The sequence below is a fragment of the Bradyrhizobium sp. 613_E4_N2_2 genome (genome assembly GCF_052075995.1).
GTDB classification, from domain to species: domain Bacteria; phylum Pseudomonadota; class Alphaproteobacteria; order Rhizobiales; family Xanthobacteraceae; genus Bradyrhizobium; species Bradyrhizobium barranii.
Genome location: NZ_CP197234.1, coordinates 3,064,223 through 3,175,510, shown reverse-complemented (window position 1 = coordinate 3,175,510; position 111,288 = coordinate 3,064,223). Strand labels below are relative to the sequence as shown.

Below are 111,288 nucleotides of genomic sequence, written 5' to 3'. Positions count from 1 at the left end.
ATCATTGTGATCCTCCAGGTCGAGAGCTTCCATCATGGCACGCCGCGGCGGCCCGAATGCTCAATGAGACGTTAATATTACCATTCGAATTGAAGCGGCGTCCCAACGGAATTTTCCAATCTTTGCGCTAAGCATGACCTTCTGAACGGGGAACGACGGGACGTGGTCGATATCGCGCATCAGGCAGCGATCAATCCGGCATCGGCAAGGGCTGCCGCGGCAACGCGCGCGCTCGTCCCCCTCACGTCCATCGATCCCGGCCAATGGCGTGCGCTCGCCCAGCGCGTGATCGAGCCGAACGGCTACTACCTGCCGGGCTGGGAGCTCGCCGTGAGCGAGGCCGCACGCGGCCGCACCGACGCCTCGGCGCTACCCGCATTCGACGGCTCGTCGGTGCGGCTGATCGGGCTGATGCCGGTGGTCTCGCTCTGGCGCGCCTGGAAGATCCCCCTGCCCGCGCTGGTGAGCGCGCATCCCTATGGCACCCTGTGCAGCCCCCTGATCGACCGCGACGCGCCGATCGAAGCGGCCACGCGCCTGTTGCAGCAGGCGCGCGAGGCCGGAGCACATGCGCTCGTGCTCAACGACGTTGCACTCGACGGCGCGGCGATGAGTTCGCTCAAGGACGTTCTCAATCGCGACGGCCTGAAGCCGCGTATCCTCTCCTCCTACATCCGCGCCAGCCTCGACGCGACGCAGGATGGTGAAACGCTGTTGCATGAAGCGCTCGGCGCCAAGAAGCTCAAGGAGCTGCGTCGCCAGCGCCATCGCCTCGAAGAGCACGGGCCCGTCGCCTTCGCGGTCGCGCGCAAGCCCGACGAGATCGGGCCGGCGCTCGAAACATTCCTGCAACTCGAGGCCAGTGGTTGGAAAGGCAAGCGCGGCACCGCGCTGATCCAGCATGCGGGCGATGCGACCTTCATTCGCCGCGCGGTTCTTGCGCTGGCAGAGACCGCGCAGTGCGAGGTCATCACGCTGCGCGCTGGCACGACGCCGGTGGCGGCCGGCATCGTGCTACGCCACCAGGACCGCGCCTTCTTCTTCAAGCTCGGTATCGACGAACGCTTTGCAAGATATTCGCCGGGCGTGCAGCTCACGCTCGACCTCACGCGGCATCTCTGCGCCGATCCGGCCATCGCCAGCGCGGACTCCACGGCGAGCGCCGACCACCCCATGATCAACCCGATCTGGCGCGGGCGCTTTGCCATCGGCGACGTGCTGATTCCGCTGCGGCGTCACGATCCTGTCGTCGCGATCATTCACGCGGCGCTGGTTGGCCTCAACGTCGCGCACGACGGCGCGCGACGCGTGGTGCGTCTGCTCCGCAAATAAGCGAAAGCTACTCTGCCGCCTGCGCGTTGATCTCCGCCGAGACCTCGCGAATGGCGCGGGCGAGCAGGTTCGGATCCTGCGCGCCGGAGACGGCGTATTTCTGCGCGAACACGTAGGTCGGCACGCCGGAGATGCCCTTCTCGGCGGCCTCCTGCGCGTCGGCCGACACGCGTGCGACGTCCTCGTCGGTGGCGAGGCGCTTGCGCACGTCGTCGGCATCGAGGCCGACATCGGCGGCCGCCTGCACCAGCACGTTCACGTCAGTGAGGTCGCCGCCGTCGCGGAAATACAGCTCCATCAGCCGCTGCTTCATCTCGGGCGCCTTGCCGATCGCCTCGGCCCAGAGGATGAGGCGGTGACAGTCGGTGGTGTTGGGCTGGCGCGCGACCAGCTCGGGCTTGTAGACAAGGCCCTCCTCGCTTGCAGCCGCGACGACGCGGCCGGCAATGCCCTTATAGGCTTCGACCGAGCCGAACTTGGTGGTGAGATAGTCCTCGCGGCTGATGCCCTCGCGCGGCACCCACGGATTGAGGAAAAAAGGACGGAAATTGAGTTTGACGGGAACGTCGGGCACGAGCGCCAGCGCGCTCTCGATCCGGTGCTTGCCGATATAGCACCAGGGGCACACCACGTCGGAGACGACATCGATCTGGAGCGGTTTCAACGTGCTCATAGCGCCTCCTTCGGGCGATGCGGGTTTGACCCAAGATAAGCCGAAGATAAGCAGAACCCGCCCCGAGGCAAGGGCGCTAGGTCATAGCTGCTGCCATCTGCTTCAGCCGCTCGGCGGTGCGCTCGTCCGCCGGGAAGAATGTCTCCAGCGCCAGCTCCGACAGCGTGATGTCCACAGGTGTGCCGAACACCATGGTGGTGGAGAAGAAACTTAGTATCTCTCCGCCATGGCGCAGCTTGAAGGGAATCGCGACATTGTCGCTCGACAGCGGCCCCGAGCGCGCCGGGATGGGATAGCTCTTGAGGTCGTTGTAGAGCTTGATCAGCTCAGGATCGGCCGTTGCCTCGCATTGCCGGTGCAGCCGCTCCAGCAGATGCCCGCACCATTCCGCGAGATTGACCGTGCGCGGCGCCAGCGCTTCAGGGTGAAACGCGAGCCGCAGCACGTTGAAGGGCTGACCGAGCAGCCGCTGCGGGATGCCTTCGAGCAGCGGCGCCACCATGCGGTTGGCGGAAACCAGATTCCAGTGCCGGTCATAGGCCAGCGCCGGATTGGGCTCATGCGCCCTGAGAACGAGGTCGATCGCCTGGCGAGCTGATTTCAAGGCGGGATCCTCCAGCGGGCGCTGCGGAAACGCCGGCGCATAGCCGGCCGCGACCAGCAGCACGTTGCGTTCGCGCAAGGGTACCTCGAGACGTTCGGCGAGCCTGAGCACCATGTCGCGCGAGGGCGCAGCGCGGCCGGTCTCGACGAAGCTCAAATGCCGCGCGGAAATCTCGGCCTCGCCCGCCAGATCGAGCTGGCTCATGCGGCGGCGTTGCCGCCATTCGCGCAAATGGTCGCCGATATGGACGGGCTGGCTGCGTTCGGCCTGTGCCGTAGATGCATGTGCGTTCATGCTCGAAAACCTAGCATGCGGATCTCAGCCCTTCCATTACCCGCGAGGTAATGAATATTGGCATGTAACCAGCTGAAATCGCTTAATCTCTTTTCGCAGACTCTGCTCGACACCAATACCGGACGAGCAAAGTTTGCGAAGAAGGGTGCAACGTCGCCCGCATCACCTGCGAGCTCGCCGCATCGCAAGTGACCGCGATGAGGCATGCGTACGCTGGAAGTACAGATTTGGGATTACCTGCACCGCCAGAGGACCGCCGACTATGAAACGGCCTTCCCGGAAACCTTGTCGAAAAGGTGCGTTCGCTCCAGATCGATCGCGACATCTATTGGGCAATCCGGCGCCGCAGAAACACCGACTTGCATCTGCGCCGTGAATGGAAATGCGCCCACGGTTCCAATCACGAGAGTATGCGGCCCGAGCGGCTCCACGTCTTTCACCATCATGCGGACGGAGGAGCCCGGTGGCGCATCTTGCCGCAGCACGTGGTCGGGCCGCACGCCGAGCACAACCGGCTTGCCGATGCTCCCTGCATAGGCCGCCTCTCGGGATTTCGGCAATCTCAACGCCGTACCCGAGGGTTCGGTGAAGATCAGTGCACCGTCGCGAGCGGCAATCTCCCCGTGGATGAAATTCATGCTGGGCGCGCCCATGAAGCCCGCGACGAAGAGATTGCTTGGTTTCTCATAGATCGTGATCGGATCAGCCGCCTGCTCGATGCGGCCGCGATTCATCACCACGACCCGATCGGCCATGGTCATAGCTTCGACCTGATCGTGTGTGACATAAACGATCGTCTTGGCGAGACGGCGATGCAATGCCTTGATCTCGGTCCGCATCTCGATGCGGAGTTTGGCGTCGAGGTTTGACAATGGCTCGTCGAACAGAAACACGTCCGGGCTGCGCACGATGGCACGGCCGATCGCCACGCGCTGACGCTGCCCACCGGAGAGCTGCTTGGGCCGACGGTCCACGTATTGCTCGAGGTCGAGAACCCGCGCCACGTCCTCGACGGCTTTCGCGATATTGGCGCGCGACTCGCCCCGCGCCTTCATGCCGTAGCCGATATTCTCACCAACAGTCATATGCGGATAGAGCGCATAATTCTGGAACACCATCGCGCAATTACGCAAGCCTGGGCGCAGCTGCGTCACATCGCGATTACCGATACGAATGGTTCCACTGGTGACCGTCTCCAGTCCCGCTATCATGCGCAACGTCGTGGTCTTGCCGCAGCCGGACGGTCCGACAAGCACGACAAACTCCTCGTCGGCCACACTCAGATTAAGCCCCTCGATGATCTTGTAGGGCCCATATGCCTTGCTGACGTTCTCGATCTCGACGTGCGCCATGGATTCCTTTTTCCGTCCCTATATCGACGGCCAACAAAGCCCGGATGATGCTCACGCATCATCCGGGGCAGTCTCCGCGGAAGCTAGTTCTTCGGTGAGAGGCCCATCGCCGCGCGATAGGCGGCGAGTTGCTTCGCGCGGCCGAACTCATCGGTCAGGCGATTCCATTCCTTCGCGACCGCGTCCAGCGCGGCCTGCGGCGTGGTCTGGCCGGCCAGCGCCTTGCCAAGCTCAATCTCCACAACCTCGGTGTAGGAGAAATAGCCGGGCAAACGCATGTCGAGCGCAACGTTCTTGCCGTTAATGGAGTCGGCCTGGGCGCCGAGATATTCCTTGGCTTCCGTCGGCGAGAAGATCTTGCTCCACAACTCCAGATTCGTGGTGTGCGACTTGCGGTATGGGTTGACACCCGTGCCACCGGTAATCGCGGCCTTGCCGGAGACTTCAGGGCTTGTCAGCGTCTTGACGAAATCCCATGCCGCCTGCTGGTTCTTGCCCACCTTTGGCACGGCAATCTGCCAGCCTCCGAACGCCATGAAGGGTGCCGGCAGCACTGCCGGAAACTTGTCCCACTTCTTGGTTTTGGCGTTCCATATCTCGTCAGAGCCGGGCAGCACCGCAGAGCCCACCTTGCCGGAAATCTTCGATTGCTTGGGGTCGGCCGCGATCACGCCGGTGTCGCCCCAACCGATCGACTCGGCCACCTGGCCGCCGGCCACGGCGGCATTGACCTCGCCGAACGAAAAGTTCAGCGCATTGGGCGGGCCAAGCTTGGAAGCGCGAATATATTCCTCCAATCCCTTCACCCAGCCCGGATTGTTGATCTGGGCATCCATCGTTTCGGGGTCGAAGAACATCGCGCCCGGATAGTTCGGGTTGTTGGTATAGGCCGCCGCGTGGCTGAAGAAGAACCAGAACTGCTGGCCACCGCGACGGAAGGCCTCCGCCGTGCCCCAGAGTCCCTTGTCGGGGCGCTGAAAGAACTCCGCGATGTCGAGATATTGCTTCCAGGTCTTTGGCGGCGCCAGGTCGTAGCCGTACTTGGCCTTGAAGGCGTCCTTCTCCTTGGGATCGCTGAACAGGTCGGTGCGATAGGTGTAGGTGTGAACGTCGCCGTCCATCGATTGCGAATAGATCTTGCCTTCCCACACCATCAGGCGCTCGCGGTAGGCCGGCTCGACATCGTCCCAATCCTTGCCGGACTGCATCTCTTTCGGCATCTCGCTGAGATAGGTGACGAAGTCGGGCAGCCAGGCCGGCGCAAAGCTGACCAGATCGAACGTCGCGTCAGATCCGGTAAGCGATGTAACGATCTTCGGGTAGAGCTCCGACCAGGGGAACTCGACCACATTGACTTTGCCGCAGGTCTTCTTGGTCCATTCGTCCGCACCGAGCTTGAGCGCGGAGGCGATATACGGTCCGGTCTGCGACGCCACAGTCAGGGTGACGCCGGAGTAATCCGGGCTACAAGCAGCGTTCGCCTGGCTCGCGGTGCAAGCCATCGCGAGCGAGGTGGTCAGCATCAGAAACGTCCGTCGCAACATCGTCCAGTCCTCCCTACATAGGTTTTTGTTATTTGATTGCTCCGAGCAGCAGGCCCGACCGCATCATGCGGCTGAGCAGACCTGCCATGATCATCATCGGAATGATGGCGACGAGCGCCGCGGCCGAGATCGCCCACCATTCGTCGCCGCGCTGGCTGTTCTGTCCTGCCACCAGGATCGGCAGCGTCTGCCATCTGGAATTGGTCAGGAACAGCGCGAACAGGAACTCGTTCCAGACGAAGGCGAGCGTGATCATGAAAGTCGCCAGCAGTCCGTTCATCGACATCGGCACCACGATGCCGAGGAAGATGCGCCAACTTGGCACGTTGTCGACCATCGCAGCTTCTTCGACCTCGATCGGAATGGCCTCGAAAAAGTCGCGCATCAGCCAGACCACGATCGGCAGCGAGAACGCGACGTAGCACAGCGTCAGGCCGACAAAGCTGTCGATGAGCTGGAAGCCGAGCCGGCCGATTTCGCTGTAGAGGAGATACAGCGCGAAAGCCGTGACGATCGGCGGAAACATGCGCTGGCTGACGAACCAGAACAGGATGTCTTCATTGCCGAGGATCGGCCCCGGCAGCGGCAGGCGGTTGGCCAGGATTGCAGCGGCAAGCGCGATCGGGAACGCCAGCAGCAGCGCCTGCGCGCGGGTGAATCCGAGCGAATTGTTGAACAGCAGATAGCCGCCGAGCGCGAGCAGGAAGAAGATCAGGCCGGCGCCGAAGCGCACCCTGAATTCGAACCGCACCAGCGCATAGGCCGCCATTGCGCCGACGGCAGTCGCGATCGCTGCCGCCGACAAGCCAACGATTGTCGAGTTCAAAAAGGTCCGGAAGAACTCGCCACGGATACCCTGATAGAGATCAATGAAGGGCTGCAGGGTCGGCGTGAAATCGACGAACGGAATATAGGTCGGGCCGCCGACCACGCCCGGCGGGGTCTTGAACGCCGTCACGACCACCCAATAGAGCGGAAACGCCGTGATCAGGCACCATGCGAAGACACCGGCCGCGACCAGGCGGCGGCTCCAGCGCGACAGTCCGGTAAGGCCCTGCCCGCTCATCGGCGCTTCTCCAGATGCGGCCGCAGCAGCGCCAGATAAGTGACGCCAATGATCGTGATGGCGATCAGGAACAGGAAGCTGAGCGCCGACGTGTAGCCGAGATTGAACTTCTTGAAACCCTCCTGATAGGCGAACAACGTCAGGGTCTCGGTGTCCACACCCGGTCCGCCGCCCGTCATCACGAATACGGTGTCCATGATCTTGTAGCTCTCGATCAGGCGGATGAAGACGACCGCGGCGGAGATCGGCAGCATCATCGGAAAGGTGATGCCCCAGAACTGTTGCCAGGCGCTGGCGTTCTCGAGCTCGGCCGCCTCGTAAACATCTTCGGGGAGCGTTTGCAGGCCAGCCAGCATCATCAGGATGACGAACGGGGTCCACTGCCAGATCTCGACAGCGATGATGCAGGCGAGCGCCCAATGACCGTTGGTGAGGAACGGCAGGTTCGCCATGCCGAACATGGACAGGAACTGGTTGAGCGGCCCCATGGTCGGATTGAAGATCATGCGAGCAACAAGCGCGACGGCAACCGGGGCCAGAAGCATGGGCAGCAGCAAGGCAACGCGAAATAGCCGTTCGCCCGGAACGCGCGCGTTCAGCGCGAGCGCAACGCCAAACCCGATCACGTATTGCAACCCGACGGCAATGAACGCGATCAGCGTCGTCGTGAAGATCGCATTCCAGAAGCGCGGCTCTTGCAGGAGCGTAGCATAATTGCCGAACCACACGACCCGCGGCGGGATCGGCGGAACCAGGCGATAGCTGAGGAAGCTCGTGGTCAACGAATAGATCAGCGGAAAGATCGAGATCGCCAGCACGACGAGCACCGCCGGCCAGATGAAGACATGCTTGATCGGATCGTTCCGCATCATGAGCAGATCATCCCTTCAACAGGGCTTCAATCTCAGCGCGCCGCGGCATGGCAGGCGCAGTCCCCGCGCGCGTCACGGAAATCCCCGCCGTGGCGGAACCGAAGCGCGCCGCTTCCAGGGGATCGGCGCCGCCCGCAAGCGCTGCAGCGAAGCCGCCGACGAATGCGTCGCCCGCGCCCGCGGTTTCGACCACCTTGCCGGCGGCGAACGGGGGCACGTGTAGCGAGCGATCTCGCCCGTGAAACAGCGCCCCGCGTTCGCCGAGCGTGATCAGCGCGGTGCCCGCTCCCTTGGCCACCAACGCTTCGCCGGCGCGGCGGGCGCCGGCAAGATCGCTCACCGCGATCCCCGTCAGCGCTTCCGCCTCGGTCTCATTGGGAACGACGTAGTCGCACAAGGCAAACAGGCCATCGTCGAATTTGACCGCAGGTGCCGGGTTGAACACGGTGATGCTCCCCGCAGCGCGCGCGATCTCGAGCCCGCGTTGCGCGGCCGCGACCGGTTGCTCGAGCTGGGTCACGAAGACGCGGCTGGTGCGGATCGCATCCGCCGCCGCGTCGACGTCGCTGGGGCTGAGACCGTCGGCCGCTCCGCTCACCACGATGATGGCGTTGTCGCCGCGTGTCTCGTGGACATAGATGAAGGCCGCGCCGGTCGGCGCCTCCGAAGTCCTGGCGACGCGCGGTCGAATGCCCTCGGTTTCCCACGTCTTGATGGCAAGATCACCGAAGGCGTCGCGGCCGATCCGGGAGATGAAGGTCACGTCTGCGCCTGCGCGCGCAGCGGCCACGGCCTGGTTCGACCCCTTGCCGCCTGGTCCCATGGCAAATCCCGAGCCGGCGATCGTTTCACCGATCGCGGGCATGTTGCCGGCCCGGAAGGCCAGATCGACGACGAAGATGCCGAGCACTGCGACGCCAGTCTTGCTCATGGTCGTTACTCTCCGTCCGGCGCGATGACGCCCTTGGAAAACAGGAAGCAGCCGTAGAAGCGCCGCTCTCCCGTGGCGATCACGCAGTAGGCCGTCTTGGCCTTTTCATAGAAGGCATGGCGCTCGACCCCGACCAGCGGCCAGGAGCGTCCCTCGGCGCGGTCGATCGCGGCCTGCACCTCGCGCTGCACCGGCGGCACCTCCTGGGGCTGGCCAACAATCTCCATGCGGATCGCGGCATCGTCGACGAACGTATCGAGCGGCAGCACCGAGAGGATGGCTTCGATCGCCTTTGCCGTACTGACGTTGTCGATGCGAAGCAGCTCGCCGAACACGGTCTGGCGCGCGATGGAGTCGGCAGGAAAATTGGTGTCGCACACCACGAGGCGGTCCCCGTGCCCCATTGCGCGCAAGGCGTAAAGCACGTCGGCATTGAGCAGTGGATTGATGCCCTTGAGCATGTTGCGTCCCTCCCTTGTCTTCAAAAAATCGCCCGAACTCTGATGGTCCGGATGCCAACCCGTATCACCGCAAGGTGACGTCTTTAGTCGCCATAGGGAATCCAGATGTTCTTCACCTGCACCGCGTGGCGGAGCAGGATCGGACCTTCGCTCGCCACCCGGTCGTACCAATCGAGCGCCAGCCCGTGGTCGACCAGCGTGCGCTTGAGGTTGCCGATCGACAGCCGCTCCGCAGCAGTCGAGGCCTCCTGCGAACCGAACACCCAGAGCGCATCGACGTCGTCATGCTCGGCAAGGACCTTCGCGAGCGCATCGCGCTCGCCGGTGACGATATTGACGACGCCTGCCGGCACATCCGACGTCTCCAGCACCTGATAAAAATCGGTCGCTGCAAGCGGATGCCGCTCACTTGGGACGGCGACGACGCGGTTGCCCATCGCAATCAACGGTGCCACCAGGCTGATGAAGCCCAGCAACGGGGCCTCGTCCGGACAGGCCACCCCGACCACGCCGATCGGCTCGTGCATGGCAAGCGCCACGCCGCGCAACGGCGGTGCATGGATCGTCCCCTCGTATTTGTCGGCCCAGGCCCCATAGCTGAACAGCCGTTCGATACTCGCCTCGACCTCCGCGCGCGCCTTGGCGGGCGAAACGCCGGTCATATCACCGACGCGCCGGGCGAACTCGTCGCCACGCGCGGACAGATTCTCGGCAAGGTAGTAGAGGATTTGGGCGCGATTATGCGTCGTCGCCCGCGCCCACCCCTCGGCCGAGCGCGCGGCGGCCACCGCGTTACGGATATCCTTGCGATTGCCCTCGCCGGCTTCGCCGAGGTGCTTCCCCTTCGGCGACAGCACCGCGCGCGAATAATTTCCGTCGGGACGAACCTGCTTGCCGCCGACGAACAGCTTGGCGGTTCGGTCGATCGACGGCGTGCCAAATCCGGCGCCGTCGTTAGAAGCCGCCGGGGATGGCGGCGGCACCTTCGCCCGCGCCTTCCGCCCGCTCCAGGCTTTCGGCTTGAGATATTCGTAGAGACCTTCCCGGCCGCCCTCGCGACCGAAGCCGGACTCGCGATAGCCGCCGAAGCCGACGCAGGCATCGAACAAATTGGTCGCATTGACCCAGACCACGCCGGCCTGAAGCTTCGGCGCGATATCGAGCGCCAGCCCGATGGTCTCGCTCCACACGCTGGCGGCAAGGCCATAGCGCGTGTTGTTGGCGAGCATCACCGCCTCGTCCGGCGTGCGGAACGTCATCGCGACCAGCACCGGGCCAAAGATCTCCTCGATCGCCACGGTCGATGACGGATGTACGTTCCAAAGCAAGGTCGGGGGATAGAAGCATCCCTCAGCGGGGATCGGCCCCGGCGCCTGATACTTCTCGGCGCCCTCCTTGACGCCGGTTTCGACCAGCGCCTTGATCCGCTCGAGCTGCACCGGTGCGACCACCGCGCCCATGTCGATCGCCTTGTCGAGCGGCGGACCCACGCGCAGCGTCTCCATGCGGCGGATGAGGCGCTTGCGGAATGTCTCTGCGATCCCTTCCTGCAGCAGAAGCCGCGATCCGGCACAACAGACCTGGCCCTGGTTGAACCAGATCGCATCGACCACGCCTTCCACGGCGCCATCGATGTCGGCGTCGTCGAACACGATGAACGGCGACTTGCCGCCGAGCTCGAGCGTCAGCGACTTCCCGCTGCCTGCGGTCGACTGACGGATCAACCGCCCGACCTCGGTCGACCCCGTGAAGGCGATCTTGTCGACACCGGGATTTTCGACCAGCAACGCGCCGGTGGCGCCATCACCCGTCACCACATTCAACACGCCGGGCGGCAGGCCGGCTTCCGCCGCGAGCTCGGCGAACAGCAGCGCGGTGAGTGACGTGAACTCTGCCGGTTTCAGCACCACGGTGTTGCCGGTCGCCAGCGCGGGCGCGATCTTCCAGGCCAGCATCAGCAGCGGAAAGTTCCAGGGGATGATCTGGCCGATCACACCGACCGGGACATGGTCGGCGAATTCGCGGTCCTGCAATTGTGCCCAGCCGGCGTGATACAGGAAGTGGCGCGCGGCGAGCGGCACGTCGAGATCGCGGGTTTCCCTGATCGGTTTGCCATTGTCAATCGCTTCCAATACCGAGAACAGACGAGCATGACGTTGCAGCATGCGCGCCAGCGCATAGAGATGACGGGCACGACCGTGACCACCGAGCTTTGCCCATGACGACTGCGCCGATCGCGCGGCGCCGACTGCAGCCTCGACATCCGCTGCGATGCCTTGCGCGATCTTGGCCAGCGTCTTTCCGGTGGCTGGCTCGATCGTCGTCAGATGCTTGCCCGAAGCCGGCGCGACGAATTTACCGGCAATAAAATGCCCAAACGTCGCGTCGTGCCGCTTCAGCCAGGCGCGCGCCTCGCCGTCCGCCTCGGGAGCGGGACCATAATCCATGGTCTCAAAGTAATGTGCGATACTCATGCTCAGCCCACGGGATGACGGTTGAAGGCCGAGTAGCGGCCGGTGACGTGATGCTCGAGCTGGCGCTCGATGTCGGCGAGCAGGCTCGAGGCGCCGACGCGGAACAGATCCGGCTCGAGCCAATCGCGTCCCAACTCCTCCTTCATCAGGAACTGGTAGTTGAGCACATCCTTCGCCGTCGAGATTCCGCCGGCCGGCTTGAAGCCTATCTTGAAGCCGGTCCGCTCCTCATAGACCCTGATCATGCGCAGCATCGCCAGCGTCACCGGCAGCGTGGCATTGACGCCTTCCTTGCCGGTGGAGGTCTTGATGAAGTCCGCGCCGGCCATCATGCAGACCATCGACGCCTTGGCGACGTTGCGCAGCGTTTTGAGGTCGCCGGTTGCGAGGATCGTCTTCAGATGCGCATCGCCGCAGGCTGCGCGGAAATCCCGGACCTCGGCGTAGAGAGCGCGCCAATCTCCGGTCAGCACATGCTCACGCGTGATGACGATGTCGATCTCCTGCGCACCGTCCCTGACGGACGCCTCGATCTCCTTGAGCTTCAGATCGTGAGGCACGAGGCCTGCCGGAAATCCGGTCGAAACCGCAGCGACCGGAATGTCATACCCATCGAGCGCTTCGACCGCGGTTGCGACGAAGCGGTGATAGACGCAGATCGCGCCCGTGTGCAGCCGGCGCCCGGCAAAACCGAGTGCCTCGAGGAGGTCACTTCGTATCGGGGCCCTCGCCTTGGCACAGAGGCGCTTCACCCGTTCGGCCGTATCGTCGCCGTTGAGTGTCGTCAGGTCGATGCAGGTGATCGCCTTGAGCAACCACGCCGCCTGCGCGTCCTTCTTGACGGTGCGCCGGCCCGGCAGGCTCGCAACGCGGCGCTCGGCGGCGGACAGATTGATCCGGATATCGTCGACCCAGTCCATCTCGAGCGCGCGGCCGCTGTTGCGCGCGATCGGATGCGGATGATTGTGATCCCGCGCATGGGGCTGCGCCGGCACCGCGGATGGATTTGATATCAAGACGCCCTGCGCCATCGGTACGCCGCGCAATGCTAGCGAATCGGCTGAAACGGCAGATAGACTGAATGTGCCGATTGCAACATGCGATCCTCCCATCCCTTGGCCGCCGGCGCATCTGCTGCCTCCCGTCGCCGACAGCGAAACACCCTTCGGGCCAAATGTTATTATTGTAACAGATTGACGTTGCTAAACTCACATCATTGTAAGATCATTGTCAACCGGATAAGCAAGCTCGGTGACGAAAATGACTGAAACACCGACCGCACGCCCCAGCGAGACCCGCGTCCAACGGCTGCAACGGCTGCGACGCGCCGTCGAGACGAGCGGCGCACTGCATCTGAAGGACGCCGCAGAGCTGCTGAAGGTGTCGGAGATGACGGTCAGGCGCGACCTTGCCGGGCCCGAGGCGGCGCTCGCCCTGCTCGGCGGCTACGTCGTCAACGCGGCGTCGCCGACCGGGATCAAGTACACATTCGAGCAGGAAATCGACCAGCACACGCAGGACAAGCGCCTCGCCTGCCGATCCGCAGCCGCCTCGATCAAGGAAGGTGACACCATCTTCATCGACTGCGGCACCACGATGCAGTCGCTGGCGGATTGCCTGCCTGAGGACATGCCTCTTTCGGTGATCTGCTATTCGCTGAACGTCGCCTCGATCGTCACCCACCGGCCAGCGACGCAGGTGATGTTGATGGGCGGGCTCTACCATCCGTCGTCGCAGTCGTTCTCGTCGGATGACGGCCTGTCCTACCTGCGGCGGCTCGGGGTGAACAAGGCTTTCATCTCGGCCGGCGGCCTGCACTGGACCCGCGGCGCCAGCTGCTCGAATTTTCACGAAGTCGCCATCAAGCAGGCCGTCATCGCTACCGCGATGGAGAGCATCCTCGTGGTCGACGCCAGCAAGCTCGGCAGCCTCAAGCCGGCGTTTTTCTCCGACGTCAGCTCATTCTCGCGGATCATCGTCGGTGGCTCCGTGTCGGCAGACACGCGCAAGCACTTCCGCAGCCTTCCCGTCGAATACGTCACCAGCACGGCCTGATCCGGACGGGGGCTGGTTCGCCCGGATCAGGCTTGCTGAGCGATGCGCGGTCTCGGTGGATCGCGCATCGCTGTTTCAGGCTAGTTGCAGGCGGGCTTCGCCTTTTTGCAGGCATCCGTCAGCTCGGCCGGCGGGTCCTTCTTGAATACGGTCTTGTAGGACTCCAGCACATTCGACTGCGTCACCGGCAGCGACTGCACACCGATCCAGCCAGGCGTTTCCTTACCCAGCAGCGCGTTCATCATCGCCATCGCCTCGGCGACGCCCTGGTCGTAGGGACGCTGCGAGCCGGTCGCCTTCAGCGGCCCGCCCTTGGCAATCTCGATCGCCGATTGCAGACCGAGGTCGACCGTCGTCATGGGAATATCGATGCCCTGAGCCCGCATCGAGCTCAGCGTGTCGAGCGCCGGTTGATCCCACACCGCGTACAGTCCCTTGACGTCGGGATTGCCGGTCAGGAAGTCGCCCGCGATCTGCGAGACCTTCGGCGGATCGGTGAAGTCGACCTGCTTCATCTTGATGTCAGGGCGGTTTGCTTTCATCCACTCCCGCACGCCCTTGGTGCGCTCGTTGGTGCTGAAATAGTCGACGCCGAAATTGACGAGACCGATGGTGCCGCCCTGCGCCACGCAGGACGCCAGGATCTGTGCCGCGATCTGGCCATTGCCCTGGCTATCGGCCGAGACCATCGTCGCATATTCCTCGGGATGCTTCAGACCAGTCGGGATGCTGTCCATCAGCACGAGCTTGATGCCGGCTTTGGCGATCTTCTTGTAGGTCGGCGCGGTCGCGGTGAAATCGACCGGAATCGAAATGATGCCGTCCGGATGCTGCTGGATCGTGTTCTCGATATCGGCGATCTGCTTGTCCACCTGATATTCGGCGGACGCGACGCCCGTCACCGTCACGCCGTACTTCTTCAGCGTGTCGGTGATGCCCTGGATCTGGAGCTGCGACCAGTCGAGGTTGACCGTCTGCATGGAGATGCCGACCTTGAAGTTCTTCTCCTTGATCTTGGCGGCGTCGGCCTCCGACAGCGCGAGCACCTCGGGGGAAGCCGCCTTTTCGCCGTGGGGTCCCTGGCCGACGATCGACTTCGGCCCGAGCTTCGCGAGATCGACACCCTTGACGCAGGTCGCGGGCACTTCGGCGCGAGCCGACGGGATCATCGAGAGGGCGGCAGCGGCCACCAACGCAGTCAAAGGCAAGGATTGTCGCAAGATTGATTTCATTGTTTCCTCCATTTTTTGGTCGCCGATTCACCGGAGGGCCAGCGACCTTGCCCCTACCCGCGCAGCGCGATGAACTTGTTGTTCATGCGTCGCGCCGGACGTCGACTAGCGTTTCGTGAAAGCAACCGCGGCAACGATGATCGCGCCCTTGATCACGAGCTGCATCGGCGAGCTCACGCCGAGCAGAACAAGGCCGTTGTTGAGCGTGCCGATGATCAAGCTGCCGAACAGTGTTCCAAGGATGTAGCCGCGCCCGCCGAACAGGCTGCAGCCGCCGAGGATCACCGCGGCGATGACGTCTAGCTCCATTCCCTGCACGACGTCGGGCCGCGCGGCGTGTGAGCGCGCTGACAGCACCAGCGCCGCGAGACCAGCCAGCGTGCCGGTCAGGACGAAGGCTGCAGTCGTGACCCGTTTGGTGTTGATGCCGGAATAGAGCGCCGCAGTCGGGTTGCCGCCGACCGCATAGATGCGCCGGCCGAACACGTTATAGTGCAGCAGCAGGATGCCGATAATCATCGCCGCCAAAGTCCAGGCGATCGGAACCGGTATGCCGAGGAACGTGCCTTCGCCAAAGATCGCGAAATAGGTCTCGTTGGTGATGATCACCGGCTTGGTGTTGGTCACCATCATCGCCAGTCCCCGCGCCATGCTCAGTGAGCCCAGCGTCACCAGGAATGACGGGATCGATAGCTGCGTGGTCAGGATGCCATTGAGCAGCCCGACCAGCGCACCGGTGCCGAGCCCGGCCACGGCCCCCACGATCCAGCTGTTGTTGATCTGGCTCATCGCGAGAGCGGCCGCCATGCCCGACAGCGCCAGCGTCGAGGCAACCGACAGATCGATCTGACGCGCGATGATAATAAAGGTCATGCCGACTGCGATGATCGACACCAGCGTGGTCTGGCGCCCGATGTTCAGGAAATTGTCGACCGAGAGAAACCAGGGCGAAGACAGGCTGAACACGACCAGCAGGATCACGAAGGCGATGTACAGCATGTACGGCCGCTCGCCCCGCAGCAAATTCTGGAGAATCTTGCGGCGGCGATCAGATGGGGTCGACGAGGCGACCACGTTGGGAGCAGTCAGTTCAGTCATGCGGGAAGCTCTTGCAAGTGGCCCGGCCCGGAGGCCTGGTACATCTGGAGGAGATGATGCAGCTCTTCGGCATCATCGATCTCGCCGCGCGACAGCGTACGAGCTACACGCCCGTTGACGATCACGGAGATGCGGTCGCAGAGCTCGATCAATTCGACGAGATCGGACGAGACGACCAGGACCCCGCTGCCGTCGCGGACGGCATTCCGGATCACGGCATAGATTTCCTCGCGTGCGCCCACGTCGACGCCGACCGTCGGTTCATCCAGGAGCAGCACGCGCGGCCGCGGATCATTCCATTTTCCGAACACGACCTTTTGCTGGTTGCCGCCGGAGAGCGTCCTGACCAGGCTGAACGCGCCTGGCGCTTTCACCGAAAGCCTGGCGACCGCGGTTTCCGCACGCCTGGCGGCGGCGCGTTGCTGCATCCAGCCCCAGCGCGAGAAATGGGGAATTCGCGGCAAGGTGACGTTTCGCTCGATCGAATGGTCCAGGACCAGACCCTGCACATGCCGGTCTTCCGGCACCAGCGCGATGCCCTGCTCGATCGCATCGGCAGGCCCTCTCGGCAGCCATCCCCGGCCCTCGATCTCGATTGCGCCGCTCTCGAGCGGCCGGAGGCCAAACACTGTCTCCAAAATCTCCGTGCGGCCGCTGCCGATCAATCCGGCGAGGCCGTGGATCTCGCCCTTCAGCACGGACAGATCGACGGCACGAAGCCGGTCGTTGGACACGTCGGACAGCGACAGAACCGGCGACGGATCCAATTCACGCTTCGCGACAGGTTCGGTGCGCGGGCCCGTGGGTGCCGATCGATCGGTTCCGACGATCGCGTTCACCAGCCGCTTCATGTCGGTCTCGGCTGTGACAAACGTGCCTGCGTTAGCGCCATCGCGCAGCACCGTGACGCGCTGCGAGATCTCGAACACCTCATTGAGCCGATGGGTCACATAGATCACGCCGACTCCGCGGCGCGTCGCCTTCCCGATCGCATCGAACAGGATCCGGACCTCATCCGATGTCAGCGAGGAGGTCGGCTCGTCGAGGATCAGAAGCCGGACCTCGCCCATCAGCGCCTTGGCGATCTCCGTCATCTGGCGATAGGCGAAAGGCAGCGAGCCGACAGCCGCACTCGCATCCAGGGGAATGCCGAGCGCGTTCAGGAACGCCTCGGCCTTGGCCATCAGCGCGCGCTGCCGGACGAAGCCGAAACGCGCACGCGGCTCACGGCCGAGCAACAGATTGTCCGCAACGCTCAGGGATTCGACGAGGCTGAGATCCTGATAAACGACAGCGATCCCCGCCTCGCGCGACTTCGCCGGGCTGTCGAATTCCACCGGCCTGCCGGCGATCTCGATCGTGCCGCTGTCGAGGGCATGAACACCACTGAGAATCTTGATCAGGGTAGATTTTCCCGCGCCGTTCTCGCCCAGTAGCGCATGGACCTCGCCGGCGCGGACCTCGAGGTTGACGTCACGCAGCGCTCGCACGCCGCCGAAGCGCTTGTTGATGCCACTGACCATCACAAGCGAGGCCGACGACCGAGGTTCTGCTGCAACCGAACCGGACAGTTCCAAACTTTCCTCCCGTCGCCCCGCTAGACGCTGGTACGATGGTGACATATTGTTATTTTTGCAACTTATCCTGTTATAATTCTATCATCTCCGCCGACCTGTCAATGGCGGATCACGTCGCCGGGCCGGATCTAACCCTGGCCCTATCTCGATTTGTGCGGTTGCGAACGTCAGTAGAGACAGCCGGCCTTCCCAGCGCGGATCTGTTCAACATCAGGAACGGACCAAGGCTTCACGACGCGCTCCATTCGGTCCTGGCGGCAAGCACCCGATCATCAAATGGGGAGCGCGCTATCCCCAGGCCTTGAAATCGGCCTCGCTCATGACGTTCTGCCTCCCGATGATGACCGCGATGGAGAGCGCCAGCCCGACCGACGATGCGGCGGCGAATATGGCGGTGCCGTCGTCTACGTTGCGGAGCACTCGCGTCCGGTGGCGCGGGCTGCTCACCGGCTGGAGCCAGATCGAAGTCGTACCACTCGAACACCGTGCCGAGGGTCGTGGCCATCAGTTTCGCTGACGAATTTTCGTTTCGACGTGCTCAGCGTCTCCCCTCTCTGAACTCGCCCCATGATTGATTTTCGGATAGGCACCCTAGAATTCCGAAGATCTTCATTCGCCAAGGGCGCGTCGGGTGTGCCAATCTGTCACTGATTGGAAAGCATACCCGGCGCGGGCAAGCGTATCTTCGGACAGATGCGGGCCGACGAGCTGCATGCTGAGAGGCAACCCGTCCGCCGCCATGCCGTTCGGTAGCGTGATGGTCGGGCTGCCCGAGAAGTCGAATACCGCCGTAAAGCGCAGGATGCTGAGCAGCACGTTCGGATCGGCGCCGTATTCGCCCATCTTGGTCAGCGTTGGGATCGGAACGGGCATGGTGGGAATCAGGAGCAGGTCAATATCGCCGAACAGCGCCGCGAGGCTGCCGCAGAACTTCAACCGCTCATGATGGATCTGAGCGATCTCGAGGCCGCTGATCGATCTGCCCTGCTCGATCAGCTGCGCCAGATCCGGACCGTATTCCGACTTCCGCGACGGATAGGTCTCGAGATGCGCCTCTGCGGTCTCGATGGAGCACATCGGAATCCACATGCTCACGAGCTTCTCGTAAGCTGGGAACTTGACCTCACGAATATCGGCACCGAGGTCCGCAAGCGTACGCTCCGCTTCCAGCAAGGCGGCGACCACCTGCGGATCGATCCCGTCCTGCGTGTAGCTGCGGTCCACGCCAATCCGTAAGCCTCGCACGCCGTCACCGATCCCCGCCAGATAGTTCGGCACCGGCGCCTGAAGGGCGGTCGGATCATTGACGTCTGCGCCCGCGATGACGCCGAGCATGGCCGCGGCATCGGCTGCGGTCCGGCACATCGGCCCGACATGGTCGAGAGAGTCAGCCAGCGGGAAGACGCCGTGGCGGCTCACACGTCCCCAAGTGGGCTTGATCCCGGTCAGCCCGCACGTCGCCGACGGAAACCGGATCGAGCCGCCGGTGTCGCTGCCGATCGAGCCGAAGCAAAGTCCCGCCGAAGTGGCCACGCCCGATCCGCTTGAGGAGGAGCCGACCCAGTAATCGGTCCCCCAGGGATTGAGCGGCGCCTGGTCGTCGGGATGATGGCTCGTATAGGCGCCCTCGGTCATTTTTAGCTTGCCGAGCGTGACGGCGCCGGCGTGTTCGAGCCGGTCCACGATCGTCGCGTTGAAGGAGGGAACGAACCTAGCGTGGATCGTGGTACCTCCAGCGGTCGGCGCGAAAGTGGTGTAGCAGAGATCCTTCAATCCGATCGGCATGCCGTGCAGCGGCCCGCGCCAGATGCCCTTGGCAAGCTCGGCGTCACAGCGCTTCGCCTGCGCCATGGCCCGCTCGGCGAGGACGAGCGCGTAGCCGTGAAACTTCTGATCGAGCTTCGCGATCCGGCCCAGCATCACCTCGGTCACTTTCGAAGGTAGAAGCTCGCCGCGGCGGAACAGCTCGGAGATTTCGATGATCGACTTGTAGTGAATTGGATCTGCTGACATCTGACTGTCCTGCTGTTGTCGGAAACGGCTTCGCCCACCGGCACCGCAGACGGCCCGGTTTCGTGACTGCGCTACTCAGGGAGCGCCTAGAACTGCACGCCGCGCGTGAGGGCACCGTCGACCACGAGGTTGGTCCCCGTGATGAAACTCGCTGCCTTGCTGGCAAGGAACACCGCACCGTTCGCCATTTCCTGCGGCGTGCCCATGCGGCCGGTCGGATTCAGCGCCAGCGCGGTCTTGTAAAGCTCGGGATTGCCGTCCTTGATTTGATTCCAGACACCGCCCTCGAAATAGGTGTTGCCCGGCGACACCGAATTGGCGCGGATGCCTTTGCTGGCAAGCTGGAAGGCGAGACCTTGCGTATAGTGGATGATGGCGGCCTTGAACGTGCCGTAGGGGCCGCTCGCGAAGTCAACCTCCCGCCCTGAAACGCTGGAGATGGTCACGATCGCCGCGGCCTTGCTCTTCTCGAGATACGGCATCGCCGCATTGACCAGCCGCACGGTGCCCATCATGTCGGTGGAGAATTCCTTCTCCCAGCTCTCCTCGTCCTGTCCGATCGACAGCGCACTGACATTGGCGACGACGACGTCGATGCCGCCGAGTTTCGAGGCCATGTCCTCGACCCAGGCCTTGAGCGCCGGGCCGTTGGAGACATCGACCGAACTACCGAAGGCAGCGACGCCCTTCGCCTTGATCGCGGCGACTGCGCTATCGACGTCGGCCTGGTTGCGCGCGCAGATGCCGACATCCGCGCCTTCTGCCGCGAATGTGTCGGCGATCGCCCTACCGATCCCCTTGGTGCTGCCGGTGACGAGAACCTTTGCTCCCTTGAGTCCCAGATCCATGTCCATTCCCTCCCTCTATTGACGACTTGAAAACATGCCATGCGGCCGTTCAGAGCAGGAGCTGCTCGCGGACATTGTCCTCGTTAACCTCGCCACCCGCCAGCGACTGCGCGATCTTGCCCTTCTCCATGATGTAACAACGCTCGGCGATTGCCAGGATCGTGTCGAGGTTTTGCTCGACGAAGATGATGGTGGTCCCGAGCTCGTTCCGGAACGATCTCAGCGCCTCGCAGATGTGCTGGACGATCGAGGGCTGGATACCCTCGGACGGCTCGTCCAGGATCATCAAGGACGGATTGCCGATCAGCGCGCGGCCTATGGCGAGCTGTTGCTGCTCGCCGCCCGACATCGTGCCTGCGGCCTGCCGCCGGCGTTCCTTCAGCCGCGGAAAATACTCATAGACGAGTTCAGGCAGCTTCTTGCCGCCGGGACCGCCGATCAACTCGCCGACTTGCAGGTTTTCCTCGACGGTCATCTGCGGAAAGACATCGCGTCCCTGCGGGATGTAGCCGAAGCCCGCCCTCGCCCGCGCGTCGGCTTCGAGCTTTGTTACGTCCTGCTCCATGAAGCTGATCGTGCCACGCCAGGTTTGCAGCAAACCGATCAGGCACCGCATCAGGGTCGACTTGCCGACACCGTTACGGCCGATCACGCCGACAATCTCGCCGCGGGAGACCGACATGGTGACGCCCTGCAGAATCGGCGTCGCACCGTATCCCGCCCATAATTCCGATACGTCCAGAATCCGGTCCGTGGGATTGGGTTCAGTGAGCATGCGTCTTACCGAGATAAATTTCCGCGACTTTCGCGTCCTGCAAAATACTTTCGAGATCGCCGCGTGCGAAAATCTTGCCGAGATGCAGCACCGTGACGCGCTGGGCGACCTGGCGCACGAAGGCCATATCATGCTCGACGACAAGAACTGTCATGCCCTCTGCATTGAACGACTTGATCAACTCGCCGGTCTTGAAGGTTTCCTCCGGCGACATGCCGGCAGTCGGCTCGTCCAGCAGCAGGAGTTGCGGCTTCAGCGCCAGCGCCATCCCGATCTCGAGCCATTGCTGCTGGCCATGCGACAGCGCACCCGCGAGCTTATCGCTGTCCGGCCCCAGGTTGAGCAGAGTCAGCAGGCGATCCTCCTCGGCGATGCGTTCCGCGCCGGACAGTCGTTCCTGGAGCGCAGTCTGGATGTTTTGCCGAACCGGCAGCTCCTTGAACACGCTCGGAGCCTGCATCTTGATGCTCATGCCTCGCTGCACGCGTGCGTAGGGACGCTCCTTGGTGATGTCGACGGTATCGAACAGGATGCTGCCCTGGCTCGGCGGGTAGAGACCCACGATCAGCTTGAACAATGTGCTCTTGCCGGCGCCATTGGGTCCGATCAGGCAGTGGACCTCGCCGGCGTTGACCGTGAGGTCGACGTCGGAGACTGCGGTCAATCCGCCAAAACGCTTGGATACGCCTTTGACTTCGACCAGCGCCATGATCAGGATTCTTCCGGGTGCAAGCGACCAGCCTCCGCCATGACGGGGCTATCATCGCGCCGCCGACGTCCGCTCCACCAATCGGCAGCAAGCTTGCCGATGCCGAGCACAAAACCTTGCGGCGCCAGCATCACCGTGGCGAGCAGCAGCGCTCCCATCAGCACGAGTGCTGCCTGCTGGCTGTAGACCGTGATGGTCTGAAAGCCGAACAGCAGCAGGAACGATCCGACCAGAGTTGCGGTCAGATCGCTCCGTCCGGAGAAAGCCACCCATACGATGGGCATCGCCGCCGCAGGCAGGCCGATGCTGGACGGCGTGATGAATTGGCCCCAGGACGTGTACAGCGCACCACTCAGCCCTGCGAGGCCGCTGCCGATCACGAAGGTCAGGAGCTGGTATTTCCGGACGTCATAACCCAGCATCTCGGCGCGCTGCGGGTTCTCGCGCGTCGCCACGATGACGTTGCCGATGCCCGAATTCACGAGCATGCGCAACGCGAGATAGACGATCACGATCAGCGCGATCATGACGTAGTAGAGCGCCGATCCCTCGATATAGAAGTCGCCGACGGCGAGCGGGTCCATGCCCTTCATGCCGTTGAAGCCATTCAGCCGCGCCGGGCCGATGTGCCATTCGGGCCCCGCGGTCTGGCCGAGGAAGAAGGCAAGCACCAGCGTCGCAGACAGCGTCACGATCCCGAAGAAGATGCCGTTGATGCCACCCCAGATCATGAAATAGCCGAGGATGCCGGCCGCCACCATCGCAAGGACAACGGACAGCGCAAGCGCGGCGATCGTTGCGGTGCCGCCGCCCATGTTAATCGCGAGCACGCCATATCCGTAACCGGCGATGCCGAAGAACAAGGTCTGGCCGAACGACAGCATCCCGCCATAGCCCCACATCAGGCAAAGGCCGAGCGCCATGAATATCCAGATCAGGAAATAGGCGAAATTCCCCACATCATAGGAGTCGGCGAACAGCGGATATGTCAGTGCGCCCGCGAGCACTGCAAGGAAGCAGGACCAGAAGATCTTGCCACGTCCGAGCGTCTGCGGTCCTTCCAGCAGCTTGAACATCAAAAATTCCCTTTAGCGCCCACGACGAACCAGAACGCTGGAGAGCCCCTCGGGCAACACCCGAATGATCAAAATAACGGCGACCAGCATGCCAATCTGTCCGATGATCTGGCCGTAGCTCGCGTTCAGCGCCATCCGGATCATCGCCAGGAACACAGCGGCCGGCGCTGTTCCGAGCAGCACGTTTGCCCCTCCAATTACGACCGTAACGAAGCTTTCGACCACGAAGGTCGCCCCCATGGTCGGGATCAGCGTCATCGTTGGCGCGTAGAGCGCCCCACAAAGTCCGGCAAGGCCGGTGCCGATCCCGAAACTGATCGAATAGATTCGGCCCGTTCGCGCGCCCAGCGCCTTCGCCATCGCCGCATTCTGCATCGTCGCCCGGGCGATCACACCAAAGCGCGTCTTCATGAAAACGATGTAGAGACCGCCCAGCACGGCCACCGCGCAACCGAACAGAACCAGACGATAGGTCGAAAACGTGTAGCCGCCGATTGCGAAGCTTCCTTCGGGCGTTCCGATGCCCCGCACGGCTGAACCGACAATCAGGAGCATCGATTGCGTCACGATGAGGCTGAGCCCCCAAGTGGCGAGCAGAGAATCCAGCGGCCGCTTGTAGAAGCGCCGCACGATCAGGAACTCGACGGCGACACCGATGAGTCCCGCCGTCAGCGCGGCCAGGATCTGGGCAATCGCGAGCGGAACGCCCAGATTCACCAGGCCAACGGTGACATAGGCGCCGCACATGATGAACTCGCCATGCGCCATATTGATGACGCCCATCATGCCGAACACGATAGCGAGACCTGCGGCCGAGAGAATGAGGAACGCGAACACGTCGGCGAACTGATAGAATACCGAGAATACTTCAGCCGACATCTTGGTCCCTTTGTCGATCCCGGCGCCGCATCGTTGCGGCGCCGGCCTTGTCCAAGAGCACAACTCTCAATACGAGCAAAATCCGTGCCCGTCAGGCGTCACGATTTCTTCGGGAGATGGCTCGGCGTGTACTGGTCCTTGTCGTTCTTCTTGGTGAGATCGCAACCGATTTCGCCAAGCCAGTACGGCTGGATCGTCCCATAGTCCTTCTCGACCTTCACCTCATGCTTCGGCCCGACCGAGATCAGGCGCATGCGGTGCGAGGTGTGCTGGCTCTTCGGATCGATGCACACCTTGCCTTCGGGAGCGTCGATGCATGCATCGCCGGTCGCGATGACCTTGCGCATGTCGTCGAGCTTGATCGACTTCGCCTTCTCGACCAGCGCCTTGTACATGTAGAGCGCATTATAGGCATTGTAGCCCATGTCGTTGATGTAGAGCTCGTCAGGGAATTTCGCGTGCCAGCGCTTCTTGAACTCGGTAGCCTCTGGCGTGTCGATCTCCTCGAACCAATTCGCAGTCGCATGCATGTTGTTAAGCGCCGGCGGCTTGAACCGCTTGTGCTCGAAGCCGAGCATGACCTTGATCGACGATCCCATCGGCAGATTGAGGTTGGCCGCAGCCGCCTGCTCGAAGAATGAATCCTGGGCAGCGCCGACATTGATCGTGAGCAACCAATCCGGCTTCGCCTTCTGGATGTTCTGGATGGTCTGCGCGAACTGCGACACGCCGAGCGGAATGAACTCCTCGCCGACGACCTCGCCGCCGAGATCCTTCATGATCTTGCGGTTCCACTCCGCGGAAATCTGACCGAAATTGTAATCGGCGGCGATGACATAGACCTTCTTGCCGAACTTCTCGACCATCCATGGAATCAGCGTCGAGAATTGCTGCTCCGGCACCGCGCCCATGCTGATCATGCTGGCGTCGCAGACACCGCCTTCATACTGGTTGGTGTAGAAGTACGGTGTCGAGGTGCGATCGACGATGGGACGCAGCGCCTCGCGCGAGGCCGAGGTGATGCCGCCGATCAGCACGTCGACCTTGTCGCGGTTGAGCAATCGACGGCCGAACTCCTGATAGCGCGCGTTGTCGCCCTGCGGATCGAGGTGAATCAACTCGATCTGCCGACCAAGGATACCGCCGCTCTTGTTGATCTCTTCGACGGCCAGCTGCGAGCCGTGCAGCTTCGGCATGCCCATGAAGGCGAGATCGCCCGACACGTCCTCGAGCAGACCCACCTTCAACGGTGGTTCCGCGGCCCGAGCAACGGTCATTGCCGCTGCGGTACCGAGCATGGCGCCGAGCAAAACCATCCCTAACTTGCGTCCCGAACTCATCGTGATATCCCCTGTTTCTGAAAGCGACTGGATGTCATGGCTTGAGGTAATTCTTCAGGATCGATGCTCCCATCGTGTATTTAGGGTCGACCATGTTGCCGAGGCGCATCCGCCCGGCTTGGCTGAGCAGCATGTAGGCGTCGATCTCGTCGAAGCCGTAGTCGGCCGCCATCCAGCGCACGAGCTCGCGATAGGCGATACGCGCCGCGTCCTCGAGCGGACGCGCGCTGCCGATCGTCATGATGAAGTCCTTGGTCTCGAGCCGCGGCCAGGCAAAGCTCCAGTTCTTGATCAGGTCGACCTGCAGCGTGACGGTCGCGCGCTGCTCGAGCGCCACGCCGGAGAGCTCACCGTCGCCTTGCGTCGCATGGCAGTCGCCGACGTAGAGCATCCCGCCGTCGGTATGCACCGGGAAGTAGATGATCGCGCCAGGCGCGACGTCGGGCAGATCCATGTTGCCGCCGTGGTAGTCAGGCTGCAGCGACGAGATCGCCTCGATCTCCGGCGAGACGCCGATGGTGCCGATGAACGGCTCGTAGGGCAGCGTGATCTTGTCGTTCCAGCGTATGCCGTTCCTGTCGACATGCAGCTTCTTCACGCGCTCCGGCAGGGGCGGATTGAGCAGCGCCGTCGAGCTTGTTCCGACCAACCCGCCGAATTCCGGAATGATGCAGGTCGTACCGGCCGGCTGTTCACCCCGCGTCTCGACGTCGCGGATGTAGATCGCGAGGCAATCGCCCTTCTTGGCGCCCTTGACGGCGATCGGCCCGCATTGCGGGTTGAGATAGGGAAAGTTCAGTTTGGCGGTGGGGCTGTCGCTCTCGCTGGTGAGCACACCGCCGAACGCATCCTCCGTCTCGACAACCACCACTCCGCCGGGGTCGATCGACAGGGTCGGCTTTGCATAGGGACCGTAGACGTAGTGGAAGCCGCCCTGCTCTTCGATCGTCAGGCTATGCGTCGCCCCGGTCGCGCCTTTGGCGACCGCACGCTTGGCCATGATGGAATTCTTCACCCAGTCTTCTGCAGACATACGAATGGCTCCTCAACTCAGATCCCGGGATGACGCTTGTGCCAGTCGGTGACGCGCTGGAACGCATCGCCCGCGCGAACGAGGCCGGCCTCATCGAAATGACGACCGACGAACTGGAAGCCAACCGGACCGCCATTCGCGGCGAAGCCGCCGGGTAGCGTCACGGTCGGGCTTCCCGTCATGTCGAACGGGCATGTGAAGCGAAGCAATCCTGCGATCAGCGATGCGTCCTCGCCGAGCGACGCCATCTTGGCGAGCGTGGGCGCGGCGAACGCCTGGGCCGGCACTGCGAGGAGATCGACCGATTCGAACAGAAGGCGGACGGCGCCACGAAACGCTTCGCGCCGGAGCACGATCTTCTGATAGTCCATGCCGGACTGCTGCCGACCGAGATCGAGCAGGCCAGCGAGTGCCGGGCCGTACTCGTCCTTGCGCGCGGGATAGGTGTCCTCGTGCGCGACGGCGACCTCGATGCCGCACAGCGGGAACCAGTCATCGATGACCGCCTTGGGATCGGGGAACGCGATCTCCTTGATCTTCGCGCCGAGATCGGCCGCTACACGCAGACCCTCGGTCAACACCTTGGCCGCATCGCCATCGGTGCCTTCGCTGGTCCAGCGCCGGTCGACGCCGATCGTCACGCCGCGAAGGTCGCCGGACAAACTGGCGAGATAGTCAGGTACGGGCAGCGGAACCGACGTCGTGTCCTTGGGGTCCTGACCCGCGATCACGCCGAGGATGGCGCCGCAATCGACCGCGCTCCTTGCCATCGGGCCGATATGATCCAGCGTCGCCGCAAGCTCGAATGCGCCGTAGCGGCTGACGCGCCCCCAGGTCGGCTTGAGCCCGGTGACGCCGTTAGCCGCGGACGGAAAGCGGATTGATCCGCCCGTATCGGTGCCGAGCGAGCCGAAGCAGAGGCCCGCCGCAGTAGCGACGCCGGAGCCGCTCGAGGATGCGCCGGGCCAGAGATCCGCGTTCCACGGGTTCTTCGGTGGGTCGATCTTCGGGTGATGATCGGCGTACGCGCCCTCGGTTTGCTGCAGCTTGCCGAGGATGATGGCGCCGGCATCCTTCAACCGCGCAACTACCGTTGCATCCTCGGTGGGACGGAAATCTCGATGAATGGTCATGCCATGGGCCGCCGGCGCGCCCTTGGCCCAGCAGAGATCCTTGACCGCCACTGGCACACCATGCAGCGGCCCCTTGATCTTGCCGGAAGCGATCTCCTTCTCGGCCGTGGCAGCGTCCGCGAGCGCCGAGTCAGCCATCACATAAGCGAAACTCTTGAGCTTGCCGTCGAGCTTCTCGATCCGCCCGAGCATCGCTTTGGTCGCTTCGACCGGCGACAGCTCCTTCGCCTGGATCTTCCGCCCGACGTCGACGAGTCCGAGATAGTGGAGATCTGTTGCCGCCATCGTTCTTCTTCCTCACACTCGATGTGACGCGCGGTCGTCTCCGCGCATGCGTCACCGTTCTGGCGACGCGGACGCATCGCCAGCTTCCTTGGCGGCAAACGAAAAAAGCCACCCGTCCCTCCCGAATGAGGCGACGAATGGCTCAAATGCCGCGGCTATGATCTATCGCTTAGGGGCCGCAATCGAACGAAGCACTTAGTGCAAGGAGCTGGACGTCATCGGCCAGATCGGCGCACGCGAGGTTCGACAGGTAGCCCTGTAGGAGAAAAGTCTAAGTAACTGCCCATCGCATTGTCAACGATGCTCTCTGCCTAAATTTCGATAGTGCTGCGCAGCAAAACGGCAAGCCACTTGCACTGTCATCGCCGATGATGATTTCATCTTCGCGTTGCACTACCGAAAGTCGTCAATGACAAAACCGTCTGTTCCCGTTGGCATCATCTGCTCACAGTCCGGGCCATATCAGGCTATGGGCCGCGAGATCCTCAAGAGCGCGATGATGGCGGTCGACGAGATCAACAACCAGACGGAGTTCGGCTTCTCGATTGCCGCTCATATCCGCGATCCTCGCGGCATCATCTCCGAATACCATACGGTCTGCGACGATCTCATCCGCAATGTCGGCGTCGAGCACATCATCGGCTGCTACACGTCGGCGTCGCGCAAACAAGTTCTGCCGATCGTGGAGCGCACCGATCGCCTGCTCTGGTATCCTGCGCGCTACGAGGGCTTCGAGTGCTCCGACAACGTCATTTATGTCGGCGCCTCGCCCAATCACAACGTCCTGCCGCTCGTCCGGTACGTGCTCGACAATCTGTCACGGGAGATCTTCTGCGTCGGCTCCAATTACGTTTGGACATGGGAGACCAATCGCGTCACCCGGGAGTTGGTCAGCGCGGCAGACGGCCACATCCTGGCCGAACGGCTGCTCGAACTCGGCGAAAGCGCCGTTGGGCACATCGTCGACGAGATCGTCCGCCGCAAGCCGCCGATCGTCTTCAACACGTTGGTCGGAAGCTCGAGCTACGACTTCATTCGCGCCTTCCACGCCGGCACCAAGGCCGCCGGGCTCGAGATTCCGATGCTGAGCTGCAGCCTGTGCGAACCGGAACTGTCGATCGTCGGACCGGCGTCGGCCGGCTGCATCACGTCATCGGCCTATTTCGAGAGCATCCGCCTGCCGGAGAACCGCGCATTCGTTGCACGCTGGAAGGCGCGCTATGGCGACGACAGCAGCCCCTCGGTCGACGGGCAGTCCGCCTATGTCGCCGTCTATCTGCTGGCGCGCGCGTTGCAGCGCGCTGGCACATCGAACATCGCCGAGGTGCGGCGCGCCGCGGCCGGCCATCGCTACAATTCGCCGCAAGGACCGGTCTGGATCGACGGCGGCAACAATCATTGCGTCCTTACACCGCGGCTTGCCGTTTCCAATCCGCGAGGACAGTTTGATATCTTCTGGGAAGCCGACGCGCCTGTTAAGCCTGATCCTTACCTGACGCAGCTCGACGTTGCCGTCAGCCCTTCGAGGGAGACCTCGGCGGGCGGCGCATTGCCGAATGCGCCGCATTTGCGGGTTGTAAAATGAGCAGACCGTCTTCATTTTCGCTGCGCGGGCGTAAGGCAATCGTCGCCATCAAGGACGAACGCGACGCAACCATCGTGCGACGCCAGTTCGAGCGTCTTGGGGTCGACAGCATCGCGTGGGAGCCGACAGAGGCGATCGACTTCGCGCCGGATCTGGCGTTGATCGATGACGAGTTCCTGCCTTTGACGCAACCGGCACGACGCGCGTTCCTGGGACGCTGCCCGGTCATCGCCCTGCTCGGCACCGAAACGCCAAGCCGGCTGAAGCTAGTGTTCGAGCTCGATCCAGCCTCGTTCCTGGTCAAGCCGTTGCGTTCGGCCGGCATCTACGCGGCGCTCGTCATGGCAATCGAGCGAAGCGAACGCACCAGCGAATTGAAGCAGCAGGTGCTCAAGCTCGAGCAGCGTCTTCGGTCGCGTCGCGTCGTGCTCGCCGCCGTTCTCCAGGTGATGCACTCGCACGCGCTCGCAGAACCAGCCGCCTTTGCGCTGATCCGCAAAGCCGCCATGGAACAACGCAAGACGATCGAAGAACTTTCGGCGGAGATTACCGCCAAGGGCATGCTCCCGCGCGCAACCGGCTAGCTCACTTCCATACGTGTGTATTCCTCACCGCACTTCGCCTGACCTACCGGCAATGGTGGGGCGTAGGCTGATCTACGCCGAATGGCTCAAGTTTCGCGAGGACATCGTGACCGGATTCAGAGTTGCGGAGGCGAGCTTGGAGTCCAGTCTCTACAGTCTGTACAAGACCTGAGCGGAGTCTATTCACGAGCTTGCCGGTCGAAAATAGTGCCCTGCCCCGAACGGGGCGGCGTCAGGGAGAGCCTGTTTCGGCCGATGGCAGACTGATGATCCGCGGCGCGCCGACCTCGCGGCGCAATGGCGCGCCGAGCACAAGTGAGAGCCGATACGAAGCGTCGGTGAGCCGGGACGCCAGCGCCTGGAGGTCGGCCTGACGGATGCGTTCGATTGGGCCGCTCACGGTCATGGCGCCCACCAGCGCTCCGTCGTGGCCGAAAACGGCGGTGGAGAGGGAGGCCGTCACAGCGTCGTAGATTCCGGAACTGACGAAGACCTGCACGCCGCCATCCGTGCGGTCTGCCCAGCGCGCCGTCCGCAGCACTTGTCCCGTCGAGGTCAAATCGAGTGGCGCGAGGTTTGTGGGCCGCGCGACGTCGCGCACGAGCTGCGGCGAATCCACCCGAAACAGACAGAGCCGGCTATCGCGTTCACGCACGTGGAACGCACTGCTCTCCAACGTCTCCTGGCTTAGCCGCTGAAGGACCGGCAGCACATGCTGTTCGAGATTGAAATTGGCCCGATAGGTGGTGCCGAGCTGGAATGTCTTTGCGCCGAGCGCGTAGCGGCCGTCGCTGAGGCGGACGACGTAGCCGGCTTCATCCAGCGACACCAGCGAGCGCATCACGGTCGGTTTCGCCAAGCCCGTGATCTTGGCGATGTCGGCCAGGCTGCGCGACCCGGCTCCAGCGAAGGTATCCAGGATCGCCAACGCCCGTTGCACGGCGGCGACCCCTTGCGTCTTGGGCATCGAAAATCCCTGTCCTGCCGATTTTCGGTTGACCTCGGCTCGTCACCGTTACACTATGCGTAACGCCGTTCCATTTTCAATGGGGTTGATATGGCCGTAGGGTTCAGGATCCTTTCCCGCAAGCGTGTTGTCGCAAGCGAATGGGTCGAACGGGCTCGCGCCCTTCCGGTCGCCAACATCAGCGATGTGATGTCGCGCATGGCCGCTGGCGGCGCCACGCTCCGGCCGATGCATGCGGCTGGCGGCATGGCCGGTCCCGCTTTGACCGTGAAGACGCGCCCCGGCGACAATCTGATGGTCCACAAAGCGCTCGACATCGCGGTTGCCGGCGACGTCATCGTGGTCGATGCGGGCGGCGACCTCAGCAACGCAATCTTCGGCGAGATGATGCTCGCGCAGGCCGCCCGGCGCGGCGTCGCCGGCATCGTTATCCATGGCGCGATCCGCGATGCCGCTGCGATCCGGGCAAACCCCCTTCCCGTTTTCGCGGCGGGTGTCACCCATCGCGGTCCGTACAAAGACGGTCCGGGCGAGATCAACGGACCGATCGCGATCGGCGGCATGGTCATCCAGTCCGGCGATTTGGTGCTGGGCGACGACGACGGCGTGCTAGCCGTCGCCATCGACGATTGCCGAGCGGTGATCGAGGCAGCCGAAGCCAAGCAGTCTGCCGAGACCAAGCAAATGGCGGCGATCGAAGCCGGTACGCTCGATCGTAGCTGGGTCGACGCCTCGCTCCGACGTCTCGGCTGCGAGATGCCAGAGGTCTAGCGATGGCCGGGCGTACGATCTCCGAGAAGATCCTCGCTCGAAAATCCGGGCAGGATGCGCACGCCGGGGACCTCGTGGTCTGCGAGGTCGATTGCGCGCTCGGCACCGACGGTTCGGTCCCGATGGCGCTCGACTATTTCAAGGCGATGGGCGGAGAGAACGTGCGCGATGCCGCCCGATTGGTCTTTGCGCTCGACCATTACGTGCCGCCGACAAGCCCGCAGACGATCGAGCTGCACCGCGTGATGCGGGACTTCGCCAGGCGGTTCAGCGTCACGCTGCATGAAGCCGGTGAAGGAATCGGTCACCAGCTCATCGTGGAGACGGGCCGCGCTCTGCCGGGTGGTCTGGTCGTCGGAGCCGACAGCCATGCCGTGACATACGGGGCACTGAATTGCTTTGCGACCGGGATCGGCTCGTCCGATCTCGCCGCGGTCATGCTGTGTGGCCGGATCTGGCTGCGCGTGCCGGATTCGATCCGCGTCGTCCTGACCGGACAACTGCCGAGCGGCGTCTATGCGAAGGATATCGCACTGGCCCTCGCGGGCATGCTCGGCGCTGACGGTGCCGCCTATCAGGCACTCGAATTCGCGGGACCGGGTGTCGCCACCCTCGCGCTGGAGGACCGCCTCGTCCTGAGCAATCTCGCGGTCGAGATGGGCGCGAAGACCGGCATCTTCCCGGCCGATGCTGAAACCGTCGCCTATCTGCAGGGCCGCACCGGCCAGGCTTTCGAACCGGTCGCAGCGGATCCGGATGCGCACTACAGCCGGACCGTGGAGATCGCGCTCGACGCCCTCACGCCGCGGATCGCGCTGCCGCATCTGGTGGATCAGGTCGTGGCGCTCGAGGATGCGGCCGGCACGCCGGTACAGATGGTCTATCTCGGCACCTGCACGGGCGGCAGGTTACGCGACTTCCATCAAGCCCTCGCCGTGCTCGAGGCGGGTGGAGGCGTTGCACCCGGCGTGCAGCTCGTGGTCACGCCGGCATCGCGCGAGGTCCGCGACGCCATGGCGGCCGATGGCACGCTCGACGCCCTGGTCGGCTTCGGCGCCACCGTGGTCGAGCCGGGCTGCGGCTCCTGCTGCGGGACCTGCGGGGTGATCCCCGGCGACGGGGTTTCGGTGATCTCGACCGCCAACCGCAACTTCAAAGGCCGCATGGGCAACGCCAAGGCATCGATCTATCTCGCCTCCCCGGCAGCTTGCGCAGCCGCCGCGACCCGCGGTGTCGTGACCGATCCTCGCGAGGTGTCGCGATGACAGCCCTGCGAGGACGCGCGCGACTTGTCGGCGACGACGTCAACACCGACTCCATCATCAGCTCGACCCGCAAGCGGGAGAGCCTCGACCCTGCCGTTCTCAGGCAATTCCTGTTCGAGCATGTCGATCCGACCTTTGCAGCTTCTGTGCAACCCGGAGACATCCTGGTGGCGGGCAAGAATTTCGGTTGCGGCTCGGCGATGGAGGTTGCCGTCACGACCGTGCTCGGGGCCGGCATTCCGGCGGTGATGGCGCGAAGCTTCTCGCGCACCTACTACCGCAACGCGATCAACAACGGCCTGCTGCCGCTTGTCTGCGAAACCGGCGGGATTCGCGAGGGCGACATCCTGATCTCCGACGGCACCGGCGCGATCCGCAACGAACGCAGCGGCGAGACGCTCAGCCCGGAGCCGCTGCCGCCGATTATGCTGGCGATCCTGCGCGCGGGCGGCCTCGTTCCCTACATGCGTCAAAACGGTGACTTCAAGCTATGACGACCACAGACACTCCGAGCGCCATTGCTTCGACGGGATACCGTCTTCGGCTTCCCGGTCCAACCGAAGTGCCCGAGCGGGTGCGGCAGGCGATGGCTCGGGTGATGGTCAACCATCGCGGACCCGAATGCCGGACTGCAATCGGCGAGGCGGAGGAGATGATCCGCCCGATTTTAGGCACGACGAACCGCATCCTGTTCTTTGCGAGCTCCGGAACCGGCGTTATGGAGGCTGCGCTCGTCAACGTGGCCGGACCGGGCCATCGGATCCTCGTAGTCGAGCATGGTCAGTTCGGTGAGCGTTTCACCACGATCGCCAAGGCCATGAACATCACCGTCGACACGGTCGCGATCGAATGGGGCCAGGCGATCGATGTCGCCGCGGTGGAAGCCCGATTGCGCGAGCACGCCTATCGCGCCGTCGTCGTCGTGCACAATGAGAGCTCGACCGGGATCGTGGCCGATCTCGCGGCGCTCGGCGCACTGGTGCGCGACCGGCCAACGCTGCTCATCGCAGACTCCGTCAGCGGTCTCGGCGGCATCGCGATGCGGCAGGACGAATGGGGCGTCGACATCGTTGTCTCGGCCTCGCAAAAGGCCTTGATGTGCCCACCCGGCCTCGCACTTGCCAGCGTCAGCGCCAAGGCGTGGCGCGTGATCGGGCAGGACGAGCAGCGATCGGCCTTCTATTGGGATTTCCGTCGCGCGCTGAAATCCGCAGAGCAGAACGAGACCGCGTTCACGGCACCGGTGAGCCTCATCTATGGCCTGCGTGAGGCCTTGACGATGATGCACGAGGAAGGCTTCGCCAATGTGCTCGCGCGCCACAAGAAGCTCTCCGCCGCGTTGCGCGCCGGCGGCGCGGCGCTCGGACTCGCAGATTTTTGCCGCGATGAGCCACGCTCGAACACGGTCGTGGTTTTCAAGGTCCCCGACGGGCTCGAAGGCGGAGCCATCGTGCGGCAGCTCTACCAGGATCACCGCACGGTGATCGCAGGCGCCCGCAACCGTCTCTCCGGCCGTGTCATCCGGTTTGGCACGATGGGTGCTTTGAGCGCGGGGACCATTCTGACCGACCTTCTGCATCTCGAGGACGCACTCACGAAGTTCGGCCTGCCGATCGAACCCGGCGCCGGGCTCAAGGCGGCCACCGAGTACCTCGCCGCAACCGCATGAGCAATCGCTGAACCCACGAGGGCGAACCACGATGAGATCTCCTGCCTCCATCCTCGCCCGAGTCGTGACGCTCGCGGCATCGCTGTTCGCGGCCGAGCTGGCCTCGGCCCAGCAGAACGTCGTGCTCTATTCGGCCAACGACGACACCGTGAACAAGCTTGTAGCCGAAGGCTTCGCCAAGGCGACCGGAATCAAGGTCGACGTGGTCTCGACCGGATCAGGTGTGCTGGTGCGCCGCGTCGCGTCCGAGGCCGCCAATCCGCAGGGCGACGTGATCTGGGGCGTCAGTGCGACGCTGCTGCGGCTGGCGAGCCCGCACCTTCAGGCTTACGCGGCGAAGGGCCGCGAAGCCGTGCCGGCGCAATTTCGCGATCCAAACGACCTTTGGCTGGGCACCAACATCCAGGTCGTTGTGATCGGCCAGAACACCAAGGCGATCGACAAGGCCAGCGGACCCAAAGCCTGGGCAGACCTCCTCGATCCGAAATGGAAAGGCAAGCTCGCCTTTACCGACCCTGCCAATTCCGGATTCTCATATGCGGCCGCGACCACGCTTCTCTCGCTGTGGGGCGCGGACGACGCAGCCTGGACCAAGATGGACGGGCTGCTTGCGAATGCGAAGGTGCTCAACCGCTCGACCCAGGTCTTCGACGGGATCGGCAGCGGCGAATATCCGCTTGGCATCACGCTCGAATATGCCGGCTTCCTGTGGGCCCATAACGGTGCGCCGGTGAGCGTCGCCTATCCGGCCGAGGGCACCTATGCGGGCGTCGAAGGCGCGGCCATCCTGAAAGGCGGACCGAACCCCGAGCCTGCCAAACGGCTGGTCGACTATCTGGCCAGCAAGGAAGTCCAGGAGATGTTGCTGAAGGCGACGTTCCGGCGCCCTGCCCGTCAGGATATCGAGCTCGAGGCAGTCGCACCGGGGATGCTGCCGTTTGCGGCGGTCAAGGTGCTGCCCTATGACGACACCAAATGGGAAGCGGCCCGTCGCGACACCCTCGCGCGGCTGAAGACCACGATCCAGAACACGCGCTGATCCGATGACCGCGATCCGGATTGAAAACCTGACCCGTACCTTCGGCGCGGTGCGGGCCGTGGACGACATCTCGCTCGACATCAAGCATGGCGAGCTGTTCACGCTGCTTGGGCCGTCAGGCTGCGGGAAGACGACGTTGCTGCGCATGATCGCAGGCTTCGTCGACGTCGAATCCGGCTCCATTTCCTTCGACGAGCGGCGCATCGATGCTCTGCCCGCGCATCGCCGCGACACCGGCATGGTGTTTCAGAACTACGCGATCTTCCCGAACCACACCGTCGCCGAAAACGTGGCCTACGGGCTGAAGGCCAGGAAGGTTCCGGCTGCCGAGATCGCATCGCGCGTCGACAAGGCGCTCGAGCGGGTGCGCCTTGCAGGTTACGGTCCGCGGTCACCACACCAGCTCTCCGGCGGTCAGCTGCAACGCGTGGCAATCGCCCGCGCACTCGTGATCGAGCCCGCCGTGCTCCTGTTCGACGAGCCGCTGTCCAACCTCGACGCGCAGTTGCGCACCGAAATGCGGATCGAGGTCCGGCAGCTGCAGCAGGCGCTCGGCCTGACTGCGATCTACGTGACGCATGATCAGGAGGAGGCACTCGCCATCTCCGACCGCATCGCCGTCTTGCGTCACGGCAAGATCGAGCAAGTGGACACGCCGGAGCGCATCTATCGGATGCCGCAGACTGCCTTCGTCGCCGAATTCCTCGGCTCGACCAATATGGTGCCGGGCATCGCGGGAGCTTTCGACGGCCGTAACACTCCTGTCGCAGCAGCCGGAACGGAATTCACGGTCAGAGGCGAGGTCGCAGCGCCGGGCGCGCCGGTGTTGCTGTCGGTCAGGCCGGAGGCCCTGCAGCTGCGAGACGGTTCCGGTGGCTCGCTTGTGCATGCGCGTCTGGCGCTGCGTGAATTTCTCGGCCCGGTACAACGCCTCCACGCAACCCTGCCCGACGGCACCCAGATTCGGATTGCGGCGCTCGGCGGCCAGGCGCTCGATCTCTTGCCCGGCGCGCCGCTCACCCTTGCCTACGACCCTGCCCAGATCACGGCGTATCCGGCGCCATGAAACGCTTTGCCACCATCGTGACGCTGGCGGCGCTGGTGCTGCTCGCGGTGTTTCTGCTCTACCCGCTGGCGCTCGTCCTGGATGCAAGCTTTCGGATCGACGGCACGGGCGGCCTGACACTTGGGAACTATGCGGCGATTGTGAAGAGCCGCTACTACCTCGGCAGCATCGGCAACAGTCTGCTCTGCGCCGCGCTCGCGACGGCCTTCGCATGCGCGATCGGCATCCCGCTCGCCTTCTGTCTTGCCCGGATCGACATACCGGGCCGCGCGCTGCTGCTGACGCTTGCGTCCTTGCCGCTGGTCCTGCCCTCGTTCGTCAGCGCCTACGCCCTTGTGCTGCTGTTCGGCCATGCTGGCGTCGTCACCACCGCTCTGCGCGGGATCGGCATCCCGATCGGATCGATCTACGGCGTGCCCGGCATCGTCATCGTGTTCACGTTGACGCTCTATCCATACGTCGTCATGCCCGTGCTGGCCGGATTCCAGGCAGTCGACGCCTCGATGGAGGAGGCAGCCCGCAATCTCGGCGGCTCACGGCCCTATGTGATCCGCACCGTGCTGCTGCCCATCGTGATGCCGGCGATCCTTGCCGGCGGACTATTGGTGTTCATTGAGGCACTGGAGAATTTCGGCGTGCCAGCGGTGCTGGCTGAGGACCGGCCGTTCCTGGCCGTCGACATCTTCAAGCTGTTCGCCGGCGAATCTGATGCCAACCCGGCCGCGGCGGGCGCACTCAGCGTGCTCCTGATCGCCTGCACGGCGATCGCGCTGCTCGTTCAGCGGCACTACCTCGGCAAGCGCCGGTTTTCGACCAATGCCCGCAGCGCGCCCGCGAAGCTGCCTTTGACGCCGGGACTGCGGCTCACGGCCACGATCGTGAGTTGGGGCATTGTGATTGCCTCGCTGCTGCCGTTCGCGGCCGTGTTGATGATCTCCCTCCTGCGCTTTCGCGGCCCTGTCCTGACCTGGGAGTTCGGATTGGGCAATTACGCCACCCTATTGTCGGGCTCCTATCGGCCGCTGCTCAACACGCTGACGCTCGCCAGCATCGCGGCCGTCGTCACCATGCTGATCGGCGCTCCGATCGGCTATGTCGTGGCCCGGCACCGCTCGCGCCTGTCGGGATTGCTAGATTTCGTCGGCATGGTACCGTTTGCGGTCTCGGGCACGATCCTGGCGATCGGGCTCATCATCGCGTTCAACAGCGGTCCCTTGATTCTGACCGGCGGCTGGCTGATCCTGGTCATCGCCTATGTCGTCCGCAAGCTCCCCTTCGCGATCCGGTCGTCCTCGGCAATCGTGCACCAGCTCGATCCTTCGCTCGAGGAAGCCTCGATCAATCTCGGGGTCTCGCCAAGCAAAACCTTCGCGACCCTGACCGTGCCGTTGATGGCCAGCGGCCTTGTCGGCGGGCTGGTACTGGTCTGGATCACCGCGGCATCCGAGTTGAGCGCGACCATTGTGCTCTATGCGAGCGGCTGGGTCACCACGACCGTCGTGATGTACCATGCCATCGAGGGCACCGGCGCGGGTCTGGCGGCCGCCGCGGCCGCGGTGCTTATCCTCGTCACCGCAATCCCGTTGCTCCTGATCAACCGGCGCATCAACAAGCAGGAATCAACCGTGATATGACGGCAGGACAGGACGGTATGAACGAAGCAGCCCCGACGCTCCCGAATTTCCGCAGCGACAATGTCGCGCCGGTCTGCCCCGAGATTCTGCGAGCGATCGCCGAGGCCAATCGCGGCCCGGCCGCCGCCTATGGGGACGACGATTATTCGAGATTGTTGAATGCGCGCTTCTCGGAGCTGTTCGAGACCGCGGTCACCGTGTTCCCGGTCTCGACCGGTACGGCGGCCAACGCCTTGTCACTCGCGAGCTGCGCGCGGCCCTATGGCGCCATCTATTGTCACGAAGAGGCGCATATCCACACCGCGGAAGGCGGCGCGACCGAAGCCTTCACAGGCGGCGCGAAGCTCGTCGCCATGTCCGGCCGAAACTTTCGGATCGAGCCGTCGAGCCTGCGCCAGGCGCTGGGCCAGGCGGCCTGGGGAGTCCGCAATCGCTCCCAGCCCGATGCGGTGTCGATCACTCAGGCCAGCGAATATGGAACGATCTATCCCCTCGCCGAGATCGCCGAAATCGGAGCAATCGCCCACGACAGGAATCTGTCGCTGCACATGGATGGCGCCCGGTTCGCCAACGCGCTGGCGCGGCTCGATTGCAGCCCGGCCGACATGACATGGCGCGCCGGCGTCGACATCCTGTCCTTCGGGGCGACCAAGAACGGGGTGATGTCGGCGGATGCGATCGTGGTGTTCGACCAGGATCTCGTCGAATCCCTGTCCTATCGGCTTCGCCGCGCCGGCCAGACCTCGTCGAAGATGCGCTTTGCGTCTGCACAGCTGCTCGCCTACGTCGAGGATCGCCTTTATCTGCGGCTCGCGGCGAAGGCCAATGCCGTGGCCGCGCGTCTTGGAGCGGGTCTCGCCGCGCTGCCCGACGTTCAGCTCATTGCGCCAGTGGAAGCCAATCTGGTTTTCATCAACCTGCCCGCTTTGGCCATCAACCGTCTTGCAGCGAGCGGGCTGCAATTCGCGCGACGGGGCCAGGACGTAATCCGATTCGTGGCTCGCTTTGACAGCACCGAACAGGAAGCCGACGAGGTCATCGCGCTCGTCGATCGCGCGGTGTCGAGACGTTGATAGTGAGCTGCTTCTTGCATGCACGGAACGGATTGTAACTATCACCTTCGAGGTCGGCGTAGTCGCAGACTTGCTCACCAATACTGTGGACTCGGTCACGGGTCTCCAACCTGCCTTCAGCCTGCATCGCCCGAAAGAAGGCAAGCACATCAGGGCGCCTGATGTCTTGCCGGTAGAGCCTGTCGGAACGCTTCTTCAAATAACCGGCCCATCTTTCCAGTAGAGCGATGGTCTCGGGACTGCGCACGGTGACCAGCCTGAGCGCACCTCGCGAACAGCATCGAACACCTTAGGACTGTCGCGAACGGGCGCATTTTTTACCCGCGAGGTAATCGAATTGGTCCCCGCCACGGCGCATCTTCGGTCGCGACAGGAGATGACCATGATCGCGCTGCTGCTCTACCGGACCATCGCAGACCACCTTGTTCCCTGGGCCGTGACGCTCGCGACCCGCATGCTGGCACGCAGCCTCAACATGCCCGAGCCCCTGGTGCATTCGACCGGCCACTATGTCGTCGCGCAGGTCACAGCCTTCGAGCACGGCGTCGGCAAGAGCCTCTGCCCGTTCCGCCTCGCCCGCCTGCTCCGCGCCTGGTGGCGCGGACGGCACTGAATTCACCCCAAAGCCCAACCCAACCATGGAGACCACGATGATCGACGCATCCACCTTCCTGCGCCGCGCGCTTCTCGCCGACGCCATCTTCAGCGGCGTCGCCGCCGTCGGCTTCACCTTCGGCGCCGGCGCGTTCGCATCGCTGTTCAACTTGCCTGAAGCGCTGCTGCGCGAGACCGGCCTGTTCCTGATCGCCTACACCGCGCTGGTCGGCTGGCTTGCCTCGCGTGCCTCCGCGCCGAGGCCGCTCGTGCTGCTGGTCGTGGTCGGCAACGCGGCCTGGACGGTCGGCAGCATCGCGCTGCTGTTCTCGGGCGCGGTGTCGCCGAACATCGGCGGCGAGCTCATGGTCGTCGCGCAGGCGATTGCGACCGGCGTGTTTGCCGAGCTGCAATATGTGGGATTGCGGAAGAGCGGGAATGTGGTGGCGGCGTGAGGTTCGGCTCGACCACTCGCAGTCGTCGCCCGGCCGGGCGGGGCGACGCAGTATTCCAGAGACAGTAGACGTATGCGGACGGGCTGCGGCGTACTGGATGCCCCGGTCAAGGCCGGGGCATGACAGCGGAGCTGGGGGCTCGACCTCGTGCTATGCCCGCGCGCGACCGTTCTTCTTGCCAACGGCATGGCCGTTGAGCTTCTTCTTGCCGGCCTTCGCGCCCGCCTTCTTGGCCTTGGCTTCCGTGCGCGCCTTCACCTTGGTGCGTTCAGCGCGGGCCTCGGCACGCAACTTCTTGCGCTTGGCCTCGCAGGAAGGGCATTTGCAGCCGATCGGCTTCAGATAGGCTTTGAAGTAGTCGGTGCCGTAATCGTAGTTGATCTCGTCGCCCGGCTCGATGTTCCTGATGGCGCGGATGAAGACCTTGCGCTCGCGCGGCCGGACGTCGGACTCGGCGTTGGGCCGGCAGGAATGGTTGATGTAGCGGGCGAGGTTCTTGCGCACCGAACCGTCGATGGTCCAGCGGTTGTTGAGCTCGAACAGATATTTGTTCTCGATTTCGTCGTGCGCGGGAATTCTGGAGTCCAGGATCGGTCCGAAATAACGGATGATCCGGGTCCCCTTCTTGATCGGCATGGTGGCGAAGAGGCCAAGTCCGGTCTTGGAACGGCCGACGCGATAGGATTTGCTGGAAGCGATGGCTGGCATGATCGAATGAGATGTCGCGGACGAAGCGCGGTAAGCGCAGCGGAAGGCGCCCTTCTAGAACGATTCCGCGCCGCTGTCAGGTACATCCCGCCTCTGTTTGAACCTTGCCCACAGTGAAGACGTCTGATGGAGGGAGTTCCCTCTGTATCAAGGCGTCGTCATGAGGCGTATCGCGTTCCTTTGTCTGACCGTGCTGCTGACTTGCCTGAGCGCGGGTCACGTCGCCGCCCAATCCATGGGCAGCACCTATTCCTCCACATTGCCAAAAGACTGCCGCCAGATCGGCAAGCCCAGCGAGCTCGACGGCAGCACCACGCGGGCCTGCCCGGGAAAAGACGGCCTGATCGTGCTGATCGCCGAGGATGATCTGCGCGAAATCGTCTCGGTCGGCCGCAACCGCAAGGCCGCAGCGGAGGAACCGACGGCAAAGGTCTGGTTCGCGCCATTCAATTCGTCGGAGGCCACCGTCGAATGGCGTAGCGCGGGCACCAAGCCGATTGCCATGATCCAGCGCTGGCACATCGCCGATGGCACCGATCCCGACAAGCAGGGACGGCCGAACACCAAGGCCATGCTCGTCGTGACGCGGCTGCCGCCGGGGCCGGTCTGCCACGTCGCCTATGTCGATGCCATCGCCAACCCCACCGCCAATGAGCTCGCGCGCAAGGCGGCGGACGATTTCGCCCGCAGCTTCACTTGCGGCAAGGACGAGGTGAAGATTGTCGGCACGCGTGGACGTGCGGTCGAACTCGCGACGATGCGCTAGGGCAGCGCCCGCCCGAAGGCGCTATGCCGGCAGCTTCGCCGTGATGGGCGCCGTCAGCATCGCCTCGAGCAACTGTTCGGTCGTCGTCCCTTCGGGCAGCCGCCCCAGAATGTCCTCGAGACGGCCGTCGAGCAGCAGCATGGTGAAGCCGTGCACCATCGACCAGGCGCGCGCGATCGCGGCGCCCTGGTTCAGCGTCAGTGCGTCGCCACTGATCTGCTCCTGCCGCATCATGCCGATGGCATTGGCAAGGCCGGCGAAGGAGGCTTCGGCCGCCTCGTGCAGCGAGGGCCTGGAATAGTCCAGCCGCTCGGTGCGGAACATGATGCCGTACATGCCGGGATGGGCCTGCGCATAGGCGACATAGGCCTTCGGCCGCGCCAGCGCGCGCTCCAGTGGCGTGGTGGCGGCGTCGCAGGACGAGGCCATCGCCGCGTTGAACTGGCGGAAGCCGACGGCCGCGAGCTCGCTGAGCAGGCCGGTGAGATCGCCGAAATGATGGGTCGGCGCGGCATGCGAGACGCCCGCCTCGCGCGCCACTGCGCGCAAGGTCAGGCCGGACAGCCCGTCGCGCTCCAGCACCCGTTCGGCGGCCTGGAGCAGCGCCTCGCGCAGGGCGCCGTGATGATACGGCGTCTCCGTCTTCGCTACTGCCGGACGGCGTGTGGAACGCGCCTGCGCGCTCGCGGCCGTCGATGTCTTGCTCGGGGTACGCGGCTTGCGCGCTGTTTCGCTCTTGGTGTCGCTTTTGGCCATTTGCAAGCTATATGACGCAATATTGACAGTGTAAAGATTTCACTTGACGAATGCGGCGATCGGCATTATTCGATCTTTACGATGTAAAGATAGGGAGGGATACGTCGTGCAGCACGACGCCGTCACCGAGCGCCGCCATAACCTCGGTCCGATTCCATTCGAAGCCGATGCGCCATTCCTCAAAATCGTCGGGGAATTGCCGCGCGATCTGAATGGCGTGCTCTATCGCAACGGTCCCAATCCGCAGTTCGATGCGCCCGGTGCGCACTGGTTCGTCGGCGACGGCATGCTGCATGCCTTCCACCTCGAGAACGGCCGCGCCAGCTATCGCAACCGCTGGGTCCGCACGCCGAAATGGCTGGCCGAGCACGATGCCGGCCGCGCGCTGTTCGGCGGCTTCGGCCGCAAGCTGCCGGATGCGCCACAAAACCTCACCGACGGCGGCGTCGCCAACACCAACATCATCTTTCATGCCGGCAAGCTTTTGGCGCTGGAAGAAGCGCATCTGCCGACCGAGATCGAGCCGGGCACGCTGGCGACGCGCGGTTATCACAATTATCAGGGTCGCGTCGTCGGCAGCTTCACGGCGCATCCGAAGGTCGACCCGATCACCGGCGAGCTCGTGTTCTTCGGCTACAACGCCGCGGGTCCGCTGACGCCCGCCCTCTCCTACGGATCGATCGACGCCTCCGGCAAGGCGACGCGCTTCGAACGTTTCGAGGCGCCCTACGCCAGCATGGTGCACGACTTCATCGTCACCGAGAACCATGCGCTGTTTCCGATCCTGCCGATCACCGGCAGCATGGAGCGCGCGATGAGCGGACGGCCGCCCTATGCCTGGGAGCCGGACAAGGGCGCCTATGTCGGCGTGATGAAGCGCAACGGCACGGCGAAGGACATCGTCTGGTTCCGCGGTGAAGCCTGCTACGTCTTCCACATCATGAATGCGTGGGAGGACGGCAACCGCATCATCGCCGACGTCATGCAGTTCGAGGAAGCGCCGCTGTTTCCGCATCCCGATGGCCGGCCGACTGATCCGGAGAAATCACGCGCCCGCCATTGCCGCTGGACATTCGATCTCTCAGGGAAGACCGACCGCTTCCAGCAGACCTATCTCGACGATCTCACCGGCGAATTCCCCCGCATCGACGACCGCCGCGCGGGATTGAAAAGCCGTCACGGCTGGTACGCCTGCGCCAATCCGCGGCTGCCGATGTTCGGCGCGCTGTCGGGCGTCGTCCATGTCGACGGCAACGGCAGACGGCTCGGTCATTATCTGCTGCCGGCCGGCGATACCATCTCAGAGCCGGTGTTCGTCGAACGCGCGACGGATGCAGCGGAAGGCGACGGCTGGCTGCTGGCGGTGGTCTGGCGCGCGCGGGAGAACCGCAGCGACCTCGCCGTGTTCAACGCCACCGATGTCGAAGCCGGCCCCGTCGCGCTGGTGCAGCTCGGCCACCGCGTGCCCGACGGCTTTCACGGCAATTGGGTGGGCGCGCAGTAACTCTCGCCTCGTCATTCCGGGGCGCGACGACGTCGCGAGCCCCGGAATGACATCGCGGATGTCACCAAAGAGGCCTCGCATGCACATGCCCTCGATCACCGCAGATTGCCTTGCCGTCCTCGCCCTGGCCTGCGGCGCGCTCGCACTCCGGATGATCCGGCTGCGACGGAGCGGCCATGTCATCTTCAACGGCGGCATCTTGCTCTCGGTCGGCCTCCTGCTCGCCGCCGCGCTGCCGATCCTGTCACGCCTGCCCTGGGCGGAATTCGCCGACGAGGCATCCGACCAAGCCATTGCTGCCCTTCACTTTTTGGAAGTCACCTACGTTATTTTGACACTGTAAAGATTTCGCTTGACCCAGCACCGCTCCTGATTTATTGATCTTTACATCGTAAAGATTAGCCAGACCGAGGCGGCTCATGGCGATTTTCCTGATCCTCGCGCCCTACGGCGCCTACACCTTCCTGATGCTGGTGACGTCGGCCACGATCAGCGTGTTTGCCGCGTCTGCGATCTGCCTCGCCACCATCACGGTCGATGTCGCGCGCGGCCGCTCCGTGAAGATCCTGGCGATGGGCTCGGCGATCGTATTCGCCGCAATCGGCCTCTACCTCGCGCTGATCGACCCGAAGCTCGGCACGCTGGGCGTCAAGCTGTCGGTCGATATCGGCATCTTCGTCATCTCGCTCGGCTCGATGCTGGTCCGCCACCCGTTCACGCTGCAATATGCGGTTGAAACGGTCCCGGCCGAGACGGCGGCGATGCCCGGCTTCCTCACCGCCAACTACGTCATCACCGGCGCCTGGACCGCCGCCGCGCTGTTGATGATGGCCGCCAACATCGCGCTGCTCTACGTCCCCGGCCTGCCGCTCTGGTCGGGCCTTGCGGTCGCCTTCGCCGCCCGCAACAGCGCGATCTACTTCACAAAATGGTATCCCGAGTATCGCCAGATCAAATATGCTGCGCCCGCCGCCGCGCTGCCCCACCCCCATTGAAGACAGGACAGACGATGAAAGACGTATTCCGCCGGCTCGTCTCTGATTTCCTCTCCACCATCGTCTTCCTGGTAATCTATCTCGTGACCGACAACGTCATCCTCGCGACCGCAGTCGCGATCCTTGGCGCCATCGGCCAGGTGGTCTGGTCGCGGGTCAAGGGCCAGACGCTGGGCTACATGACCTGGGCGAGCCTCGGCCTCGTCATCGTGCTCGGTGGCGCAACGCTGCTCACCCACGATCCGCGCTTCGTGCTGGCGAAGCCCGCGATCGGGCATGTCGCGATCGGCATCATCATGCTCAAGCGCGGCTGGATGCTGCGCTATCTGCCGGCGATCGTGACCGAGACCATTCCGGAATACGTTACCGTCGCGGGCTACGCCTGGGCCGCGCTGATGTTTGCGCTCGCCGCGGGGACCGTTGCGGTTGCCATGACCGGCGACATGAAGCTGTGGGCCTTCTATATTTCGGTGGTCCTGATCGGCGCGAAGATCGTTGCGTTCGCGATCCAGTACGTGGCCTTCCGCCTGCTCATCGGCAGCCGTATTCGCGCAGCCCGCGCTTAAGGGCGCGTCAAAGAGAGCGTTAGGCACGTCCCCCGAGTTAGGCTATAGGCGTCCCTGGCTCACCTTGCGGATTGTCGCGAGGTGCCGGGAACAAGTTGGGAGACACGAATGGCCGTGGACGGCAACTGGACTCTGACCATGACGACGCCCATGGGCGAGCGCAAGGCCACGCTGACCTTGCTGAACTCCGGCGGCACACTGACCGGAACGCAGGGCGCCGACGGCAATTCGGCCGAGATCTTCGACGGCACCATCAGCGGCGACGCCGTCAACTGGAAAGTCTCGATCACCAATCCGATGCCGTTGACGCTCGAGTTCATCGGAACGGTCTCTGGCGACAGCATGAGCGGCGAGATGGGCATCGGCCCGATGGGCAGCTTTCCGTTCACGGGCGCGCGCGCGTAGGCACGTTGCGAACCGTGCGCGTGCTCCGTCTCATCGCGGCAACGATCCTGTGTGTCGCGACGCAAGCGGCGCGCGCGGATGACACCGAACCGGCGTGGCGTGCAAGCGCGCTCGCCATGGTGCCGGCGGGCTATGTCGCCGGCACGGCCTACCGGACCGAAGGATCGACCGGCACCCTCGCCGTCTATCCGGCCTCGTCGAACGATCCAAAGACACCGGCAAGCGTGTTCGCTGCGCGCCAGGCCCTCGTCGTCACGCTGACGCCGGATGCGACGCGCGCGGTCTCGGCCGAGCTGAAGCCGCGCAGCGCGCCGGACCCTGATAACGACGACACCGACTTCGCAAAGCTCCACGCCGATCTCGCCGCCAGGCGCGCAACGCTGCCCGATGGGACCGAGCCGTGTGATCTCGGCGCCTGGTCCATCGACAAGGATCCTGATGGCCTCAACGTGCGCGCCGAGCCCTCGGCGAAAGCGCGCGTGCTCGGCACGCTGCCGCCGCCCTATCGTCTGAAGCTTGGCGGTGCCGAGAACACGCCCGACGGCGGCTGGCTCACCGAATTCCGCATCATCGGCTTCAAGGATGGCTGGTTTCTGATCGAAGGCGCAAAACCGCCGGGCAAGGACTACGAGGACGACAAGAGATATCCGCGCAGCGCGCCAAAACCCTATGCGGGGCGCGGCTGGGTCGCGTCCAACAAGGTCGGCGCGTCCTACGCCAATGGCGCGACGCGCATGGGCGGACTTTTCCAGGCGCCGTTCGTCGATGCGAAATGGATGCCGGCCCAGCGCGAGCTCGGAGGCCCAATCGACACCGACGGCGGCCCGAAGCGCATCTTTGCCTGCAGCGGACTTTGGGGCCTCGTCGAGAGCCAGGACGGCGTCCGCGGCTGGTGGCGCTCGCTGTGCTCGAACCAGGTTACGAATTGCAGCTGACGGGCGAGAGCGCCCCGCGACATTCTCACCCTTGCCTTCCCCGCAATTCAGGATTGTACTTGAGGATGGCGCCCGGGAGGGAAGAATGCCGAACAGCAGCACGCGTGCATCTCACCGATTGCTGACAGCCGCATTCGTCTGCATTCTGCTAGGAGCCACGACGCCGGCCGGGCGCGGCGAACATCTGCCGCCGAAAATTGCTCCGGAGGCAACGACCTGGAAGCCCGCCTCGATCTTTAAAAAAGACAGCAAGGACGAATTCAAGAAACAGCCGCGCATGAATCTGAGCGGCGCAGCATGCGTGCCGACCACGCCCAAGTTCACGTCATGCCTGATCGCCAATGACGAGAAGAAATATGCGCAGTTCTTCTCGATTGAAGGCAACGTCCTCGTTCCAAGGAAGCTCATTCGGCTTTCGGACGACGACAACGACCCCGATGCCGAGGGCGTCGCCTATGGAAAGGGCTTCTTCTATGTGACCGGCTCACATGGCCGAAGCCGTCACGGTGACGAGAAAAATCGGTCGAGTTACGTCGTGTTTCGGATCGCCGTGGACCCGCAAACAGGAGCTCCCAAGACCGAACCTAACGCCAAGAAGGTCGATGGCGTGGAATCGAGCTCACGGCTGCGCGACGTGATCAAAAATGACGACGACGTCGAGGCGTACGTCAATGAGCCGCTGGCGGAAGGCGGTGTCAATATCGAAGGGATTGCGGTCAGGAAAGGTCGCATGTACTTCGGACTGCGAGGTCCGTCGCTGAAACGTCATGCCTTCGTGGTCAGCGTCGATGCGGATGCGCTCTTCACCAAAGACGACGACCTCGAGCCCGACACGACCTCACTCGAACTCGGCAAGAACACCGGGATCCGGGACCTCGCCGTGGTCAGCGACGGCCTCTTGATACTCGCAGGCCCGACGCGCGAAGAAGACGTTCCCTATACCGTCTGGCTGTGGGACGGCAGCAGCGAGACCGCAAAGCCCTTGGCTACGCTGGATCTAAGCAAGGTCAAAGAAGGCGCCAAAGCGGAAATTCTGCTTCCCCTCGACGAAGACGCCACCAGCATTCGCGTCCTTGTCATGTTCGACGGCGTCGAGAATGGCGGCGCCAAATCGTTCAAGATAAAGCGCTGAGCGCGCCCCGCGTGCGTCCGCCGGCCCGGGACCGGCGGACGACGCTGGACCTGATCAGCCCAGATTCAGCTCCTTGAAGAAGTCGTTCCCCTTGTCATCGATGATGATGAACGCCGGGAAGTCGACGACTTCGATGCGCCAGATCGCTTCCATGCCGAGCTCGGGATATTCGAGCACCTCGACCTTCTTGATGCAGTGCTCGGCGAGGTTCGCAGCCGCACCGCCGATCGAGCCGAGATAGAAGCCGCCATACTTCTTGCAGGCCTCGCGCACGGCAGGCGCGCGGTTGCCCTTCGCCACCATCACCATTGAACCGCCGGCGGCCTGGAACTGGTCGACGAAGGAATCCATGCGGCCCGCGGTGGTCGGGCCGAACGCGCCGGAGGCGTAGCCCTCGGGCGTCTTGGCGGGACCGGCATAGTAGACCGGATGGTTCTTGAAATAGTCCGGCAGCGGCTCGCCCCTCTCGAGGCGCTCGCGCAGCTTGGCGTGCGCGGAATCGCGCGCGACGATCATGGTGCCGGTCATCGAGACCCGCGTCTTGGTCGGGTACTTCGAGAACGTCGCCAGGATGTCCTTCATCGGCTGGTTGAGGTCGATCTTGACGACCTCGCCGCCGAGCGACTGCTCGACCTGCGGCAGATACTGCGCCGGATTGTGCTCGAGCTCTTCGAGATAGACGCCATCCCTGGTGATCTTGCCGAGCACTTGCCGGTCGGCCGAGCACGACACGCCGAGCCCGATCGGCAGCGAGGCGCCGTGGCGCGGCATGCGGATCACGCGCACGTCGTGGCAGAAATACTTTCCACCGAACTGCGCGCCGACGCCGAGCGACTGCGTCATCTTGTGGATTTCCTGCTCCATCTCGACGTCGCGGAAGGCGTTGCCGTCGGGCGAGCCGTGGGTCGGCAGCGCGTCGAGATAGCGGGCGGAGGCGAGCTTCACCGTCTTCATGCACAGCTCGGCCGAGGTGCCGCCGATCACGATGGCGAGGTGATAGGGCGGGCACGCCGCGGTGCCCAGCGTCAGGATCTTCTCCTTCAGGAAGGCGAGCAGCCGGTCCTTGGTCAACACCGAGGGCGTGGCCTGGAACAGGAGGCTTTTATTGGCGGAGCCGCCGCCCTTCGCCATGAACATGAACTTGTAGGCGTCGTCGCCCTCGGCGTAGATCTCGCACTGCGCCGGCATGTTGTTGGCGGTGTTCTTCTCCTCGTACATCGACAAGGGCGCGACCTGCGAGTAGCGCAGATTGCGGCGCAGGTAAGCGTCGCGCGCGCCTTCCGACAGCGCCGCCTCGTCGTCACCATCGGTGATGACGTTGCAGCCCTTCTTGCCCATGATGATCGCGGTACCGGTGTCCTGGCACATCGGCAGCACGCCGCCGGCCGCGATGTTGGCGTTCTTCAAGAAGTCGAGCGCGACGAACTTGTCGTTGGGGCTCGCCTCGCCGTCCTCCAGGATCGCGCGGAGCTGCTTCAGATGGCCGGGGCGCAGATAATGATTGATGTCGCCGAAGGCCGCCTCCGACAGCGCCCGCAGCGCCTCCCGCGACACCACCAGCATGTCCTTCCCCAGGACCTTCTCGACCCTGATACCCTCGGCCGTGATCTTCTTGTAGGGCGTCTCGTCCTTGCCCAGCGGGAACAGCGGGGTGTGCTTGTAGGGCGGAACGGGTTTTGCGGGGTCGGGGAAGGCGGTGGGAGCGTTCATGGGCAAATCTCGGGGTTTTGGAGCCCTCGCGGGCCTCTAAGCGTAGAAGCGTTCTAAGCTTTTTTGCCGCGAATGGAAGGCGTTCTGGCGCGGCCGAGGCATCCCGATTCGGCGTCACGACGGCCCTTTTTGGTTGCCGTCGGCCGGACGCAAGGTGGCGACGACCGTCCCCGGCAGGCTCTGGGTGCACCCCTTGCGCTCGGCGCGCGACGAAGGTTGAATGCGCGGCCTAAGGGGCTTTTCATCATGATTTTCAAACTGAACGTCCGCGGCGCGATCCTGGTCGCCGCCGCTATCACCGGCCTTGTGACCCTCGCCTCGCCTGCCCGCGCGGATCGCTGCGATGACAGCGCCAAGGAGCTGACGAACCAGGTCGAGCGCCTCAAGGTGAATTTCCGGGCCGCCAACATCGTCTACCTCTCGCACCCCGCGGCCAAGGAGCTGTCCGTGGGTTGCCGCGGCGACAAATATTCCATCGAGCTCTATGCCAAGGGCGATCGCAAGCCGACACCGGAGTTCTTTTCACTGGTGGGGTCGATGGCGGCGATCGTCTTCACCGTCACGAAGGACGACACCACGACGGGCGCGACACGCTGCCTGAAGCGGATGGGACTGTTGCGCGGCGACAAGGTCGTCATGCGCTACCGCCGACTCAACATGGAATGCACCCGTACCAAGACGGATGCGTCCATCGCGATCACGCGCGGCAAGGACGAGTAGACGGCACTCGCTCTTTCCACACGCTCCGTCATTGCGAGCTCCGCGAAGCAATCCAGAATCCCTCCGCGGTGACAGTCCTGGATTGCTTCGCTGCGCTCGCGATGACGAGGAGAGGTTCGTCCGCTCCCTCGTACAGCGCAAGGAGGCACAAAAGGCACATCCCACCGCACCAACTCCCTCGCATTTTAACGATTGGCTTGACGGAAGCTTCGCTCCTCGCAGCGCAAGGTCGATTGTTTCCATGTGTGAGGATTTGTGGATGAGCGTCTCTACCGTTGCGCCGCCGCCGATCGCGATCGTGGTGCCGAGCTACGACGCGACCAAGCAGCAGGACGACCAGAAGACCAAGGACAACGACCCGACCTACAAGCCGCCGCCGCCCGCGCCGCTGCCGCCGGGTCAGGGCATGCGGATCGATCAGCTCGCCTGATCAGACCGGTCAAAGATGAAACGCCCGAACCGGTCGATCGGGCTTTTCGCGTGTCCGGCCGCATCTTCGCCGGATAGCGGGACCAATATCGTGCGCGGCTGACCCGGGACCTGCGCATGATCGCAAAACTGCTGTTGCAGAACACGATCACCACCGCCGGCATGGGCGCGCTGCTGTTCGCTTGCGCCGGGACGATGCATTGGCCTGCGGCCTGGGTGTTCCTCGCCACCTGCGCCCTGCTCGGCCCGCTCTGCGGCTGGTGGCTTTATCGGGTCGATCCGGCGCTGCTCGCCGAACGTCTGCGGCCGGTCCTGCAAAAGGACCAGCCTGCCGCTGACAAGGCCTTCATGATCGTCTTCGTCATTGCGATGCTGGCCTGGCTCGCCACAATGGGGCTCGACCGGCGCACGCAATCCTCCGACATGCCGGTTGCGTTGCAGGCGCTCGGTCTCGTGCTGTTCGTCCTCTCGACGCTGTTCATCCTGTGGGTGTTCCGCGAAAACTCGTTCGCCGCGCCCGTGGTGAAGCTCCAGGCCGAACGCGCACAGCGCGTGGTCTCGACGGGGCCTTACGCGCATGTGCGCCATCCCATGTACAGCGGCATGATCCTGTTCTTCGCCGGCGTGCCGCTGCTGCTGGGCTCGTGGTGGGGCCTTGCGATAGCGCCGGTCATCGTCGTCTTGTTTGCTGTCCGCATCGGCATCGAGGAGCGCACGCTGCGTGAGGGCCTGCCGGGCTATTCCGACTATATGACGCGCGTGCGCTATCGCCTGCTGCCCGGCGTGTGGTGAGCCGCTATCCGGACCAGCTAATTGTCCAATTCCTTGTAGCGGCGGAAAATGCCTTGCTCGTTGAAGGGAATGCGGCGCTCACTTTCGAGATAGGCCTTGATGTTCGGCCGCGCGGCGATGCGGTCGTGCAGGCCGACGAGGCCCGGGATATTTCCCTCGAACGCCTTCATGCGCTTGGGAAAGGCGTAGCGCAGCCCGGCGACGATCTGGAACAGCGAGAGATCGACGTAAGTCAGCCTGCGACCGGTGACATAGGCGCCGCCATTGCCGGCGAGAAGCTCTTCGAAATAGCCGAGATATTTCGGCACGCGCTCGTCCCAAAACTCGGCCGTGCGCTTCTTCGCCGGCGCCTTCTGATCTTCATAGTAAATCGAAGGCCCGAGCGGGTGATGGGTGTCGTGGATCTCGGTCACGAGGTCGGTGATGGTGAGCTGAAGCTGGTGCACCCAAAGCTTGCCCGCTTCCGTCTTCGGCGCGAGCCCATGACGGGCGCCAAGATAGAGCAGGATGTTGGCGGTCTGGCCGATGACGAGCTTGCCCGCTTTCAGGAACGGCGGCGCGAAGGGCGGCGTGCCGCCATGCGCGTCCATCATCTTCATCATCGCAGCTGTTCCGCGCGCCCCCCGCGCGACGTCGATATAAGCCGCCCCCGCCTCCTCCAGCGCCAGCCGCACATATTCGCCGCGACCCTGGATCTCGGGCCAGTAGTAGAGCTCGTATTTCATGGGAAGGGTCCGTGAGCGTGGAAGCGGTCGGACCAATGTAACATGCGGCCGAAGGTTCCGTGAGAGCGAGACGGAACGGCGGCACCACATACCCCGTCGTTGCGAGCGCAAGCGAAGCAATCCAGAATCTTTCCGCGGAGACAGTCTGGATTGCTTCGCTACGCTCGCAATGTCGCGGGGAGAGAGCTGCGCGCCCTAACTCAATTCGCCGCGAAACAAAACAGCAGGCCGTCGCCGCCGGTGCTCTTCAGATCGGCCTGCGAGCAGCCGCCGTCAGGACCGCGCGAGGGGTGAGAGCTGTTCCAGGACTTTGACGGCTCGTCGTCGCGCAGGCCCTTACGATCGGCATGGCCGACGACCGCCGCGCCCTGCGTGCTCGACGTCCAGTTCCTGCAGGTCTTGTCGTCGCCCGCGGCAAAAGCGGTGCCGTCCGGTTGCGATCCCGTGAGGATATCGTGCCGGTTCGGCGTGTCGCCGGCGCCGTTGATGACCTCGCCCTTCTCGCTGAGCGCGGTCTGCTTGGTGAGGTTATTGGCCGCGCCGTGCAGGTCGGCAACGTCCTTGGCAATCACCGCCCCCTTGGCATTCTGCCACGGTCCCTTGCCAATGCGGTCCTTGGCATTGACGGCGGGCTTGCCGTCAGCGGCCTGCGTCGAGAGATAGGCGCGCCAGGTCTTGGCACCGGCACCGCCGGCCTGCGCCAGCTTCTGGCACTGCGCATCGGCTCCCTCCAGGCCGCCGAGATCGGCTCCCTTGCCCGGCCCGCTCGAAGTCACGAAGAAGGTCATGTCGGCTGACTGCGCCTGCACCGATGGACTCGCGAAGAGCGCGAGCGCAGCGCCTGCTGGCACGATGACCCTGGCAAGAATGCTCATCCTATCCTCCCGATTTTTCCGGCGATTGCGCCTGGCTGGACGGTCTTTGATCCGCTGACATGAACCCGTCACGACAGACATTATTCCAGCGGCCATCCGCCGCACGCGCATCACCTCGAGCGGCGGCGCTCGACCGGTCGCCCCGAGGGCCATGTCGATTAATTGCTTCCAGAGACCGTAGCGCCGGGCGAGCATACCAACGTGGGGCCGATCCTCAAGAGATCGCCCAGGAGGGGACGCGGGAGTCTGCTGCGGGGCCGTTCAGGGCGGCATCCGCGATCACATCGGGGCTGCCGCCGGGCGCGGCGCGAGGGGAGATCGTCATGCACTGGAACACCGTCCGCCCAATCGCGGCAATTGCCGGCTATGCCGCGCTTTGCTGCCTTGCCATCAGTCCGGGCCGCGCCTCGGCCGCGGAATTGCTCAAAGCCCGGCTTGCGCAAAACCTCGGACCGATCTCCGGCCTTGCGATCGTCGCCAAATCGAAGGGGATTTTCGAAAAGAACGGACTGGACATCACCGTCTCGAACTTCACGTCCGGCAAGCAGTGCCTGGACACCGTGATCGGGGGCGGCGCCGACATCGCGACGACGGCGGAGGCGCCGGTCACCGCTTCGGCGATGGCAAACCAGCCCATCGCCTTCGTCGCCGGCATGGAATATTCCGACCTCAAGACGGTCGTCGCGGCCAAGGCCGGCGTCAAGACCAAGGCAGATCTTCGCGGCAAGCGAATCGGATTCACTGCCGGCACCGGCAGCGAGGTCTACACGGCGACTTTGCTGAAGTCGGCGGGATTGACTCCCAAGGATGTCACCCTCGTCAACCTGCGGCCGCAGGAGATGCTGCCGGCACTTGCAGCAGGAAGCATCGACGCGATCGACACTTGGGAACCCCACATCGCCAACGCCAAGAAGGCCCTCGGCGAAGCCGTCGCTGAGCTCGATACAACGGGCACATACTCCGAGACGTTCAACATCGTCGTCACGAGACCCTATCTGTATGCCAACCCTGCGCTGGTTGAGAAGTTCATCGCCGCGCTGATCGACGCCGAGGTCTGGATGAAAGCACACCCGGATGAAGCGATCACGGTCGTGGCGGACGCGGTCGGCATGAAGCGGGACGACCTCGCTCCGATCTGGGCCGACTATGTTTACCGGGTGCGTCTCGACGACCGGCTGATCGAGATTCTCAAGACCCACTCCGCATGGCGCCTCGAGAGCGGCAACCATCCTCCGGGAGCGGTGATGCCCGACTTCAGCAAGGTCGTCGTCGCCGAGCCGCTGAAGAAGGTCGACCCCGCACGCGTCACGCTCTCGTGGAAATAGGCACCCGCACAGCCATGCAGGACGGCACTTCAGCAGGACAAGAAATTGCTCTCCGCACCGACGGTCGCGGTCGGCGGCCGGATTCAGCTCGTCTTCGCCGCCTCAATATTCTGGTCGGGGCGATTTCGCTTCCCCTGTTCGTCGGCCTCTGGGAACTGGTCTCCCGTTCCGGGGCCGTCAACATGGTGCTGTTTCCGCCGCCGACGGTAGTTGCTGCGGCGGTCCTTGAGTGGATACGAAGCGGACAGTTCCTTGGCGATCTGCTGGCCAGCCTCTTTCGCGTCACCACGGGGTTCATCTTAGGCGGCGCGCTCGGCATCCTGCTCGGTATCCTCACCGGCCAATTCCCTGTTGTTTCGAGCTTGCTGTCCCCGCTATTCCACATCCTGCGGCCAATTCCGCCGATTGCTTTCGTGCCGATCGTCATCCTGTGGTTCGGCCTGTCGGAGGCGGGAAAACTATTCCTCGTCGTATGGGGCGTGTTCTTCACGGTTTGGCTTTCGACCCACATCGGCGTGCAGAAGGTCGACCGCGGCCTGATTCGGGCGGCGTTGATGCTCGGCACGCCCCGGCGGCAGATGCTCCAGGAGATCGTGCTGCTGGGCGCGCTTCCCTACATCGTGGTCGGGTTGCGCACCGCCGTCAGCATCTCGTTTTACACGCTTGTCGCGGCCGAACTCGCAGGCGCTTTCGCCGGCATTGTCTACAGGATCGAGATTGCCCAGCAGAATTTGCAAACGGGCCAGGTCATGGGCGGGCTCGCAGCGCTCGGGTTGATTTCGTTCACTGCCGACCGGCTGTTTTCGGCTCTTGCGGAACGTACTGTCTGGTGGCGTTGATGTCTGGAGCTCGATCGACCATGAAACTGGCTCTGGCAAATTCGCCAGCCTCCGTCGAATCGGCGCGGAAACAACCGGCCATTCAAGTCTCAGACCTGAGCATCGTTTTTGACACCCGCGGCGGGCAGACCATCGCGGTGGATCGCGTGTCCTTCGACGTGGCACCTGGCGAGTTCGTTTGCATCGTCGGGCCCTCCGGCTGCGGCAAGTCGACGGTGCTCAATACGATCGCCGGACTGGAGGTGCCGTTTGAAGGCGACATCCTGGTAGAGGGCTCGCGTGTCTACAGCCCGCGACCCGATGTCGGCATGGTATTCCAGCAGCCGCATCTCTTCCCCTGGAAGTCTGTCCGCAGGAACATCGCCCACGGCCCGAGGATGCATGGGAAGTCCAGGACGGAAGCGAATGCCATCGCCGACGATCTGATCGCGATGGTCGGTCTCAAGCGTTTCGCCGACGCCTATCCGAACACGCTGTCCGGGGGCATGCAACAGCGCGTGGCGATCGCGCGAGCGTTGGCCAATCAGCCGCGCGTGCTGCTGATGGACGAGCCCTTCGGGGCCCTCGATGCGCAGACCCGGGCGGTGATGCAAGACAATCTGCTGGAGCTGCGCGACCGGATCAAGGCGACGATCGTGTTCGTCACGCATGACATCGATGAAGCCATCGTGCTGGCCGACCGTGTTCTCATCATGAGCGCGGGGCCCGGCCGCATCCTGCGCGAAGTCGCGGTCAAGCTGCCGCGCCCGCGGTCGAGTTCTGTCATGGTCGAGCCAACCTATCTTTCCCTCAAGAAGGATTGTCTCGACGTCATCCGCGCAGAAGGGTTGCGGGCGTTCAATCAGTCGGACGCGAGCTGATCCCCCAGAACTTGGAAATCGCGAAGCAGCCCGCAGCGCGCTGGCATGGTTCTTGAATAATCGATGCCGGGTCTCACCGTGGAGCCGGCGATGCACAGGGCGAATAGCGCGATAGCGGCAGGCGTGATGCTGGCCGAGTCGGACAATCTCGTCAGGCCGCTGCCCGGCTTGCTGGATGGTCTCAACCGGGCTGATTGCAATCGGCTGCGCGCGATCGGACGCGAGAAGGCCCTGGAAGCCGGCCAACTGGTTTGGTCTCAGGGCGACACACAGGCTGGGATCTACCTGATCAGCGAGGGACGCATACGCAGCTACTATGCGGCGCCGTCGGGGCGCGAGGTCACGCTCGCCTACTGGTTTCCCGGCAACTTCGTCGGCGGCCCCGATATATTCGGAACGGGCCCGCACATGTGGTCATCGGTTGCGGCCGAACCCAGCCTGTTGACGTTCATGCCGGGACTGGCGCTGCGGCGGCTTGCGCTGGAATCGCCGGCGATCGCCGTCGCCTTGCTGGATGCCCTGGCATTCAAGGCGCGTTGCTATTCGGCGATGGCCCAGATGCTCGGGACGCGCTCGGTGACCGAGCGGCTGCATAGCCTGTTGATCTTCCTGTCGCACGTCTACGGCGTGAAGCGCGACGGCGAGGTCGTCATCGGGATGCCGTTTACCCACGGCGATCTCGCCAATCTCATCGGATCCACCCGCCAATGGGTGACAGTACAGCTCGCACGGCTCCAGGAGGAAGGCGTGATCAGGTACGACAGATCCGTGATTTCGATCCTGGATCTTTCGACGCTCGAGCAAGAGATGGAATGAATTCCGACCTTCAGCCGCCAGACTTCAATTCGAACGCCGCTCGGCCTGCACTGGCCTCGAACCGCCGCGCCAGTCCGATCAGCGCGCGATCATGCCAGGCCGGCGCCAGCAGGGTCACGCCCATGGGCATGCCGTTCCGCAATGTCGCGTTCGGAACCGCCACGCCGCAGAGATCGAGCAGATTGGCAAAGTACGAGTAGTAGCCGAGGCGATTGTTGAGGGTGATCGGATCGCGATCCATCTCCTCCAGCGTGAACGGCCGCGGTGCGGTCGGGACCACCAGCGCATCGATACCCGCAAAGATCGCTTCGGCGTCGCGGCGAAGCCGGTGCAGCCGGTGAATGGCACCAAATGTGTCGATCGCTGAATAGCCGGCGGCCGAGCCCAGCACGGTCCTCGTGACATCAAGCAGGGAGCCAGAATCGATGTCCATAAGCGAAGCGATGGCCGAGTGCCGCTCCGCGACCCAGGGTCCGCTGAACATCAACTCCCCGGCCTGGCGGAACGGCGCGAAGTCCACCTCGATCGCCGTTCCTCCGATCTGCGTGAAACGCTCGCAGGCGCGCTCATAGAGCTCGCCGCATTCCGGCATGCCGAAGCATTCGAGATCGGCGGCCGCAATGCGGCCGAACCGGAACGATGGCACCGCCCCGCTGGCGAAAGAAAAGGCCCGGGGCAAGCGGCTGTAGGGATCTTCGAAATCGAACCCTTCGATGATTTCGAGGATCGCCTCGCCGTCGCTGACGGTGTTGCAGAACACCGAAACGCAATCGATCGTCGGGCAATTCGGCACCAGCCCGCGTGATGACACCAGCCCAACGGTCGGCTTGATTCCGACGATGTTGTTGAAGCCGGCAGGTATGCGGCCGGATCCGCCGGTATCGGTGCCGAGCGCGAACGCGACGTGCCCGGCCGCGACGGCGACCGCGGACCCGGAACTGGAGCCTCCCGCGATATAGCGCGCATCGGCAACCGACGCGCAGGGGCCATAGGGCGAACGCGCACCGGACAGGCCTGTGGCGAACTGATCGAGATTGGTCTTTCCGAGACAAATTGCGCCGGCCGCGGTGAGGCGTTCGACGCTGTGCGCGGAATGCCAGGGCGTGTAGCTGAACGCGGGGCATGCGGCAGTGGTCGGCATTCCCTCGACATCGATATTGTCCTTCACACCAAAGGGAATGCCGAGCAGCGGAAGATTTTCGCCTGTCCGCGCGCGCGCCACGAGCTTCCGGCATGCTTCGAGCGCCTCCTCCCGCGGGCGGAGATAGATCCAGCAATTGCGGTCGCGCTCGGCCTCGATCCGGTCATACGCCGTTTCGATCGCCTCCAGCGGCAGGGACGAATTCCTGGCAATGGTTTCGTGATTTGTCCTGGAGCGCGCGACAGACTGGCTCACCTAATATCTCCCTCTCTAACCGGTAGGCGCGAAATTGCGGGAGCTCTGCGCGGGCAACAAGCAATTAAGTGCTTCGCGCAAAATGGTCGGCCGTATCGGGATATAAGCGGCTCAAAGAAAAAGGGCGCCGTGCCGAAGCACGACGCCCTTGTCTTTAATCTGCGTACGATCAGTTGGTCTGCTGGATCGCCGACAATTCCCAGCCGCTGCCCGGACGGCGGGCAAAGGTCCAGATCTCGGTCGCCTCGCCCGGCTGCTCGCTGCCGGCGACAACCGTACCGCTGTTGCGGTCCAGCGTCTTGTCGGTGAGGGCGAAGCGCAGCGCCACCGTGGCGTATTCGGTCTCGCCTTCGCGCCAGGCTTCCGCGAGGTCGCCCTGCAACAGCTTGACGTTGGTCACCTTGTTGACGACGTTGCGCGCGCGGTTCTGGCCGAGGTCCTGCTCGAAATAGGAGACCATTTCCGGCGTCGCGAGCGTGTGCAGCTTGGCCACGTCCTCGTTCGACCAGGCGGCCTGGACATCGCCGAGCAGGCGCTCGAATGCCTCATAGTCATCAGGCTTGATCTCGAGCGGTGCGTTGTTGGCGCCGCCGAAGCCGAAGCCGCCGAGACCACCGCCAAGTCCACCACCGACGCTACCGCCACCGAGGCCGCTGCGATAGTTCGGCTGCGGTCCCTGACCGCTGCCTGCATCAGCATTGGCATAGGCCGCCTGCTGCGAGTGGCGGCGCTGCCACCAGGACATCGCCAGCCGCACCACCAACACCACGAGCGCGATCTGGATGATCAGGCCAATGATTGACGACAGGCCGCCGAGGCCACCGAACAGGCCGCCGCCGAACAGCATGCCGAGCAGGCCTGCGCCGAGGAAGCCGGCCGCAAGGCCGCCCATGAAGCCGCCGGCGCGGCCGAACAGGCCGCCGCGCGCGGGTGCGGCGGCAGCCGAATTCATGCCGGCACCCGGCTGGGTATAGGTGCGGTTGAACTGCGAGGTCGAGCCCGGCGCGGTCGTGGTCGACGGCGGCGCCGAATAGGTGCGCGAACCGCGCGAACCCGACGACATGCCACCACCGACGCGGGCGTCGGCGGACGAAATCACCAGCGCAGTCGGCAGCGCAAGCGCCAGCATGACGGCGAGGGTCTTGAAGAGAGTGCGGGAGCGTTGCGAGAAAGTCATGTGCGTTTCCCAAATCCCCGGCATGGGGACGTGCTCCTAACATGGGCAGACTTCCCGAAAAGTGAAGCCGGTTTCGGAACTTATGGCTGCGGCCCTCAGTCGCGGGGATGTGGCAAAAGCCCATATTTGGCGGGGGTTTGGCCGGGGAGCCGGAGGAACCGCGGTCGCCGGTTACCGGCGGGTTTACGACAGGAATGCCGCTTTTTCCTCGTCATTTCCAGGAACTCTCGCAAATCGACAGTGGTAGTCGCCGTCATCCCGCCTTTGCCATCGTCTCCTTTACGGCCGCCACGAGCTGGCTGAGCGTGAACGGCTTTGGCAGGAAGTCGAATTGCTGGCCTTCGGGCAGGCTCTTCTCGAAGGCATCCTCGGCGTAGCCGGAGACGAAGATGAACTTGATGTCGGGATTCTTCTCGCGCATCGCCTTCAGCAGCGTCGGGCCGTCCATCTCGGGCATCACGACGTCGGAGACGACGAGATCGATCGCACCGCTCTGTTCCTCCAGGACCTCCATGGCCTCGACGCCGTTCTCGGCCTCGACCACGGTGTAGCCGCGCGAGCGCAGGCCGCGTGCGTTCAGCGCGCGCAGGCCCTCTTCGTCCTCGACGAGAAGGATGGTGCCCTGTCCGGTGAGATCGGTCCGCGGCTTGGCCTCCGCCGCCGCAGGTGCGGTCTCCTTCGCGGCGCCATTGGCCGCGCCGACCACTGCTGCGGGCTGCTCTTGCACCTCGGGCTCGGCGTGATGGCGCGGCAGGAAGATATGGAACGAAGTCCCCTGCCCCGGTTCCGAGTCCACGTAAATGAAGCCGCCGGTCTGCTTGACGATGCCGTAGACGGTGGAGAGCCCGAGGCCGGTGCCCTTGCCCACTTCCTTGGTCGAGAAGAACGGCTCGAAGATCTTGTCGCGGATATCGGCGGGGATGCCGGTGCCGGTGTCGGCGACCTCGATCCGTACATAGTCCGCAGCCGGCATGCCCTTGTAGGCGAGCTTGGCCGCTTCTTCCGCGGTGACGTTGGCGGTGCGGATGATCAGCTTGCCGCCGTCGGGCATGGCGTCGCGCGCGTTCACCGCCAAGTTGACGATTACCTGCTCGAACTGGGAGACGTCGACCTTCACCGGCCAGAGATCGCGGCCGTGGATGGTCTCGTGCTTGACCTTCTCGCCGATCAGCCGGCGCAGCAGCATGGCGAGATCGGACAGCGCATCGCCGAGGTCGAGCACCTGCGGCCGCAGCGTCTGCCGCCGCGAGAACGCCAGCAACTGCCGCACCAGCGTCGCCGCGCGCGTCGCGTTCTGCTTGATCTGCATGATGTCCTGGAACGACGGATCGGTCGGCTTGTGCGCGTTCAGCAGGAAGTCGTTCGCCATCATGATGGCGGAGAGCACGTTGTTGAAGTCGTGGGCGATGCCGCCGGCGAGCTGGCCGACCGTCTCCATCTTCTGCGACTGGTTGATCTGGTTCTCCAGCGCGCGCCGCTCGGTGGTCTCGAGCATGTGCACGATGGCGGCTTCGGCCTCGTTCTCGGCCGCATCCACCGGCGTGACGAAGAACTGGCCCCAGCGCTCCTTGGCTCCCTCGAGCGCCACCTCGACCGGCGCGACGTCGGCCTGGCCCTCCGCGGCCTGGTTGATGGCCGTGATCAAAAGTTGCCGGTCGCGCGAATTGACCGCGCGGAAGATCGACTTGCTGGCGCTGTCGAGCCCGAGCGCCTGCCCGAGCTTGGCGTAGCGCGCGTTGGCGCGCACGACGTTGCCGCCGCGGTCGACGGTCGCGATCGCCATCGGCGTATGGTCGAAGAAGCGCATGAAGCGCACTTCGGCGGCGCGGTCGGGATCGCTGCGCTCGTCGCGGGCGCGGCTGATGACGAGCGTGCGCGACGGCCCCGGCGCGCCGTCGGCGCCGAAGGCGAGCTTGTGATAGAGCCGCACCGGCATGGTCTTGCCGGTGCGCATGCGCAAGTCGATGTCGAAGACTTCCGTCTTCACCTCGCCCGGCACCGCCACGATCGCGGTGAGCAGCGAGGCGCCGTCGCCGGAGACGATGTCGGTGAGCTTCAGCCCGCCCGAGCCGATCTCGGCAAGATCGTAGTCGAGCCAGTTCGCCAGTGTCGCGTTGACATAGGCAAGCTCGCCGGCCGGATTGACCGAGAAGAAGCCGCAGGGCGCGTGATCGAGATATTCGATCGCGTGCTGGAGTTCCTGGAACACGTCCTCCTGGCGCTCGCGGTCGCGGGTGATGTCGGAGATCGACCACACCGCGTATTTCGCCTCGCGCTTCCCGGTGCCGAGCGGGCGTACCCGCATGCGCAGCCAGCGGCCCTGGCTGCCATCATGGCCTGAGATGCGCACCTCTTCCTGCTGCCGTTTTCCTTCGCGCGCGGCCTTCAGCAGGCGGAACACGGCTTCGGAGACGTCGGGGTTGCCGATGAAGACGCGCTCCACGGGCCGCACCTCCTGCGGTCCGCTGGCGCCGGTGAGCGTCAGATAGGCGGCGTTGGAATAGACCACGTGGCCGCGGGGATCGGTCACGGCCAGGCCGTCGAAGGCGTGGTCGGCAATGCGCCCCATCACGGGATCGTCGAGACTGCGGTCGACGAAGCGGATGATGCCGGCGGCGAAGGCGAACAGGTTGAACAGGCCGACCATCGCCAGCACGGCGAGGATGCCGAGGATATAGGGCTGCGCCTGCGCGCGCCCGAGCGTCATCAGCCCGACGGCGACGGCGACGAGGCCGGCAGCCACCAGCAGCACCAGCGCAATGCTGCCCGAGCGCGGCGACGGCTCGTGCGCCGCAACGGGCTCGCGTGTGAGGTCGTGGTCGGTCTCGGCAGTCATTTCAAGCTGGCACAGCCTGTCGGCAGAGAATCAACGCGCTACGGGGCGCGTGGGGTCCTCCCTGCCTGAATCGGACCCGCAGGCGCAAGGGCAGCAAGGGCGAAAGGTACGCTGATTCCCAGATTACGGCCATTTCCGGTACTTTTCGGGCATTTTATCCGCGTCCGGCGCCGAATCCCTGCTTCAGCCGCATGACGTAACCGATGACCTCGGCGACCGCATGGTAGTGCTCGGTCGGGATTTCCTGGTCGATTTCGACGGTGGCGTAGAGCGCGCGGGCGAGCGGCACGTTCTCGACGATCGGGATGTCGTGCTCGCGCGCGATCTCCCGGATCTTGAAGGCGAGGTTGTCGACGCCCTTGGCGACGCAGATCGGCGCGGACATGCCGCGCTCGTAGGACAGCGCGATCGAATAGTGGGTCGGGTTGGTGATGATCACGGAGGCCTTGGGAACCGCCGCCATCATGCGCTTCTTGGAGCGCTGCTGGCGCAATTGCCGGAGCTTGCCCTTGATGTGCGGGTCGCCTTCGGACTGCTTGAACTCTTCCTTGATCTCCTGGAGCGACATTTTCTGCCGCTGGAACCAGCTGCGATACTGGAAGAAATAGTCGCCAATGGCGATGATCGCGAGCGCCGCGACCACCGCGCCGAGCAGATGAATGGTCAGGCTGGTGCTGGCGCCCAGCATGGCGGCCGGATCGAGCCTGACCATCGCCTCCATGCGATGGCGCTCCGGCCACAGGACCACGGTCATGACCGCGCCGAGCACGATCAGCTTGCCGAGCCCCTTGAGGAAGTTCGCGGCCGCCTGCTTGCCGAAGATCCGCTTGAGGCCCTCGGCCGGCGACAGTTTGCTGAATTTGGGTTTCAGGGATTCGGCCGACCAGACCAGGCGATGCTGGAGCACGTTGCCGGCAATCGCCGCCAGCACCAGCATCAGCAGGGGCACGCCGATCGCCGCGAGCACGGCGACCTCGATCTGCTGCATCAGCGCGAGCAGAGCCCTGCCGTCGGTCTTGATCATCCAGGAATTGGCGAGCAGGTTGCGCATCGGCGTCACCAGCCCGCTGCCCACCGAGCCCGAGAAGGTGGAGACCACGAGCGTGCCGCCCGCGATCATGAACCAGGTGTTGATCTCCTGGCTCTTGGCGACGTCGCCGCGTTCGAGCGCCTCTTCGAGACGCTTTTGTGTCGGGTCTTCTGTTTGACTGTCGGGATCGTTGTCGTCTGCCATCGATCACCTATTTGAGCGGCATCATCTGGTGCATGACACCGATGAAATAGTCGAGATACGTGCCCATCATCGCGGTGAGCACCACAGCGAGCACCAGGAAGCCCACGAAGATCGACAGCGGCACGCCGACGAAATAGACCTGCATCTGCGGCATCAGCCGCGCCAGCACGCCGAGCCCGATGTTGAAGACGAGGCCGAACACCAGAAACGGCCCGGAAAGTTGCAAGCCCAGGCTGAACGCGGCGGCAAAGGCGCGCGTCGCCAGTGAAGCGACGTCGCCGCTCGATACGGTCTCGCCGGGCGCGAAGATCGTGTAGCTGTCGTTCAGCGCGGCGATCACCAGATGATGGCTGTCGGTGGCAAACAGCAGCGTCACCCCGAGCATGGTCAGGAAATTGCCGACCAGCACGCCCTGCTGTCCCTGTGTCGGATCGACCGAAGTGACGAAGCCGAGCCCCATCTGCTGCGCAATCACGGCGCCCGCGACCTGAAGCGCCGACAACGTCACGCGCGCGGTCGCCCCCAGCACGATGCCGATCACGATCTCATGCAGCATCATGACCAGCAGCGGCGCGATCGAGCCCATGTCGACGTGGTAGGCGTTGCGATGCAGCGGCAGGATGATCAGCGTCAGCAGCAGCGCGATCGCCAGCTTGATCCGCGTCGGAATGTTGGTCTCGCCCAGCCCCGGCAACAGCATCACCATCGCACCGACCCGGGCGAAGGCGAGCATGAAGGAAGCGGCGAGCGCCGGCAGCAGCGAGACGTCGATGCGCATGACGGGCGCATTGTGCCTCAGCCGCCGATGATTCGCGACGAGATCCGCATCATGTGGGAATGGAGTGCGTCGGCCATGAACGGCAGCGCCAGCAGCATCGTGGCGAAGATGGCCAGGATCTTCGGCACGTAGATCAGCGTCTGCTCCTGGATCTGCGTCAGCGCCTGGAACAGCGACACGACGACGCCGACCACGAGGCCGACCACCATCAGCGGCGACGACACGATCACGATGGTCCAGATCGCATCACGCGCGACGTCGAGGGTTTCAGGTCCGGTCATGTGCAGAATTCCTTGTTCATTTCTCGCCTCCTCACCGCTGTTCCGAGCGGTGCAAAGGCCTATCCCCGTCATTGCGAGCGCAGCGAAGCAATCCAGACCGCCGCCAGCGGAAAGATTCTGAATTGCTTCGCTTCGCTCGCAATGACAATTGGGGCGAGCGCGAGCGCCAAAAATCAGATCGGCATCTTCATGATGTCTTCATATGCCGCGATCACGCGGTCGCGGACCGAGACCAGCGTGGACACCGCGACGTCGGTGTCGGCGACCGCCGTCACCACGTCCATTACGTTGGCCTTGCCGGCGGCCATCGCCACGGTTTGGGCGTCGGACTTGCGGCCGGACTCCATGACGCTGCCGACAGCGTCTTTCAGGAGCGACGCGAAGGACTGCCCGCTCGCTTCGCTGCCCTTGCCGGCGCCGCTGTTCTCCAGCACGCGGGCGAGGTTGGCATAAGCATTGGCTGCGATTGTCGGTGATGCCATGGCTTAATTGTCCTGTTCAGCTCTTGAGGATGTCGAGCGTGCGCTGGATCATCCGGCGCGTCGCACTGATGATGTTGAGATTGGCCTCGTAGGACCGCTGCGCGTCGCGCATGTCGGTCATCTCGACCACCGAGTTCACGTTGGGATATTTGACGTTGCCGGTCGCATCGGCGGCCGGATTGCTCGGTTCGTATTTGGTGCGGAAGTTCGACCGGTCCGGCTTGATCCTGCCGAGGGTGACGACCTGCGCGTCGAGCGTGCGGTCCAGCGCGGAGGAGAAGGTCGGCACCTTGCGCCGGTAGGGATCGCCACCTGATGTCTGCGAGGTCGAATCCGCGTTCGCGATGTTCTCCGAGATCACCCGCATGCGCCCGGCCTGCGCGCGCAGGCCGGAGGTCGCGATCGCCATCGAGCGGGCAAAGTCGCTGCTGTCATTCGCCATGATGCGCTTCCCTCAGCTCTTGAGCATGATCTCCGCGCAAACGCGTTCCGCGTTTGTCGCGAGGGAAAACCGCCCGCACACTTTTCCGGATCATGCTCTAGCCTTTGCCGATCGCGGTCTTGAGCAGATGCAGGCTCTTGGAATAGAGCGAGGTCGCCGCCGCGTAGTCCATCTGGTTGCTGGCGGCCTTCATCATCTCCTCTTCGAGATTGACGGCGTTGCCCGCGGGACGGGTCTCGAAACCCGCATTCCTGTTCTGGTCGAAGCCCGAGGCCGCGCCGGATGGCGTCATGTGGGAGCCGCTGGTGCGGGTGAGCGCCAGGGGGCCCATCGAGCCGGTGACGGCGCCTGATTTGTCGAGTTTCGGCTCGACCAGGTCGCGCGGCCGGAATTTGGGCGTGTCGGAATTGGAGACGTTCTCGGACAGGACGCGCTGGCGTTCCTGGTGCCACTGCATCTTGGTGCGAAGCGCCGACAGCACCGGGAGGTCGTTGATGGACATCGTTGCGGCTCCTTCCGCCTCTCGGACCAGAGGCCCGTAGCTAGGCAGAATTTGCCGCGTGTATGGTTAACAGGTGGTTAAAGATGGCGTCGATGCATGTCCCTTGATGGAACACCATTTTGCGCCCCCCGTGATTCTACGCATCCAAAAGCGGCATTAACCCAACCGTTTGGCGGGCCATGCACAGGCCAAGAAGTCGTTTTGGATCGAGCGATTCATAGGTTATTAAGAGCTGGGGACGGCAAAACTTGCCGTGGGACGTTAAGAAATCGCAGTTTGGGGCATCCCACGCCGATGGTTGGCGCGTCTGACCATGGGCACGAGAAAAGCGCCATTTGTCGGGGACAAGTATGCAAGGCAGCCCAATCACCTTCATCGTGGCGTTCATCGTCGTTCTGGCGTTGATCGGCGTCGCCGCATGGTTGGTTCGCCGATTCGCCAGCAGCCGGCTCGGTGCCAACACCCAGCGCGGCCGGATGCCCCGGCTTGCCGTGATCGATGCCGCCGCGGTCGATGGCCGGCGCCGCCTGGTGCTGGTCCGGCGTGACAATGTCGAGCATCTGCTGATGATTGGCGGTCCCACCGACATCGTCGTCGAGCCCAATATCGTGCGCGCAGCGCCCGGCCGCGACCAGCTTCCGCAGCGTTCCAATGCCGCCGAGCCGCCGCGCCTTGCCCCGATGCCCGATACCAGCAGCTGGACCGACGAAGCTCCGCGGCCCGAACTGCTCGATCATCCCGAACCGCAAATGCCCGAGCCGCCGCGGCCGCGTCCCTCCTTCGCCGACGAGGTCCGCCGGCCCGCTCCCGCACTGGCCGAGCGTCGCAACGAACCGCCACTGGCCGGCTTTCCGCCTGAGCCGATCCTGCCGCCGCGCCCCGAGCGCGAGTCACGCCCCGAGCCGGTTCCGCCGCGCATCGCCCGCAACGAGCCTCCGCTGATGCCACGTCCCCCGCGGCAGACCGAGCCGGTGAAAGTGCCCCCGGTGCGGGCCGAGCGCGCGGCCGCGCCACCGCCTCCCCCGCCCGTGCCGCAGGCTCCGCCCGTTCCGCCGCCGGCCCCCGCTCCTGCCGCGCCCTCGAACGCCGAGCAGAATCTCGCCGAGATGGCGCAGCGTCTCGAAGCCGCACTGCGCCGCCCCGCCGGCGAGACGGTCGCGCCTCCGGTTGCGCCCGAGCCGCCCGCGCCGCCGCCGCCCCGCGCCGCGCGCAGCGAGCCGCCGGCACCCCCGGCTCCGCCCGCAAAGCCGGCCGCGGAGAAGACCAGCTTTGAAAATCTCGAAGACGAGATGGCCTCGCTGCTCGGCCGTCCGAAGCCGTCTTCGTGAGGCTGCCGGCCCTCCCGCGTAGAGTTGTTTTTCTTTCTGTCCTGATCGCCGCGGCTTCGCTCGCGATGCCTGCGCATGCGCAGGACATCAGCATCAATCTCGGCGGTCAGGGGGGCGGCGTCACCGAGCGCGCGATCCAGCTCATCGCGCTGCTCACGGTGCTGTCGATCGCGCCGTCGATCCTGATCATGATGACGTCATTCACGCGCATCGTGGTCGTCTTGTCGCTGCTGCGCACCGCGATGGGCACGGCGACCGCGCCGCCGAACTCGGTGATCATCGCGCTCGCAATGTTCCTCACCTTCTTCGTGATGGGACCTGTCCTGCAGAAGTCCTACGACGAGGGCATCCGCCCGCTCGTCGCCAACCAGCTTGGCGTCGAGGACGCACTCCAGCGCGCTTCCGTCCCCTTGCGCGGCTTCATGCAGAAGAACGTGCGCGAGAAGGACCTCAAGCTGTTCCTGGATCTCTCCGGCGAGCCGCCGCCGGCCACGCCGGACGACCTCGCCCTGCGCATCCTCGTCCCCGCCTTCATGATCTCCGAGTTGAAGCGCGCCTTCGAGATCGGCTTCCTGCTGTTTCTCCCCTTCCTGATCATCGACCTCGTCGTCGCCTCCGTGCTGATGTCGATGGGCATGATGATGCTGCCGCCCGCAACGATCTCGCTGCCGTTCAAGCTGATCTTCTTCGTGCTGGTCGATGGCTGGTCGCTGGTGGCGGGAAGCCTGGTGCAGAGTTACGGGGGCGGATAGCTGCGGCTCCATCCGCCGTCATGCCCCGGCTTGCCGCCTTCGCTGAAGCTTCGGCGGCCGGGCGAGCTTGTGGCCCGGCGTAGCCTTGGCGGAGCCGGGACCGAGGCATCCAGTACGCCGCGGCCTTTCGATTTCATCACTGCGGTCTCTGGAATACTGGATCGCCCGATCAAGTCGGGCGATGACACCGAGAACGTGGCGTACAGTGAGACGGCGTCGACAGCGCCCCTACCCCTTCACGTCATACTGCTTGCTGAGGTGATCGCCGATCTGCACCAGCATGGCGACGCTTTCGGGGAAGCCCGGCTTATCCGTCGCGGCCTGGTCGGCATCGGCGCGGAATTCCCAGCTATCGCCGTCGCGGACGATCGAGATGACGAGGTCATCCGGACCATCGGCATGGACCTTCAATTCGGCCCGCGCCATGGCGATGAGTTCGGCTTCGGTCTTGGCAGGCTTGCTCATATCGACGCTCTCCCGGCATGAAGACGCGCAGGTTGCCGCTTCAACGGGCACCTGTCGAGAGGCCTCGTAGTAGCAGGGTTCCTACCGCGTCATCTTGATCTGCCGCACGACGGGGATCGTGGGCAGCGAGCCGGTGTGGTCGGCCTCGTCCTTCGCTTGCGGCGAGGCCGGCGCGCGGGCGGTTGCGTCGGGGAAGCGCTGCTTCATCTCGCGCAGGAAGCCGTCGAGCGTGTCGACGCTGGCAGCGAGCTTGGCGATCTCGGCGAATTCGGCGCTGGAGGACGCTGCCGGCTTGCTCGCAATGTCGAAGGCGACCCGGTCCGCACTCTCGCTCATCAGCGGCGCATATTTCTCGCGGAAGCGCGACAGGCCGATCGAATCGTCGGCGAGCGCATAGCCGACGGCGGCGCGGATGATGTCGCTCTTCTCGACCGCGTTGAGTGGCTTGAAGTCGCGGAAGCGGTCGCCGTAATAGAGCTCGATCTGCTCGGCGGATTCGCGCCAGCGCCGCGCCGCCCAGAAGATGTCGGAGCGCAGGCGGAGCACCTCGCGTCCGGAAACGTTGGAGACGATGTCGAGCGCGAGATCGTGGCGGCCGACGTCGCTCTGCGCGCGCGCCTCCAGCAGCAGCCGCTGCTGCCGTAGCTCACCGGAGAGATCGCTGATGCGGCTCGCGCGCAGCGCCGAGATCGCCATGTCGGGCTTGCGGTTGGCGAGGTAGATCATGGACAGGCGCGCGGCGACCTGGGCGCGGGCTGCGCCTTCGAGGCGATGGTCGACCTGGTACTGCAACAGTTCGGCGGCCTGGTCGAGCAGGTCGATCGAGGCGAGACGGTCGGCGAGGCGGCGGATCAGTTCGTCGCCGCGGCGGCCGATCGGCGTCAGTTCGCGGAACTCGTAGAACATCCCGAGCGCCTCGACCGGCGGCAGCTCGTCGCCCTTGGGCCCCAGGAAGATCTGCGTGAACAGGTCGGAGGCGAGGTCCTGCGCCTGACGCGAGGCCTCGGCGTTCGGCTGGAGCCTTGTCGCGGTGCGCGCCGCCCTGAGCGCGTCCCGGTAGCGCCCGTTCTCGGCATATATCTGCGACAGCATCTGGAGCGTCTTGACCTCGATCGAGTCGCCCCGCCAGGTCATCGACAGCGTCTCGAGCTCACGCAGCGCGTCTTCCTTGCTGATCTCGTCGCGCTTCTGCCGCAGCGCCACTTCGAGCTGCTTGGCCTCGGCCGCCGCCTGACGATCGTTCGAGGCGACCGCGAATTTGTAGTCGTCGAGCGCATCCCTGTCGTGCCCGAGCGCCTCGGCGAGCCGGCCGCGCAGCACGGCGAAGCCGGGCGCCGCCTCTGGCGATATGCCGACCACCTCGATCTCGCTGCGGCGCTTGGAGGCGCCGGCATAATCCTTCACCTCGAGCGAGGCGCGCATCGCCTCCATCGTCACGATGCGCTGGATGTCGATCGGCAGCGAGGCGATGGCGAATTCGACGTTCTTGAACTTCTCGCGCGCATCCGCCCACTTGCCCTGGCGCGCATAGGCGAGCGCCTTCCAGAGTTGGGAATCGTGGCTGTTGCCGATCACGGGATTGGCGAGGTCCTTCAAGCCCTGCGCCGGCCGGCCGATCAAGATGTTCGCGATCGCATGCATGATCAGCGCGCCGCTCTCCTCCTTGTTGAGGGGATCGGCCAGCATCAGGTCGGTCACCGACTTGGCTTCGTGGTACATGGCGCGCGACATGTAGAACTGCGCGAGATCGAGCCGCGGCAGCGAGCGCTGCGCCGGCTCGACGGCCGCGATCGCCGTGATCAGACTGCCCTGGCGCGTCCAGAAATCCTCCGACTGGCCCTTGCGCCAGCCTTCCGGACTGAAGACCGGCCGCACCGCGGTCGGCGCGCGCTCGGCGGAGATATCGACCGGCGACAGCGTCAGTCCGCCCTTCTTGCCGAGAATGACCTTGTCGGATCCGACCTCGACGCCGACCTCGTCGGAGTTCGGCCGGATCGCGATGCCGTGCGCGGATTCCAGCAGCGAGAGATCGACGAGATCCTGCCGCTTGATGAAGCCGCGCACCGGCCGCTGCCCGGTGACGACATAGAGCGTGTCGCCGGCGTCGGGATCGGTCAGCTTGTGCAACAGGCCCGGATTGGCGAAGGGGATCGCGATATTGGCGAGTGCGGGGTCGGTGATGTTGCGCGACATCATCAGCGGCAGCGGCGTCGCCTGGATCTTGTCGGCGAGCGTCAGGAGCCAATTGGTCTCCTTGCCGACCTCCTCGCTCGTCAGCGAGTAGACCAGCGGCCGGGTGAGACGGATGCGGACCGCCTGCCCCTTGTCGAGCGGCATGCGGCTGACCTCGCCGATCATCGCACCGCCCCGACTGCGGATCGCCTCGACGTCGATCGGCTTCGGCGTATCGAACACCAGCCACACCGTATCGCCGCGGCGGAACGCCGCCGCAGGCGTTGCCACCTGAAGCGGGAAGATCACGCGCAAGCCATCGCTGTCGCGGCGGACATCGACGCTGGCCACGGTGGGCTGCGGCGCGGCCGGCGCCTCGGCAGGTGCGGCCTTGATGCTTTCCTTGACCGGCTCTTTCGCAGCCTCCTTCACGACCTCCTTGGGCGCTTCGGACACCGCGGGCTTGACGGGCGCGACCGCAGCTTCCGTTGCCGGCGCCACAGGCTTCGACACGTCCTTGGGCGGTTCCGCGGCATGCGGTGCTTCGGCCGCGGGAGCCGGCGCAGGCTTCGGTGCTTCGACCGGCGGCATCGCCGCCGGAGCTTCCGGCTTCACCTCGGGCTTCGCTTCGATCTTGGCTTCGATCTTGGCTTCGCGCGCGATCGTCTCGGACGTCGGCGGCGCGATCTCGCGATGGACCTCCTTCGGCTTCTCGGCCGCCGGCTTTTCCGGAGTCGGTCCATGGCCTTGGGCCGCAGGCTTCGCCTGCGCGATCACCGCCTCAGCCGTCGCGGCGGTCTTGCCCTTGTCGGGTTGGAAGGAGATGTCGACGACGTAATTCTTCTCGTCGCGGAAGGAGTGCACGTCCGAATCGCCGATCAGCGCGATCTCGACACTGGTCTGGTCGATGTCGGACTTCTGCTTGATCGAGGCGACATTCGGGGGCGCGGCGACGACGGCGTCCGCCAGATCGAAATTGAGGCCGGCATTGAACGCGAGCGTGAGCTTCTGCTCGTTGAGCACGGAGGACACACCGACGCCGTCGGGCATCTCGAACACGAAGCGCACGAAAGTCGGCTGCACCGAGGCGCGCACGCGGATCTGCGGACGCTTTTTGGTCTCTGCCGCGGCGCGCTGGGCGCGCAAGGCACGTTCGGCGACACGCGCACGCTCGGCCAGTTCCTTGACCACGTCCATGGGCAGGCTTGGCGGCGGCCCCGTCCAGCCCTCCGGCAAGAGATCGATGAAGGTGCGCTCGCCGGCGTTCATGGTGTTGACGGTGACGCGCCGCGCCAGCGACAGGCGGATGGCGCTGCCGTCGGGATCGCGGCGGGCAGAATTGACGTAGTCGGGCGCACCTTCCGGAACGCGATCGACGGGAACGTCGACCGCCCGGTCGAAGCGAATGATGAGAATGGAGCCGGCCGTCGTCACCTCGGAGGGAACGTCCTCGCCGAGCTTGATCACCAGACGGGCAAAGCCGCCACCGGCCGAGAAAGTCGCCTCGCCCCGGACCACATCGGCGGCGCGGGCGGGCGCACCGAGGCCGATGAGCAGGCAGGCCGCCAGCACGGGCGCCTTGCGGACATGGCGCGACAGCCCCCGCGCCAAAGCGCGGGCTCGCGACAAAAATCCAGCGGCAGCCTTCTGCGCCATTGGCGGCGTTTCTTCCAATTCGGCGGTCCATGCCGGCACTGGCGCCGGCCCGTGCCGTCGACTGTAGGTTTTGCCAATTAAGGACTTGTTAATGCTGTAATGACGAATTCACCCGGCACAGTGCGTCGCGACGCCTGCTTGCGGGCTCGGGCGTTCGTGCTTCGAAATCTGGAGAGCAAGTGGTTAAGGAGGTGTTAACCCCCCCTTTGTTCGCACCCGTCAGGAATGCCAATCAAACCCCGCGATTAGCCGGCAAGGAATTCAACTTGCCTCGCGCTTCGCGAATTGACTGCAAGGTCAATCGCTTTTCCGAGATTCGGCTCTCGATGTACTCACGCTCGAGATCGGTCAACTGTGTGTTCAACAACCGCTGATAGCGGCGAATGCTATCGTCGTGAGCTTGAATGAGCGCGAACCTTGCATCCATATTCACCTCCGATTCGTTCCGCCTCACCGAGCCAACTCAGTCGTAATCGACGCCATAACGCGCGAACTCGTCGCCGATGTTCTTCTGAATTGTCCTTGCAGTCGAAATGTCAGATTTTCCGCCGATCGCATCGCCTTGCTTCAGCTTGGCAAGCCCGCGACCAAAAAGCGCGCTCGCCAATTCGGGGGCGACTCGCAAGGCAGCATTGTAGTCATCGATCGCCGCACCGAACTCACCCATCTTCAGGTGGATCAGCCCACGCGAGTCGTACACGGCAGCGCTGGTCGATCCCGATTGAAGCGCTCTGTCGCAATCCTCCAGCGCTTCTCGCGAGGCGCTGAGAACCGCGCGGGTCCAACATCGTCCGCTCCATGCCGCCCGCGAGGCGGGCTGGAGACGGATTGCCTCGTCGTAATCATGCGCCGCGCGCTGGTGGTCGTTTTTCTTCAGATAGGCTCCGGCGCGGTTGACGAAGGCAGCGCCATAGCCGGGATCGAGCTTGATCGCATCATCAAAGGCTTCGATCGCGAGCTCATATTCACGTCTCCTCAAGTGAGCCACGCCGCGGTTGTTGAAGGCCTTTGCGTATGTCGGATTGAGTGCGATCGACTGATCGAAGTCGCTGATGGCGCTGTCGTAGTCGCCCTTTGCCGTGTAGGCGTTGCCGCGATTGTTATACGCGATTGCCAGAGCTGCCGACGAATCTGGACGCGCCTGTATGAAAGTCGTGCAGGCGCCGATCCGGGCATCGAGCGAGGTGGTACCCGTCCCGTTGCACAGTTCGATATTGCTGAGATAGCTGTCCTTCACCCCGGAGTTCTGGGCCGCGACCGGCAAGCCGACCCACATCAGGACGACAAGCGCCAGTCCGCCTTCGGCAACGGAGGATCCTGGTTTCATGTCAGGCTCCCGATCTTCTGAGATCTGGCGATTGCACCGGCTCGGACCAATTCTCTAGCAGCCGCGACAGATGTTCAGATTGAGCCTTTGCTCGGCCCTTTGCTCGGGTTGGCGTGGCCCCGCTGCGCCGGGCTTCTTCGTATATTTGGTCTTGCCCTCTTCGATCAGAGTGGAAAACCTGGTGGTTCCGTCGTCCGAGATTTCGACGTGAGGTGTAGTGCCTCGAATGCCCATCGTCGCGACCGGCGTTTCGATCTTCATGTCACCGGTCTTCGCAACCTGGCCGGCAACAAAAACGAACGTACCCTTGGTCAGGTTGAAGGCTGTCGAATTGGACTTTCCACCCGGCTCGTAGACGTATTCGTCCAATGTCATGCGGGCGTTGCTCGACAAGTTGAACGAAGTTCCATCGACGAAATTGATGCCGACCCGACTGTCGGCACCGGTTCGAACCACATCGCCCAAATAGACGGGATCACCGACTTTCGTCTGGATGGATTCGGCCCCGACGTTTGCCTGGACAATGGCGGCGCCCGCATGCTCGATGATGACCGAGCCATCGGCTGTCACAACTTTCCCGATTGGCTTTGACGACGAGTCCAGCACGGCGCGCCGCGGAGAATCGTCCTGCGCCTGAACCGGGCGGGGTGACGAAGCGGCCAGCGCAAGCACGAGACCTGCCACGAGAACAATCGCTGCACGAGCGCCCATGGCTTCCTCCTTTTCGAAGATATGATCCTCGAGCATCCGAACGGCTCCGACAGCGCTGGCGAAAGCCATCGGCGATAATGGCAGACCAGCAACAGCAAACCACGACAGCCAAAATGGTTATTCCGGGGTAATCCGAATGGCTGATCGCCGTGTCCAAAAGAGTCACTATCCGCGCCAGGCAATTTCAAACAGCTTTTAGCGCTGAAAGCGGTACCGTCGGGCGAAACGTCAGCAATTCTGCCGTGATCAGCTTGGGCGGAATTCTCAGAAACGACAACTTTTTAGCGGGCATAGCTGAGGTTGCCGGAACAAAATTGTTCCCGATCGCGTGACGCGGCAAGCCGGCCAAGACGCGGCGGCATAGGGCGACGCCTGAGGCCGACCGCTAGGGCAATCGAGGTTGAAAAATGGCCGTCACGTCCACTGCAGAGCACGGGGGCGAGCGCGAAGCCGCTGCGGGCCTGCATCGCCGCGTGAAGACGGCGAAGAGCAATCCTCCTGATGTACCCGCTATTCAATCTCATGAGCGAGCCTCTGCCGGCCGTTTCGGGATGCTGTCGCTCACGGCATTGCTCTTCTCGATGATCAAAGAGGTCAGGGCCGCAGACCCGAACGCAACGTTCCTGGACGACGATACGATTACATACAAGGACTTTGCACACGGCACGTTCGAGCTCACGACCAAGGAATCAATCCCGCGGCACATCATCGTCGAGGACCCCGGACAAACGGTCGTGCTGAGCAAGGTCGGCTCCGGGCTTACCGTGAATCAGCTCGACAACAGCGCGACCCGCATGGAGGAGCTGCGGGTGGCCCAGCAGGAGGCGCTCGAAAATTTCTCGAAGGGATTTGGCAAGAACGGGTCCGGCACGCCTCCGTTCGTCGAATCTCTGCCGCTGGAGCCGATCAATTTCATAGCGCCCGCGGCGCCAAGCGCACTGCTGCCGTTGCAGCCGATCATCGTCACGGTGCCCGACATCATCACGCCCGTGCGGACGCCGCCGATCTTGAATGTGCAGGCGGGACCGCTTGAACTCGACACGGTCGTGTTCGACGTCTTCACCGCAACGAGGGGAACCTTCAGCGCCAGCAGCTCCGGCGCCACGCTGACTTTCGGCATCAGTGGAGGCGCTACGGGCGCTACCGCGCTGCAGGGAGCGATCTACGACGTATCGAAGACCAGCTCTTATGGCACGCTTTATCTGAACAGCTCGACTGGCGCCTATGCCTTCGTTCCCAACAGTGGCGCGATCAACGCGCTGAAGACGCCGACCACCGATAGCTTTGTGATCACCGTGTCCGACGGGTCGCTTTCGGCTCAACAGGCCTTCACGATCAACATCAACGGGGCCGACGACGCGGCGATCATCTCCGGCACGACGACCGGCTTGTCAGTCGAATCCGGCGGCGTCGCCAATGCCGCATCCGGCCCACCTGGCCCACCTGTCACAACCGGCAAGCTTTCGGATATCGACGTCGACGACCCCGCCAACACTTTCACGGCCGTCAATTCCCCGACGAAGAGTGCACACGGCTACGGCACTTTCACCATGACCGCCGACGGCGTCTGGAGCTACACGCTCGATCAATCCAACAGCGCAGTGCAGGCTCTGAACGTCGGCAAGACGCTGACAGACACCTTCACGGTGACCAGCATCGGCGGCACCCCGCAGTTGATTACCATCACGATCAACGGCGCCAACGATGCTGCCATCATTTCCGGGACGACGACCGGCACCGTGACGGAAGCCGCATGTTGGAAGCCCGGGACTCCGATCGCGACCGGCAAGCTTGCAGATACGGATGTCGACAATACTCCCGACAGCTTCACGCCGGTGACCTCGCCAAGGGCGAGCGACCATGGCTACGGCTGCTTCCGGATGACGGCTGACGGCGTCTGGACCTACACGCTCGATGACACCAATTGCGCCGTCCAGGCGCTGAACGCCTACGACACCCTGACCGACACCTTCACCGTGACCACCGTCGACGGCACCGCGCAGGTGGTGACGATCACCATCCACGGCACGAACGATCCGGCCATCATCCACGGCTGCATCACCGGCTCGGTGACCGAGCCCGATTGCAGGGAACACGGCAAGCCGACGGCGAGCGGCAGACTGACTGACACCGACGTCGACAACACGCCGAACACATTCACGCCGGTCACTTGTGCGACACGGAGCGCGGGCGGCTACGGCGCTTTCACGATGACCGCCGCCGGTGTGTGGACCTACACGCTCGACACCACCAACTGTGCCGTGCAGGCGCTTCCTTCCTGCGAGACTTTGACCGACACCTTCACGGTCACGACCATCGATGGGACGGAACAGACCATAGCCATCACAATCCACGGCGCCGACGATCGCGACCATTTCGGCCACGCGGCAGCTCTCAATGCCGCCGATCCGCCCCACGCCACCGCGCCCCCCGAAGACAATGCGGCTGCGAGAGCCTTTGCCGCCGGTCCGACGGTGGCTGCGAGCACCCATGACGCGAACACGGATGGCATCGGCGCCTCCGGCGAAAGTCCGGATCATGGCAAGATCGGCACAAACGGCGGTCGCGACACCTCTCACGACGGGCACGAACAGACCCTTCTTGCCGGCGGCTCCAGAGACGATCATTTCGTCTTTGCCTCGACGTCGAATTCCAGTGCAGCGCGCCCTGATATCATCTCTGGTTTCAAGGCAGACTCTGAGCGGGGCGACCTGATAGCGCTCGGCGCGCTCACCCTCTCCGTTCTGGCACTCGACCCCTCCAGCACGACGGTGCCCGCACATACGATCGCCTGGCTCTACGACAGCTCGGCGAACCAGACCATCGTTTACGTCAATCCGACGGATCAAAGCCTGAGCATCGGCGATTCCAGCCTGGTGGAAGTCCATCTCGATGGCTTCTCCACCGTCCAGACGTCGGATTTCATGCTCGCGCTGGAAACGTCGGGTCATGCGATGGCAGCCGAGCCGGCCAATCTCGAACCGGGCGCGGACAACGACGCGACCGGTAGCCCGACGACGGCGGCCAGCCTCTCATCGGGCGAAATCGTCCATGAGCGAGCCGCCCTGATCGACGGAGACGGGCCCGGGCAAGCTGCGAAGGCGAGCGGGTGCAGGTTAGATGTCGATTGCGAACGGGTTGTCCGGGTCGGGCACACCCAGTTCGTTCAGCCCGACGATGCGAACACGCGATCGGACGCGCCAACCGGCGAGAACGTGGCCTCCGCGGTGAGCCACGTGCAGCCCGTCAACCAGCTTCATCCCACGGCAGTCGCGGAGAATAGGTTCGTATTCGACAAGTTGACACCGTTCGACAACGGCAAGGGGATCGCGCCCGCTCCAGAGAGCGTGGCCGCCAAGGACAGCGGCCCGGTCACGCCGTCCACGGTCGACCCAAGCATGGAGTCCGGCCCAGACTCCATCGAGACGTCACACCACGAAAATCACTTGCGCGAGCATCATCATGGGGACCCGATAGCCGAGAACGGCCTTCCTCGAGTTGCTTCGGTTCACCTCGGGGACTCATTTCATTTCAAGCAGCACGGCTCTGACGGTTCGGGTGACATTGCGCCCGCGCCCTGGCACGCGGCGGTCGAACCCTACGCCATCAAGGATGGCGCTTTGCATGGCCACCATTCAGAGCTCAGCGCAGGATGGGACGATCCTTCGGACCCGTCCGGTCATCACGAACATGCTGGCGTCGTCCACGGATTCGGGGCGGCGTCGATGCCTGAACCGTCCCCGTCGCATATTGATCCGGCTCACGGTGCAGGCTCAGCTCACGCCCACGTGCCGCACGATCTCATCGTGTGATGTCCACAGGGCAACTGGATCTTCAGTGTTGTTTTCCCGTGCCATCCGATGCGGCGGAGCTGTCCCGCTCGGGACAAACATCGTCAGTGTCGCCATCCCCTTCTTGCGGCGGCAATGCATGCTGATGGTCAAGCGCGGATGTCCAGGCCAACGTCATCGCCGCGATGAGCAGCCGATTGACGGCTTCGATTGCGCGTTCTGCTACGGACGAGTAATTCATGGCTTCCGCCCGCGCGGCTGATTGCCGCTGGCGGGAGCCTAGGACGAACTCGCCAGCACCAGTGTACTCCAGTTCACAGTTGCACGCGTCAACTCATCGCAGCCTCAGAAGATGCCGCTTGCTTCAGCTGCATCTGCAACGCGAGCCGACGAGCTTCGTGCGGCAAAGACGTCAAGCTCGCGGCGCCCCCCACTCCCCGGCGCGTTTGATCTGCGTACTTGGTTGCCAAGTAGGCTCGCACAACCTCAGAGGTGTTGCGGTCCATCAACGACTCTGAATCAAATGTGATCATTGCGATGCGAATGCGATTGGTCAACTTTTTTGGGGGAGCAATCAATGAGCGGAGAAGCCAACTGCATTGTATGTAGCCAGGCAAGAGCGGTCGTAGCCGTCTTTCCAATCGCGCGGGGCTATGCACTAAAGGTATACGAGTGTTCCTGCTGCCACAGCACCCTTCATCTCGTGACTCGCACGACGAAGGCTGCGCTGATCAGGCAGCACTGCGAGACCCTCCTTCCCGTCGAGAAGCCGCTGAGCGCGACGGGTCCCAGGGTTCAACAGCGGTTCGCGCACTAGACACGCAAGGCGTCTAGCCGCGTACAGGCCGAACGACCGCGCGATTGCGCGCGGGCTGCCGCAGCCCGCCGCGCCTCCGGAGCCTTCAATTCGGCTTTTGCGTCGGCTTGCCGTCGATCTTGGGGAGATCGCCGGCCGCGGCCGATTGATCGCCGCCGCCATTGGCCCGGCGGGCCATCTCGACCGTCAGCCGTTCGGCGGCCTCCGGCGACATCACGCCCATGATGTCCGACATCTTTCGCGGGGCGATCTGCGAGGCGATCTCGATCAGCACGCCCATCTCGAGCCGGTCGAACACCCGTGCCGCGTCCTTGGGCTTCATGCCCTCATACATGGTCACGAGGCCCTTCATGCGCTGGGCTTCGGCCGCCTTCTGCTCGGCCTGGGTCGCGGAGATGCGGGATTCCACCGCCTTCATCTCCTCGACCTTGTTTTCGATGCGCTTCTCGGCCGACTTCAGCAGGCTCTCGCGGATGTCGATCTCGCGCTGGCGGGACTCGATCTCCTGGCGGCGTGCCTGCAAGCGCTCCAGGATCGCGCGCTCGGAGGCCGAGACCTGCGGCTGGGCCTCGTCCATCTTGACCACAGTGCCCTCGGGCTTGGTCTCGGGCGCGGCGGGCTTTGGCGCCTCCTTCGGCGCGCCGTGGGTAGATCCCGTGATATCGGGGTCTTCCCGCCCCGTCGGAAAGTTCAGATTCTCCTGCGCCCAGGATTTCTTGATCTGGCTCGGCTGGTAGTCGAAGACATAGCCGCCATTGATCACGAGGCCCACGACCTTGAGCGTGGCGAGCCCTGCGACGGCGACCAGGACGACTGGAATGACGCGGATGTTACGAAAGGACTTCATACCCTGACTTTATGCCGCAAGGCCGTTGGATCGTCGGCGCTCGGAGAAGGCTTCGGCCGCAGCCGCCACCGCCTTCGCCGATGAGGGCTTGGCCGCGGGCACCGCGGCCGCTTCCGGGCTCGCCGCAGGGCGCGCGGCGATTGCAATCTTGGACAGGCGCCGCACCACGTTGTCGGCTTCGCCGAGCTGCTTGTAGAGCTGGTCCGACATCTGCGTCGCCGCCGCCAGCTGGCTGCCGAGGTTCTCGTTGACGTCGCGCACCGCGAGCTTCAGCCCGCCGATCGCGCGCTCGGCGATCTCGGTGGCGGTGATCAACTCGCCGATGACCGCCTTCAGCGAATGCTCGTCCGCCTTCAGCCGCGTCAGCCGCTTGTTGAGCATGACACAGTAGACGATGGTCAGCATCAGCAGGATAGCCACCAGCGTCTCGATCGCCATTCCCAGGGAGTGGTTCATGGGGCCTCCATCATCTTGTTCTGCTCGTCCACCTTCTCGAACATCGCAAGTGTCGTACTTGGCTTGCGCAGGGGTTTCGTCACCCGTATCGCGACGCGGTCGCCGACCCGGCCCATCCGCCCCTCGGTCAGGGTGACGTCGCCACAACGAACGGTCACGTTGGCATCCGCGCGCATGTCGAGCGGCAGGGTGTCGCCGACCTTGAGCCGCATCAGCTGCTTGAGCGGGATTTCGGCCTCGTAGAGCACGGCATCGACCGCGATCTCGGCCTGGTTGATCTCGGTGGCGAAATGGCCCTCCCAGATCGTGTCGCGGCCGAATTTTTCGCCCATGAACATCTGGAGCAGGACGCCCCGGATCGGCTCGATGGTCGCGTAAGGCAGCAGCAGCTCGATATTGCCGCCGCGATCTTCCATGTCGATGCGCAGGCGCACCAGGATCGCGGCGTTGGCAGGACGGCTGATGGCGGCGAAGCGCGGATTGGTCTCGAGCCGGTCGATCGTGAAGGTCACCGGCGACAGCGGCCGGAACGCCTGCTCGGCGTCGACCAGCACCACCTCGACCAGTCGCTTGACCAGCTCGGTCTCGATCGTGGTGTAGGGCCGGCCCTCGATGCGGAGCTGGCTGGCGCCGCGGCGACCGCCGAGCAGCACGTCGATCATCGAATAGATCAGGCTGGAATCGACCACCGCCATGCCGAAGTTTTCCCACTCCTCGGCCTTGAACACCGAGAGAACGGCCGGCAGCGGGATCGAGTTCATGTAGTCGCCGAAGCGCACCGAGGTGATGCGGTCGAGCGAGACCTCGACGTTGTCGGAGGTGAAATTGCGCAAGGAGGTCGTCAGCAACCGCACCAGGCGGTCGAAGACGATTTCGAGCATCGGCAGACGCTCGTAGGAAACCATCGCGGAATCGATGATCGCGCGAATGCCGGAATGGTCGTCGAGCGTGACGTCGCCGACCGCGAAGCCGAGAAGGTTGTCGATCTCCTCCTGCGACAGCACCCGCTCGCCGGAATTCTTGCCGGCGCCGAGATCGCGGCTGCCGTCCTCGACCATGGCCGCCCATTGCAGGGCCATGGTCTCGGATAGTTCGTTTTCGGCAGCAGCCTTCGCGGCCTCCGCGGGATCCTCGGAATCAAGCGAGGCCTCCCATTGGGCGGCAATTGCATCCTGGTCTGGTTGGTCGGTGCCTGCCATGATCCCTAGCCCGTCATGCTCACTGGATCACGACTTCCTTGAACAGCACCGCGCTGACCTGGATCGGGGAAACCGCCGCATTGACGCGCTTGGTCAGCTCTTCCTTGAGGCGGAAGACGCCGGCGGACCCGTTGAGGTCGGAGGAGCGCAGCTCGCGCACATAGGTCTGGAAGATGTCGGTGATGCGCGGCATCGTCGGCTTGATCGCCTCGATCTGCTTCTCTTCCTTCAGCTCCAGCACGATCTTGAGCTTGAGATATTGCACGCGCTCACCGGGCGCGCCGGCGAGGTTGACCATGATGTCGGGCACGTCGACGAAGGCCGGCGGCTTCGGCGGCGGCGCCGCCTCGGCGTGATGCTCGTCGTCGCCATGACGGAAGAAGAAGAACCAGGTCGCGGCACCGCCGCCGAGGACGGCGAGTAGACCGACGGCCATGATGATGAGCTTGAGCTTGTTCTTCGGCGGAGCGGCTTCCGCGCCTTCGGCGGCTGCGCCGCCTTCCGCTTCATTGTCTGCCATGGTCGATAGGCTCGCTCATCTCATAAAGGGTCGAAAGAGCGAAGCCTCCTGGCAGACAGTGACGCGATACAAATGCCCCAGCGCAGTGCGCTCCTCTTACACGCAAACGCTACGGTAATAATGGTTAACGGAATCTTTCGATTGGGCCTCCACTAGGAAAAATCTGCCGGGCAAACATGGCTAACAGAACCTTTCTGCCGCCTCCCCGCTCCCCGCTAAAATCGACAAGACATTGAAATTACTTTGTTTTCTGAGTTGGCACGGCTTTCGCTGAGAGAGGACCGAGGCCGGAGGGTTTGGGAGAACCTGGCAGTCTCGTTCACGGGTCGGCCAAGGCGCTTGGGAGAGCGAGGTGGCAGGCTCACTCAGGGGAGATTTCCGATGCAGAACGCGCTTCTGATCGGCTTGTCACGGCAGATGACGTTGGAACGGCAGATGGATGTCATCGCCAACAACGTCGCCAATGCCAACACCAACGGCTTCAAGGCCGACCATTCGCTGTTCGAGGAGTTTCTCAACTCGAACGCGCGTGAGGACAATTTCATCGCGTCCGACCGCCGGGTCTCCTATGTGCAGGACCGCGGCACCTTCCGCGACGTCGGCCAGGGGCCGATGGAGCCGACCAACAACCCGCTCGACATGGCGATCGACGGCAACGCGTTCTTCGCGGTGCAGGCCAATGGCGGCGAACGCTACACCCGCGACGGCAAATTCTCGCTCAACAGCACCGGCCAGCTCGTCACCTCCGACGGCAACCTCGTGCTCGGCACTGGCGGCCCGATCACCTTCCAGCCCACCGACCACGACATCAATGTCGCGCCCGACGGCACCGTCACGGTGCTCGAGGGCACCGCCAAGACCGACTCGATCCGCGGCAAGATCCGCATGGCTGCGTTCGACGATGCGGCGAAGCTGACCAAGCTCGGCGCCAACCTCTACGACGTCGGCTCCGCGACCCCGCAGGCCATCACCAAGTCGACCGTGCGCCAGGGCTACATCGAGAAGTCCAACGTGAACTCGGTCGGCGAGATGAGCCGCATGGTCGAGGTCATGCGCAGCTACACCGCCATCGCCAACCTGCTTCAGCAGCAGAGCGACCTCCACAAATCGGCGATCGAGAAGCTCGCCGACGTTCCGGCCTGATTAGGGGATCACTGACATGCAAGCGCTCCACACCGCTGCGACCGGAATGGCGGCCCAGGAACTCAACGTCCAGGTCATCTCCAACAACATCGCCAACCTGCGCACCACCGGTTTCAAGAAGCAGACGGCGGCGTTCCAGGACCTGATCTACGAGCACGTCCGCCGCGTCGGCGCGCAGGCCTCGGACCAGGGCACCATCGTGCCTGTCGGCGTCGACATCGGCGGCGGCGTCAAGACCGTCGGCACGCCGCGCAGCATGACGCAGGGCACGCTGTCGCAGACCGGCAACGATCTCGACCTCGCGATCTCGGGCGAAGGCTTCTTCAAGATCCTGATGCCCGACGGCACCTTCCAGTACACCCGCGACGGCACCTTCCAGATGGACAACCAGGGCCGCGTCGTCACCGCGCAGGGCAACCCGGTGCAGCCGACCATCACCATCCCGAACAACGCCTCCGGCCTCGCCGTCAACGAGCAGGGCCAGGTCTCGGTGACGCTGCCGGGTTCGTCGACGTCGGCCGTTCAGGGCCAGATCGGCGTGACCCGCTTCATCAACAAGGCGGGCCTCCAGCCCGTCGGCAACAATCAGTTCGTCGAGACGCCCTCTTCCGGCCCGCCGCAGGACGGCACCGCGAACTCCGAAGGCTACGGCAAGGTCACGCAGGGCAGCCTGGAGCAGGCCAATGTCGACGTCGTCTCGGAGATGAGCGACCTGATCGCCGCGCAGCGCGCCTACGAGATGAACGCCAAGGTCATCAGCGCCGCCGACCAGATGATGCAATCGACCACGGCGCTGTTCCGCTGAGGTGATGACGATGATCCGCACCACCCTCGCCACGATCTCCGCTTTCCTGCTGCTGGCACTGCCGGCGCAGGCCGCCGACGATTTCATCGCAGCGCCGACGCTGCGCGCGAGCGTCACCGTGACCTCGGACGTGGTGCGGGTCGGCGATCTCATCGACAATGCCGGCTCGGCCGCGCTGATCCCGGTCTACCGCTCGCCCGATCTCGGCACCACCGGCGCGCTGCCGGTCGCGCATGTGCTGTCTGTGCTGCGCGCAAAACAGGTGATCGGCGTAATGACCGGCGACATCAAGGAAGTCCAGGTCACTCGCCTCGCCCGCACGCTCGCCAACAAGGACCTCGAAACCGCGGTGGCCTCGGCGCTCGAGCGCCGCTTCGGCCTTGGGGAAGCCGCCAACATCGCCGTCACGTTCGACCGCGGCGTCGCCGACATGCGGCTCGATGCCTCCAACACCGGCGCGCTCCAGCCGGTCGCCACCCGCTATGACGCCCGCAACGGCCGTTTCGACATCGCCTTCGAGATCAACAACGACAGCAATCCGGCGCCGACCAAGCTGCGCTTCACCGGCACCGCGATCGAGACGGTGGAGGTGGCCGTGCTGACGCGCGACATCGACCGCGCCGATCTCCTCAAGTCCTCCGACATCGCGCTGGAGCGCCGGCCCAAGGCCGAGGTCACCGGCGAGCCCGCCTCGCGCGATCGCACGCTCGGCATGCAGCTGCGCCGGCCGATGCGGGCGGGTATGCCGATCCGCGTCGCCGACATCGTCAAGCCCGACTTCGTGTCGCGCGACCAGAGCGTCACCGTCATCTACCAGGTCCCCGGGATCTACCTCACCACGCGCGGCAAGGCGCTCGAAAGCGGCGCCGAGGGCGACACCGTCAGCGTGCTCAATCTCCAGACCAAGCGCACGCTGGCGGGCATTGTCACCGGTCGCGGCCAGGTGACGATCCAGGGCGCGAGCCAGTCCGCGCCGATGGCGCCTGCGGTCGAGCAGACCTCCTCGCTCAAGCGCGACGAAGCGCCCACCCCCGCGGCCGCTGCTGCAGCGCTCGCACAGAGCCTGGTCCAGCCCCCCACGTCTCCGGCCCAGATCGCCCAAGCCCAGATTCCGCAAGTTCGCGTCCCGCAAGCTCCAGCCAAGTCAGAGTAAGTCATGTCCAGGTTCAGTTCGGCTTCCCGCCTTCGTCGCGTCGCGATCTCTGGTCTGCTGCTGGCAGTTTGCGCGCTGGCGAGCGGCTGCTCCTCGATCGACCGCCTGTCGCAGATCGGCGAGCAACCGAAATTGTCGGCGATCGACAATCCGACGACGCAGCCCGGCTACAAGCCGGTGCAGATGCCGATGCCGAAGCCGGAAGTCGCCTCCTACAATCCGAACTCATTGTGGCGCAACGGCAGCCGCGCCTTCTTCAAGGACCAGCGCGCGACCCATGTCGGCGACCTCCTGACCGTGACCGTGAACATCACCGACAAGGCCAACATCGCCAACGAGACCCAGCGCAGCCGAACCGCCAAGGAGGATTCGGGGATTACGGATTTCATCGGCAGCAAGACGGTCACGCAGCCGCTCAAGATCCTGCCCGGCCGCCTTCTCACCACCGACTCGACATCCTCCGCCGACGGCAAGGGCTCGGTCAATCGCACGGAGGCCTTGCAGACCAACGTCGCCGCGGTCGTGACCCAGGTGCTGCCGAACGGCAACCTCGTCGTCGAAGGCAAGCAGGAGATCCGCGTCAACTACGAGATCCGCGAGCTCATCGTCGCCGGCATCGTCCGCCCCGAAGACATCCAGAGCGACAACACCATCGATTCCAGCAAGATCGCACAGGCCCGCATCGCCTATGGCGGCCGCGGCCAGATCACGGACGTGCAGCAGCCGCGCTACGGCCAGCAGGTCATGGACGTGCTGTTGCCCTTCTAAGCCTCTCCCGAGCTCCCACATCGTGTTCGCGAACCTAGGCGCGAACGACGATGTACTACGCGGCCCTCGCTAGCTCCCCTGGCGAGGGCCGCATGTATTTTGTAAAGCCGATTGGGACGACTGACGGCGGGGATTGCCGTAGGAGCCTCACGTAAACTCCGCCTCCACCACGCCCAGCCCGTCCAGCTCCATCCGCACCTTGTCGCCGGCCTTCAGCCACAGCGTCTTCACCAGGCTCCCCGTCAGCACGAGTTGCCCCGCGTGCAGACCCTTGCTTTCGGCGGCGAGGTGGTTGGCGAGCCAGGCGAGTGCGTTGTGGGGGTGGCCGAGCACGTCGGCGCCGGTGCCGTGGCTGACCTCTTCGCCATTGACGATGGCGCGGCCCTTGACCGCCTTCAGATCCGGCACCGACGAGCGCGGCACCGCCTCACCCAGCACGCAGCCGGCGGCGAAGAAATCGTCGGCGATCAACGTCGGCGCGCCCATCGACTCCCACTTCACATAGCGGTCGTCGACGATCTCGATCGCGGGATGATAGAACTCAACGGCCTCGCCGACCCATTCGGCCGTGAACGGCGCCTCGCCGGCGGCGAGGTCGCGCTTCAATCGCACCGCGATCTCGCACTCGACGCCGACACGGACATAGTCGGCAGCCGCGAGCTTGGCCCCGCTCTCGTGCACGCCCTTCTGGAACACGCTGCCGCCGCAGGGATGCGGGATGCCGATATAGTCCTGCATCACCTGGCTGGTGCAGCCGATCTTGTAGCCGACCAGCGGCCCGACATGCGGCAGCAGCAGATCGTGCAGCGCGCGCTGGACCTGATAGCCCTCGGCTTCGTCGGCCGGTGGATGGTCCAGCGCCGCGAGCGGCGCGTGGTTACGGCGCGCGAGCGCAATCGCCTTTGCGGCTTTGAGAATCTTGTCCATCGGCGCCGGCTCCCACGCTACGCAATTGAGGTCGGCACTTCAGCATCCCCGCCGGGGCGTGACAAGCGCGGGCCAAAGGCAAAGGACGGCCCAAGGGCGCCCTCAGCCCTTGACGAGGCCGAGCCGGATCAGGCTCTCGGCCGTCGCGAGGATCGCCTCAGTGTTGGAACGGGCCTGCCAGCCGAGCAGCGACCTCGCCTTGGCGCTGGTGGAATGCCGAACCCTTCCAAGCATCGGCACGACCGCGCGCAGCAGCGGAATCCGGTTCGCGGCCAGCCGCACCAGCCAGTCCGGGGCCTGGAGCCGCGGAACCCGGCGCGCCCTAGGCCCGAGTTCCCGCCGCAGCACCCTGGCGATATCGAGGATCGACATCGTCTCACCGGAGACCGCGATGAAGCGCTCGCCTTTCGCTTCGGGCGCCGTCATCGCGCGCAGGTGCAAATCGGCCACGTCGCGCACGTCGACCACGCCGAAATAGACCCGCGGCACCGCCGGCATGGCGCCGTCGAGCAGCGATTTGACGATCTCGATCGAGCCGGAGAAGTCCGGCCCGAGCACGGGGCCAAAAATGCCGGCGGGATTGACGACGGACAATTCGAGCCCACCGCCCTCGCGCGCGACGAAATCCCAGGCGGCCCGCTCGGCCAGCGTCTTGGATTTGATGTAGGGCTGCACGTCGGCGCCGTCGAGATTGGTCCAGTCGGTCTCGTCGAACGGCCTGTCGCGCGCCGGATGGCCATAGCCGATCGCGCCCAGCGACGAGGTGACGACGACCCGGCTGACGCCGGCCTCGTGTGCGGCACGCAGCACGCGCAGCGTACCGTCGCGGGCCGGGATGATCATCTCGTTCTCGTCCTTGGGAACACTGGTCGACAATGGCGAAGCGACATGGAGCACGTAATCGCAGCCGGCGACGGCCTCGCGCCAGCCGTCGTCCGCGGTGAGATCGGCGGTGAAAAAGGACAGGCTCTCCGGCGACGCAGCTCCGCCCTCGCGCAACATGGCGAGCACGTCGGCCTGCCGGTCCGGGCGGCGCACCGTGGTCCGCACCTGATGGCCGGCGGCCAGAAGTTGCAGGACGACATGGATGCCGACGAAGCCGGACCCGCCGGTGACCAGAACAATGCTCATTGCCGAATTCCCCTCCTTGCGCAGGCGGGCGAATTGGTTCCGCCACCCTGCTCAAGGCCGCATCTGGTCACTATCTCCCGGGGAACAAGTAGAATGGATTTCGAGACCGGTATGGAAAACCTGACCAGCGTTTGCGACGGCGACTGCGATTGCAGCCCCGACCCTGCCCTGCTCGCCGACTTCAAGCGGGCCATTCATGCGCTTGGCGGCAAGTGGAAGCTGGAGATCCTGTTCGCGCTGATGAACGGCGCCGTTCGCTTCGGTGCGTTGCGGCGAGCGATCGGCGGCATCACCCAGCACATGCTGACCACGCAGCTGCGCGAGCTTGAGCAGGACGGCCTGGTGTCGCGAACCGTCTTCGCGGAGAAACCTTTGAGGGTCGAGTACGAGTTGACGGATGCGGCCTATGGCCTGTTGCCGGCGTTTAAGGAAATATTGAGCTGGTCCAGGCTTTATGGCGATGCGCGCCTTGTGGCGTCGCAGCAAGCCTGATTGCAGCCAAGCCTGATTGCAGCGATGTGTGAAGCTGCCGGATCGTTGCCTCAGCCTTCGAGTCGATCTCGTTGATGCGACTCGCAAAACCTCCCCCACCTGAAGTGAAGGCTGTTTCTCATCCGAACTTACGTGAGCTCGGAGGAAGTGACTCTAGCCCATTGATCGTGATTCACTTTTCGCGATCGCTGATGCGCGTCGCGGCAAGCGGCAGACAAAATGCTGATCACGGCGCTCAAGCTGCACCGTGAGCCCAAAAACAAAGAGCCGCATCGCTGCGGCTCGGACTCTATTCGTCGCGGTAGACCTTCTCGCGTTTCTCGTGGCGCTCCTGCGCTTCCACCGAGAGCGTTGCGATGGGCCGGGCTTCGAGCCGTTTCAAAGAGATCGGCTCGCCGGTGTCCTCGCAATAGCCGTAGGTGTTGTCCTCGATACGCTGGAGCGCGGCGTCGATCTTGGCGATCAACTTGCGCTGGCGGTCGCGGGCGCGGAGTTCGATGGCGCGGTCGGTTTCGGACGATGCCCGATCGGCGAGATCGGGGTGGTTCACGTTCTCCTCCTGCAGAGCCTGCAGCGTGAGCTTGGACTCTTTGAGGATCTCATCCTTCCAGGCGAGGAGCTTCAAACGGAAGTACTCCTTCTGCCGGTCGTTCATGAAAGGCTCTTTTTCGGTCGGTCGGTAGTTTTTCAACTTTTCCAAGGGCGGCCTATCTGTCTAAGCAACGACTCGCAACGGAACGGGGTCCGTTAAGCCGGGCTTATATAGCGGCCTCCTGTGACAGACAATATTTCCCTGATCGTTCGGTTAGCGCCCCCAAGCCCTTGCACAGGAAGGTTTATCCTGGAGAACCCGGGGGCGGCCGAAGGCCTAGTAACCGACCGTGAAACGCTGCCTTGGATGGGCCGGCCGCTCGATCTCGTCGGCGAGCGCAATGGCGTAGTCGGCGAAGCTGATCCAGCTTTTCCCGTTCGCATCTGCGAGAAGCTGATCGGTCCCGAGCCGGAACTTGCCGGTTCGTTCCCCCTCGATGAAGAGGGCCGACGGCGAGATGAAGGTCCAGTTCGGGTCCTTTTCCTCTCGCAGCAGGTCAAGGAAAGCCCCGCCCGCCTCCGCTTCGGCCTTGTATTGGGCGGGAAAACCGGGGGTTGTAACCAGTTTGACGCCGGGAGCGACTTCCAGGCTGCCGGCACCGCCGACAACGAGGTAGCGACCAACGCCGGACGCCTTCGCCGCGCCGATCAGCTTGAGCGGGTCGCTGGCCAGGAAGTGCACGGAACTCACGGCGACGTCATGCCCGGCCCACAGCTTGGCAAGGCCGGCCTGGTCGAGCACGTCGCCCTTGGTGGACGTGACGTTCGGCAGGGTCGCGATCTTCTCGGGGTTCCGGGCGATTGCCGTGACGGCATGGCCGCGGCGCGACAGTTCCTTGGTGATCTCCGACCCGGCCCGGCCCGAGGCGCCGGCGACTGCGATTTTCATGGAAGGCTCCTTTGCTTCTTTTGGTAACTAACGGTTACTAGATATCGCAACGGATGCTGGTGTTAAGAGAGCACTTTGTGCTTACCTGATTACGCAAGAGTAACCGGGACCCGTCACCGGCGCGCGAGCCGCAAGGGGCCAAACGGATCGTGAGGACTTGACGATGAAGCCAGACGTCTATGCAGCGAACTGCCCCACGCGCCAGATCCTCGACCGCGTCGGCGACAAATGGGCGGTGCTGATCCTGCTGCTGCTGCGCGAGGAGCCGATGCGCTTCAATCAGTTGCGCCGAACGATTGAAGGCATTTCGCAGAAGATGTTGAGCCAGGTTCTCAAGTCGCTCGAGCGCGACGGCCTGATCAAGCGTCACGCCATCGCAACCGTACCGGTGACGGTGGAGTATTCGATCACGCAGCTCGGGGGGACGCTCGCGGCCGCCGTCGATCCCCTGCGCGATTGGGCCGAGCAGAATCTGAAGGACGTGCTCGCCGCCCAGCGCCGCTACGACACGCAGCAGAAGGACGAAGCGGCCTAAGCCTGCCCGGCCTTGGCCAGCTCGACCTCGACGCGCAGCTCGATCTCGGACAGCAGGGAATCCAAACTAGGATCGCCCGAGGATGATTTCAGGTTCGCCGCGGCATCGCGCAGCCGCATCACGGTCGAGGCGTCGAGATTGCCGGACAGTAATCCCATCTTGAGATCGTCGAGCACGTCGAGCGCGGTCCTGCCACGGGCGACCGAGCGCTTGCGGCGCTCGACCGGATCTTCGTCGATGCCTTGCAGTGCGAGCAGCCCATCGATGTTCGCGGCCGCCTTCGGTGCGGCAGCGCCCCGCGTCTCCTGCGCCGACGAGGTGTCGGGCAGCACGAAGGTGCCGGAGCTCGTCCGCCTGGCCTGGCTGGCCGGCGTACCAAGCGTGGTGCCGTTCGGTCCGTAGATGCGCATCGCAGGAATCCGGGTGATCGATGCCGTCACCTTCGCCGTCTTATGGTTAACGGCGCGTAAACGGCCCGGCAAAATCTGCCGAGAGGCGGCAGTTTCGCTCCTCAGGGAGAACGCTCCCTGACACCGGTGGAAACAGGTTTATTCAACCTATTCAATCGCGTAACCCCGCTGCCCCGCGTTGGCACAGCACTCGCAAGGAAAGCGTCGGACCAGCTCGTCATGGGAGTGTCGAAGATGGTTCGAGATGTGAGGAGCCTCGGGGAGCAGAGGATGCCAGGCGTTCGTTGGGTGAGGATTGTTGGGGTGGCCTGCGCCGCGCTGTCAGCGCTGGCGCTCTCGGTCACGCCTGCAAGCGCGACATCGCGCATCAAGGACCTCGCCAATATCGAGGGCGTGCGGCAGAACCAGCTCATCGGCTACGGCCTCGTCGTCGGCCTCAACGGCACCGGCGACACGCTCAACAACATCCCCTTCACCAAGCAGTCGCTGCAAGCGATGCTCGAGCGCATGGGCGTCAACATCCGCGGCGCCACCATCCGCACCGGCAACGTCGCCGCCGTGATGGTCACGGGCAATCTGCCGGCCTTCGCCACCCAGGGCACGCGCATGGACGTCACCGTCTCCGCGCTGGGCGACGCCAAGGATCTGCGCGGCGGCACCCTGCTGGTCACGCCCCTGCTCGGCGCCGACGGCAATGTCTACGCGGTCGGACAGGGCTCGCTCGCGATCTCCGGCTTCCAGGCCGAAGGCGAAGCCGCGAAAATCGTGCGCGGCGTTCCGACCGTCGGCCGCATCGCCAACGGCGCCATCATCGAGCGCGAGATCGAGTTCGCACTCAATCGGCTGCCGAATGTGCGGCTCGCGCTGCGCAACGCCGACTTCACCACGGCCAAGCGGATCGCGGCCGCGATCAACGACTATCTTGGCGTCAAGACGGCCGAGCCGATCGATCCCTCGACGGTGCAGCTTTCGATCCCGCCGGAGTTCAAGGGCAACGTCGTCGCCTTCCTCACCGAGATCGAGCAGCTCCAGGTCGATCCTGATCTCGCCGCCAAGATCGTCATCGACGAACGCAGCGGCATCATCGTGATGGGCCGCGACGTTCGCGTCGCAACCGTCGCGGTGGCGCAAGGCAACCTCACAGTCACCATCTCCGAGAGCCCGCAGGTCAGCCAGCCCAACCCGCTGTCACGCGGGCGCACCGTGGTCACGCCGCGCACCGGCGTCAGCGTCGTCGAGGACGGCAAGAAGTTCGCCGTCGTCAAGGACGGCGTCTCGCTTCAGCAGCTCGTCGACGGCCTCAACGGCCTCGGCATCGGCCCGCGCGACCTCATCAGCATCCTCCAGGCGATCAAGGCCGCCGGCGCGATCGAAGCCGACATCGAGGTGATGTGATGCAGACCAGCATGATCACCCCCCCCCACGTCGTCACCTCCTCGGCCTTCTCGGTGGAGAGCCGCAACGGCCGGCCCGACTTCGAGCTCGCCGCCGCGTTGCAGAAGGTCTCGCCACAGCAGCAGTCCAAGGCGCAGAAGACCGCCACCGATTTCGAGGCGATGTTCCTCAACAGCATGTTCTCGCAGATGACCTCGGGCCTGAAGGGCGAAGGTCCGTTCGGCGACACCCCGGGCACCGGCGTGTGGCGCTCGATGCTGACCGAGCAATATTCCAAGAACTTCGCCAAGGCCGGCGGCGTCGGTGTCGCCACCGAAGTCTACCGCACCCTCATCATGCAGCAGGCGAAAACGATCCGCACGGCATAAGGTCAACCGAGATGAACCATTTCAACGCCTCACGTCAGCCGGTGCAAGCGCAGCGCCCCAACACCGCACCCGGCAACGCCGAGGCGCGCAAGGTCGCCGAGCAGCTGATGGATTCGATGAACGCCCTGCTCGGACTGGTCGAGCGCGAGACCGAGCTCGTCCGCGCCGGCCAGGTCCGCGAAGCGATGACGCTCGAGAGCAAGAAGCAGGAGCTGTCGCGCAACTATGTCAGCGCCGTCAGCGAATTGAAGACGAACCAGGCCCAGCTCGCGAAATCCGCGCCCGAGCTGCTCTCGACGCTGCATCGGCACCACGATGCGTTCCGCGCGATGCTCCAGGTCAATCTCACCGTGCTCGCGACCGCACACGCGGTCTCCGAGAGCGTGGTGCGCGGCGTCAACGCCGAGATCCAGAAGCGCAACGTGCCCAACACCTACACGGCGGCGGGACGCCGCGCGGCTCCGGGCCCACGCCACATCACCCCGCTCGCGGTCAGCCGCTCGCTCTGAGCGCGCGCGAAAACTCCCTGCAATTTTACGAAAAACCGCGCGGCGATATCGTCGCGCGGTTAGGCACGTTTGCTTACCCGGTCTTCAATCCTGGTGTTCCATGGTTGCGTATTGAGAGGGGTTGGGATTTGACTCAGACAAGGCAACCAGGAGGCTGCCATGAGTACAGATTTCAGCATCAGGCCGGTGGGGATACCGGCCCCCGTGCAGATCATAACGACGTCCAATGCGGCGGCGAACGAGGCCGTGCAAACTGATTTGCCGGTGAGCCAGACGGTCGCCGCGAGCGATACGAGCGCGGCTGCGCGCAATGATTTGCAGAGCACCAACGACAGCGTTTCACGCCAGGTCGTTTTCAACCAGCCCGCCGCGTCCTTCGTGTTCCAGGTCGTGAACGAAAGGACCGATGCGGTTGTCGATCAGTTTCCGGATGAAGCGATGCTGCGGCGGCGCGCCTATTTCCACGCACTGGACATGAAGTCCGAGCCCCCGCGTCCACTCAGCACCGATCGCAGCGCCTGACGTTCACGCCGCGGGTCGCGACGGCCGTATCGAGGTCGTTCGAATCGGTCGCGTTACGACCGTCCCGAAAGACCGGCGGCGATGTTGCGATTGATCTCGATCAGCGGGCGGAAGTGATCGAGCTGCGGGCTCATCAGCAGCGCTGCAGTCTGGCTCAGCACGAACACGCTGATGTTGGCGATCCTCTGCCGAACGTCGAGCGGCTGCGGATTGGTGTCGCGCATCGCCTCGCTCAGGAAGATGGTCCAGAGCTTGCGGTTGAACATCAACGCCTGCGTCGTCTGCTCGTTGAAGGGATCGGCGCTGTTGATGGCGTCCTGCAGCTTGTTGGCGGCCTTCAGGAGCGTCTGCGCCTCGATATCGCGAGGAGACGCAGTGGTCGTGGCTACACGCGCGTAGGCCGAAGCAGCAGAACTCGACATCGATCACCCTGGAGGTTTCCTCGCCCGTTGTACAGGCTTAAGGATTTCTTTCCCAACCCTAGGCAGCACCGCTTAAGATTTGCTTACGTGAGAGTGCGGACGATCTCCGGACAATTACGGGTCGCGGCATCCACCTTTACCTCAAGGCTAAATCCGAGTGCGCGCACTGTAAACGATTGCATCCATCATGCGCTGATCTGAGCTAATCGACAGTTAGCGATCTCGCTCAAAACAACGGCGAAGCCTAGGCTTCGCCGTTGAATGATTCATCGTGTACGTCAGCGTCGCGCTTAGCGGAGGAGCTGAAGCACGCTCTGCTGCGACTGGTTGGCGAGCGACAGCGCGGAGACTGCGATCGACTGGCGCGTCGAGAGCGCCTGGCTGTTGGCCGCTTCCTCGTTGGTGTCCGCAAGCGTCAAGCTCGACGAGCCGGTCTGCAGCACGTTGATCAGGTTCTTGCTGAAGTCCTGACGGATCTGCACGATCGACAGGTTCGAACCGAGCGTCGACGCCTCGGCACGCAGCGTGGTGCTGGCCGAGTTGAGCGAAGTCAGAATGGCGTTCGCCGATTTCGAGTCCAGGAAATCAACGCCCGAGGTCAAGGGAGCAAGGTTGAGGCCGGCGTCGTTGAAGGTGACGCCCTGAATGTTCAGCGTCGAACGCCCGGTTTCGTTGAACACGAGCTTGAGCGTATCGCCGTTCAGCAGATTAACGCCGTTGTAGGAAGAGTCCTGCGCCGTGGTGTTGATTTGCGCGAGCACGTTGTTGTACTGCCCGACCAGATTGGCGCGCGTGGCTTGCGAATCCGGGTCGACGGTGGGCGCCTGCGCGATCAGGCCATAGAAGGGCTGGCCGCTCGCCGCGGCCGTGCCGCCGATTGCGCCGATCGTCGAGGACGCCGAGTCGTTGGAGGTCACGATGTTGAGATGACCGGTCGTGTCGATCGTCGCCTGCAGGTTGTTCGCCGCCAGCGCCGCGTTGAGCTGATTGAGCGTGGAAACCTGCCCGACGCCGGCGCCGAAGGTGATGCTGGTGGCGGTGCCGCCGCCGGTCGCGCCGATCGTCAACGTCTTGCCGCTGAGCGGGGGCGGAACGCGGGCGGTGGTGCCGGCAGTGAGGCCGAGCGCCGTGAGCACGTTGCCCGAGCCGGAGATCGCCAGATCCTGGCTCGTGCCGGTGCTGAGCACGAGCTTGCCGCCGGAAACGGTCGAGGCCGTGCCCGTACCCGTGATGCCGTCGATCGCGCTAAGTACCGACTGCACCGTGAGTGTGCTGCCGGCACCGATGCCGATCGTGACGTTGCCGAACGAGTCGGTGGTCGAGGTGGTTTGCGCGGTCGAGAAGGTGATCGTCTTGCCGTCGACAGTCAGGACCGAACCGTTGGTGATCGTCGTACCGAGATCGTCGGAACCCGCACCGGCGGTACCGACCAGCTTGGTCGCGCCCGTGATCGGCGCCGCGCCGCTCGTATCGTCATTGTTGACGACGGTGCCGGTGACCGTGTTGTTGGTGTATGCCGTGCCCAGCAGGTTGTTGGCGGTCGCACCGGGGACCGCGGCCGCCGTCACGTTGGACTTGGGCGAGTACCCTGTCGGGCTCTGCAGCACCTGGCTGGCGATCGATTTGGCGCTGTCGACCAGCTTTTGCAGCGAGGTGATGCCGGTGTTCGCGGCCTGCAGCACCTGCACACCGTTGCTGATGCCATCCAGGAGATTGCTGATGTCGCTGGCGCGATTGTCGAGCCCCTGTGCGGTGAAGAAGTTGGTCGGATTGTCCAGCGCCGTGTTGACCTTCTTGCCGGTTGCAAGACGTTCCTGCGTGGTGGCGAGCAGGTCGGCTGTCGACTGCAGCGACAACAGGTTCTGGCGGACTGATGCCGAGAGAACGATGTTGGACATTGGCAGATCTTCCTCTTGGAGCGCGACGCGTACGAATCGGAGCCCGCCGGTCTGGCAAATGGGCTTTTGTCTAGTTCTAGGCCCACTCCTTTAAATTAAGGTTAATGGCGGCTTAAGCCACAAGGTTAACAAGGTATTAACCGGTCAGGGTTCCCTGAAACCCGGTTCACGCCGCATCACGCGCAAAAAAACGGCGAGGCAAAAGCCCCGCCGTAATGCCTTGTTTGACGATTTTCGCCGCGTATCAGCGCAGGAGCTGCAACACGCTCTGCTGCGACTGGTTGGCCAGCGACAGCGCCGAGACCGCGATCGACTGGCGGGTCGACAGCGCCTGGCTGTTGGCCGCTTCCTCGTTGGTGTCGGCCAGCGTCAGGTTGGACGAACCGGTCTGCAGGACGTTGATCAGGTTCTTGTTGAAGTCCTGACGGATCTGCACGACCGACAGGTTCGAACCCAGCGTCGATGCTTCCGAACGCAGCGTGCTGCTGGCGGCATTGAGCGAGGTCAGGACCTTGTTGGCCGAAGCGTTGTCCAGGAAGTCGGTGCCCGAGGCGAGGGTCGAGATGTTGAGACCCGCGGTGTTGAAGGTCACACCGGTGATGCTCAGCGTCGACTTGCCGGTTTCGTTGAACGTCAGCTTCAGCGTATCGCCGTTGAGCAGGTTGACGCCGTTGAAGGAGGCATCCTGCGCGGTCGTGTTGATCTGCGCGAGCACGTTGTTGTACTGCGCAACCAAGCCTGCACGCTGGGTCTGCGAGGTCGGATCGGCAACCGGAGCCGCGATGGCAGCGCTGTGGAACGGGCCGGTGGCGGTAAAGGCCGAGCCGCCGAGCGTACCGATCGTCGAGGAGGCCGCGTCGTTCGTGGTCGTGATGGAGATCACGCCGGTCGAGTCGATCGAGGCCTGCAGGTTGTTGGCCGCCAGCGCCGAATTGAGCCCGTTCAGCGTCGAGATCTGGCCGGTGCCGGTGCCGAAGGTGATGCTGGTGGGCGTGCCGCCGCCGGTGGCTGCGATCGTCAGCGTCTGGCCGGAGATGGCGGGCGGGACGCGGGCGGTGGTGCCGGCGGTGAGACCGAGCGCGGCGAGCACGTTGCCCGAACCCGCGATCGTGAGATCCGAGGTCGTGCCGGTGCTCAGCGTGAGCTTACCAGCGGCGACAGTCGAGGCGGTGCCGGTGCCGGTGATGCCGTCGATCGCACTCAGCACGCTCTGCACCGTCAAGGTGCTGCCCGTGCCGATGCCGATGGTGACGTTGCCGGCGGTGTCGGTGGTCGAAGTGGTCTGCGCGGTCGAGAACGTGATGTTCTTGCCGTTGACCGTCAGGACCGAGCCGTTGGTGATGGCCGTAGCAAGGTCGTCGGACGTCGCGCCCGCGGTGCCAACCAGCTGGGTGGAAGCGGTGATGTTGACCGCAGTGCCCGTGTTGTCGTTCAGCACGGCGGTGCCGGCGACCGTGTTGTTGGTGTAGCCGGTGCCGAGCAGGTTGTTGGCGGTCGCGCCGGTGATGGCGGTCGAGGTCACGGTCGACTTGGTGGAGTAGCCCGTCGGGCTCTGCAGCACCTGGTTGGCAATCGACTTGGCGCTGTCCACCAGCTTCTGCAGCGAGGTGATGCCGGTGTTGGCTGCCTGGAGAACCTGAACGCCGTTGCCGATGCCATCGAGCAGATTGCCGATGTCGCTGGCGCGGTTATCAAGGCCCTGGGCGGTGAAGAAGTTGGTGGGATTATCCAGAGCCGAGTTCACCTTGCGGCCAGTCGACAGACGGGACTGGGTGGTGGCGAGGAGGTCGGCGGTGGACTGGAGGGAGAGCAGGTTCTGGCGAACCGATGCGGAGAGAACGACGGACATACTGTTACCTTTCTGGTAGCTACGCGTCCTATCTGACCAAAATTGATCAGACGACCGCCGGACCGTGCGTCCAAGCCTCTAACAATCCGTGAAATGAAACCCGCACTTTTCCCGCCGGGACGCTGAAAGCGCCCTTCGAGGCCGCGGCAGACGGCTGGACATGCCGCTATCAGCCTTGAAATTGTTGCATTTTCTGTCCGCGCCGCCGTCGTTTACGACCTGTTAACCATGTTGCGCAAGGATCGGCTCCAAATCACGAACGATCGCCCTCATCGCACGAACGCCGCGACGGATCGTTGTAAAAGGGTTGATGGAGAACAGGCATGGCTCTCAAGGTTGAGCTCAAACCGCACGAACGCATCATCGTCGGCAATTCGGTGATCACCAACACCGACCAGCGCGCCCGCCTCCTGATCGACGGCGACAACGTGCCGATCCTGCGCGAGCGCGACATCCTCACGCCGGAGACCGCCGACACGCCGGCCAAGCTCGTCTATCTCGCAGTCCAGCTCATGTACATCTCGCCGGATCCGCAGAGCCAGCACGGCACCTACTTCAACCTTGTGCGCGACATCGTCACCGCGGTGCCGAGCGCCTGGCCGATCATCGAAAGCATCAACAACAACATCATGAGCGGCGATCTCTATCGGGCGCTGAAGGATGCCCGCAAGCTGATCGCCTATGAAGAGAAGCTGCGGGACCAGTACCAAGCGACGCATCCCAAGGGCGACGTCAGCTCGGCCGCCTGATCGGCACGCATCAACCTGCCCAAACGACAACGGCCCCGGATCATCTCCGGGGCCGTTGTCGTTTCAGCTGCGTTCCTGGTCACTGCGCCGCCAGCGGCGGCGCCTCGATCTCGATCAGACCATCGCCGGTCCGCCGCGCGCCGAACTCCAGCACCGCAGCCACAAGCGCGTCGATGTCCGTCTCGTCGGTACGGTGATTGACGATGGCAGCGCGGATCGCGAACCTGCCGTCCAGCGTCGTGCTCGAGGGCGCCGCAACGCCGGACTCCTGGACATCGGCGACGATCTCGCGATTGACCGCATCGTCGGCGCGGTAGCGGAAGCAGACGATGTTGAGGTTCACCGGTGCCAGCAATTCCAGCCGCGGCTCGGCCAGCACGCGCGTCTCCAGATATTTCGCCAGCGCGCAGCTTCGCGCGATCACCGCGCCCAGCCGGTCGGTGCCGAACGTCTTCAGCGTGAACCAGGTCTTCAGCGCGCGGAAGCCGCGCGACAGGTCGGGGCCGAGATCGCAGGGCCAGACTGCACCAGCCGCAAGGCCCCTCGCCTCGCGGCGCAGATAGGCCGCGGGCTGCGCAAAGGCCTGCCGGTGCTGCTCGCCGTCGCGCACCAGCAGGAAGCCGGCGTCGTAAGGCACCTGCCCCCATTTGTGGAAGTCGAGCGCAATGGAATCGGCGAGCTCGATGCCGCCGAGCATGGGCGCGAGCTCGGGCGAGAAGATCGCGAGCGCCCCGAAGGCGCCATCGACGTGAAACCAGATTCCTTCCTCGCGGCACAGCGCAGCGATGGCCTTGAGGTCGTCGATCGCGCCGATATCGACCGTGCCGGCGGAAGCGACGACGAGAAACGGCTTGAAGCCGACCTCGCGGTCGACAGCGATCTGCGTGCGTAGCGCGGCGACGTCGATGCGATGATCGGCATCGACGCCGATCTTGCGCAGCGCATCGGTGCCGAGCCCGGCAATGTCCATCGCCCTGGAGACACAGCCATGCGCAGCCTGCGACGTGTAGGCCGTGAGCAGCGCGCCGTCATTGCCGATGCCGTGCTGCCGCGCCAGCGTCCAGAGCGCAGCGGTGCGCGCCACCAGCACCGCCATCAAATTGGCCATCGACGTGCCCGTGACGAAGATGCCGCTCGCACTCTCCGGGAAGGCAAACAGGCGCCGCATCCACGCGACGATCTGGCGCTCGACTTCAATCGGCATGTGATCGCGTCCGCCGAGATTGGCATTGAGGCCAGCTGCGAGCATCTCCGCGAGCATGCCGACCGCGGTGCCGCCGCCGTGCACCCAGCCCATGAACCCGGGATGGACGTTGCCGGTCGCATAGGGCGCGACATGCTCGGCGAATTCGCGATAGACATCGGCAAGGTCGCTCGCCTCGCGCGGCACGTCGGCCTTCAATGCCGCGCGGATGCCGTCGGGAATCGGCTGCCACGCCGGCCGCGTGCGGACATTGGCGATGCCGTCGATCGCCTCGTCCAGCATGCGATGGGCGAGCGTGCGAAATTCGCTCCAGTCCTGCGGATCGAGCGAAGCCTGCGCGACGGAGCTTTGCGCGTTGCGGATGATCTCGTTCATGCTGCGCTCGCCTTGCCCTCTCCTGCGTGCCGCGACAGCATCGCCGTGAACGCGGCAAAGATCTTGCGCATCTGCGGCGGCTTGTACGGAAACACGACCGGCGGATCCATGTTGTGCACGACGGCGGTGTTGTCGGCTTCGAAGACCAGCAGCTCGCGGTCCTGGTTCTCGGCGCAATCGACGATGAAATAATCGAGGCCGACGCGCCGGCTCATCTCGTCGAGCGCGGCCTTGTGGCGCGCGGCGAAGGCGTAGTCGAAGTCCAGCATGAAGACGGCCTCTTCAGCCCGCTTCTCCTCGCTGAACGCCATGTAGGCGTTGAGATACCAGATGTCCCAGCGATCGGCGATCGCCATGTGGCAGGCGTAGGGCTTGCCGTCGACCATCGCGAGACGGTACTTGCGGTAGAGCCTGTCGGGGCTCACATAATCGACGAAGCGCGCGACAAAGAAATCCTGCTCCTCGCGCTCGGCGAGATAGGCCGCGAGTGCCGGCGCATCGTCGAGCTTCGCGAGCCCGACACCGGCATGCGTGCCGCGCGGCCGCGCGATCATCGGAAAGCGTAATTCGCCGGCGATGTCCTCGCAAGCGATCCGGCCCTGCGCGAGATCCATCAATTGCGCGCGCGTGGCGTGGATGGTCGATGGAATCTCGAGACCAGGGATGCCCGCCAGCAGCCGATACAGCTTGTCGCGATCGAGGTTGCCGATGAGATCGGGGCGATTGAGCAGCGGACGCGGCCAGTGCGGCGCAGCCTTTTCGATCAGGGCCAGTGTTTCCCGGCATTCCTCGGAATCGGATGCAACCACGATGGCAACGTCGTGATCGGGCAACGTTTCAGGCAAGCCGACATCCTTGGTCACATAGAGCGTCAGCAGCTCGAAATCGGAGCCTTCGAGCAGGAATTCGATCGGCGTGTTGCCGCCCATGTCGATGTCGGCCGCAAGGGCGAGCACGCGCAAGCCGGGCTTCGGAGCCGCAGCGGGCGTGCGAAACAATTGATGGAAGGTCAGCACCTCCGACTGGATCGCCAGCCCCGCCGCCTTGTCGCCGAGTAGCTGGACGATCAGCGATAGGTCAAGGCCTTCGCCCGCGTGCGCTGCTCCTTCCGTGATCCGCGTGACGAGCTGATCGCGCAGTGGCTGCAGATCGACACCTTCGAACGCCTGGCGCGTCAGCTGCGCAAAGCCGATGCGGTCGGCATAGTTCGGCACGGTCACGCCGATCGGCGCGGAAACTGGATGCTGCATCTCATACCTCGAACGCGGACTTTTCCGGTGCGGTTGCGGCTGCGCCGCGGTCAAGCAGCAGCTCGATCTTCACCAGGACATGGGCGATGCGATCGAGCAGGTGCTGCACATTGCATCGTGCCTGCGCCATATCCGGCGACCAGGCCTCGGTCACGAGCCGGGCGCCGACGCAGAGGCGCAGCACGGCTTGCGGCGCATCGTCCTGCCGCTCCAGCCGGACCGGCTGGCCGATCAGGCTGCGCTGGACGGCGATCTGCCGGTCCGCCGCGCTGCCGCTGATTTCGTCGTTCATGTCACGCCGCAGCGCCCGATGGACGGCGCCGGTCTCGGCCATCGAGACCGGCTTGCCGTCGCGCAGCAGCATGAACGGAAAGATCGTGGCGTGCGCGAACTCCTCGTCGTCCCCGGCAGTCTTCTCGGTCGCCGTTGGAACGGGTTGAAGCGACGGCGACAGCGCGATCATGCTGTCGATGCCGGCGGCAAGCTCGGCCAGCGCCCTGACGCGGAAAGCTCCGGGCACGGCGTAGTAGCCGCCGATCTCCGCGAGCGCCGCCTCCCAGCGCAGCCATTGTCCGAAATTCGGCCGACGCTCGAAGCGTGAGCGCAGCGCCGTCCAGGCCATCGGCCAATCGCAGCGGCCGGCATAGTCGAAGAAGCCCGGCGCAATCCCCTCAATGCGGTCGAGCGACCGCGAAAACCCTTTCGGCACCAGCACCGCGCCGCTGAAGGCAGGGCCACCGAAGAATTTCGAGCCGGTGATCAGCACCATATAGCCGCGGTCGAGATAGGAGCGCAGCCGGCGGCGGCCGAGCCGCGCCTGACAGGCGTCGACGACGACCTGAACCTTGCGCGGCCAGCGCCGCGCGATCTCATCGAGACAGGTCACGCCCGGCGCGCGCCAGCCGAGCTTCGAGGAATCCATGATCTGAAGCAGCACGGGCGCACCTTGCGCGATCGTCGCTTCGATCGCCTCCAGCACCGCGGCATCTGTGTCGGCGCGCATCGCGATCCCGGGCCCGGCCCGAAGCAGCGGCAACGTCACGCTGGCGCCGGCGAGTCCGGCAACCGCGCCGTCCTTGCGCACGACAAGGCCGCTCGCCGTCATGGAGCTGAAATGGTGACCGCGCGCGGTCTGGGCCGTGCCGCTACCGGTCTGGTCGGCGCCGACCACGATCGTCACTGGAGGCGCGCCGAGCACCGCACGCGCCAGGAACAGGGCGTGAAGCTGGGAATCGGTGCCAGACGGCGAGAACACGACGTCGACGCGCGGCGAGAGCTGGAGATGGCCGCGCAACTCCTCGCGCATGTCCTCGCAGCGCGCATCGAAGGCGATCTCGACCTCGTCGAACAGGCACCTGTGCATCAGCTCTTCGCGCGCCAGCGCGGCGCGGTCATAGGCGAGTTGCGAGATCGTCGATGCCGTCGAGGAGGCGAAATTCCAGATCTCGGGTTCCGGCGAGGCCGCACAGCCATAGGCATTGACGCGATCCCCAGCGTCGAGCGCCAGCCGCGGATCTCCGCCGGAGACGAGCAGCGTGTCCAATGGCGTGAAGAGATCGCGCAGGCGGTAGCGCGAGCCGCCGTCGAATGTGCGCTCGGGGACTGACAGACCGGATGCGCCGGCGCTCATCCCGGAAGGCTCACGCCGCATCGGCAGCTGCCGCAGGCGCGGCTGCGAATTGCGAGGCGATGTCGCCGTGGAACACCGACGGCCCGACGTGATCCAGCGAGCTCTCGATGTCGGCCCAGATCTCGCCGCCGATGTCGGTCCAGCGCTTGCAGAAGGCGAAGTCCTCGGAGAGATACGTCCCCGTCGCCGGATCGATCATGCATTCGAACAGCGCGAAGCGGTTCTGGCTCGCCGCCAGCGTGTCGTGCGAATGCTCGCGGAAGAATTGCAGACCGGCATAGTTGGGATGGCGGCACATCGCCTCCAGCACGTGGCGGCGGATCATCAGGAAGCCGGTGCCGGCGTAGCGCACGCGGGTAAAACCGTTGACCACCACGATGCGGTCGGGATCCTCGATCTCGAGCACATAATCGAGCGCGGCCGCCGGCACATCCGCGCGGCCGGACTCGATCGCCCGCCTCGCCTTGTCCCAGTTGACCCGCTTGATCGGATAACAGCCGGCGACGACATCCGCGCCGCATTCGATCAGCCGGAACACCTGCTCGGGCTTGAAGCCGATGTCGGCGTCGATGAACAGGAAATGGGTCGCCTTTGGATCGTCGAGAAACATCGCGGCCAGATTGGCACGCGCGCGCGTGATCAGCGCATCGCCGTCACGCAGGAGCACCTTGAGCTCGAGATTGGACATGCCGTGCACGGCGCGCTGGAGCGCGAAGATCGAGCTCGCATAAATGCTCGAGACCTGCCCGCCGAAGCACGGCGTGGCCACCACCAGCTGCATCTTGTCCGACATCGACGGCCCCCGCCCCGCTCAACTCCTCACCAAAAGGTAAAGAGGCATGGTTAACGGCGTCTTAATGCGCCGTTACAGGAACTTGACGAGCGACAGCTGCGCGAGTTTCGAGGTAACCTGGTAGGACGCTTGAAGCGCATTCTGGAGCGACAGGAGCTCGCTCGCCACCTGATCCGGCGAGGCCGATTCCGCCTGGTCGATGATGGACTGGAGCTGCGCCTTGGCCTGGGTCTGGCGCGTGCCTGCGTCCTTCATCGTGTTCTGGGCCATCGCGAGGTCCGTCTGGATGTCCTCGATGTGCTGCTGGCCGGGCTGCTTCGTCAGCGACTGCGTCACCCGCAGGCTCAGCGCGGAGACCTGCCCGCCCGCATACTGGCTGGTCGGCGAGGTCGAGAACGTCCCGAACACGGCGATCGCCTGCAATTGCTGGCGGATCGCGTCCTCGTTGGCCTGCGCGCCATATTGCACCGTGACTGAATCATCGACCCGCGCCATCGCCGTGGAGCGCGGCGAGCCGGGCCCGTGATTGCCGGTGTACCATTTCACGGTATTGGCCGAGCCGTTGACCAGCGTCGTCGCCGAACTCGCCGGTGAAGAACCGACGCGCAATGGCGGCTGCGTCGCGGTGACCGGCGTCGAGCCGAAACCGAGCGCGTTGAGTGCGCCCGAGTTCGAGGTCGTGATGTTGAGGCTCGCCGCGTCGTCCGTGTTGATCGTGATCGAACCGCCATGCACGGTCGAAGGCTTCGACGTGCCCGTGATCTGGTCGATCTTGCTCATCAGCGTCTGGATGCTGTCGCCGACATTGAGCTGGTTGCCGGTCGCGCCCGAATTGACGAAGGTCAGCGTGGTGCCGTTCACGGTGATGGTGTCGCCGGCGACGAAGCCCGGCGAGATCGAGTTCGAGGGGCTCGCGCCGGACAGCGCCGTTGCTCCGCTGATCGGAGCCGGCGGGGCCGCCTGGTTGTTGACCGGCGCACCGATCGCAGAGCTTGCGGTGTTGAAGAAATTGTCGCCAGCCGTGATCGCGGATGCCGCGACAAGCGAGGTGTTGGCGAGCTTCGTGATCGCGGTGTTCAATGCCGTGTTGAGGTTCGCGGCGGTGTTGCCGGGAGTCGTCGCGTCGATCGCGAAGCTGCCGATCGGCGTCGGCGTGGCCGTGGACGCGGTCAGGTCGACCTGCCCTGTGGTGCCGTCCGGCAGCGTGAACTGGACGCTCAGCTTGTCGCCGTCGTCCGGGTTGAGGCCGTTGAGATCGACCGAGAACGACACCGGCGAGCCGCTCGGGCCGGTGACCGTCGCACCCGTCAGCGTCGAGGACACCGCCGCGATCTTCATTCCGAACGGCGATCCGGCGACGTCCTCGGATACCCGCACCGAGCTCGGCGTCGGCTGCGTCTGCACCAGCCGTCCCATGCCGTTGGCACCGAGGTCGGCGGCCTGGCGTTCCGCCATGACGGTCTTGAAGCCCGCCTGCGTAGTCGTGCCGTTGATGATGTCGCCGGCATTGGCAACCGACTGCGTGTTGAACGCCGTCCCGGAGAACAGATAGCGGTTGCCCGACTGCGTGTTGAGAACGCCGACCATCGAGCCGAACTGCGAAGCGGCCGTGTTCTGCGCGACGGTCTGTCCGTTGACGTTGAGATCCTGCGCGGTGCTTGCGGAGCCGGTCTGCACCGTGTTGCGGATCGTCGTGAGCGACTGGAGCGCGGTATTGGCGAGGTTGATGTTCACGTTCACGTTCGTGATCGTGTCGGTATAGGCGGCGATGTTGGAGAGCTGCGAACGCCCGGCGATCGCAAAGCCCTCGTTGGTGCCCATCCCGGAATAGTTCTGCGACAGCTTGCCGGTTGCGAGCTGCGTCGACAGGTCGGTAAGCTGCTGATTGATGTTGCGGATCTGCGCGCCGAGAACCGACGAAGAGTAGTTGATGCTGCTGATCGACATCTTTTAGAACCCTGTACTGGTTACACTTGAGCCTGGATCAACGTGTTCATCATGCTCTGCACCACCGACATGACGTGGGCGTTGGCGGCATAGGCATTCTGAAGCTGGATCAGGTTCGACATCTCCGAGTCCAGATTGACGCTGGAGGTCGAGTCGAACTTGGCCTGGAGCGTCGAGACCACGACGCTCTGGCCCTGCTGGAGCTGGGTGGCCTGGGTCGAGGCGTTGGCCTGGACACTCAGGAACTGCTGGAGGTAGTTCGAGACGCTGCCGGTGAAGGGCTGGTTCGCCGAGCCGAGGCCGGTCGTCGGCGAATAGGAAAACACCGCATTGGTGAGCTGCGAATAGAGATAGTCCGAGCGCGTGGTATCGCCGGCGGGCGTCACCGGCGAGGTGTTGTAGACGGACAGCCGCGTGGGATCGCTGACCAGCTGCGTGTTCACGGCGATGCGCCCGGCAAGGCCGGTCATCTGCGAGCCCGAGGCGGTGATCGCACCGGTGTAGAGCGCCTGCCCGCCGTCGGTGAACACCGCCAGCTGCGGGCTGCCCGAGGTCAGCGACGAGATCGTCTTGGTGGTCGAGGCCGAATTGACCTGGGCAAGGCCGGTATTGTCATCGGTCACCCGCAGCGTCGTGGCCGTCGCCGGCGACGGAGCTGCGGAGAACGTCAGGTGCGAGCCTGAGAGCGCGGTGTTGAGCGCAGCGGCGATCGCATTCATGCCGCCGGAGAAATTGACGCCCACCCGCATCGGGTTGGCATTGGTGGCGTTCTGGAGCGGCAGCGCCGCCGGGTCGGTCACGTTGACGAGCGTGATCTGGCGCTGGGTGTTGGTCGCCGTGTCTTTGTAGGTGATGTTGACCGTATTGCCCGGCTGCGCACCGGCAAGGTCGAGATCGAATCCGGCCGGCGGGCCCGAGACCGTGCTGCCGGCCGTGGTCTTGTCCGACAGCGCGCTCGACATCGTCGCGGCGAGTTGGTCGATCTGGTCCTGCGCCTGCACCAGCGTCTGGTCGCGCAGCTTGAGATCAGCCGCGATCTGGCCGGAGGAGACCACGTTGTTGGCGACGACGTCGAGCTGCGAGCCGTTCGGCAGCTTGATGTTGAGCGCACCGACGCCCGACTTGGCCGGGTCGGCGTTGTAGAGCGAGGTCGCCGACAGCGCGCCGGCGGAGGCAAAGGTGAATTGCGAGGCGAGCCCGGCACCGACGAGCTGGATGCCTGTCGTGGTGTAGATATTGGCCTGGTTCGAACCGTCGGTGGTGACGCGAACGTCGACATATTTCGACAGCGTGTTGATGGCCTGGTCGCGCTGGTCCATCAGCGTCGCGGCGGACGGGTCGTTTGCCGACAAGCCCTGAAGCTTGGTGTTGATGTCGGCGACCTGCTGCATCGCCGCGTTGGCCTGCTGTGCCGACGTGCCGAGATCCTGCTCGACGTTGGAGCGCAGCGACTGGATGCCGTTGGTGGTGACGTTGAGCTGCTTCGCCAACGCCTGCGCCGCGCCGAGGGCAACCGTCTGCGCCGACGACGAGCCGGCGCTCGTCGACAGCGCCTGCAACGCCGTGGTGAATTTGTTCAGCGCGGTTTCGAGCGTGCCGCTGTTGCCGGGCGTGCCGTAGACACTCTGAAGCTGCTTCAGGATGTTAGCCATCTGGTCGGCGTAACCGCTGCCGCCGGTCTCGGTGCGCAGCTGGTTCTGCACAAAGGTGTCGAGCTCCCGGCTGACGCCGGTCGTCATCGCCGTCGAGCCGAAATCGCCGGTGGTGACCTCGATCTGGTTCGGCCTCTGAACGACGTAACCCGGCGTCTGCGAGTTGGCGACGTTCGAGGAGACGATCGAGAGCGCGGCCTGGTTGGCACGCAGACCGCTCATCGCACTGGCGAGGGCTGAACTCAAACCCATATCACTAGCCGCCTTTGGTTACGTCACGCGCCGATCAGCGCAACACGTTCAAGAGATCCTGCACCATCGAATTCGCTGTCGTGATCACCTTGGTGTTGGCCGAATAGGCCTGCTGGGTCACGATCAGCTTGGTGAATTCGTCGGCGATGTCGGTGTTCGAGCCTTCCAGCGACGAGCCGCTGATACTGCCCGACGCGCCGTCGATCGCTGTGCCCGACTGTTCGGTCGCGGCGTAAGCGCCGCCGTCGAGGGCCTTGAGGTAATTGGTGCCGTTGAAGTGCGACAGCGTCACCTGGGCGAGGTTGAGGTTCTGGCCGTTGGAGAAGGTGCCGACCACGAGGCCGCTGTTGTTGACGGCAACCGAGCGGAGCTGACCGGCGGCGTAGCCATTCTGCGTGATGGTGTTGATCGTCACCGCGCCGCTGGTGCTGGCATATTGCGTCAGCCCGCCCGAGGACATGTTGAAGGCGACCGAGCCGAGCGACTGGCCGCCGACGCTGACGTTGTTGATGGTGATGCCCGATCCGCTCGGCGAGGTCAGCGAGCCGTCGCTGGCAAAGGTGAAGGCCTGCCCGGTGTTGACCCAGCCGACCGTCGTGCCGGTCGCATTCGGATCGGTCTGGTAGAACAAGTTCCAGGTGTCGGAATGGCCGGTACCCAGCGAGGCGCTGTCGGTCTTGGCCCAACGCAGCTGCAGGTTCACCGGCGTGCCCGCGGCGTTGTAGGCGGTGACCGCACCGCCGCTGATCGATTCCTTGGTGAACGTGGCGATGTCGTTGCCGATCACGCCGCCGGTGCCGGCAGTGCCGCCACCACCGCGGTTCTTGGAGATGGACGACGTGAAGCCGAGCGCAGCGAAGGCGCTGCTGTTGTTGCTGGTCACCGTCAAGGTGGGATTGGCGATACCGGTATTCAGGGTGATCACGCCGTTGCTGATCGAAGAACCGCTCGCACCGCTGAGCGTGTCGATCTGGCTGAGCAGAGTCGCTATGGAGTCGGTGATGTTGATCTGGTTCGGAGGGCTAGCACCGGAGGCCACGAAGGTGATCGTATTGGCAGCTCCCGTGCCGTTGACCTGGATCTTTTGGCCGACCAGGAAGGGCGTCGAGAGGACTTCCGCCCCGCCGGGCGTCACGGTGCCGCCGAGCTGTGTACCACTCGTAATCGCGGGGGTGGACAGCACGTTACCGCCGCGCGTCACGCTGCTGACGCCGAGCAAGCCTGCCGCAGTGCCGCCGATCGTCACGTCGGCCGTGGTGTTGGTCGTGATCTGGATGTTACCGCTGGCGGTCAGAGTCACGCTGGTCGTGGGGACGCCGGCTCCAGACGCGATCGCGTTGAGGACATCCGACATCAGTGCGCTGGTGGGCGACTTCAGACCAATCGTGGTGACGACAGGGGGGCCTGCAGCCGTCGAAGCGCCCGAGACGGTGTTGTCGAAGTTGATTGTTTGGCCGTTGACCGTCAACGACTTGCCGGCGAGGTTGGTGAGAAGGCTGGTGTTGAGATGCGTGGCCAAGCCGGCATCGAGAGGCGTGCTGCCAGTTGCCGCCGCCGAAGCGTTATCCTGCAGCGCCACCGAGCCAGTCGCGGTCGTCGCCGTATAGGCCGAGCGCAGATTGCCGGTGGCCGCCGCGCCGGAGACCGTCGCATTCGAATAGGGCGGCGGCGGCGTGCCGACGATCAGCGGGTTGGCGGCGAAATCGGACGGGTTCAGGCCGCCGGCCGCCAGCAGCGTGCCGCTCGCCGCGGTCGAGCTCGCCCCCGTGTTCGGCACGCTCGGCAGGTTCGCGGCGTACTGGATCGAGGTTGTCGCCTGTGCCGGGATGAAGTTGTTCTGGAATTTCAGGACGGACGCCACATTGCCGGTCGGGTTGCCGGTCTTGGGATCGACCGTGACGCCCATCAGATAGTAGCCGGCGCCATTGACCAGGTTGCCGTTGGAATTGAGCTGGAAGTCACCGCGGCGGGTGTAATAGGTGACGCCGCTGAACACCGGCACGTTATCCACGACGCCGGTTGCCTTCTGGATCGAGAAGAAGCCGTCGCCGGTGATCGCCATGTTGGTGGCGACGCTGGAGCCTGAGATCGTGCCCTGCGTCGTGATGGTCGCCTTGGCGTTGGCCGTGACGCCGCCCGCGACCTGCTTGCTCGGCACCGAGGCGTCGGGAATGAGGTCGACGAAGCTGGTCCCGATGCCCTTGTAGCCGGTGGTGGATGAGTTCGCGATGTTGCCGGAAATGTTCTGCAGCGCGTAGGACTGCGCCTGCAGGCCACCCACCGAGGTGTTCATTGCATCGAAGATACCCATAACTTTGTCTCCAGATCCGATCTCGGCGGCCGGTCGACCATGGCCGCAGTCGGAAGAGACAGTCGCAAGGGCTATGCCAATGCGGGTATTCTCAGGAAATCAATGACTTGAATGGGAAGGCCCCGGTCCGATGACCGGGGCACAATTGCCGGGCCGGCAACAATTGCCGGGGCATCGGGTCATTCCGGGGCGGCCCGCAGCACCGAACTCAGGTTCGCAATTGCGCACCTGAGAAGCTCGAGATTCCGGATTCGATAATCACGCATCACTCCGGAATGACTCCAGCGAGACCTACGTTGCCGACGCGGCGGCCGGGTGGAAGACCAGCCCGAAACCGTCGATGCAATAGCGCAATCCGGTCGGCTTCGGACCGTCGTCGAAGACGTGGCCGAGATGGCCGCCGCAGCGCCGGCAATGCACTTCGGTGCGCACCATGCCGAAGGTGCGGTCCTCGGTCTTGCCGACATTGCCTTCGATCGGCTGGTAGAAGCTCGGCCAACCCGTGCCGCTCTCGAACTTGGTCTCGGACGAGAACAGCGGCAGGTCGCAGCCGGCGCAGGCGAAGATGCCCTTGCGGTGTTCCTTGAGCAACGGGCTGGAGCCTGGCCTCTCGGTGCCCTCCTTGCGGAGGATTTCATATTGCTGCGGCGTGAGCTGGGCGCGCCACTCGGCGTCCGTCTTCTCGATCTCGAATTTTTGCGTGGCCTTCTCTCCAGCCTCGGCAGGCGTTCCTCTCAGCCAGCGGAAGGCCGAAAGGCCGAACAGGCCGGCAACAGTCGTCAGCAGGATGCGGCGGTCAAACATCTCATTCTCCGTGCGCGGGGGAGTCCACGCTCTGAGATACGGGCTCTAACGGCCGACGTTACACGTCCGGGCGGGGTTTTTATCAACTTATCGCGAGACACCCTGGTCCTACGAGGCCGGTTCCACATC

The 111,288-nt window shown here is 64.2% G+C and carries 109 protein-coding genes (2 of these 109 only partly in view); 43 read left to right on the top strand and 66 right to left on the bottom strand.

What is annotated here, in order from left to right; genetic code table 11:
* A protein-coding gene (locus AB7290_RS14875; RefSeq protein ID WP_085404266.1) for a YeeE/YedE family protein crosses the window boundary here: on the bottom strand, positions 1-5 show its 5' portion. The gene continues 424 nt to the left of window position 1, outside the view; the window shows 5 of its 429 coding nt (coding positions 1-5); its start codon is at positions 3-5; the stop codon falls past the left edge of the window.
* 157 nt (positions 6-162) lie between these two features.
* Between AB7290_RS14875 and AB7290_RS14870 the strand changes: the two genes are divergently transcribed.
* Complete coding sequence (locus AB7290_RS14870; protein ID WP_085404265.1) at positions 163-1,332, top strand: GNAT family N-acetyltransferase; 1,170 nt, start codon at positions 163-165, stop codon at positions 1,330-1,332.
* Between the two features lie 7 nt (positions 1,333-1,339).
* Here AB7290_RS14870 and AB7290_RS14865 read toward each other — a convergent pair whose 3' ends face one another.
* From AB7290_RS14865 to deoC, 10 genes are all read right to left on the bottom strand, one after another.
* The gene (locus AB7290_RS14865) at positions 1,340-2,005 is read right to left on the bottom strand and encodes a DsbA family oxidoreductase (RefSeq protein ID WP_039152160.1); all 666 of its coding nucleotides are present in this window, start codon (positions 2,003-2,005) and stop codon (positions 1,340-1,342) included.
* A gap of 76 nt (positions 2,006-2,081) precedes the next feature.
* Positions 2,082-2,903, bottom strand: a complete 822-nt coding sequence (locus AB7290_RS14860; RefSeq protein ID WP_085404264.1) for a helix-turn-helix domain-containing protein — start codon at positions 2,901-2,903, stop codon at positions 2,082-2,084.
* 260 nt (positions 2,904-3,163) lie between these two features.
* Entirely contained in the window at positions 3,164-4,255 is a 1,092-nt protein-coding gene (locus AB7290_RS14855) for an ABC transporter ATP-binding protein (protein ID WP_085404263.1), read from the bottom strand.
* A gap of 83 nt (positions 4,256-4,338) precedes the next feature.
* Complete coding sequence (locus tag AB7290_RS14850) at positions 4,339-5,778, bottom strand: extracellular solute-binding protein (protein WP_306326732.1); 1,440 nt, start codon at positions 5,776-5,778, stop codon at positions 4,339-4,341.
* A gap of 49 nt (positions 5,779-5,827) precedes the next feature.
* Entirely contained in the window at positions 5,828-6,865 is a 1,038-nt protein-coding gene (locus tag AB7290_RS14845) for a carbohydrate ABC transporter permease (protein ID WP_085404262.1), read from the bottom strand.
* Positions 6,862-7,737, bottom strand: a complete 876-nt coding sequence (locus tag AB7290_RS14840; RefSeq protein ID WP_063982329.1) for a carbohydrate ABC transporter permease — start codon at positions 7,735-7,737, stop codon at positions 6,862-6,864. Before AB7290_RS14840 ends, AB7290_RS14845 begins: the two co-directional genes overlap by 4 nt.
* A 7-nt stretch (positions 7,738-7,744) precedes the next feature.
* Positions 7,745-8,668 carry a ribokinase gene (gene rbsK / locus AB7290_RS14835; protein ID WP_085404261.1) on the bottom strand — a complete coding sequence of 308 codons (924 nt, stop codon included), beginning with the start codon at positions 8,666-8,668 and terminating at the stop codon, positions 7,745-7,747.
* Between the two features lie 5 nt (positions 8,669-8,673).
* Positions 8,674-9,129, bottom strand: coding sequence for an RbsD/FucU family protein (locus tag AB7290_RS14830; RefSeq protein ID WP_014494077.1), 456 nt, complete (start codon positions 9,127-9,129; stop codon positions 8,674-8,676).
* An 83-nt stretch (positions 9,130-9,212) separates the two neighbouring features.
* Positions 9,213-11,603: an aldehyde dehydrogenase family protein gene (locus AB7290_RS14825; protein WP_085404260.1), complete on the bottom strand. Its 2,391-nt coding sequence runs from the start codon at positions 11,601-11,603 to the stop codon at positions 9,213-9,215.
* Between the two features lie 2 nt (positions 11,604-11,605).
* A complete protein-coding gene (gene deoC, locus AB7290_RS14820) occupies positions 11,606-12,523 on the bottom strand; it encodes a deoxyribose-phosphate aldolase (RefSeq protein WP_245344240.1) in 918 nt (305 codons plus the stop codon).
* A gap of 340 nt (positions 12,524-12,863) precedes the next feature.
* Here deoC and AB7290_RS14815 point away from each other — a divergent pair, with 340 nt between their 5' ends.
* A complete protein-coding gene (locus tag AB7290_RS14815; protein ID WP_085404259.1) occupies positions 12,864-13,658 on the top strand; it encodes a DeoR/GlpR family DNA-binding transcription regulator in 795 nt (264 codons plus the stop codon).
* Between the two features lie 80 nt (positions 13,659-13,738).
* On the opposite strand, the gene AB7290_RS14810 is transcribed toward AB7290_RS14815, so the two are convergent.
* The 13 genes from AB7290_RS14810 to AB7290_RS14750 form a co-directional block, all read right to left on the bottom strand.
* Entirely contained in the window at positions 13,739-14,890 is a 1,152-nt protein-coding gene (locus tag AB7290_RS14810) for a substrate-binding domain-containing protein (RefSeq protein WP_085404258.1), read from the bottom strand.
* Between the two features lie 105 nt (positions 14,891-14,995).
* Complete coding sequence (locus AB7290_RS14805; protein WP_085404257.1) at positions 14,996-15,988, bottom strand: ABC transporter permease; 993 nt, start codon at positions 15,986-15,988, stop codon at positions 14,996-14,998.
* Complete coding sequence (locus tag AB7290_RS14800) at positions 15,985-17,565, bottom strand: sugar ABC transporter ATP-binding protein (protein WP_094184400.1); 1,581 nt, start codon at positions 17,563-17,565, stop codon at positions 15,985-15,987. Before AB7290_RS14800 ends, AB7290_RS14805 begins: the two co-directional genes overlap by 4 nt.
* Positions 17,566-17,853: 288 nt before the next feature.
* Positions 17,854-17,985: a hypothetical protein gene (locus AB7290_RS14795; protein ID WP_256468556.1), complete on the bottom strand. Its 132-nt coding sequence runs from the start codon at positions 17,983-17,985 to the stop codon at positions 17,854-17,856.
* 189 nt (positions 17,986-18,174) lie between these two features.
* Entirely contained in the window at positions 18,175-19,578 is a 1,404-nt protein-coding gene (locus AB7290_RS14790; protein ID WP_354130344.1) for an amidase, read from the bottom strand.
* Positions 19,579-19,664: 86 nt separating this feature from the next.
* Complete coding sequence (locus AB7290_RS14785) at positions 19,665-20,426, bottom strand: SDR family NAD(P)-dependent oxidoreductase (protein WP_028158375.1); 762 nt, start codon at positions 20,424-20,426, stop codon at positions 19,665-19,667.
* Positions 20,427-20,475: 49 nt separating this feature from the next.
* Complete coding sequence (locus tag AB7290_RS14780) at positions 20,476-21,201, bottom strand: ABC transporter ATP-binding protein (protein WP_038942017.1); 726 nt, start codon at positions 21,199-21,201, stop codon at positions 20,476-20,478.
* Positions 21,191-21,910 (bottom strand): ABC transporter ATP-binding protein, encoded by a 720-nt coding sequence (locus AB7290_RS14775; protein WP_085404254.1) that lies wholly within the window; start codon positions 21,908-21,910, stop codon positions 21,191-21,193. Before AB7290_RS14775 ends, AB7290_RS14780 begins: the two co-directional genes overlap by 11 nt.
* 2 nt (positions 21,911-21,912) lie before the next feature.
* Positions 21,913-22,986 (bottom strand): branched-chain amino acid ABC transporter permease, encoded by a 1,074-nt coding sequence (locus tag AB7290_RS14770; protein WP_085404253.1) that lies wholly within the window; start codon positions 22,984-22,986, stop codon positions 21,913-21,915.
* Between the two features lie 12 nt (positions 22,987-22,998).
* Positions 22,999-23,865, bottom strand: coding sequence for an ABC transporter permease subunit (locus tag AB7290_RS14765; protein ID WP_028151201.1), 867 nt, complete (start codon positions 23,863-23,865; stop codon positions 22,999-23,001).
* Between the two features lie 98 nt (positions 23,866-23,963).
* Complete coding sequence (locus AB7290_RS14760) at positions 23,964-25,181, bottom strand: urea ABC transporter substrate-binding protein (protein ID WP_084795064.1); 1,218 nt, start codon at positions 25,179-25,181, stop codon at positions 23,964-23,966.
* A 58-nt stretch (positions 25,182-25,239) separates the two neighbouring features.
* Positions 25,240-26,238 (bottom strand): acetamidase/formamidase family protein, encoded by a 999-nt coding sequence (locus tag AB7290_RS14755; protein WP_085404252.1) that lies wholly within the window; start codon positions 26,236-26,238, stop codon positions 25,240-25,242.
* 17 nt (positions 26,239-26,255) lie between these two features.
* Positions 26,256-27,656, bottom strand: a complete 1,401-nt coding sequence (locus AB7290_RS14750; protein WP_085404251.1) for an amidase — start codon at positions 27,654-27,656, stop codon at positions 26,256-26,258.
* Between the two features lie 409 nt (positions 27,657-28,065).
* Here AB7290_RS14750 and AB7290_RS14745 point away from each other — a divergent pair, with 409 nt between their 5' ends.
* Together AB7290_RS14745 and AB7290_RS14740 are read left to right on the top strand one after the other, a co-directional pair.
* Entirely contained in the window at positions 28,066-29,241 is a 1,176-nt protein-coding gene (locus AB7290_RS14745; protein WP_063982316.1) for a transporter substrate-binding domain-containing protein, read from the top strand.
* Positions 29,238-29,825: an ANTAR domain-containing response regulator gene (locus tag AB7290_RS14740; protein WP_085404250.1), complete on the top strand. Its 588-nt coding sequence runs from the start codon at positions 29,238-29,240 to the stop codon at positions 29,823-29,825. The genes AB7290_RS14745 and AB7290_RS14740 overlap by 4 nt, the downstream gene beginning before the upstream one ends.
* 232 nt (positions 29,826-30,057) lie before the next feature.
* Here AB7290_RS14740 and AB7290_RS14735 read toward each other — a convergent pair whose 3' ends face one another.
* Entirely contained in the window at positions 30,058-30,792 is a 735-nt protein-coding gene (locus AB7290_RS14735; RefSeq protein WP_085404249.1) for an IclR family transcriptional regulator, read from the bottom strand.
* Positions 30,793-30,882: 90 nt separating this feature from the next.
* On the opposite strand from AB7290_RS14735, the gene AB7290_RS14730 reads away from it, so the two are divergent.
* The 10 genes from AB7290_RS14730 (at position 30,883) to AB7290_RS14685 (ending at position 40,358) form a co-directional block, all read left to right on the top strand.
* Positions 30,883-31,563, top strand: coding sequence for an RraA family protein (locus AB7290_RS14730; protein WP_085404248.1), 681 nt, complete (start codon positions 30,883-30,885; stop codon positions 31,561-31,563).
* Between the two features lie 2 nt (positions 31,564-31,565).
* Positions 31,566-32,828: a 3-isopropylmalate dehydratase large subunit gene (locus tag AB7290_RS14725; protein WP_085404247.1), complete on the top strand. Its 1,263-nt coding sequence runs from the start codon at positions 31,566-31,568 to the stop codon at positions 32,826-32,828.
* On the top strand, positions 32,825-33,322 hold the full coding sequence (locus tag AB7290_RS14720) for a LeuD/DmdB family oxidoreductase small subunit (RefSeq protein WP_085404246.1): 498 nt from the start codon (positions 32,825-32,827) through the stop codon (positions 33,320-33,322). The genes AB7290_RS14725 and AB7290_RS14720 overlap by 4 nt, the downstream gene beginning before the upstream one ends.
* Before the next feature lie 92 nt (positions 33,323-33,414).
* Positions 33,415-34,497: a pyridoxal-phosphate-dependent aminotransferase family protein gene (locus tag AB7290_RS14715; RefSeq protein WP_157791113.1), complete on the top strand. Its 1,083-nt coding sequence runs from the start codon at positions 33,415-33,417 to the stop codon at positions 34,495-34,497.
* A 31-nt stretch (positions 34,498-34,528) separates the two neighbouring features.
* The gene (locus tag AB7290_RS14710; RefSeq protein WP_085404245.1) at positions 34,529-35,536 is read left to right on the top strand and encodes an extracellular solute-binding protein; all 1,008 of its coding nucleotides are present in this window, start codon (positions 34,529-34,531) and stop codon (positions 35,534-35,536) included.
* A gap of 4 nt (positions 35,537-35,540) precedes the next feature.
* Positions 35,541-36,602 carry an ABC transporter ATP-binding protein gene (locus tag AB7290_RS14705; protein WP_085404244.1) on the top strand — a complete coding sequence of 354 codons (1,062 nt, stop codon included), beginning with the start codon at positions 35,541-35,543 and terminating at the stop codon, positions 36,600-36,602.
* Positions 36,599-38,236: an ABC transporter permease gene (locus AB7290_RS14700; protein ID WP_085404243.1), complete on the top strand. Its 1,638-nt coding sequence runs from the start codon at positions 36,599-36,601 to the stop codon at positions 38,234-38,236. Before AB7290_RS14705 ends, AB7290_RS14700 begins: the two co-directional genes overlap by 4 nt.
* A 17-nt stretch (positions 38,237-38,253) precedes the next feature.
* Entirely contained in the window at positions 38,254-39,309 is a 1,056-nt protein-coding gene (locus AB7290_RS14695; protein ID WP_085404242.1) for a threonine aldolase family protein, read from the top strand.
* Positions 39,310-39,691: 382 nt separating this feature from the next.
* Positions 39,692-39,922 carry a hypothetical protein gene (locus AB7290_RS14690; protein WP_014494050.1) on the top strand — a complete coding sequence of 77 codons (231 nt, stop codon included), beginning with the start codon at positions 39,692-39,694 and terminating at the stop codon, positions 39,920-39,922.
* Positions 39,923-39,959: 37 nt separating this feature from the next.
* Entirely contained in the window at positions 39,960-40,358 is a 399-nt protein-coding gene (locus AB7290_RS14685; RefSeq protein ID WP_085404367.1) for a hypothetical protein, read from the top strand.
* 150 nt (positions 40,359-40,508) lie between these two features.
* Here AB7290_RS14685 and AB7290_RS14680 read toward each other — a convergent pair whose 3' ends face one another.
* Positions 40,509-41,066 (bottom strand): SET domain-containing protein, encoded by a 558-nt coding sequence (locus tag AB7290_RS14680; protein ID WP_071912271.1) that lies wholly within the window; start codon positions 41,064-41,066, stop codon positions 40,509-40,511.
* A 160-nt stretch (positions 41,067-41,226) separates the two neighbouring features.
* Between AB7290_RS14680 and AB7290_RS14675 the strand changes: the two genes are divergently transcribed.
* Entirely contained in the window at positions 41,227-41,832 is a 606-nt protein-coding gene (locus AB7290_RS14675; RefSeq protein ID WP_201266256.1) for a hypothetical protein, read from the top strand.
* A gap of 21 nt (positions 41,833-41,853) precedes the next feature.
* Here the strand turns inward: AB7290_RS14675 and AB7290_RS14670 are convergent, their stop codons facing one another.
* Positions 41,854-42,588, bottom strand: coding sequence for a TetR/AcrR family transcriptional regulator (locus tag AB7290_RS14670; protein WP_085404240.1), 735 nt, complete (start codon positions 42,586-42,588; stop codon positions 41,854-41,856).
* Positions 42,589-42,694: 106 nt separating this feature from the next.
* On the opposite strand from AB7290_RS14670, the gene AB7290_RS14665 reads away from it, so the two are divergent.
* From AB7290_RS14665 to AB7290_RS14635, 7 genes are all read left to right on the top strand, one after another.
* On the top strand, positions 42,695-44,092 hold the full coding sequence (locus AB7290_RS14665; RefSeq protein WP_085404239.1) for a carotenoid oxygenase family protein: 1,398 nt from the start codon (positions 42,695-42,697) through the stop codon (positions 44,090-44,092).
* Between the two features lie 79 nt (positions 44,093-44,171).
* A complete protein-coding gene (locus AB7290_RS14660) occupies positions 44,172-44,435 on the top strand; it encodes a hypothetical protein (protein ID WP_085404238.1) in 264 nt (87 codons plus the stop codon).
* 76 nt (positions 44,436-44,511) lie between these two features.
* Positions 44,512-45,087, top strand: a complete 576-nt coding sequence (locus AB7290_RS14655; RefSeq protein WP_085404237.1) for a hypothetical protein — start codon at positions 44,512-44,514, stop codon at positions 45,085-45,087.
* 14 nt (positions 45,088-45,101) lie between these two features.
* On the top strand, positions 45,102-45,653 hold the full coding sequence (locus tag AB7290_RS14650) for an inner membrane-spanning protein YciB (protein WP_085404236.1): 552 nt from the start codon (positions 45,102-45,104) through the stop codon (positions 45,651-45,653).
* Between the two features lie 108 nt (positions 45,654-45,761).
* On the top strand, positions 45,762-46,058 hold the full coding sequence (locus AB7290_RS14645; protein WP_071912259.1) for a hypothetical protein: 297 nt from the start codon (positions 45,762-45,764) through the stop codon (positions 46,056-46,058).
* A gap of 14 nt (positions 46,059-46,072) precedes the next feature.
* Positions 46,073-46,993 carry an SH3 domain-containing protein gene (locus tag AB7290_RS14640; RefSeq protein ID WP_085404366.1) on the top strand — a complete coding sequence of 307 codons (921 nt, stop codon included), beginning with the start codon at positions 46,073-46,075 and terminating at the stop codon, positions 46,991-46,993.
* Between the two features lie 85 nt (positions 46,994-47,078).
* On the top strand, positions 47,079-48,125 hold the full coding sequence (locus AB7290_RS14635; RefSeq protein WP_085404235.1) for a DUF3616 domain-containing protein: 1,047 nt from the start codon (positions 47,079-47,081) through the stop codon (positions 48,123-48,125).
* A 54-nt stretch (positions 48,126-48,179) separates the two neighbouring features.
* On the opposite strand, the gene AB7290_RS14630 is transcribed toward AB7290_RS14635, so the two are convergent.
* Positions 48,180-49,835: a fumarate hydratase gene (locus AB7290_RS14630; RefSeq protein WP_085404234.1), complete on the bottom strand. Its 1,656-nt coding sequence runs from the start codon at positions 49,833-49,835 to the stop codon at positions 48,180-48,182.
* A 246-nt stretch (positions 49,836-50,081) separates the two neighbouring features.
* Between AB7290_RS14630 and AB7290_RS14625 the strand changes: the two genes are divergently transcribed.
* The 3 genes from AB7290_RS14625 to AB7290_RS14615 all read left to right on the top strand — a co-directional run bounded on the left by AB7290_RS14625 (position 50,082) and on the right by AB7290_RS14615 (position 51,776).
* Entirely contained in the window at positions 50,082-50,555 is a 474-nt protein-coding gene (locus AB7290_RS14625; RefSeq protein ID WP_071912253.1) for a hypothetical protein, read from the top strand.
* A gap of 259 nt (positions 50,556-50,814) precedes the next feature.
* Complete coding sequence (locus AB7290_RS14620) at positions 50,815-50,985, top strand: hypothetical protein (protein WP_201266254.1); 171 nt, start codon at positions 50,815-50,817, stop codon at positions 50,983-50,985.
* Positions 50,986-51,101: 116 nt separating this feature from the next.
* Positions 51,102-51,776: a methyltransferase family protein gene (locus AB7290_RS14615; RefSeq protein ID WP_085404233.1), complete on the top strand. Its 675-nt coding sequence runs from the start codon at positions 51,102-51,104 to the stop codon at positions 51,774-51,776.
* Between the two features lie 17 nt (positions 51,777-51,793).
* Here AB7290_RS14615 and AB7290_RS14610 read toward each other — a convergent pair whose 3' ends face one another.
* Both AB7290_RS14610 and AB7290_RS14605 read right to left on the bottom strand, forming a co-directional pair.
* A complete protein-coding gene (locus AB7290_RS14610) occupies positions 51,794-52,501 on the bottom strand; it encodes a glutathione S-transferase (RefSeq protein WP_085404232.1) in 708 nt (235 codons plus the stop codon).
* A gap of 200 nt (positions 52,502-52,701) precedes the next feature.
* Positions 52,702-53,376 carry a lectin gene (locus AB7290_RS14605; RefSeq protein WP_085404231.1) on the bottom strand — a complete coding sequence of 225 codons (675 nt, stop codon included), beginning with the start codon at positions 53,374-53,376 and terminating at the stop codon, positions 52,702-52,704.
* Positions 53,377-53,699: 323 nt separating this feature from the next.
* On the opposite strand from AB7290_RS14605, the gene AB7290_RS14600 reads away from it, so the two are divergent.
* The 4 genes from AB7290_RS14600 to AB7290_RS14585 all read left to right on the top strand — a co-directional run bounded on the left by AB7290_RS14600 (position 53,700) and on the right by AB7290_RS14585 (position 57,216).
* Entirely contained in the window at positions 53,700-54,701 is a 1,002-nt protein-coding gene (locus tag AB7290_RS14600; RefSeq protein WP_085404230.1) for an NrtA/SsuA/CpmA family ABC transporter substrate-binding protein, read from the top strand.
* Positions 54,702-54,715: 14 nt separating this feature from the next.
* Positions 54,716-55,540, top strand: a complete 825-nt coding sequence (locus AB7290_RS14595) for an ABC transporter permease (protein ID WP_245344236.1) — start codon at positions 54,716-54,718, stop codon at positions 55,538-55,540.
* A 20-nt stretch (positions 55,541-55,560) separates the two neighbouring features.
* Entirely contained in the window at positions 55,561-56,400 is an 840-nt protein-coding gene (locus AB7290_RS14590) for an ABC transporter ATP-binding protein (protein ID WP_085404228.1), read from the top strand.
* Between the two features lie 90 nt (positions 56,401-56,490).
* Entirely contained in the window at positions 56,491-57,216 is a 726-nt protein-coding gene (locus AB7290_RS14585; protein ID WP_063986244.1) for a Crp/Fnr family transcriptional regulator, read from the top strand.
* 10 nt (positions 57,217-57,226) lie between these two features.
* Here AB7290_RS14585 and atzF read toward each other — a convergent pair whose 3' ends face one another.
* The 9 genes from atzF to flgB form a co-directional block, all read right to left on the bottom strand.
* The gene (gene atzF, locus AB7290_RS14580; RefSeq protein WP_085404227.1) at positions 57,227-58,612 is read right to left on the bottom strand and encodes an allophanate hydrolase; all 1,386 of its coding nucleotides are present in this window, start codon (positions 58,610-58,612) and stop codon (positions 57,227-57,229) included.
* A 169-nt stretch (positions 58,613-58,781) separates the two neighbouring features.
* A complete protein-coding gene (locus tag AB7290_RS14575) occupies positions 58,782-59,813 on the bottom strand; it encodes a Tim44 domain-containing protein (protein WP_085404226.1) in 1,032 nt (343 codons plus the stop codon).
* 229 nt (positions 59,814-60,042) lie between these two features.
* The gene (gene cckA / locus AB7290_RS14570; RefSeq protein WP_085404225.1) at positions 60,043-62,625 is read right to left on the bottom strand and encodes a cell cycle histidine kinase CckA; all 2,583 of its coding nucleotides are present in this window, start codon (positions 62,623-62,625) and stop codon (positions 60,043-60,045) included.
* A gap of 154 nt (positions 62,626-62,779) precedes the next feature.
* Entirely contained in the window at positions 62,780-63,859 is a 1,080-nt protein-coding gene (gene flhB, locus AB7290_RS14565; protein ID WP_063982289.1) for a flagellar biosynthesis protein FlhB, read from the bottom strand.
* A 7-nt stretch (positions 63,860-63,866) separates the two neighbouring features.
* Positions 63,867-64,637: a flagellar biosynthetic protein FliR gene (fliR, locus tag AB7290_RS14560; protein WP_028148497.1), complete on the bottom strand. Its 771-nt coding sequence runs from the start codon at positions 64,635-64,637 to the stop codon at positions 63,867-63,869.
* Between the two features lie 17 nt (positions 64,638-64,654).
* Positions 64,655-64,918 carry a flagellar biosynthesis protein FliQ gene (gene fliQ, locus AB7290_RS14555; RefSeq protein ID WP_014494021.1) on the bottom strand — a complete coding sequence of 88 codons (264 nt, stop codon included), beginning with the start codon at positions 64,916-64,918 and terminating at the stop codon, positions 64,655-64,657.
* Between the two features lie 173 nt (positions 64,919-65,091).
* Entirely contained in the window at positions 65,092-65,400 is a 309-nt protein-coding gene (gene fliE / locus AB7290_RS14550) for a flagellar hook-basal body complex protein FliE (protein ID WP_008142413.1), read from the bottom strand.
* Positions 65,401-65,416: 16 nt separating this feature from the next.
* A complete protein-coding gene (gene flgC, locus AB7290_RS14545; RefSeq protein WP_085404224.1) occupies positions 65,417-65,842 on the bottom strand; it encodes a flagellar basal body rod protein FlgC in 426 nt (141 codons plus the stop codon).
* A 97-nt stretch (positions 65,843-65,939) separates the two neighbouring features.
* Positions 65,940-66,344, bottom strand: coding sequence for a flagellar basal body rod protein FlgB (flgB, locus tag AB7290_RS14540; RefSeq protein ID WP_063982288.1), 405 nt, complete (start codon positions 66,342-66,344; stop codon positions 65,940-65,942).
* Between the two features lie 350 nt (positions 66,345-66,694).
* Here flgB and AB7290_RS14535 point away from each other — a divergent pair, with 350 nt between their 5' ends.
* Positions 66,695-67,672, top strand: coding sequence for a flagellar biosynthetic protein FliO (locus AB7290_RS14535; protein ID WP_354134558.1), 978 nt, complete (start codon positions 66,695-66,697; stop codon positions 67,670-67,672).
* Complete coding sequence (gene fliP / locus AB7290_RS14530) at positions 67,669-68,424, top strand: flagellar type III secretion system pore protein FliP (protein WP_063982286.1); 756 nt, start codon at positions 67,669-67,671, stop codon at positions 68,422-68,424. Before AB7290_RS14535 ends, fliP begins: the two co-directional genes overlap by 4 nt.
* Positions 68,425-68,652: 228 nt before the next feature.
* Here the strand turns inward: fliP and AB7290_RS14525 are convergent, their stop codons facing one another.
* From AB7290_RS14525 to AB7290_RS14505, 5 genes are all read right to left on the bottom strand, one after another.
* A complete protein-coding gene (locus tag AB7290_RS14525) occupies positions 68,653-68,889 on the bottom strand; it encodes a hypothetical protein (RefSeq protein WP_028148501.1) in 237 nt (78 codons plus the stop codon).
* 81 nt (positions 68,890-68,970) lie between these two features.
* Complete coding sequence (locus tag AB7290_RS14520; protein WP_085405908.1) at positions 68,971-72,717, bottom strand: hypothetical protein; 3,747 nt, start codon at positions 72,715-72,717, stop codon at positions 68,971-68,973.
* A gap of 232 nt (positions 72,718-72,949) precedes the next feature.
* Positions 72,950-73,144: a hypothetical protein gene (locus tag AB7290_RS14515; protein WP_085405907.1), complete on the bottom strand. Its 195-nt coding sequence runs from the start codon at positions 73,142-73,144 to the stop codon at positions 72,950-72,952.
* A gap of 36 nt (positions 73,145-73,180) precedes the next feature.
* Positions 73,181-73,954, bottom strand: a complete 774-nt coding sequence (locus tag AB7290_RS14510; RefSeq protein WP_245328614.1) for a tetratricopeptide repeat protein — start codon at positions 73,952-73,954, stop codon at positions 73,181-73,183.
* A gap of 144 nt (positions 73,955-74,098) precedes the next feature.
* Positions 74,099-74,791, bottom strand: a complete 693-nt coding sequence (locus AB7290_RS14505) for a FecR family protein (RefSeq protein WP_084795356.1) — start codon at positions 74,789-74,791, stop codon at positions 74,099-74,101.
* A 371-nt stretch (positions 74,792-75,162) separates the two neighbouring features.
* Here AB7290_RS14505 and AB7290_RS14500 point away from each other — a divergent pair, with 371 nt between their 5' ends.
* The gene (locus AB7290_RS14500; protein ID WP_085405906.1) at positions 75,163-78,567 is read left to right on the top strand and encodes a VCBS domain-containing protein; all 3,405 of its coding nucleotides are present in this window, start codon (positions 75,163-75,165) and stop codon (positions 78,565-78,567) included.
* 22 nt (positions 78,568-78,589) lie between these two features.
* Here AB7290_RS14500 and AB7290_RS14495 read toward each other — a convergent pair whose 3' ends face one another.
* From AB7290_RS14495 to fliL, 5 genes are all read right to left on the bottom strand, one after another.
* Positions 78,590-78,787 carry a hypothetical protein gene (locus AB7290_RS14495; RefSeq protein ID WP_144030896.1) on the bottom strand — a complete coding sequence of 66 codons (198 nt, stop codon included), beginning with the start codon at positions 78,785-78,787 and terminating at the stop codon, positions 78,590-78,592.
* 661 nt (positions 78,788-79,448) lie between these two features.
* On the bottom strand, positions 79,449-80,210 hold the full coding sequence (locus AB7290_RS14490; protein WP_014494009.1) for a MotE family protein: 762 nt from the start codon (positions 80,208-80,210) through the stop codon (positions 79,449-79,451).
* A 9-nt stretch (positions 80,211-80,219) separates the two neighbouring features.
* Entirely contained in the window at positions 80,220-80,666 is a 447-nt protein-coding gene (locus AB7290_RS14485) for a DUF6468 domain-containing protein (protein ID WP_063982280.1), read from the bottom strand.
* Positions 80,663-81,865, bottom strand: a complete 1,203-nt coding sequence (gene fliM, locus AB7290_RS14480; RefSeq protein ID WP_071912214.1) for a flagellar motor switch protein FliM — start codon at positions 81,863-81,865, stop codon at positions 80,663-80,665. The genes AB7290_RS14485 and fliM overlap by 4 nt, the downstream gene beginning before the upstream one ends.
* Before the next feature lie 19 nt (positions 81,866-81,884).
* Positions 81,885-82,385, bottom strand: coding sequence for a flagellar basal body-associated protein FliL (gene fliL, locus AB7290_RS14475; protein WP_085405903.1), 501 nt, complete (start codon positions 82,383-82,385; stop codon positions 81,885-81,887).
* A 381-nt stretch (positions 82,386-82,766) separates the two neighbouring features.
* Here fliL and flgF point away from each other — a divergent pair, with 381 nt between their 5' ends.
* From flgF to flgH, 4 genes are read left to right on the top strand one after another with little or no spacing between them, the layout of a single operon-like run.
* The gene (flgF, locus tag AB7290_RS14470) at positions 82,767-83,528 is read left to right on the top strand and encodes a flagellar basal-body rod protein FlgF (protein WP_063982277.1); all 762 of its coding nucleotides are present in this window, start codon (positions 82,767-82,769) and stop codon (positions 83,526-83,528) included.
* A 16-nt stretch (positions 83,529-83,544) separates the two neighbouring features.
* Entirely contained in the window at positions 83,545-84,333 is a 789-nt protein-coding gene (gene flgG, locus AB7290_RS14465) for a flagellar basal-body rod protein FlgG (RefSeq protein ID WP_014494004.1), read from the top strand.
* Positions 84,334-84,343: 10 nt separating this feature from the next.
* Positions 84,344-85,486 carry a flagellar basal body P-ring formation chaperone FlgA gene (gene flgA / locus AB7290_RS14460; RefSeq protein ID WP_085405940.1) on the top strand — a complete coding sequence of 381 codons (1,143 nt, stop codon included), beginning with the start codon at positions 84,344-84,346 and terminating at the stop codon, positions 85,484-85,486.
* Between the two features lie 3 nt (positions 85,487-85,489).
* Positions 85,490-86,254 (top strand): flagellar basal body L-ring protein FlgH, encoded by a 765-nt coding sequence (gene flgH / locus AB7290_RS14455; protein WP_063982276.1) that lies wholly within the window; start codon positions 85,490-85,492, stop codon positions 86,252-86,254.
* Positions 86,255-86,401: 147 nt separating this feature from the next.
* On the opposite strand, the gene AB7290_RS14450 is transcribed toward flgH, so the two are convergent.
* Positions 86,402-87,181: a 2-keto-4-pentenoate hydratase gene (locus AB7290_RS14450; RefSeq protein ID WP_085405902.1), complete on the bottom strand. Its 780-nt coding sequence runs from the start codon at positions 87,179-87,181 to the stop codon at positions 86,402-86,404.
* Between the two features lie 102 nt (positions 87,182-87,283).
* The gene (locus AB7290_RS14445) at positions 87,284-88,312 is read right to left on the bottom strand and encodes an SDR family oxidoreductase (RefSeq protein ID WP_085405901.1); all 1,029 of its coding nucleotides are present in this window, start codon (positions 88,310-88,312) and stop codon (positions 87,284-87,286) included.
* Between the two features lie 93 nt (positions 88,313-88,405).
* Here AB7290_RS14445 and AB7290_RS14440 point away from each other — a divergent pair, with 93 nt between their 5' ends.
* Positions 88,406-88,804: a winged helix-turn-helix transcriptional regulator gene (locus AB7290_RS14440; RefSeq protein ID WP_201266287.1), complete on the top strand. Its 399-nt coding sequence runs from the start codon at positions 88,406-88,408 to the stop codon at positions 88,802-88,804.
* A gap of 289 nt (positions 88,805-89,093) precedes the next feature.
* On the opposite strand, the gene dksA is transcribed toward AB7290_RS14440, so the two are convergent.
* Both dksA and AB7290_RS14430 read right to left on the bottom strand, forming a co-directional pair.
* A complete protein-coding gene (gene dksA / locus AB7290_RS14435) occupies positions 89,094-89,459 on the bottom strand; it encodes an RNA polymerase-binding protein DksA (RefSeq protein ID WP_008554760.1) in 366 nt (121 codons plus the stop codon).
* A gap of 213 nt (positions 89,460-89,672) precedes the next feature.
* The gene (locus AB7290_RS14430) at positions 89,673-90,284 is read right to left on the bottom strand and encodes an NAD(P)-dependent oxidoreductase (protein WP_085405900.1); all 612 of its coding nucleotides are present in this window, start codon (positions 90,282-90,284) and stop codon (positions 89,673-89,675) included.
* 163 nt (positions 90,285-90,447) lie between these two features.
* Between AB7290_RS14430 and AB7290_RS14425 the strand changes: the two genes are divergently transcribed.
* The gene (locus AB7290_RS14425; RefSeq protein ID WP_085405899.1) at positions 90,448-90,819 is read left to right on the top strand and encodes a winged helix-turn-helix transcriptional regulator; all 372 of its coding nucleotides are present in this window, start codon (positions 90,448-90,450) and stop codon (positions 90,817-90,819) included.
* Here the strand turns inward: AB7290_RS14425 and AB7290_RS14420 are convergent.
* Positions 90,816-91,229, bottom strand: coding sequence for a flagellar assembly protein FliX (locus AB7290_RS14420; RefSeq protein ID WP_085405898.1), 414 nt, complete (start codon positions 91,227-91,229; stop codon positions 90,816-90,818). The genes AB7290_RS14425 and AB7290_RS14420 overlap by 4 nt on opposite strands.
* Before the next feature lie 270 nt (positions 91,230-91,499).
* Between AB7290_RS14420 and AB7290_RS14415 the strand changes: the two genes are divergently transcribed.
* The 4 genes from AB7290_RS14415 (at position 91,500) to AB7290_RS14400 (ending at position 94,023) form a co-directional block, all read left to right on the top strand.
* On the top strand, positions 91,500-92,624 hold the full coding sequence (locus tag AB7290_RS14415; protein ID WP_085405897.1) for a flagellar basal body P-ring protein FlgI: 1,125 nt from the start codon (positions 91,500-91,502) through the stop codon (positions 92,622-92,624).
* Positions 92,624-92,992, top strand: a complete 369-nt coding sequence (gene flgJ / locus AB7290_RS14410) for a flagellar assembly peptidoglycan hydrolase FlgJ (protein ID WP_085405896.1) — start codon at positions 92,624-92,626, stop codon at positions 92,990-92,992. The genes AB7290_RS14415 and flgJ overlap by 1 nt, the downstream gene beginning before the upstream one ends.
* 11 nt (positions 92,993-93,003) lie before the next feature.
* Positions 93,004-93,501: a hypothetical protein gene (locus AB7290_RS14405; RefSeq protein ID WP_085405895.1), complete on the top strand. Its 498-nt coding sequence runs from the start codon at positions 93,004-93,006 to the stop codon at positions 93,499-93,501.
* A gap of 159 nt (positions 93,502-93,660) precedes the next feature.
* Positions 93,661-94,023 carry a hypothetical protein gene (locus tag AB7290_RS14400; RefSeq protein WP_028148520.1) on the top strand — a complete coding sequence of 121 codons (363 nt, stop codon included), beginning with the start codon at positions 93,661-93,663 and terminating at the stop codon, positions 94,021-94,023.
* Positions 94,024-94,076: 53 nt separating this feature from the next.
* On the opposite strand, the gene flaF is transcribed toward AB7290_RS14400, so the two are convergent.
* The 3 genes from flaF to AB7290_RS14385 all read right to left on the bottom strand — a co-directional run bounded on the left by flaF (position 94,077) and on the right by AB7290_RS14385 (position 98,192).
* Positions 94,077-94,445: a flagellar biosynthesis regulator FlaF gene (gene flaF / locus AB7290_RS14395; RefSeq protein WP_014493991.1), complete on the bottom strand. Its 369-nt coding sequence runs from the start codon at positions 94,443-94,445 to the stop codon at positions 94,077-94,079.
* 290 nt (positions 94,446-94,735) lie between these two features.
* The gene (locus AB7290_RS14390; protein WP_028148522.1) at positions 94,736-96,343 is read right to left on the bottom strand and encodes a flagellin N-terminal helical domain-containing protein; all 1,608 of its coding nucleotides are present in this window, start codon (positions 96,341-96,343) and stop codon (positions 94,736-94,738) included.
* A gap of 244 nt (positions 96,344-96,587) precedes the next feature.
* On the bottom strand, positions 96,588-98,192 hold the full coding sequence (locus AB7290_RS14385) for a flagellin N-terminal helical domain-containing protein (RefSeq protein ID WP_085405894.1): 1,605 nt from the start codon (positions 98,190-98,192) through the stop codon (positions 96,588-96,590).
* Positions 98,193-98,515: 323 nt separating this feature from the next.
* On the opposite strand from AB7290_RS14385, the gene flbT reads away from it, so the two are divergent.
* Positions 98,516-98,941: a flagellar biosynthesis repressor FlbT gene (gene flbT, locus AB7290_RS14380; RefSeq protein WP_071912194.1), complete on the top strand. Its 426-nt coding sequence runs from the start codon at positions 98,516-98,518 to the stop codon at positions 98,939-98,941.
* 79 nt (positions 98,942-99,020) lie between these two features.
* Here flbT and AB7290_RS14375 read toward each other — a convergent pair whose 3' ends face one another.
* From AB7290_RS14375 to AB7290_RS14335, 9 genes are all read right to left on the bottom strand, one after another.
* Positions 99,021-100,520: a pyridoxal phosphate-dependent decarboxylase family protein gene (locus AB7290_RS14375; RefSeq protein ID WP_085405893.1), complete on the bottom strand. Its 1,500-nt coding sequence runs from the start codon at positions 100,518-100,520 to the stop codon at positions 99,021-99,023.
* Positions 100,517-101,770, bottom strand: a complete 1,254-nt coding sequence (locus tag AB7290_RS14370) for an ATP-grasp domain-containing protein (RefSeq protein WP_085405892.1) — start codon at positions 101,768-101,770, stop codon at positions 100,517-100,519. Before AB7290_RS14370 ends, AB7290_RS14375 begins: the two co-directional genes overlap by 4 nt.
* Position 101,771: 1 nt before the next feature.
* On the bottom strand, positions 101,772-103,421 hold the full coding sequence (locus AB7290_RS14365) for a hypothetical protein (RefSeq protein ID WP_085405891.1): 1,650 nt from the start codon (positions 103,419-103,421) through the stop codon (positions 101,772-101,774).
* Positions 103,411-104,193 (bottom strand): hypothetical protein, encoded by a 783-nt coding sequence (locus AB7290_RS14360; RefSeq protein WP_063982262.1) that lies wholly within the window; start codon positions 104,191-104,193, stop codon positions 103,411-103,413. Before AB7290_RS14360 ends, AB7290_RS14365 begins: the two co-directional genes overlap by 11 nt.
* Before the next feature lie 72 nt (positions 104,194-104,265).
* The gene (locus AB7290_RS14355) at positions 104,266-106,140 is read right to left on the bottom strand and encodes a flagellar protein (protein ID WP_085405890.1); all 1,875 of its coding nucleotides are present in this window, start codon (positions 106,138-106,140) and stop codon (positions 104,266-104,268) included.
* 20 nt (positions 106,141-106,160) lie between these two features.
* Entirely contained in the window at positions 106,161-108,044 is a 1,884-nt protein-coding gene (gene flgK / locus AB7290_RS14350) for a flagellar hook-associated protein FlgK (RefSeq protein ID WP_085405889.1), read from the bottom strand.
* Positions 108,045-108,078: 34 nt separating this feature from the next.
* Entirely contained in the window at positions 108,079-110,355 is a 2,277-nt protein-coding gene (locus AB7290_RS14345) for a flagellar hook-basal body complex protein (protein ID WP_085405888.1), read from the bottom strand.
* A 291-nt stretch (positions 110,356-110,646) separates the two neighbouring features.
* Positions 110,647-111,159 (bottom strand): peptide-methionine (R)-S-oxide reductase MsrB, encoded by a 513-nt coding sequence (gene msrB, locus AB7290_RS14340; protein WP_028148532.1) that lies wholly within the window; start codon positions 111,157-111,159, stop codon positions 110,647-110,649.
* 108 nt (positions 111,160-111,267) lie between these two features.
* Positions 111,268-111,288 carry the end of an NAD(P)/FAD-dependent oxidoreductase gene (locus AB7290_RS14335; RefSeq protein ID WP_085405887.1) on the bottom strand. Its footprint extends 1,416 nt past the window's final position, so the window shows 21 of its 1,437 coding nt (coding positions 1,417-1,437); its start codon lies off the right edge, out of view — the gene reads right to left on this strand; its stop codon occupies positions 111,268-111,270.

What these genes read in the sequence shown, in the direction of transcription:
- AB7290_RS14865 (WP_039152160.1), bottom strand. Translation starts at nt 2,005, where the DNA reads ATGAGCACGTTGAAACCGCTCCAGATCGATGTCGTCTCCGACGTGGTG.
- AB7290_RS14860 (WP_085404264.1), bottom strand. Translation starts at nt 2,903, where the DNA reads ATGAACGCACATGCATCTACGGCACAGGCCGAACGCAGCCAGCCCGTC.
- AB7290_RS14855 (WP_085404263.1), bottom strand. Translation starts at nt 4,255, where the DNA reads ATGGCGCACGTCGAGATCGAGAACGTCAGCAAGGCATATGGGCCCTAC.
- AB7290_RS14850 (WP_306326732.1), bottom strand. Translation starts at nt 5,778, where the DNA reads ATGCTGACCACCTCGCTCGCGATGGCTTGCACCGCGAGCCAGGCGAAC.
- AB7290_RS14845 (WP_085404262.1), bottom strand. Translation starts at nt 6,865, where the DNA reads ATGAGCGGGCAGGGCCTTACCGGACTGTCGCGCTGGAGCCGCCGCCTG.
- AB7290_RS14840 (WP_063982329.1), bottom strand. Translation starts at nt 7,737, where the DNA reads ATGATGCGGAACGATCCGATCAAGCATGTCTTCATCTGGCCGGCGGTG.
- rbsK (WP_085404261.1), bottom strand. Translation starts at nt 8,668, where the DNA reads ATGAGCAAGACTGGCGTCGCAGTGCTCGGCATCTTCGTCGTCGATCTG.
- AB7290_RS14830 (WP_014494077.1), bottom strand. Translation starts at nt 9,129, where the DNA reads ATGCTCAAGGGCATCAATCCACTGCTCAATGCCGACGTGCTTTACGCC.
- AB7290_RS14825 (WP_085404260.1), bottom strand. Translation starts at nt 11,603, where the DNA reads ATGAGTATCGCACATTACTTTGAGACCATGGATTATGGTCCCGCTCCC.
- deoC (WP_245344240.1), bottom strand. Translation starts at nt 12,523, where the DNA reads ATGGACTGGGTCGACGATATCCGGATCAATCTGTCCGCCGCCGAGCGC.
- AB7290_RS14815 (WP_085404259.1), top strand. Translation starts at nt 12,864, where the DNA reads ATGACTGAAACACCGACCGCACGCCCCAGCGAGACCCGCGTCCAACGG.
- AB7290_RS14810 (WP_085404258.1), bottom strand. Translation starts at nt 14,890, where the DNA reads ATGAAATCAATCTTGCGACAATCCTTGCCTTTGACTGCGTTGGTGGCC.
- AB7290_RS14805 (WP_085404257.1), bottom strand. Translation starts at nt 15,988, where the DNA reads ATGACTGAACTGACTGCTCCCAACGTGGTCGCCTCGTCGACCCCATCT.
- AB7290_RS14790 (WP_354130344.1), bottom strand. Translation starts at nt 19,578, where the DNA reads ATGTCAGCAGATCCAATTCACTACAAGTCGATCATCGAAATCTCCGAG.
- AB7290_RS14785 (WP_028158375.1), bottom strand. Translation starts at nt 20,426, where the DNA reads ATGGATCTGGGACTCAAGGGAGCAAAGGTTCTCGTCACCGGCAGCACC.
- AB7290_RS14780 (WP_038942017.1), bottom strand. Translation starts at nt 21,201, where the DNA reads ATGCTCACTGAACCCAATCCCACGGACCGGATTCTGGACGTATCGGAA.
- AB7290_RS14775 (WP_085404254.1), bottom strand. Translation starts at nt 21,910, where the DNA reads ATGGCGCTGGTCGAAGTCAAAGGCGTATCCAAGCGTTTTGGCGGATTG.
- AB7290_RS14770 (WP_085404253.1), bottom strand. Translation starts at nt 22,986, where the DNA reads ATGTTCAAGCTGCTGGAAGGACCGCAGACGCTCGGACGTGGCAAGATC.
- AB7290_RS14765 (WP_028151201.1), bottom strand. Translation starts at nt 23,865, where the DNA reads ATGTCGGCTGAAGTATTCTCGGTATTCTATCAGTTCGCCGACGTGTTC.
- AB7290_RS14760 (WP_084795064.1), bottom strand. Translation starts at nt 25,181, where the DNA reads ATGGTTTTGCTCGGCGCCATGCTCGGTACCGCAGCGGCAATGACCGTT.
- AB7290_RS14755 (WP_085404252.1), bottom strand. Translation starts at nt 26,238, where the DNA reads ATGTCTGCAGAAGACTGGGTGAAGAATTCCATCATGGCCAAGCGTGCG.
- AB7290_RS14750 (WP_085404251.1), bottom strand. Translation starts at nt 27,656, where the DNA reads ATGGCGGCAACAGATCTCCACTATCTCGGACTCGTCGACGTCGGGCGG.
- AB7290_RS14745 (WP_063982316.1), top strand. Translation starts at nt 28,066, where the DNA reads ATGACAAAACCGTCTGTTCCCGTTGGCATCATCTGCTCACAGTCCGGG.
- AB7290_RS14740 (WP_085404250.1), top strand. Translation starts at nt 29,238, where the DNA reads ATGAGCAGACCGTCTTCATTTTCGCTGCGCGGGCGTAAGGCAATCGTC.
- AB7290_RS14735 (WP_085404249.1), bottom strand. Translation starts at nt 30,792, where the DNA reads ATGCCCAAGACGCAAGGGGTCGCCGCCGTGCAACGGGCGTTGGCGATC.
- AB7290_RS14730 (WP_085404248.1), top strand. Translation starts at nt 30,883, where the DNA reads ATGGCCGTAGGGTTCAGGATCCTTTCCCGCAAGCGTGTTGTCGCAAGC.
- AB7290_RS14725 (WP_085404247.1), top strand. Translation starts at nt 31,566, where the DNA reads ATGGCCGGGCGTACGATCTCCGAGAAGATCCTCGCTCGAAAATCCGGG.
- AB7290_RS14720 (WP_085404246.1), top strand. Translation starts at nt 32,825, where the DNA reads ATGACAGCCCTGCGAGGACGCGCGCGACTTGTCGGCGACGACGTCAAC.
- AB7290_RS14715 (WP_157791113.1), top strand. Translation starts at nt 33,415, where the DNA reads ATGGCTCGGGTGATGGTCAACCATCGCGGACCCGAATGCCGGACTGCA.
- AB7290_RS14710 (WP_085404245.1), top strand. Translation starts at nt 34,529, where the DNA reads ATGAGATCTCCTGCCTCCATCCTCGCCCGAGTCGTGACGCTCGCGGCA.
- AB7290_RS14705 (WP_085404244.1), top strand. Translation starts at nt 35,541, where the DNA reads ATGACCGCGATCCGGATTGAAAACCTGACCCGTACCTTCGGCGCGGTG.
- AB7290_RS14700 (WP_085404243.1), top strand. Translation starts at nt 36,599, where the DNA reads ATGAAACGCTTTGCCACCATCGTGACGCTGGCGGCGCTGGTGCTGCTC.
- AB7290_RS14695 (WP_085404242.1), top strand. Translation starts at nt 38,254, where the DNA reads ATGAACGAAGCAGCCCCGACGCTCCCGAATTTCCGCAGCGACAATGTC.
- AB7290_RS14690 (WP_014494050.1), top strand. Translation starts at nt 39,692, where the DNA reads ATGATCGCGCTGCTGCTCTACCGGACCATCGCAGACCACCTTGTTCCC.
- AB7290_RS14685 (WP_085404367.1), top strand. Translation starts at nt 39,960, where the DNA reads ATGATCGACGCATCCACCTTCCTGCGCCGCGCGCTTCTCGCCGACGCC.
- AB7290_RS14680 (WP_071912271.1), bottom strand. Translation starts at nt 41,066, where the DNA reads ATGCCAGCCATCGCTTCCAGCAAATCCTATCGCGTCGGCCGTTCCAAG.
- AB7290_RS14675 (WP_201266256.1), top strand. Translation starts at nt 41,227, where the DNA reads ATGAGGCGTATCGCGTTCCTTTGTCTGACCGTGCTGCTGACTTGCCTG.
- AB7290_RS14670 (WP_085404240.1), bottom strand. Translation starts at nt 42,588, where the DNA reads ATGGCCAAAAGCGACACCAAGAGCGAAACAGCGCGCAAGCCGCGTACC.
- AB7290_RS14660 (WP_085404238.1), top strand. Translation starts at nt 44,172, where the DNA reads ATGCACATGCCCTCGATCACCGCAGATTGCCTTGCCGTCCTCGCCCTG.
- AB7290_RS14655 (WP_085404237.1), top strand. Translation starts at nt 44,512, where the DNA reads ATGGCGATTTTCCTGATCCTCGCGCCCTACGGCGCCTACACCTTCCTG.
- AB7290_RS14650 (WP_085404236.1), top strand. Translation starts at nt 45,102, where the DNA reads ATGAAAGACGTATTCCGCCGGCTCGTCTCTGATTTCCTCTCCACCATC.
- AB7290_RS14645 (WP_071912259.1), top strand. Translation starts at nt 45,762, where the DNA reads ATGGCCGTGGACGGCAACTGGACTCTGACCATGACGACGCCCATGGGC.
- AB7290_RS14635 (WP_085404235.1), top strand. Translation starts at nt 47,079, where the DNA reads ATGCCGAACAGCAGCACGCGTGCATCTCACCGATTGCTGACAGCCGCA.
- AB7290_RS14630 (WP_085404234.1), bottom strand. Translation starts at nt 49,835, where the DNA reads ATGAACGCTCCCACCGCCTTCCCCGACCCCGCAAAACCCGTTCCGCCC.
- AB7290_RS14625 (WP_071912253.1), top strand. Translation starts at nt 50,082, where the DNA reads ATGATTTTCAAACTGAACGTCCGCGGCGCGATCCTGGTCGCCGCCGCT.
- AB7290_RS14620 (WP_201266254.1), top strand. Translation starts at nt 50,815, where the DNA reads ATGAGCGTCTCTACCGTTGCGCCGCCGCCGATCGCGATCGTGGTGCCG.
- AB7290_RS14615 (WP_085404233.1), top strand. Translation starts at nt 51,102, where the DNA reads ATGATCGCAAAACTGCTGTTGCAGAACACGATCACCACCGCCGGCATG.
- AB7290_RS14610 (WP_085404232.1), bottom strand. Translation starts at nt 52,501, where the DNA reads ATGAAATACGAGCTCTACTACTGGCCCGAGATCCAGGGTCGCGGCGAA.
- AB7290_RS14605 (WP_085404231.1), bottom strand. Translation starts at nt 53,376, where the DNA reads ATGAGCATTCTTGCCAGGGTCATCGTGCCAGCAGGCGCTGCGCTCGCG.
- AB7290_RS14600 (WP_085404230.1), top strand. Translation starts at nt 53,700, where the DNA reads ATGCACTGGAACACCGTCCGCCCAATCGCGGCAATTGCCGGCTATGCC.
- AB7290_RS14595 (WP_245344236.1), top strand. Translation starts at nt 54,716, where the DNA reads ATGCAGGACGGCACTTCAGCAGGACAAGAAATTGCTCTCCGCACCGAC.
- AB7290_RS14590 (WP_085404228.1), top strand. Translation starts at nt 55,561, where the DNA reads ATGAAACTGGCTCTGGCAAATTCGCCAGCCTCCGTCGAATCGGCGCGG.
- AB7290_RS14585 (WP_063986244.1), top strand. Translation starts at nt 56,491, where the DNA reads ATGCACAGGGCGAATAGCGCGATAGCGGCAGGCGTGATGCTGGCCGAG.
- AB7290_RS14575 (WP_085404226.1), bottom strand. Translation starts at nt 59,813, where the DNA reads ATGCCGGGGATTTGGGAAACGCACATGACTTTCTCGCAACGCTCCCGC.
- cckA (WP_085404225.1), bottom strand. Translation starts at nt 62,625, where the DNA reads ATGACTGCCGAGACCGACCACGACCTCACACGCGAGCCCGTTGCGGCG.
- flhB (WP_063982289.1), bottom strand. Translation starts at nt 63,859, where the DNA reads ATGGCAGACGACAACGATCCCGACAGTCAAACAGAAGACCCGACACAA.
- fliR (WP_028148497.1), bottom strand. Translation starts at nt 64,637, where the DNA reads ATGCGCATCGACGTCTCGCTGCTGCCGGCGCTCGCCGCTTCCTTCATG.
- fliQ (WP_014494021.1), bottom strand. Translation starts at nt 64,918, where the DNA reads ATGACCGGACCTGAAACCCTCGACGTCGCGCGTGATGCGATCTGGACC.
- fliE (WP_008142413.1), bottom strand. Translation starts at nt 65,400, where the DNA reads ATGGCATCACCGACAATCGCAGCCAATGCTTATGCCAACCTCGCCCGC.
- flgC (WP_085404224.1), bottom strand. Translation starts at nt 65,842, where the DNA reads ATGGCGAATGACAGCAGCGACTTTGCCCGCTCGATGGCGATCGCGACC.
- flgB (WP_063982288.1), bottom strand. Translation starts at nt 66,344, where the DNA reads ATGTCCATCAACGACCTCCCGGTGCTGTCGGCGCTTCGCACCAAGATG.
- AB7290_RS14535 (WP_354134558.1), top strand. Translation starts at nt 66,695, where the DNA reads ATGCAAGGCAGCCCAATCACCTTCATCGTGGCGTTCATCGTCGTTCTG.
- AB7290_RS14525 (WP_028148501.1), bottom strand. Translation starts at nt 68,889, where the DNA reads ATGAGCAAGCCTGCCAAGACCGAAGCCGAACTCATCGCCATGGCGCGG.
- AB7290_RS14520 (WP_085405908.1), bottom strand. Translation starts at nt 72,717, where the DNA reads ATGGCGCAGAAGGCTGCCGCTGGATTTTTGTCGCGAGCCCGCGCTTTG.
- AB7290_RS14515 (WP_085405907.1), bottom strand. Translation starts at nt 73,144, where the DNA reads ATGGATGCAAGGTTCGCGCTCATTCAAGCTCACGACGATAGCATTCGC.
- AB7290_RS14505 (WP_084795356.1), bottom strand. Translation starts at nt 74,791, where the DNA reads ATGCTCGAGGATCATATCTTCGAAAAGGAGGAAGCCATGGGCGCTCGT.
- AB7290_RS14500 (WP_085405906.1), top strand. Translation starts at nt 75,163, where the DNA reads ATGGCCGTCACGTCCACTGCAGAGCACGGGGGCGAGCGCGAAGCCGCT.
- AB7290_RS14495 (WP_144030896.1), bottom strand. Translation starts at nt 78,787, where the DNA reads ATGAATTACTCGTCCGTAGCAGAACGCGCAATCGAAGCCGTCAATCGG.
- AB7290_RS14490 (WP_014494009.1), bottom strand. Translation starts at nt 80,210, where the DNA reads ATGAAGTCCTTTCGTAACATCCGCGTCATTCCAGTCGTCCTGGTCGCC.
- AB7290_RS14485 (WP_063982280.1), bottom strand. Translation starts at nt 80,666, where the DNA reads ATGAACCACTCCCTGGGAATGGCGATCGAGACGCTGGTGGCTATCCTG.
- fliM (WP_071912214.1), bottom strand. Translation starts at nt 81,865, where the DNA reads ATGGCAGGCACCGACCAACCAGACCAGGATGCAATTGCCGCCCAATGG.
- fliL (WP_085405903.1), bottom strand. Translation starts at nt 82,385, where the DNA reads ATGGCAGACAATGAAGCGGAAGGCGGCGCAGCCGCCGAAGGCGCGGAA.
- flgF (WP_063982277.1), top strand. Translation starts at nt 82,767, where the DNA reads ATGCAGAACGCGCTTCTGATCGGCTTGTCACGGCAGATGACGTTGGAA.
- flgG (WP_014494004.1), top strand. Translation starts at nt 83,545, where the DNA reads ATGCAAGCGCTCCACACCGCTGCGACCGGAATGGCGGCCCAGGAACTC.
- flgA (WP_085405940.1), top strand. Translation starts at nt 84,344, where the DNA reads ATGATCCGCACCACCCTCGCCACGATCTCCGCTTTCCTGCTGCTGGCA.
- flgH (WP_063982276.1), top strand. Translation starts at nt 85,490, where the DNA reads ATGTCCAGGTTCAGTTCGGCTTCCCGCCTTCGTCGCGTCGCGATCTCT.
- AB7290_RS14450 (WP_085405902.1), bottom strand. Translation starts at nt 87,181, where the DNA reads ATGGACAAGATTCTCAAAGCCGCAAAGGCGATTGCGCTCGCGCGCCGT.
- AB7290_RS14445 (WP_085405901.1), bottom strand. Translation starts at nt 88,312, where the DNA reads ATGAGCATTGTTCTGGTCACCGGCGGGTCCGGCTTCGTCGGCATCCAT.
- AB7290_RS14440 (WP_201266287.1), top strand. Translation starts at nt 88,406, where the DNA reads ATGGATTTCGAGACCGGTATGGAAAACCTGACCAGCGTTTGCGACGGC.
- dksA (WP_008554760.1), bottom strand. Translation starts at nt 89,459, where the DNA reads ATGAACGACCGGCAGAAGGAGTACTTCCGTTTGAAGCTCCTCGCCTGG.
- AB7290_RS14430 (WP_085405900.1), bottom strand. Translation starts at nt 90,284, where the DNA reads ATGAAAATCGCAGTCGCCGGCGCCTCGGGCCGGGCCGGGTCGGAGATC.
- AB7290_RS14425 (WP_085405899.1), top strand. Translation starts at nt 90,448, where the DNA reads ATGAAGCCAGACGTCTATGCAGCGAACTGCCCCACGCGCCAGATCCTC.
- AB7290_RS14420 (WP_085405898.1), bottom strand. Translation starts at nt 91,229, where the DNA reads ATGCGCATCTACGGACCGAACGGCACCACGCTTGGTACGCCGGCCAGC.
- AB7290_RS14415 (WP_085405897.1), top strand. Translation starts at nt 91,500, where the DNA reads ATGCCAGGCGTTCGTTGGGTGAGGATTGTTGGGGTGGCCTGCGCCGCG.
- flgJ (WP_085405896.1), top strand. Translation starts at nt 92,624, where the DNA reads ATGCAGACCAGCATGATCACCCCCCCCCACGTCGTCACCTCCTCGGCC.
- AB7290_RS14405 (WP_085405895.1), top strand. Translation starts at nt 93,004, where the DNA reads ATGAACCATTTCAACGCCTCACGTCAGCCGGTGCAAGCGCAGCGCCCC.
- AB7290_RS14400 (WP_028148520.1), top strand. Translation starts at nt 93,661, where the DNA reads ATGAGTACAGATTTCAGCATCAGGCCGGTGGGGATACCGGCCCCCGTG.
- flaF (WP_014493991.1), bottom strand. Translation starts at nt 94,445, where the DNA reads ATGTCGAGTTCTGCTGCTTCGGCCTACGCGCGTGTAGCCACGACCACT.
- AB7290_RS14390 (WP_028148522.1), bottom strand. Translation starts at nt 96,343, where the DNA reads ATGTCCAACATCGTTCTCTCGGCATCAGTCCGCCAGAACCTGTTGTCG.
- AB7290_RS14385 (WP_085405894.1), bottom strand. Translation starts at nt 98,192, where the DNA reads ATGTCCGTCGTTCTCTCCGCATCGGTTCGCCAGAACCTGCTCTCCCTC.
- flbT (WP_071912194.1), top strand. Translation starts at nt 98,516, where the DNA reads ATGGCTCTCAAGGTTGAGCTCAAACCGCACGAACGCATCATCGTCGGC.
- AB7290_RS14375 (WP_085405893.1), bottom strand. Translation starts at nt 100,520, where the DNA reads ATGAACGAGATCATCCGCAACGCGCAAAGCTCCGTCGCGCAGGCTTCG.
- AB7290_RS14370 (WP_085405892.1), bottom strand. Translation starts at nt 101,770, where the DNA reads ATGCAGCATCCAGTTTCCGCGCCGATCGGCGTGACCGTGCCGAACTAT.
- AB7290_RS14365 (WP_085405891.1), bottom strand. Translation starts at nt 103,421, where the DNA reads ATGCGGCGTGAGCCTTCCGGGATGAGCGCCGGCGCATCCGGTCTGTCA.
- AB7290_RS14360 (WP_063982262.1), bottom strand. Translation starts at nt 104,193, where the DNA reads ATGTCGGACAAGATGCAGCTGGTGGTGGCCACGCCGTGCTTCGGCGGG.
- AB7290_RS14355 (WP_085405890.1), bottom strand. Translation starts at nt 106,140, where the DNA reads ATGTCGATCAGCAGCATCAACTACTCTTCGTCGGTTCTCGGCGCGCAG.
- flgK (WP_085405889.1), bottom strand. Translation starts at nt 108,044, where the DNA reads ATGGGTTTGAGTTCAGCCCTCGCCAGTGCGATGAGCGGTCTGCGTGCC.
- AB7290_RS14345 (WP_085405888.1), bottom strand. Translation starts at nt 110,355, where the DNA reads ATGGGTATCTTCGATGCAATGAACACCTCGGTGGGTGGCCTGCAGGCG.
- msrB (WP_028148532.1), bottom strand. Translation starts at nt 111,159, where the DNA reads ATGTTTGACCGCCGCATCCTGCTGACGACTGTTGCCGGCCTGTTCGGC.